Raw genomic sequence first — 115,343 nt, forward strand, 5'->3', positions numbered from 1 at the left:
AGTGTCTGCGAGAAAAATGGTTTAAGCGTTGACCGGCAAAACAAAAATCCGTCTCGCTTGTCTCGATTGCCGGGCGCTATTCGTGACGGTCACAAGCAATATTTGGTGGATACCAACATCGGCAAACGTAGCTGGGCGGAGTGGCGGGAATGGATTGAAGCGGTAAATGATGATTTGCCCGATCCGGAAAGCCTTGCCGATACATGGGACAACTTGCCGCCATTATCGGCGCCATTGATTGACGGCATTTTACGGCAAGGACACAAAATGCTATTGGCGGGCGCGTCTAAGGCGGGCAAGTCGTTTGCATTAATTCAATTATGTATCGCCATTGCCGAAGGGAAGCAGTGGTTAGGTTTTGATTGCGCGCAAGGACGCGTGTTATACGTCAATTTGGAACTGGACAGGGCAAGTTGCCTACATCGTTTCAAAGAAGTATACGCGGCTACAGAAACAGTGCCAAAATCAATAAAATCTATTGATATTTGGAACTTAAGGGGAAAATCAGTGCCGATGGATAAGCTTGCGCCTAAACTCATCAGAAGGGCGCAAAAAAAGAATTATATCGCGGTTGTTATTGACCCGATATATAAAGTTATCACCGGCGATGAAAACTCCGCCGATCAGATGGCGCATTTTTGTAATCAATTCGATAAGGTATGCACGGAGCTTGATTGCGCCGTCATTTATTGCCATCACCATTCCAAAGGTACGCAAGCCGGCAAGCGGTCAATGGACAGAGCAAGCGGCAGCGGCGTATTTGCCCGCGATCCTGACGCGCTGATTGACATGACGGAACTGGACACGGAAAACATCGACACCGGAGGACGAACGGCGTGGCGGATTGAAGGAACGTTGCGTGAGTTTGCCCCCTTTGAACCGATTAACATCTGGTTTGATTATCCGCGACACTATCCAGACACGGAAAATGTTTTGTCTGACAGTCGAGTGTTAGGCGCATTCCTTAACGCTGAACAGTTGAGCAAAAAAGGCAACGCGGCAAAGCAGGAAAAGAAACAAAGACGCATGGACAGCTTATTGACGGCCTTTGAGATACACCAAGACAAAAATACGCAGCGCGCCAATGTTAAAGACGTTGCTGAATATTTGCAGGTATCGGAGCGAACCGTCCGAAACTATCTCAAAGAATATTCTGAAACCGGAGGAACGTTACAGATCGAAAACGGAGAAATGTATGATGCCGAAGAATGTAAACAAAAGCAGTGAAAATGCGTTAACAATTTGGAAGAAAAACCCGCATATATATAGGGAGTTACTTTCCGTAACTGACAGGGGAAAGAGGTGGGCGGGAAAACACTCCGGGGGTCGCAAGGCTCCCCCGGAAGTGTCGTTCCCTTGCTCCCTCCCCTTTCCCGTCTGATTTTTTCCGAAAAATCAAAAACAAAATGTTTAGATGGATAAAGAGAATAAAAACATAGTGGAGGTATTGAAGATGGCAAGAGAAGTAGGAAAAGCATTGAGCGAAGAGCAATTAGCACAACTACAAGGGTTATTAAAAGACTTTGATATACGCCAGATTTGTGAAATTCTTTTCGGTTTGGATCAAGGTATTGATGTGTCGATTTACGCTAATACTAAGTATGACGCTGAGCAAATGCGTGAAATGCGATTTGGGCTTGAGCAGGGACTTGATGTGTCCGTTTATACTGATCCGCGATTTAATCATAAGCAAATGCGCTTGATTAAGAACTGCCTTGAAGAGGGACGCGATGCATCTATTTTAGCCAATCCGCAATTTAATCAGAGGCAAACAGAAGTGGTTTCTGCTGGCCTTATGCGGGGTGTTGATGTGACGATCTATGCTGATCCCAGATTTGATTGTTTCCAAATGGAGGAAATTTGTATCGGCCTTTCAAAAGGTCTTGATATATCATTTTTTGCCGATCTAGTTTTTAGTTATGGACAAATGGGCGAGATCCGGCGCGGCCTTGAAAACGGTGTTGATGTGTCCATTTATGCAAATCCGAAATATAACGAATATCAAATGCGCGAAATTCGCATGGGTCTTGAAAAAAAGCTAAACGTTTCGTCTTATGCATCTTCCAATATGATATCTATTGAAATGAAAAAAATGCGTGAAGCTATGGAACGTGCGGCAACAAATGACTAACGGAAAGCAAAAAGGAAAGCGCGGCGAATTGGAATTTGCAAGGCTTTGCCGCGCCAACGGCTGGGATGTTCGCCGGACTGCGCAATACTGCGGCAATACCGGAGAGGCGGCTGACGTGGTCGGCCTTCCGGGCGTGCATGTGGAGGTTAAGCGGGTAGAGCGGCTAAATATTGAGGACGCGATGGCGCAAGCTCGGCGAGATTCTCAAAAGAGCGGCCGCGTGCCGATTGTGGCGCACAGAAAAAACAACTGCGAATGGTTAATTACGATGACGGCGGAAGATTGGTTTGAAATGTTTAGAGAATGGAGAGGCGGTCAAGATGACTAAAAATAAGGGCAAAACATTAGCGGGTGAAATACAATATATTGCCGATTTTTATGTGGATATGCACGAAAATAAAGCGGCTTACGGCTATGGTAACCGTGATATTGAAAAAGATTTCGCAGAGGATATTATGCGCGCGGTCAATCGGTGGCTGACGGAAAAATACGGCAATCCTAAACATGTTCTGAATAAGCTAGTTGAAATTTTGATTGATAAAGACGTGGTTACGCTTTTTATGGAAACGCGGCGGCTGGAAAAGCAGTTAGGGGGTGTTCAAAAAGGCAAAGATTACGAAAAAGCAGATTGAGCAGTTGCGAGATCTATTAGAAATATTTGATTTTTATCAAATTGCGCAAATATGCAAGGGACTTCAGCGCGGGGTTGATGTATCAGTTTATGCCGACCCAAAATACAATGATAGGCAAATGTACGAACTTTGTGCTGGATTGATCAACGGTATAGATGTATCTCTCTATGCGAATGAAAAAATTGACGATGATGAAATGCGCATTATTCGCCTTCGTCTGGAAGATCATAAACTTAGGTATTGAAGCAAGGAGGAAAAATGAATAACGACATCATTAATCATCCGGCGCACTACACGGACGGGAAATTTGAAACGATTGACGCTATCGAATCGTGGCGGCTTGGGTATCATCTGGGCAACGCGGTCAAGTATATTTCTCGTGCCGGCAAAAAGTCTAAAGATACCGAACTAGAGGACTTACGAAAAGCCCGTTGGTACATTAAGCGATATCTCGATTATCACCGAGAGAAAGTGGAAAGCATCGTTGCGATAGATTACGCAGCGGATAAGGGGCTTGATCAGGATCTTTCCGGGGCGATTCTTTGCTTGTCCGTGTCGGCGATACTGTCGGACGAGCCGCAAGATTTATCCGTGCGTCAGGCATTGGCCGCGCTGGAACGCGCGATCGGTGTCAGAGAGGCCCGGGCGAATGATTAAATGTAACCGTCAAGCGCGGGCGGAGCTTGAGGGGCTGCGCGAAATGAACGCGCGGATCGACGCGCTGATCATGGACAGAGAGAAACTGGCCGCCCGCGCGACGAGCCTTGCGCGCCCTCTTTCCGAGCCCGTCTCGGGCACCCGTCAATCGGACATCGCCAACGCGGCCGCTAAATTGGTCGATATGGGAAGAGAGATTGACCGGACTATTGATGAATACTATGAACGAAAGGATCAGATTTTAGAGAAAATAAACGCGCTTTCTGATGCCCGTTATAGACTTCTTTTAAGCTGGTACTACGTACAAACGGAGCGGCTGACCTTGGAAGAGGTCGCCGATAAGATGGGCTATCATCATCAATCTCTGCGTCGGTTGCACGTTTTAGCGCTGGACGCATACCAGAAAAAGCACTTTTCATAAAACCTGCTACAAAATGCTACATTAGAACGTGTTATTATGATAGTGTGAGAAATTTGAGAACAGGTTTCCTCCTTAAGAGCCGCCCGGTTGGACGGCTTTTTTGTTGCAAAGGTCAAGATTATGAATCATGAACACTATCCGGATCCGACGGCGGATAAAGCTTGCGCAAATGTGGATCGGGAAAAAAGAGAGATCGCCCGGCTGATTAGAGTAGTAAAAGAGATTTGCGCGTTAGCCGGATATGAAATCATCGGAGACGTAAATATAAGAAAGAGGCAGCGCCAATAGGGGCGCTTTTTTAATGCAGAAAGGAGTTGCCCGTGGCGAAACTGACAAGAAAACAAGAACTGTTTGCAACCGAATACGTACGCCTTAAGGGCAACGGCACACAGGCGGCTATTGCGGCCGGATACAGCGAAAAAACGGCGCGTTCAATAGCTGTTGAAAACTTGGCAAAACCAAACATAAAAAAACGTATCGCGGAGCTGATAAAAGAGGCCGACGCGGAGAAAATCGCCGACGCAAAAGAGGTACTGCAACTGCTGACGGAAATAGTCCGCGGAGAGATGAGCGAGGAAGTCGTCGCGATAAATCCGCAGGGCGAAGAGAGCCGGACGAACAGAAAGCCGACGATAAAAGACAGAAGCAAAGCGCTTGAAATTCTTTCCCGGTGTCTTGGAATGACCTTGCCGGAGACACAGGTAAACGTTACTCCGGTCATCATCACCGGAGAGGATAAGCTCGATGAATGAACGGCGCGTTTATCTTCCGGACGTTGTCGGCAAAGGTTACGGGGCTTTTTGGAAATGGCGCGGACGCTATCGTGTAGTAAAGGGAAGCCGCGCGAGCAAAAAGTCGAAAACAACGGCGCTTTGGTACATCTATAATCTCATGAAATATCCGGCGGCGAATTTGGTCGTTGTCCGGAAAGTCTTTAGAACGCTTCAAAATTCGTGTTTTTCCGACTTATGCTGGGCGATTGACAGGCTGGGTGTTGGCGCGTATTGGAAAGCGACGAAAAGCCCGCTTGAGATCGTCTATATGCCGACCGGGCAAAAAATATTGTTTGTGGGTCTCGATGATCCGTTAAAAATAACGTCGTTATCCGTTCCGCGCGGCGTGCTTTGTTGGGCGTGGATCGAGGAAGCCTACGAGGTGACATCAGAAGAGGCTTTCAACCGACTTGATGAATCCATTCGCGGGCAGTTGCCGAAAGGCTTATTTACACAGTTGACGCTAACCTTTAACCCGTGGAGCAGTCGGCATTGGCTGAAAAAACGCTTTTTCGACGAGGAGAGCCCTCAGGTGTTAGCGCTTACAACGGATTACCGATGTAATGAATTTTTGAGCCCGTCGGACTTGGCACTATTCGAGGAAATGAAAAAGAATAAAAAGCGCTACCGGGTGGCGGGGCTCGGCGATTGGGGCATTGTCGAGGGCTTAATTTATGATAACTGGACTGAAAAGGCCTTTGATATTGACGCACTGAGAAAGCAAGAGGGCATAAACGCGGCGTTCGGGCTTGACTTCGGTTTCACGACTGACCCGGCGGCGCTATGGTGCGGGCTTGTGGATAAGGGAAAACGCCTGATATACGTGTTTGATGAACTTTACGAAAAAGGCCTGACTAATCAGGAGCTGTACAAGGCGATAGAGGCACGCGGTTATGCGAAAGAACAGATCACGGCGGACAGCGCAGAGCCTAAATCCATCGAGGAGCTGCGCCGGGCGGGATTGACGCGAGTGCGAAAGAGCCGCAAAGGCCCCGACAGTATCCGGCACGGCATTCAACAGATACAGAACTTTCAAATTATCGTTCACCCGCGCTGTGTAAACACCTTACGCGAGCTGTCGTTGTACGCGTGGGCAAAAGATAAATTCGATGAATACACGGGCAAGCCGGAAGATGATAATAACCACTTAATGGACGCTATGCGGTACGCGCTGGCGGGCACGCTCGGTAAAGAGTTAGTCGGCTTTGGAGGTTAAATTGAGCATTTTAGAAACGCTACGGAACTTCGGGCGCGGTCAGTCGCTCGTCAAGGAGGAGAAAACGGTGCTTTTCAACGACGCAATGACCGAGGTTGAGTTTTTAGAGAAAGAGATAAAGGCCTTTTTAACGTCGGGCAAACGGCGCCAGATGATCGAGGGGGCGGCCTACTATAACGGTGTTCACGACGTCGCGGAAAAAGTCCGTACGGCGATCGGCGAAAACGGGCAGCCGGAGGCGATTCACAATTTACCGAATAACCGGGTGACGTATAACACGTACGCGAACCTTGTCGATCAAAAGGCTAACTACCTTTTAGCGAACCCGATCGAGCCGCAGACGGACGAAGAGGACTTCAAAGAAAAGGTCGCGGCGATCCTTGATACGGCGTTCGATAAGCGTATACGGGCGATCGGTGTCGACGCGCTGAATTGCGGTATCGGTTATTTGCTCGTTTATGTAGCCGACGGCGAATTGAAATATAAGAGGCTTAAACCTTACGAGGTATTGCCCTTCTGGAAAGACGAGGAACACGAGGAGCTGGACGCGTTTATACGGATCTACGGGGTTGAGGAATACAAAGGCCGCGAAAAAAAGACCGTTCAACATGTGGAATATTACACGCTTGACGGCGTTAAATATTTTATCTATACGGACGCGGGCAAACTTGAGCCGGACATCAACCGTGAAGATGAAACCTACTTGACGTACAAGAGCGCGGACGGCGTGAAAGGCTTTAACTGGGCGCGGTTACCTTTGATAGCGTTCAAGTACAACGCTAACGAGCAGCCACTGTTAGCGCGCGTGAAATCTCTGCAGGACGCGTTAAACGACATGGTGAGCGGCGTGTTGGATAGAATCCAGGAAGACAGCCGCAACACGATTTTAGTCGTTAAAAACTACGAAGGCACAAAGGCGGACGAGTTCCGGCATAACCTTTCGCAGTACGGCGTGGTATTTGTCCGGACGGAAGACGGCGCAGAGGGCGGCGTTGATACACTCCAGATTGAAGTCAATCCGGGCAATTATGAAATCGTTATCAAGCTACTTAAAAAAGCGATTATCGAATGCGGGCGCGGGTATGACGCAAAGGACGATAGGCTCGGTGGGAACGCTAATCAACTGAACATTAAAAGCATGTACAGCGATATTGATTTAGACGCCGACAGCATGCAGCTTGAGTTTTCGGTCGCCCTGGATCGGCTTTTATACTTCGTCGGACTGGTCGCTGACGGTTTCCGCGTAATCAAGCATAAGCCGGTACTCTGGAAATTCAACCGCGACATCATCATCAACGAGGCGGACACGATCGCCAACGCCCGCGACAGCGTGGGTATTCTGTCCATGCGTACGATCGTCGCTAATCACCCGTGGACGGCAGACGCGAACGACGAGCTGCGGCAGATCGAAAAGGAAAGAAGCGAGACGATACCCGCCCTTGAAGACTATGCGAAACCGACGGAAACGGGCGAAAATACAGAGGAATAGCTAAATGGCTTATAACTATTGGGAAGAACGTTTCAAGCGGTTAAAAACGGCAGAAATGCGAAAGGCTGAACGGGCTAACGCGGATCTTGCCCGGGTATATCGTGAAACGCTCCGCCAACTTCGGGCAGAGGTCGAGCAGTGGTACGACCGGTTTGCAAAAGAAAATAAAATAAGCCTTGCGGAGGCGCGGCGGATCCTTGATAATCGAGAGCTGAAAGAATTCAAAATGACGCTGGCGGACTTCATCAAGGAGGCAAAGCGGCTTGACCTTGATCCGGCGCATATCCGAATGTTAGAAAACGCATCTATGCGCGTACGTTTGACGCGGTCACAAGAGATATACTTAAAAACGGCGCAATACGTCGAAAAGCTGGCGAAAACGCAAGGCTGGCAACTTAACGGACTAATGCGCGAAGTTTACACCGATAGCGCGTATAAAACGGCGTACGAAACGCAGAAAGTAACGGGCTTTGAAAACTTCCGGGCAGTTCGTGAGCGGCAGATTGAAGAGGCGATCTCGAAACCGTGGGCGCCCGATGGCGCGGACTTTTCATCGCGCATCTGGAAAAACAAAACACAACTAATCAATTCACTACAAACGGATATCACGCAGTCGTTGATGACCGGAACGAGCACGGCGCAACTATCGGAAAAGATCGCGGCGCGGTTTAATACTTCGTATAATCAAGCTTACCGACTTGTCGAGACGGAAACGGCCTACATACAAGAGCGGGCAATGCTCGATACTTACGACGAGCTCGGACTGGAGCAATACCAGATCTGCGCTGTTTTGGACAGTAAAACAAGCGAAATATGCCAAGATCTCGACGGTAAGGTGTTTGACAGGAAAGACGCAAAACCGGGAATAACAATGCCGCCCTTTCATTGTCATTGCAGGTCAACGACCGTGCCGTACATTGAGGGCTTACTCGATGACGGCGGCAGAGTGGCGCGAGATCCTGAAACGGGCAAAACGGTCGAGATACCGGACATGACTTATAAGGAGTGGTATAATAAATACGTAAAGAATACCAATACCGGTGCGTTGATCGGGTTAAAAACCAGTAACGGGATTACTATTGCTAAGTTGTCTAAGCACCAGCAGGAAAGGGCAGATATCCGCAATCTTGATTTAGATGGTATTAGAGATGCATTGATAAATCCACTGCATGTTGGAGATGTCGTAGTAAAAGACAACGGAAACTCGCAGAGATTTATCGGTGAAGCTACAACTGTGAATATAAATCCTGACACAGGGGTTATTATTACATCGTGGCCGACAGGTAAATCTCGTCTAAAAAAATATAAGAAAGGGAAATAAATGATTCTACAGTGTGAGTTTACTGAAAAAGAAAAAATATTCTTAAAAAGAATGAATTTCAGTTTTTCTGATGAAATGGAAGATGAGAAAGCCGCAGATTTAGTGGATGCTATTGCCGATAATATACAGGGGCTAAACGAAGATAACAGAAACATTGCCGAGGATATTATCACCAAGATTACTACTCATCCGGATTGGTAGAAAATAGAAAATAACACTGGAAAAAAGCAAGATAGCGCCAGCGGATATTGTTTATCTCTGATGTATTAAAAGCCGTCAAAGCGAAACGCTGAGGCGGTTTTTTGTTGCGCGAAAGGAGACACCATGCAAAGAATCGCAAAAACGGTACCCGTCGAGCGCGGGAAACTATACGCAACGGGCGGCGGTGAGCGTTACCTGCTGGCTGACTGTCGGGCGGAGATTGAATTGTGTGAAGAATTAATCGACGTGCCGATGCTGGGCAGAGGTCGGGCGGTAAAACGTCTACCGTTTACCGTGTTGATCACGTTTGACCATGACGCGAAGAAAGAGCCGGACTGGCCGCGTATTGAGGCGATCGGGTTACAGGGAGAGATCCTGCGCCGTGACGGCTGCTATTTATCGCTTGACTTGCCCCGGTGCGAATTGTTGAGCGATATTGACCTATCCGCGGGGAGTGAATGCAAGTTCGCCGTGCCGTGTACGCCTGAATTATTGAGGCTGATCCGGCAAGCGTAAGGAACGACAGATAAACGAAAAAACCGTTTATCTTAATTACATCAATCAAGACGCTAAACGCGTCTTTTTTGTTTGCCTTTTTGGCATTGTAGGCGATAAAGAACAAGACCGGAAACGGCGGGAGTGGCCGCCGAATAACAAGCGAAACGGGAGGAGTTAATCATGACCAAGGAAGAATTGAAAGCGCTCGGCTTGAGTGATGAACAAGCCGACAAGATCGTTGAGGATTACGGCAAAAACTTTGTCGCAAAGTCGCAATTCAACGCGAAAAACGACGAGTTGAAAGCATTGAAAGCAGAACGGCAGACGGCACAGGCTGAATTGGATAAATTAAAAGCCGATAACGCCAACAATGCGGATCTTGTTAAGCAATTAGACGAGTTGAAAGCGGCGCAAGCGAAACGCGAGGAAGAGTACGCGGCGCAGGTGGAACAGATGAAACTTGACGCGGCGGTGGATCGTTCGCTGGTTGCGGCAAAAGTGAAAAACGCAAAAGCGGTAAGAGCCCTTTTAGATATGGGCGCGGTAAAACTTGACGGCGAAACGATTAGCGGACTAGATGAGCAGATCAAAGCGCTTAAAACTTCTGACGGCTATTTGTTTGAGCAGGACGCGCAGATCTCGGGCGTTATCCCGGGTAGGGGCGCAGATCCCGCACCGAAAAACAGTATCGAACAACTTATTGATGGCGCAATCGCCAACATTTGAAAGGGGTAAAACAGAATGAAACCTAACACACTTGAATTTGTTTCGATTTTCCAACAAAAATTGGATCAAAAAATGATGCAGGACGCGACGAGCGGCTGGATGGAAGCAAACGCAACGCAGGTTAAATATACCGGCGGCGACACGGTAAAAATGCCGACAATCGAGCTCGACGGCTTGGCGGACTATGACCGAGTAGGCGGTTACACGGCGGGCAGCGTTAGCCTGAAATTTGAAGATTATAAATTGACGCAGGATCGCGGGCGCGCGTTTCAACTCGATATTCGAGACGTCGACGAAACCGGATTTATCGCAAGCGCGGCTAATGTTGTCGCTACTTTCCAGAAAGAGCACGTCGTGCCGGAAGTCGACGCTTACCGCTATTCCAAAATTGCCGCCTTAGCAAAAGCGGCAGGAAACGAAACGTCAGCATTCACTCCGACGGTGGAGAACGTTCTCGAACAGCTCGACAAAGACATCGCGGCCGTTCAAGACGTGGTCGGCGATAGCTTGCAATTCGTAATTGCTATGCCGATGTCGACGCGCGCGATTTTGAGCAAGGCTAGCGGCGTACAGCATATGCTCGATGTCGGCGACTTCAAAGCGGGCGAGTTCAACAACCGCGTGAAACTTTATAACGGTATCCCGATTATCACCGTTCCGTCGGCGCGCATGCAGACGGCGTACAAATTCAATGACGGCGTGACCAGCGGCCAAGAAAAAGGCGGCTTTGAAAAAGATAGCACGGCGAAAGCGATTAACTGGATCGTAATGTTGCAATCCGCGCCTATCGCAGTATCCAAAACGGATACGCTGCGCATTTTCGATCCGATGACGAACCAGCAGGCGACAGCATGGCGCATTGATTATCGTAAGTTCCATGACGTATGGGTACCGAAACATCGCCTTGCGGGCGTTTGGGTAAACACCGGAGCATAAGGGTTTAGAGGGGGTGGAGTTGAACATGTATAAGTTACAGAATTTGAATGTGATTAAAGTTGTAGACACGAAAAGCGCGCGCGATTATTTGCTGGCGCGGGGTTATGTTGAAATTGCCGCCCCCGCACCTAAACCGGCAGCGCGCAAAAGGCTGAAAAATGACCTTTTTAGAGGCGTTGGGGCTCGTCGTTAAGGAAATGACCGGCAAAGACATTCCGGAGAGCGATTTTAACTTGATCCGGCTTTTGGCCGATGACGCAAAAACGCATTTGATGAGCGCGACGAACCGGTCAAGCGTTCCGGTCGGGTTACAGTACGTATGGGTCAATCAGACGGCGGGGCGCTACATCAACATGAAATTATCGGCGAAAGCGTGGAACGCACAGGATTTACGCGTTCCGAAAACGGTCAAAGAGGGCGACACGACGGTCGACTTTGGCGACGGTGCTGCGGACGCAAAAGCGCGCGTCGGCGCAATGCTCGATTATTTGCTGAAAGACAGGGACATAGCATGTTACCGGCGACTGAAATGGTAAGGGCGGCGATTGAAAGCCTATACGACGGCGTAGCCACTGTAAAATTGCTTGAAACGGCGAAAATTGACGCAAAAACGGGGCGACCGACAACAACGGAAAGGGTTATAGCCCCGTTCCCGTGTCGCTTGTCTTACGGGCAATTACCGACGACGGACAGGGCGACGGGGGTGGCGGAAATGGCGCAGACGGTAAAATTGTTTTGCGCGCCGGAGCTTGCAATCCCCGCCGGCTCGGATATCGAGGTTAAACACCGTGGACGCGTGCTGACGTTTCGCGCGTCGGGCGTTCCGGCCGTTTACGACAGTCATCAGGAAATCCCGCTTGAACACAAGGAGCGGCATTATGGCTGACGTTAAGCTGAACATTGACCAATGGAAAAAGTTTGCGGAGGCAGTCGCGAAGTCAACCGATCAAAAACGGATTGACGAGGCTAAATCAAATGCGTTGCGGCAAATGGCGGCGGCGTATTTGCGGGCAGCGATCAAAAAAACACCAAAAGGACTAGGCGGCACGGTCAAAATCGGCGGTGAAAAGAAACGACTAAAAAAAGTCGATAAGGACAAGACGTGGAAAGCCGGCGAAGTTGACGAGCGTTACGTTTCGATTGGCGAAGGCGAGAAAGAACGGGTAATACACGTTAATTCGGAGCACATGCAGCGGTCATGGGACGCGGGCAAGATTGAAAAAACATCTCGCGCGCACCGGATCGCGATCACCAACTCCGCGTCGTATGCTTCTTTCGTTAACGACGGGCACCGACAAACGCCCGGGCGGTTTATCCCGATTATCGGCAAAAAGCTTGTGAATAATTTCGTTGAAGGCAAACACATCACCGAAATTGCGCAAGCCTACACCGAAAGCAAGGCGGGCGGAATTATCCGGCGGCAAACGTCGGAATTATTGAAAGGGTTGAAAAATGGCGGGAAATAGAGATTTAATCGACGGAGTATCGGCGGCACTGTATAACGCCTTCGGCGTTCCTGTGTATACCGATTTTCAACGGCAAAACGCTATTTTCCCGTGCTTTTTCATCGAAAGGATCACGCACGGCGAAGAGCAGGAGCTCGACCGTCGCTATTGGCGGACAAACCATTTCGACATTCACTATTTCGCGACGCGCGACGGGGTGGATATCGACACGTTAGAGCTGACCGACATAGCGGATACGATGACGCTCGTGCTGGAGTATATCGACGTAGGCGGCGCATTAGTACGTGGCGAACGTATGGAATGGAGAGAAACTGACGGGGTGCTGCACTTTTACATTTCGTACGATTTTCACATCATGCGGCCGCGGGAAAAGGTCGAGAATATGCAAACGTTAGACGCGAAAGGGCGGGTGAACGATGGCAACAAAGAAAACTAAAGCCGCGGAGCAGTTTCTCGGCGCGGACATTCTAAGGGCGGCGCGGTGGTGGGAGTTCCGCGACCTTTTGACTATGGTATTGGAAGAGTACGAATTTTACACGGCAGACGAGGTAGAGCGAAAGCTGAAAGAACTGCTTAACGCGTCTGTCCGGAAAGATATTAATAAGGGGGTCGATTAAATGGCACTTGGCGGCGGTAAGTGGATTTTCCAAAACAAAAAAATGCCGGGCACTTACATCAATTTTGTAAGTAAGGATCGGGCAATGACCGACATCGCCGATCGCGGCTTTGCGGCGTTGGCGCTTGAGCTGGATTGGGGTAAAGTCGGTGAAATTTTTCGAGTAGACGCGGAAGATTTTCAAAAGCGCTCGCTCGAGATTTTCGGTTACGACTTCGGCGCGCCGGAAATGAAAGGTTTGCGCGAACTGTTTAGAAACCTTAAAACGGGCTACTTCTACCGTCTTAACGGCGGCGGGGTGGCGGCTAAAAACAGTTTAGCGACGGCGAAATACGCGGGCACGCGCGGCAACGATTTAGTGATCGCGGTACAAAACGATCCGGATCACTCGGGCAACTTTATCGTTAAAACACTGATCAAGTCGGGCGGCGGCTTGCGGGCTGTTGACGAACAAACGAACATTGCCGGATTCAAAGATTTGAAAGAAAACGCCTATGTTACATTCGCGAAAACAGGCACGTTATCGGTAACGGCTGGCGAGGCATTGGCGGGCGGCACAGCCGGTGAGGCGGTAACGGTAGCCGATTATCAGAAATTCGTAGGCTTAATCGAACCGTACTACTTCAACATCTTAGCCTATCCGGGCGCTGATGAAGCGGTTAAAACGTTACTCGTAAACTTTACGAAACGTTGCCGCGAAGAGACGGGCGCGAAGTTCCAGCTCGTCGTTCATGGACTGGAGCGCGCCAACTATGAGGGCGTTATTTCGGTTAAAAACGACGTAAAAGACGAAGGCGCGGAAAAAGGTTCGCTCGTTTACTGGCTCGCCGGTAAAGAGGCATCGTGCCCGATTAACGCGTCCTGCACTAATGCATTGTATGACGGCGAATATACGGTTGATACGGCGCTTAAACAGTTTGAGCTCGAAAAGGCGATCACCGATGGCATGCTTACTTTCCATAACGTGACGGATAGCGTGAGCGGTAATGTTGTCGGCGATGTTCGGGTATTGTCCGACATCAATACATTTACCGAATTTACGAAGGATAAAAACCGTGATTTCGCGCTTAATCAGACTGTTCGCGTACTGGATAACGCGGCGCTTGATATTGCGCGCCTTTTCAATCGTTTGTATTTGGGCAAGGTGCAAAATGACGAATCCGGCCGCATTTCTTTGTGGAAAGACGGCGTCGCACTTTTTGAAGAGTACCAGCGCGTAAGAGCGATCCAGAATTTCCGCGAACAGGACTTGCCGATCCCTACTCAGGGCGAGGAAAAAACGGCCGTTTTGTGGACGTTTGAGATCCAGCCGACGGCATGCATGGAAAAACTGTATTGTACGGTAGTCGTGGCATAAAGGGGTGATTTAGAACATGGATAATCTTCAAACAATGCTTGCAAAAGACACGTTATCGGCGAAGATGGCGCGCGCTTTTATCACGACTAGAGAGGGCGAACGCTACTTGCTTTTTCAGGCGAAAACGTTAGAGGCGACGCTCGAAAAGGAAAAAGAAGAGGTCGCAATTCTCGGCCGCATGCAGAAGGGTCATAAGTCCGTAAGCATGAAAGGGTCGGGCACTATGACCATTTATAAAAATACGGCGCTTTTCGATGATATGATGTTGCGGCTCGTCAATGAGGGTATCGACACTTACTTTGATTTACAAGTGGAAAACGAAGATCCGACGAGCGACGCGGGCGGCCGTGTTGTTATTCTTACCGGCTGCAACATCGACAAGACGACGGTAGCAAGCTATGACGCTGACGGAAAACTGCTTGAAGATGAGATCGGTTTCACTTTTGAAGGGGTCAAGATCCCTAAAAACTTCCGCATGCTCGACGGCATGCAAGCGTAAGGGGGTAGAGTATGGCAGACGAAAAAGCGCGCAGCTTAAAGGCGTTTATGCGCGAGGAGTTGCTTCAACGTGAGCCGGTGAAATACGTCGCCTCTAAACGAATGAAAGACGACGACGGAAAGCCGATTGAGTGGGAGTTGCGGGTGCTTACGAATGATGAAGTTGAGGAGATCGTCGACCGGAATACTAAACGCGTTCCGGTGAAAGGTACACGCGAATTTAAGAAAGAGACCGACACAGAGGCGGTATTTCTTGATGTAGCCGTGGCCGCGGTGACGTATCCGAACCTAAACGACGGCGAACTGCAGGAGTTTTACGGCGCGGCGGGCGCGGAACATCTTTTGAAAAAGTTGCTTACACCGGGCGAATTGACCGATTTACTCTTGGCGGCGCAACAGGCTTGCGGCTACGACATCGGCATGGGCGATAAGGTCAAGACGGTAAAAAACTACTAACGCAGGGAGACGCGGAAACGTGCGTTGCGTATTTCGCCTTTATCAAATGCGGACTATTGCCGCACGAAGTAATGGAATTGCCCGACTGGGAACGGGCGGCAGTAGTCGCGTTTGTTGATGAATACGCACGCGCGAAAAAGAAAGAGGCGGAAAAGCTAAAAAAGGGGTGAATTATGGCTGGCATTAATACGTATATAAAATTGCGCGACGGCATGAGCGCCCCGCTTCTTAAAATTGCCAACGCTACGGAAAAGGCTTCCGATAAGCTGAATAAATTCACCGGCTCGACCCGGGCGGCGGGTACGGCGGCGCAGCAGTCGGTAGGTAAATTCAATATGCTTGGATCCGTATTTGCGGGCAGTTTCCTTGCGGCTGGAGCAATCGCCGGAGCGCGGGCGCTCGGTTCGGCAATAGCGTCGGTGGGCACATCGGCGGAAGAGTTCGCGGGCATTCAAGCGCGGCTCGGGCTGGTGGCTAATTCGCAGAAAGAGGTAGCCGGACTGAATCAGGCTATTTTCGAGAGTGCGCAACGAGCGCGCGGCAGTTATTTTGATATGGCAAACGCGGTTTCAAAACTGGCGATTAACGCTCGTGACGCGTTCCCCGATCCGGCGGAAGTAGTCGGATTTACGGAAGGCATTCAAAAGCTTTTCGCAGTTGGCGGCGCAAGTGTCGCGGAACAAAAAAGCGCGATGCTTCAATTAACGCAAGCGCTCGGCAGTGGACGGCTGCAAGGCGACGAGTTCCGGTCAATTTCCGAAAACGCGCCTATGTTGTTAAACATGATCTCGAAAGAGCTCGGCGTGACGCGCGGCGAAGTAAAAGCATTAGCGGCGGAAGGTAAAATCACATCGGCGGTCATTAAAGACTCCATACTTAAGCATATGGGAGATATTGATGACGCGTTCGCGAAAGTTCCGAAGCGCTGGGGTGACCACTTCAAAAAGATTGGTAATATGGCGGTCGTATCGTTCGCTCCTGTGTTCGGCGCAATAACACGATTAGCCAACAGTAAAAGCGTTCAAACCATCGTTGATAACGTATCGACGGCGGTGCAGAGGCTCGCGCCTGTATTCTTGGGGGCAGTTACGGCGGCGACGTGGTTTATTGACCGAACGGCTGACGGCTTAAACACGATTAACACGGCCTTTGACGAGCATAGCGTGTTAGTGAAAGGCGCGCTAACGGCGGTAAGTATGGCGCTCGGACATGCGGCCGGCATGATGTTAGTTACAGCCGGCAGAGCGGCTATTGCGGCGTCGGCGTTGGCGTTGCATGCGGTTCATACGTGGGCAGCAACAGCCGCGACCATTGCGCAAGCGTACGCGCAGGGCGGCTTGAACGCGGCGATGTACGCGTGTCCGGTGACGTGGCTAGTCGGCGCGGTGGTCGGCTTGGTGGCGGTATTCTATGGCGCGATTGCGGCGGTGAATCACTTCGCCGGGACGAGCGTCTCGGCTACCGGATTGATTTTCGGCGCGTTTAGCTGGTTGTTTGCCGGAATTTACAATATGCTCGCGCTAGTTTGGAATCGGTTTATTGATTTTGCTAATTTTCTTGGCGTTGCGTTTGTTGATCCGGGCTCGGCAATTTATAACCTTTTTGTGGCAATTTGGAACGGCGTTGTTGAACACGTTGCCGGGGCGATTAATGCGATTGTCGGCATGGTAAACAGCCATTTGGGCACAAACTTTGGCACGGTTGGCGTTCCTACCATTGCCGCAAAAGACGTAACCGGCGCATTTAGTTTTGAGCGGGCAAGCTATATGAACATGACAGACGCGGCCCGCGCCGGTTACGCAACCGGTAAACGCTTTGAGGACTTTCTCGGCAGCATTGGTAGCCCTAACGGCGCATTCGGAAAGCCGCTGACAGACGGCGCAAGCGACGTTGAAAACGCTATCGCCGATAATACGGCGGAAGGCGCGAAACAAGGCAAACGCGCAGCTGACGCACTCGATAGCACCGTAAGCGATTTGAAATATTTACGCGACGCAGCGGAGCGCGAAGCGATCAACCGTTACGTGAATGCGACTGTTAAAGTCGACGCGGGCGGTTTGCACGTCACGAGCGGCAGCGAACGCAACTTTGACGGCATGATGAGGGCGTTCTGTGAAAATATCGCGGAGGCGTTGGAAACGGGAACGGAGGGGGTTCTGCAATGAGTTACTATTTCTATTTAGGCGAAACTCTGCTTCCCGTTGCCCCGACGGCGATTGATACGACGATTAACGGCAAAAATACGACTATCAATCTGATTGATGAAGGCGAAGCGACGATCATCAAAGCGCCCGGACTTACCGATATATCGTTCAAATTCATGCTGCCAAACCGTGAATATCCGTTCGCTAATTACGACACTTCACTTCGGCGCGGCTTGATTGATTATGCGGTGGGTGAAGTGGCGAAACGTTTCGGCGCCGGGCGGTTGTTTGGAAATTCGTTCTCATACAAGCCCGCGGCGACGTTTTTAGACGCGATCAAGGACGCGAAAGAGAACGTCAATCCGATGCGATTTATTGTTACTCGCATGAATTTTGACGGCGCGATGTTATGGAACACAAACATGTTGACGACGATCGAGGATTACACGATTTCGGAAAACGCCAACAATGCGACGGATATTGAGGTAGCAATTAAACTGCGTGAGTACGTTCCTTTTGGTACTCAAGAGGTCGAAGTCGTAAAGGATAAAGACGGCAAGGAGACGCTAAAGGTAAAAGAGCGGCGCTATACTCCTGATGAAAAGTATCCGGCAGCGGTAAAGATAACAAATCAATTATCGGTGCTGGAAACGGTGAAAGGGGTCGGGAACGGCACGCTCGACTGGAGAGCGGCGGCGAAGCGGAGCGGGCTTGAGAATCCGCTCGCTAAAAACTTGAGGGGTAAGGTGGTTAAACTTGGATAGCTTCAAGATTATTATTCACAATAAAGAGGCTGACAAGTACTTTGCCCCCGCCGTGCTTGACGGAGCGGAGTTGTCGCTCGAGTTAACCGGAGCGCCCGGGAAACTTGTTTTTTCGGCGCATAAAGACGAAATATTGGACTTCAAAGAAGGCGACACGGTGCAGCTGGTAGTAGACGGCGCACCGTGTTTTTTTGGATACGTATTCAAAAAGCGGCGCGACCGTGAACAGCATATCGAGGTCACGGCGTACGATCAACTGCGCTATTTGAAAAACAAAGACAGTATCACGTATAAAGGCAAAAAGGCAAGCGAATTGATCACGATGCTTGCGGAGGACTTTCAACTGAAAGTCGGCGACATATCCGATACGGGTTTTGTAATTGATAAACGCACAGAGGATAACGTGACGCTTGCCGATATGATCCAAACGGCGCTAGACATAACGATGATGCACACTAAAAAGCTATTCGTACTTTTCGACGACTTCGGAAAGCTGACACTTAAAGAGCCGACGGCGCTATGGGTGCCGATCCTGATCAACAACAGAACGGCGCAGAATTTCGCCTATGAGAGCGGCATTGATAATGACACGTATAACTTGGTTAAGCTGGTCACGGAGGACAAGGAAAGCGGAGAGCACAAAGCATTTTACGCGCCGATGACGCCTGACGAGTTCGCAAAATCAGACGCAAAAAAGCAATGGGGCGTACTGCAGATGTACGAAAAGCTGGATCGAAACGCGCAGAGTCCGCAGGAATTAGCAAAGCAACTACTCGCACAACATAACGTCGTCCGGCGGAAATTATCCATCGACGGCGCGGCGGGTGATATCCGCGTTCGTGCCGGATCTCTGATTGCAGTATCACTTGAATTGGGTGACGTGGAGATTGCACAAAAAATGCTGGTTACGAAAGTTACGCACAGCTTTTATCATCGCGACCATCAAATGAATTTAACGTTGAGAGGGGGCGTGATTAATGCTGAATGAATCCCCCGCTAACCTTATCCGGGCAATGGTCGCGCAGACAACGGCGGCGGGCAAGCCGTCGGATCTTGTTTTTGGCGTGGTTACGTCTGACGATCCGCTCGAGATAAAGATTGACGATAAACGAACGTTAGACGCTGATTTTATTATGCTTTCCGATATGGTGCGCGATTATGAGGTGGATATTTCCGTTTCCCACATGACGGAAACGAAAGGCGGCGGCAGCGGTGACGCGTCATATGAAAGCCACGCGCACGCTTACCGAGGCAGAAAGAAAATCACCGTACATAATAAGCTGAAAAACGGCGAAAAGGTCATCATGCTACGGCAAGCCGGCGGACAGTTATTTTATGTACTTTGCCGCGTGGCGGAGCATGCGGAACTGACGGGAGAGTGGTCATAATGGGGCTTTTGCCCGATGAATTTAACAATATATCAGTCGCGCGCGGCATTGACGCAACGCCCCCTCATGCGACGTATCGCATGCAGATCGAGGCGGAACGGGTCGACGGCGCATTGACTGACGATGTCGAGGCGGTAAAGCAGGCCGTTTACAAGATACTGAACACGGAACGGTACAAGCATATTATTTATTCGCCCGATTACGGTCACGAGTTAACGGGCTTATTCGGCTTACCTTTACCTTACGTATTGCCGGAAATTCCCCGACGCATTCGGGAGGCGTTAATGGTCGATGACCGGATCACCGATGTTGACCGATTCGACCTTAAACACGATAAGTCCGGAAACGTCACGGCGAAATTCGTCGTGCATACGATTTACGGCGCTTTTGACGCAGACAAGGAGGTGATCGTCGGTGTATGAAAAACAAACGGCGGAAACCGTAAGAAAACGCATGTTAGACGCGGTTAAAGCCGGCATTGATAAACGGGAAGGCAGTATTATTTTTGACGCAACGGCGCCCGTTTCAATTGAAGTTGAGCTATTGTATGCGGCGCTTGATTATTACTTAAAAAACACGTTCGCGGATACCGCCGACCGTGAATTTCTGATTGAACGCGCAAAGGAGCGCGGCGTTATCCCTCATAAAGCGACAAAAGCCGTCGTTAAAGGGCGATACGAGCCGATCACGGCGCGCGTAGCGGTGGGTGCTCGTTTTTCGTGCGAAGATTTGAATTACAAAGTTATTGAAGTCAAAAAAGACGGTTACATGCTTCTTGAATGCGAAACGGCGGGGCGCGACGGCAACCGGCAAGACGGGCGATTGATCCCGATTGACTTCAACATGGGTTTACGGGTCGCGGAAATAACGGAGGTAACCGTGCCCGCGGTGAACGATGAGGACACGGAGGTTTTCCGTGAGCGTTTTCTCGCGTCGTTCGATTTGCAGTCGTACGGCGGCAACATTTCCGACTACAAAGAAAAGGTCGGCGCGATTTCGGGTGTCGGCGGCGTTAAAGTTTATCCCGTATGGAACGGTGGCGGCACGGTTAAAGTCGTTTTCTGTACAAGCGAACAAAAAACACCGACGGCGGAATTTGTCGCGCAGGTTCAAGAGGCGGTCGATCCCGAACCGTACCGGCAAAAAGGCGTTGGCATTGCGCCTGTCGGGCATTACGTAACGGTAACCGGAACGACGGATAAAGCGATCAACGTCAATCTTAAAATATCCCCGCGTGACGGGGTGACGCTGGAGGACTTAAAGCCCGCCGTCGAGCAAGCGATTCGCGACTATTTGGCGGTGTTAAATCGTGGCTGGAAAACGACGCAAACGGTAACGACCAAACGCTTTGAAAATACGGGTTTAGTCGCTCGTATTGCGCATATTGAAAGCGCGATTTTAGACGTGGCGGGCGTTCTTGATGTCGAGGGAACGACGCTAAACGGGTCAACGCGTAACCTTGAACTGGGAACAGACGAACTCGCCGTTTTGGGGGCGGTAAATTATGGCTGATACACTTCGTAAGTCGCTTGATTTACGGGCGGCTTGTATTCGTCGATACTTCCCCGACGTACTGGCTAATGCGGCGGAGTTTATCGCGTACGCTGACGTAGTCGAGCCGGAGCTGGACATCGTTATTCAAAATTTAGTTGATAACGCGCTAAATACGTTCGTTTTGGACATCGACGAACGCGGGGCGCGGCGGTGGGAGGAAATGCTGAAATTGACGCCCGCCGTCGGCGCAACACTCGACGAGCGTCGGCAACAGATTTTAGCGAAGATCAACGCGCAGTTACCGTATACGATCCGGAACTTTCAAAAAATGCTAAACGCCACATTCGGCGAGGGCGTGGTAACAGTAAGCGTTGACCATGATAAATATGCAGAGTGGCTGAGTATCGCGCCGGGCGAAAATATCGATCAGGACTTTTTAACGACTTATGCGCGGCAGGTTACGCCCGCTAACTTAACGCTTAACTTACGTACTGACCACGCGGTCACGGCGTCAATCCGACACGGCGGGGCGGCTATTACGTACGAATATATCACGATAGGGGGCTAAATATGGCTACTTGGAGTAAAACACGCGTCACCGATGACGGCTTAAAGATGAACGCGGAGGCGGTGGCGGCTAATAAAAGCATTGATATTTACGCGGCAAAAGGCGGCACGGGCGATAATTTAACGTTAGATACAATGCCCGTAACATTCGATATTGCGGGCGTAAAACAGAAAGAAAAGGCGGTTATCGTTACTCTGCAGATCGATAATAAAGGCGCACAGAGTGAACAGACGTTCAATCGGATTGCCCTTTTTGCTCGACTTGACGCGGGCGCAGAGGTTAAAACACCGTACGCGGTGGTTGAAAGCGACACACCGGAAAGCATTCCGGCGCAATCGTCGCAGTATAAGGTCTTACGCGTTGACGTGATCCTTGCTTATACGGGCGCGGAAAATGTAACCGTCACGCCAACGATCCAACTCGGCATTACGGAGGCACAGGCGCGCGTCATCGTAACGTCATCAATCGGCGATCATGACGGCGATCCAGCGGCGCACCAAGTAATGGCGCACAACGTAAGCGATACAACGGCACCGAAAGGCAACAACGGCACGATCCGTGGACTTTTAGACGGCTTGGCGAACCGAATTAAGGCGATCACGGGCCGGGCGCGTTGGTTCGATGACCCGGATATCACGCTAACGACAACAAAAAAACGGCTCGACGCGCTGGATAACCGTGTCGGCACGCTCGACTTTATCCCGAATAGCCGAATTGGAACGACCCAAAACAAGATCGCGACGCTTGGATTTAACGGCCGCTTTGATAAAGAGCGGTTACCGACTGGGATTGTTTATGACAGCGATTTTAGCGCGTCGACAGGGTCTGACGGCTATGTTGAACTCCCTAACGGGATAATTATACAGTGGGGGCGCATTTCGCTTTATTCGGCGAAAGTATCACAAACGCGAACGGGGTATTTTGAGCGCTCGTTTCCATCAAGCTGTTATAACGTAACAGTAACTCCGTATAGCCCGGACTCGATTTACAAAAACAAAGACGACTGGACTTTACACGTTACCAGCGTCTCGCGCAGCAGCGTTACTGTCGTTGTCGCTTCGGCAACAACAGACGAGTTTGTCGACACTAGCAGCGCGTACTGCTACTACATGGCTATCGGTCGCTAGAAAGGGGTCATTATGGGCGATATCTTAAACGAAAAGCTGACTATTGATGTTGACCTTACTCGCCCGCTAGTTATGGGTCTTGGCGAGCGCGGCGCGAAAGGTGAACGGGGGCCGCAAGGACCAGCAGGACCACAAGGACCGGCAGGACCAGCAGGACCAGCAGGGCCACAAGGACCGACGGGAAAAACACCGGAGTTTTATTTAGAAAAAAGCGGCGATTTATACGTTGATGAATATTGAGGAGGCGTAAAAAATGGCTAGAAAACATTTAGGCAACATCAAAGGACCGAAAGGCGATAAAGGCGATCAAGGCCCGCAGGGGTTGCAGGGTATTCAAGGCATACCGGGTCCGAAAGGTGAAACCGGACCGAAAGGCGACAGAGGCCCACAAGGTGATCAAGGCCCGCAAGGGTTACAAGGTCCGCAAGGTGAGCGCGGCTTACAGGGGCCGGCGGGCAAAGACGGTCAACAGGGCATTCAAGGCGTTAAAGGTGATCCGGGTAAGCCGTTCCGCTTTTCAAAAGTATATTCAAGCGTTAGCGAAATGAACGCAGCGTTTACGAGTGACGGCTTAGAAGAGGGCGCGGTCGTTTTAATTTCAACAAAAAACGTCGATGATCCGGATAACTCGAAAATGTACGCAAAAAGTAAAACGGCGTATACATTTTTAACCGACTTGAGCGGCGCAAAAGGTATTCAAGGGCCGCAAGGCGAGCAGGGCAAACAAGGTGTACAAGGTCCGGCGGGAAACGATGGCGCGCAAGGTCCGGCAGGTGAGCGTGGTCCGCAAGGTCCGGCAGGTCCGAAAGGCCCGCAAGGCCCGAAAGGCGATAAAGGCGACGCTCCGCAAGTGACGTTTACTTTGGATAGCGACGGCAACCTTTATTATGAAGTCGTTTAGGAGGAGATTTAATGCGTATACTTTTAGGTCGAGTAAAGGGAGATAAAGGCGAACGGGGGGCGCAAGGACCGAAAGGCCCGCAGGGTGAACGTGGTCCGCAAGGCCCGCCGGGCGAACCGGGGCAAACGGACATCTACACGAGGGCAGAAAGCGATGAACGGTATCAGTTAAAAGGTGAAAGCGTTGACTTCAACGAATTAGCGAGACGTATACCGTCTTGGCAATGGAAAGTGACGCTTCCAAAGTCTGATCACCAAACCGTCACGGCAACGGTCGGAGATAAGACATACACGAGCGACTTTTACGCGCCGCAAGGTAGTCAAATTACATTTAGTGTTACGCCTGACACGGGTTATATTGCTGGGAAGGTTTCGCCAACAAGCGTAACGCTTACTGGTGATTTTGCAACGGTAACCGTCACGGCGGCAACGGAAAGCCGCGGCGTTAAGGCTGGAAGCCGCACAATTACAAGACCGACAGGCACAGTCTCTGTGAAAATTCCGCCGAGTGTATGCACGGTTAAAATGACGGCCGATTATGTGAAAAAATTCGTACGTGTAGAGCCGCAAGGCACATTAAGGTTTTTCTTAGCAGACGCCGTAGGGAGCAATTGGGGGCCGGCTCTTGCTTATGACGCGCCAGTGGCACCATCGACTCCGCCGCCAGCGCCAAAGCTTCCTAGCGCCACATTGTTTTATGACATTTTTGGCACTTACCTTATTTCTGGAAGTATCGTTATAGAGTGGTCAGAGGATATCAACAAACATTCTATTAATTATGATTTGACTAAATGATTTCTTTAGCGCCTTTTGATGGTGCTTTTTTGTTGGAGCAAATTATGTTGAAAGAAATAAACGAAATTATTCATGGCGTATCTGATGCGATGACGAAACTCGCCGATGCTTGGTGGGTGAAGTCGGCTTTTTCCGCTATTGGTAGCGGCGCTATTTGGCTAATCCATCTTAAACACGTTCAAGTACTGGGCGTGTTTATTTTATTAGTGTTAATTGACCTCACCACTAAATGGAGCGCGATCACTTATCAAATGCTGCTTGAAAAGGGGGCAAAGCCGGAAAACATATCCGGCTTTGATAAGTGGTTAGCGATTCCGATGGCGTTCGCTGAGGGTCGTGTAGCGTCACGCTTTTGTCGTAAAGGCTTTACCTATAAGGTCATAACTTACACGATAGCCACGGCGGCTGGGTACTGCTGGGATTTTATGACCGGGGCAGGGTTCGCCGTTAATTTGGTCTGGATGTACCTTGGCGCGTCAGAGTTTTTATCCATTTTGGAAAATATGCGCGACGGCGGTAACGTTGCTATGGGACGCTTTTTGGAACTTGTGAAAGACAAAGTCGAGAAAAAGGTTAAATTATGATCATTGAAAAAATACTTGACCTAAACGCCTTTGATCCGTACATTATGCGCGGGCGCGGCTACGTAGATAAAATTACGCTCCATTGGACGGGCGGAACGCATTACGATGTAGACCACTCCGCCTATCATGTTGTGATTGATGGGTCGGGGCAAATTTACATTACTTGTAATTTCGATGAAAGGGCGGCGCATACGTGGCGGCGCAACACCGGAAATTTGGGTATTGCAATAGCTTGTTGTTACGGGCTGGGCGACGTATGGGCGGACGGTACGGTGACGAATTGGGGCGACTATCCGCCGACGGACAAACAAGTAGAGGCAATGGCGCGTGTAGTCGCGTATTTAGCCGTCGGCTTAGGCGTTCAAACGGCGGACATTCGCGACCACCATTATTGGGCAGAGATTGACGGCTATGGAAGTGAACGCGTCGACATGATGTCGCTACCACAAGAAGCAGGAAAAAGCGGCAGAGACATTATTGTTGGAAAAGCAGTTTGGTATACGCAACAATGGGGCGTAAAACTTAATTAGGGGTATACATTTATACTCAAAAACAAAAATAACGCCGATTTGGGCGGTTTTTTGTTGATTTGGTTATAAATGCTACGGTTGCGGCGTTTGTAGCGCCTTGTTTGTCTATATATTGTATGAGTAACTTCATTACATATTGCATAAAGGGGTGAGGGCGATTGCTAAAGCGAAGATTGTTGCTATTTTTCTTGTCGTTATTGTGGGCGGCGCTTGTATTTGGTGGCTTTTCGGCGAAGGCGGCGCAGGTAACATTAACGGAGACGGAGTGGCAGATACTAACGCACGAATTGAACGCGCTAGAAACGAGAACGGCCGAGCGGCAGAATTTAATCAACGAATTGAGGAAAACGTCGGGCGGATTGAGCGTCACCAACAACGAATTGAAAGCGGAGTTGGATCGGTTGAAGATATTGCAAACCGAGCAGAAAAAGTCCTTAACGCAGACCGAGCAAGCATTGGAAAAGTCCGAGCAGTCATTGATAAGGTGGAAAAAAAGCGAGCTAAAAAAGCGGATGAGCCTTGAGCGGAAAAAAAGAGCGTGGCAAATTATAGCGGTGGCCGCGATTATTGCGGCGGCGGCAAAGTAAAAGGAGCAGGCATTTTGCCCGCTCCGCTTTTTTATTTTTCCGGTTCTTTTCCGAAGTGGCGCACCATGGCGTCTCTAGTGATTAGCCAGATACGGCTTGATTTTCTGATTTCGCCTTTCATAAATCTGTCCGGCGTTTGAAAGATCAGCTGCCGAATTTGCCCCGGCGCTAATTTCCAGCGATCCTCCGCCTCTTTAGCGGTTAAAACTTCATCAATTAACATTGCCTGCTCCTTTAGATTTCATAACGAACATCATAGAGATGAAACACGACTCTGTTTTCGCGTTCGCCGGTAAAGTAATCCATGTCATCGGTATGTACGCCGGTCGTTCTAGCGAATAAATCAAGCGTTTCATCATCGACTGGAATCGTATCAAAGTCGCCGTCGCCTAGTTTATGGCTGGGCGGCATCATTTCGGCGGTCATTTTAACCCACGTAATACGGTCGGCTACATCTTTAACATCTTCACTAACGCGGTCTTTTAAGATTTCAGGAATATAAACGGCGGTAATATTTTCCGGCTTTACTTCATCGGCGATAAATTCCGTGTACTTACCGATGTTACCGTCGATTTCCGACATCTGATTTTCTTTCGCGTCGTCGATTTCAACTTCAACTAACGCGATACCGTATTGAGTAAAAGTGTTTTTCTTGCCGGTCGGGCGGTGCAGATAAACGACTTCGGTCGAGTTGTTGCCGCGCAGACCTTCTTCCCAGTTATCGTTGCCGGTTTTCGAGATCGGCAGGATCCCTTCCGTTAAAATTGCTTTCAAATCTTCAACGCCTACGTTTTTGAAAAGTTTCATTTTTCATTCCTCCTAAATTTTTAACCTTAGCGGGTCTCTCTCCCCGCTTTCTGGCTAAAGTATAACGCAGTCGTTATGACTTGTCAAGCGAAAAAGCAAAGAAAATAAAAGATTTTTCAAAAAACTTTTTAACGCAGTCGTTAAAACTTGCAAAGCCTATCGTTGTCGGGTTGATTTGAAATAATTTTCCCCCATTGTTCCCCCACGGAAAAGAGTAACAAGCAACAAACGCCTATTTACGGGCGTTCTTTTGTCTGTGTTTTATATATTTAATTTATCAGAGTAACGGATCAAAGCTGAGCGCTATTGACGGCATAGCCGGTCAGTACGAGCAATATCATGCAATGATATAAAAGCAGTAACAAATTTTTATTCTTTTAATCTAGGTGCGATGATGAGGAGGACTTTCGCGATGAAGAAGAACAACGATTACTATATCGGTTTGGACATGGGGACCAATTCCGTCGGTTGGGCAGTTACCGACACCAAGGGGCGTTTGCAGCGGTTCAATAAAAAAGACATGTGGGGATCACGCCTTTTTGACGAAGCAAAAACAGCTGCTGAGCGGCGTACCTTCAGAACGTCGCGGCGTCGGTATGATCGCGTGCGACAACGCATTGAATTTCTGCAGGATATTTTCGCGCCGATCATCGCTCAAAAGGATTTTAAATTCTTTTTGCGTCTGAACGAAAGTAAATTTTATCCCGAAGACAAAAAGACGGATGGCCGCTTCGCTCTTTTTAATGACGCGGATTTTACCGACGTGGATTACTTCAAACTGTATCCCACAATTTACCATTTGCGCGCGGCGTTGCTTAAACCGAATCATATTACCGATCCGCGGTTGTTGTACTTAGCTATTCATCATATTATTAAAAATCGCGGACATTTCCTGTTCGCCGGCACGGATATGGAAAGTATTCGCAGTTTCCAAATGGTCTATACGCAACTTTCCGAACATTTGAAACGTATCAATCCGGATTTTGAATTGCCGGTGGATGCGCAAGATCAATTTGCCGCGATCTTACTGAATGAAAAATTGAGCAATCGGGACAAGAAAAAACAACTGAAAGAACTTTGCCCGCGCGAAGACAAACGCTTGGAATACGCCTTTAAAGCGATTATCGGTGATAAAGCCAACTTGAAAGATATATTTGGCGTGGAAGAATATGATGAAGGCACGAAAAAGGAAGTCAACTTTGAAAAAGCGGACTACGACGCGGATAAAGACGAGATTGAGAGCGTAATCAAAGAAAATATCCATGTGCTTAACGCATTTAAAGCGGTCTATGACTGGACTGTTTTGACGAAAATTTTAGGCGACTATGCGTATATTTCGGATTCACAGGTCGCGCTTTATGACGCACATGCAAAAGATTTACGCATTCTGAAAAGCCTCATTAAGAAATATGCCCATTCGCAGTATGCGGACGCTTTCCGCCATGAAAGCGTCAAAGGCAACTACGCGAACTATGTCGGCAGCACCAATTATGACAATAAACAACCGGTTATTGATAATACAGATAATATGTCGGTAACACAAAAAGGCATAAATAAATATTTTGTAAATATTCTTTCGAGCATTACTCCGGACGAAAGCGATAGAGAGAGTTATCAATATATCGCCGATCGCTTGTGTAAAGACGAAGCGCTACCCAAGTTGCGTACAAAAGCTAACAGCGTGGTGCCACATCAAATCCATAAAATCGAATTGGAAAAAATCCTCGCCAACGCCGCGAAGAATTTTCCGTTCTTGCAGGAGAAAGATGACAGCGGTTATACCGCAGCGCAAAAAATCGTCAAGATTATGACGTTTCGAATTCCGTACTATGTCGGACCGCTTAATACGTATCATCATGTCGATCAGGGCGGCTACGCCTGGATGGTGCGTAAAGCGGAGGGGAAAATTACGCCTTGGAATTTTGACGAAAAAGTAGACAAGGAAGCTTCGGCGGAAAAATTTATCCGCAACATGACCAATAAATGCACCTACTTGATTGGCAAGGACGTCATTCCCAAACAATCACTTCTGTACAGCAGGTACAAAGTCCTTAACGAATTAAATAACTTAAAAGTCAACGGCGAACCGATTTCGGTCGCTCTGAAACAGAAAATTTACGAAGAGCTGTTCAAGAAACAAGTCAATGTCACATTCAAACAACTCAAAAATTTTCTCAAAGCGCAAGGGGAAGATGCCGACGAAATCCTTTTAAGCGGTGTCGATGAAGCCGCGCATAAATTTACCAATAACCTCGAGACGTACCATAAATTCCAAGCGATATTTGGTGATACAATCGAATTTGAGCCGCAACGCTCCATGGTCGAAGATATTATTCGCTGGAAATGCCTGATGGGCGATGATATTGCCATGTGGAAACATAAGATCGCAAAAGAATATGGGAATCAGCTCAGCGAAGAGCAATTGAAGCAAATCACGCGACTTAACTTCACCGGTTGGTCCCGTTTGTCGCAAGAGTTTCTTACCGATGTGCCGGGCGTTGATATCGAATCCGGCGAGGTATACTCGGGGATTATGGACGCTTTGTGGAAAACGAATGAAAACATTATGCAGCTATTGAGTTCCCGTTTTACGTTTGCGGAAAAAGTAAAAAAACAAAACCAGGGTACCGGGCAGATCACAAAAATCACGTATGATGAAGTAATGAAAGATACTTACCTGTCGCCGGCGGTAAAACGCTCCGTTTGGCAGGCGATTACCCTGGTCGAAGAGATCCGCAAAATTCGTAAAGCGGATCCGAAACGTATTTTTGTCGAAATGACGCGCCAACCGGACGCGATAAAGGAACGCAAACTGTCTCGCCGTACGCAACTCTTAAATACATATAAAGCGATCGGAAACGACATTGCGGAATGTGAAAAAAAACATGTATCCACGCTCATAGAGCAACTGGAAAGCAGAAAAGATGAAGATTTGCGCCGGAAAAAATTGTATCTTTACTTCACACAGATGGGGCGTTGCATGTATACGGGAGAGCCTATCAATCTTTCTTCCTTATTGCATGATACCAACAGTAACATCTATGATATCGATCATATCTACCCGCGTTCTCTTACGAAAGACGACAGTCTTGACAATACAGTCTTGTGTAAAAAAGAGATTAACCTAAGGAAAGGTAATAAGAATCTGCATCGTGTTTTCACGGAAAAAGAACTCAAAAAGCAATACGGATACTGGAAGGCGCTCAAAGATAAAAAGCTGATTAGTGAAAGGAAATTTTCACGGCTCATGCGCACTACCGATCTCACCGCCGCCGAATTGGCCGGATTTATCAGTCGACAATTGGTGGAAACCAGCCAAATGGTCAAAGCCACGGCGGATATTTTGGAGAAAATCTATCCGAATGTCACGATCGTTTATGTGAAAGCACGGACTGTAAGTGACTTCCGGCATGACTATGATTTGCCGAAAGTGCGCGTCTTGAATGATTGTCACCATGCTCATGACGCGTATTTGAATATTGTCGTGGGGAATGTCTACTACGAAAAATTCACTAAAAGCCCGTTTAATTTTATTCAAAACCAAAAGGGAAAAGGGGACATCAAATACAATCTTTATCGCCTGTTTGACAAAGACGTTAAAGTCGGCGATCGTATTATTTGGAATACCAAAGAAGATTTAGCGCGTGTCAAAGCAAGCCTCGAACGGGATACGGTAAACGTAGTGCGCATGCCGGTGGAACAACGTGGCCAATTTTTTAAGGCAACCATTAAAAAAAAGAGCACTACAAAAGAAACAATGGTTCTGCCATTGAAAGGTTTTGATGAACGCTTACAAGATATTTCCAAATACGGATATTATGACAGTCCATCCGGCATGTCATTTATGGTGGTCCAGCACGAGGTTAAAGGTAAGAGAAGAGTCACCATCGAACAGACCTTGCTGGTTTACAAAAATACATTAAAAAGAGAAAAAGATTACATAAAATATTGCAAAGATTTTTTGAAGTTACAAAAACCGAAAGTATTATTTAAAAACATAAAATTCGGCAGTAAGATTTTATTCGATGGATACCCTCTCCTTTTGAAATCGCGGTCGAAGAATAGCATCATATTGGTAGACTCGCAATCCCTATTTCTTGCTAACCGGGAGCTAAACATACTAAAAAGAGTTACCAAAATTTCCGATGATATTGCTCAAAAGGTGCAGAGCCGAGTAAAAATCACCGATGAAGAGTGGGCTACATTATGGAAGTCCGTGGTGGAGCAAAACGTTAAGGGTAAGTTCCGTAATCGCGGAGGAGTTTTAAATGACATACTACAAGGCAGAAAGATTAAACTGTCTAAAGATGAGGAGGCGAGATTAAACGAACTGGATGCGAAGGATCAGGAAGAATTTTTGAGCCAAATTTTATTAGAACGGTTTTTGCGATTCAACACAAAAGAAAAGACCGACCTCTTACTTCAAGTGATTTCGTTTAGCGGCAACACAAGGGGAGTGAACCTTCGTTTGATTGGGGGGGCAAACAGGGCAGGAGTTATTACGAAGAGTAAAGATATTACGGATCATTCCGTCATTTTGATTAATGAATCGCCCACCGGTCTTTTTACGAATCGCACAATTTTGAATCAGCCATGAGCTGGCGCACAGTTGTCATCACGAAACCTGCCAAACTCGAATTACGTTTGAACTACTTGGTTGTTCGCAGCATCGACCATGTGGAAAAAATAAGCCTGACGGAATTGGGAGCACTGGTGATCGAAACGCTGCAGGTGTCGATTACCGGCTCTCTCATCAGCGCGCTTTTAGCGCAAGAAATCAGGATTATCATTTGCGATGAACACCATGATCCGCAGGGGGAAATCCTACCTTATTACGGATGCCATGACTGCTCCCGCAAAATACAGATGCAAATGGGTTGGCAGGAGACGACAAAGAAACTTTTATGGCAACAGATTATCCGGCAAAAGATTATGAATCAACGGAAAACATTGGCATATTTTTGTTCGGATGCGACCGATGCAGTGGCGAGGCTGGCGCAGTATGAGACGCAAGTCGAAATCGGCGACGCCACTCATCGGGAAAGTCTCGCCGCCAAAGAATATTTCCCCGCACTTTTGGGCAAAGGATTTACGCGCGCGGCCGAGACGGCGCAAAATGCCGCATTGAACTACGGCTACCAAATTATTATTTCCATTTTTTCCCGTGAAATCAAAATTGCCGGTTACCTTACCGAATTGGGGATCTTTCACGACAGTCAGCATAATCATTTTAATTTGTCATCCGATCTTATGGAGCCGTGGCGACCGGTTGTAGACGCATTTGTCAGAGAAAAAGAATGGGAACAATTTGCCGTGGAGGAAAAACATATGATGCAACGTCTCGTGACGCAGGAAGTAACCTTTCGTGGGCAAAAGCAAAGCGTGCCTAACGCCATTCGCATGTATGTGAATTCGGTGTTTCAGGCGCTGAATCATGATGATATTTCGCAAGTGCATTTTTTCAACCATGAGTTATAGATTTATGCGTATTTTAGTGCTCTTTGACCTGCCGACGGAAACGTCATTGGATTTACGGGAATACAGACGGTTTCGCAAAATATTGCTGGAGATGGGATTTATTATGTTGCAGGAGTCGGTCTATACGAAAATTGCGCTAACGACAACCATTTCCGAGCAAATTACCAATCGTCTGCGGCATGAAAAGCCGGCGAACGGATTGGTACAAATATTACGCGTGACGGAAAAACAATTTGAAAACATGGAAACGTTGGTAGGGGAATATAGCAATAATGTGATTGACACTGATGAAAAGGTGGTCATCCTATGATCTTAAGCCACCCCGTTTTCGATTCGTCGATCGACCTTGCCCATAATAATCTCGTCGTCTTGGAACATCCGCTTTTGTATCGCACATTGGTAGCGGAATTAATTGCGCAAAACGAAGGTGAAATGGGACGATTTCTTTTAACAGAAAATTATGAAGAAAAGTCTATCGGGAAATACCTTTCAATCATTCATAATCCGTTTCAGCTGTGCGAAAATGATCATAAAATGCGCATCGCCTTGTACAAATTTCTTGAGAAAGAAGTACAGACGCTCGACTTTGAATATTACAAAGAAGTGGAAGCAAAGATATTTCAATTTTTGCAGCATGTGAATATGCAATCCGCATATCCGCTCACGATGGCGGATTCTATCAGCATGACAGATATCTTCAAACTGGGTCAATTGCAACTGGAATTAACCAAAGACTCCGTGCCGGAGCGTCTTTATGAATACATCCGCGCATTGCACCGGTTGGCAGGCGCGCAATGCGTGGTTATGTATAATGTAAGAAACATATTTACCAATACGGAAGCGGAGGTGTTTTTAAAAGAAATTAGCGAACAGGAAATATCTGTTTTATTTTTAGAAAGGAGTGTGCCGCCTATCGTCACAAAATACGAGAAACTATATATAGTGGATCAGGATTTGTGTGAAATCAGCTAATGGTATAAATTAAACACAACATTAGTTTGAGAGTAGTGTCATATCCAATCCATCTCAAACTTGGGCGCATTCCTTAACGCCGAACAGTTAGTTTGAGAGTAGTGTCATATCCAATCCATCTCAAACTCGATTGCGCGCAGGGCCGCGTGTTGTACGTTTGAGAGTAGTGTCGTATCCGATCCATTTCAAGCGCTGGTAAATTCGGACAAAATGATAACCTATGAAGAATACAGAGCAATAGTTGTAGAGCAGTTTAGATATTATTGGAAAGATTTAAGTGACGAAGAGGTAGAAGCCTACTTTGAGCGAGAAGGAAATGAAGTCACGAGAGCACGCTATGAAGATGACGTTGAAAGCCTGAAAGAGGGAGAAATCACCGAACGCATACTGGAAGAATATTGCCCTGCGTCGGTGGCGTATTGTTTATCCCTGATGTATTAAAAGCCGCTAAAGCGAAATGCTGAGGCGGTTTTTTGTTCAAATATTTATTTGTCAATTAAGACGCCTGTGGCGTCTTTTTTATTTGCTTTCAACACGACGGTCTAAAGAAGCATGCCCGGAGAGTGGCGAGATGGTTTGCGCGCAGCGTCATGTTTGCGTTGTGCCGCAAGGCGAAAGAGGTGGCGCTATTTTTTACATACGCGGTCCACGTTTGAGGTGATTACAACATATGGTTTAGTCGATTAGAGATCATTTTTTACTCTCTGTTAATATTTCATTTCGCATCTCTTTTACGGCGACATGCTATACTTATACTAATCGGAAAAGCAGTTTATAAAGGAGAAACATGAAGTATAAACCGAAAGTTTGTCTTCTTTCCGCGTCGATCGGGCAAGGACACGTGCAGGCGGCGCGCGCGGTGGCGGAAGCGTTGAAACGGCATCCTACGGGATATCGCGTGCAATCGTTGGATTTTTTGTCGCGTGATATGATATCGCTTGATTATTGGATGCGCGAGACATACATCAAGATGATCGATTTATTTCCGCTGATTTATGATCTTTTATACCATCAATCGCAACGTCGGCACGGCGGTAAGCAGGTTCGTAGCCTGCTGGCGCGCACGTTCCGCAGTCGCATGCGGCATTTACTGGAAGTGCTATCACCGGATGCATTGGTGTTGACGCATCCGTTTCCCGCGGCAGCGGCCGCTAAGCTGGTGGAAAAAGGCGAGCTCCATATCCCGATTGTGACGGTGATTACGGACTTTGATTTACACCAATTATGGGTGTATAAAAACATCACGGCGTATTGTGTACCGTCGGCACAGGTGCGTGACGAACTGATCGCGGCGGGCATTGAAAAAGAACGCGTGTTTGTAACAGGCATCCCGATTATGCAGCGGTTTTATGAGATGAGAAAAGCCTCTTTGCGCGAACCGGGGACCGTTTTGATCATGGGGGGCGGCACCGGTCTGGGCGCGGTGAAGGATATTTTATGGCGCCTGACGCAAGTGGAAGCGGTGCAGCGCGTTATCGTTGTGACAGGACAAAATTTTACGCTGTTTGATGAAATTCAGGAAATGCGAGAAGAGTTGCGCGTGCCGCTGGAGTTGTACGGATACACGAATGAAATCCCGCGACTGATGGCTCGCGCGTCATTATTGGTGACGAAGCCGGGGGCGTTGACCACGACGGAAGCGATGACAATGCATTTGCCGATGTTATTGGTGGATGCCATTCCGGGGCAAGAGGAAGCGAACGCGGCGCACTTGGAAAAGATCGGCTGCGCGAAATGGATTTTACGGGAGCAGCTGGTGCCGGTCACACGCGAATTTTTCGCCGGGGAAGCGACTTGGTATACAGGCGATCAACAAAAAACGCAACACAGCGCTCAACTTGTCGCCGACATTATTGATTCGCTGGTGACTTTTGAAAATTGAGCCACAAAAAAAGAGCCCTGAGGCTCTTTTTTATTTTGCGGGTGCCGGCGCGGCGGGCAATAATGTGGTGCCGCTGATTTGACGATACGCATCATAGACTTCGGCTGCATTTTGCAAACGTTTAATGCGCCAAAACCCGGTGGAATCTTTCACCAGCGACAAATGCAACGGGATGTACCGGTCACGATTAATTTCACGGAGACGGACAAGGACTTCCGCGTCCGTGTCTTCCGATGTCAGTGTTTGGATGTCAGTGACTTCGTAATTGGACGGCGGGGCGTCCTTTTCATTGGTAAGCAGCGGAATGGAAATGATCGGCGCGGAGTTTTTCTGTTCGACTTGCGAGCGCAAGGCGTGGCTCAGGGCCTGAATAAAAATGGGCCGCATGGCGTACATAATAGCTGCCGGCATGCTTGTACCGGCGTTGGCGCTGTCGCGAAAGACGTCATCGAAACCGTCTTGCACCAACGTATCAATATCGACGCGCCGTTCAAAGCGCGTAAGATTGTGCTCGCGCGCCGCATCGGCCGCGTCCATGACCGCATATTTAGGAGTGCGAATATAGTAGCCGTAATAAAATAAAAGGACACCGGCCACCAGAATAAGGGCGGCGAGAAGTACATACCACCAACGATTTTTTTGTCCAGTTGAAGTGTTCACGGAGACCTCCTTACCAGTTGATAAATCTATTTTGACAGGCAACGAAATGATTGTCAAACAAGCTGATTTTACAAAATACATAAAAAATATTGACGAGCGCGGGCAAAGTATGGTAGTATTGTCACATTGAAAGACGTGCCGGAGTGGCGGAATGGCAGACGCACCTGACTCAAAATCAGGCGGGTAAAACCGTGGGGGTTCAAGTCCCTTCTCCGGCACCATAATTTTCACATATTGACACGAAAAGCTGAGTGACGAAGTCATTTGGCTTTTTATTTGCGCATTTTCAAAGCATTTCAAAGGCTTCTAATTATCCGTTGGAAGTCTTTCATTTGGGCATTTTACGGTTTTACAGGATTTCAGACAGTTACACAGCCGTGCCCCTTTTTATAAAAAACTGGGCACAAAACTTCATAACGGATGGATAATAAAAGAAGCCGGTTACATGCCGACTCTTATTTTTCGATCGCGCTGATCACGACTTCTTTTTGCGTTTTGGTGACGTGGGTGTAGATTTCCATGGTAGTTCTCATGGAGAAGTATTTGACGAAAGACAGAACGCTGATATTCTTTAAATAGAAGTATTTGAGGTGGAAAAATTCGTAGCATCCACGCGCCGCTGGCTTGACAGAGGAGACTCGAGAGATGTAGGAGAAGACTACGTCTACCAAATACTTCTGCCAATGTAATTAGCCGCCTAGGCGTTATGCCGGGCGGTTTTTGGTTGGGAAAATTTATTTACAAAGGCCTCAGTTGATTTTTTATAAAAACGCATAAGAAAAGAACCCTTAGCCCCCCCGCCAGATAAAGGGCAAGGGCTCTAAGGGTTCTTTCTTATGTTTATTGTAAAGGGATAAGATTCAAATGTCAAACCAGTCGCGGAAGTGGATAAGAAACGGGTATCCGGTAGCAAAAAATAAGAATCATCCGACAACCTGGATATTTTGTAATATCGTTAAAAGGGCTACCGAATGAATTCTCATGCTTATTATGAATGCGGATGTGGCAAATGTCAAATTATAACAATCCCCAGAAACAGCAGCTGCTGGGCGTGTACAAGGCGTGCTTCGGAGTGACGGATATACAACAAAGAAGAAGCTTTAGCCCCCCCACCAGTACGGGCGAGGGTTCTAAAACTTCTTCTTTGAATTTATTATAAAGAGAGAAGACTCAAGTGTCAAACCAGTCGAGGAAGTGGATAAGAAACTAGTATTCAATAGGAAGGAAAAGATGGTGTCGTTGAATCGTTTACCGCCGACGGATGAGCATATCGAAAAACTTGTAAGTGGTGCTGGCTTGAAATATACTAAGGGCAAGACAGGTAAGAAGCGATTCTATGATGCTTCCGGTAGTGTTGTTGTCTATCCATCGAATAATAGTGCTATAGGGCAAAAAGGCATATTAAACTGATCCGTAAATGATGTTATCCTTAGGCCGCTACAAGGTGGCGAAATCGGACGTTATGTAAGTCCTAAAGGAACGAAATTAGCGGCGCGCGCAATGCCCGATAGTGGTTGGGAAAGAAGAATATATCTACCGTGCTAGAAAAGATATTAGGGTGTGTTGACTTCACGAGTTGTACCGTGGTTCGGTCAACGCGGACTTGGCGTTCAATATAAGTTACCGACACGGTTAAAGAGTTGTTGTGGTCCGACAAAGTGAAAGAGGTGTTGAAAGATGAAATTTCATGAGTTGGAGAAAATACTGGTAGATGCGAATGTATGGCCGTATAATTATGCGATAGGAAATCTACACAAGCCGTTAGCAGAAGTAGCGTATTGCCTTATAAAGGATGGGCAACGTTATCGATTTTTTATTACAGAAAGAGATGAACTGGTAGAAGAAAAATTTTTTAATAGTGAAAATAACGCATGTAGGTATTTTTTAAGAGAATTTGTTAAAGATGATCAGAATTTGCAGCAATACCTTGATGCGAAACGATTAACGGCTGCGCCATGAGGTTTTCGCTGATGACATTTGCCGACGTAAAAAGAATAATGAAAAAGCATGATATTTGGGATGAGAACTATTCTATTGAAGAAGATAAGCCACTGGCAGAGGTAGCGTTGTGTTTGGATAGGATTAAGGATAAATACCGATTTTACATTGTTGAGCGAGATGTTATTTATAAGCAATACTTGTTCGATACGGAAGATGCTGCATGTAAAATGTTCCTAACGGAAATGGCGCTTGATAGTCCCGAATTGGAAAAGTATTTGAGACCGGAAAAGAAAAGGAGGGGGGACTAATGCAATCGAAAGAATTAGATTGTGTATTATTGCGAAACGGAAAAGAAGTTGTTATTATTGACGATTCGCTCGAAGGCTACTATTTAGTAGAAGACGGGGACGTTGAAGAAACCGGAGCTCCTCCGTTCACCATAAAAGAGGATGAGATTGTGGAAATAACATATGTTGCAAAGCCTTCTTGAGATTTAAATTAATTGACGGAAAAACAGCATCCATTGTTACGGCGTGGATTAAAGATAAAAAGGCCGGGGAGGTAAGATTGACATCATGCTATGTGACGAAAAAGAAAGAATAGATTTATATGATTACATAGAGCTAGCGGATGGAAGAAAAGGCTATGTAGTTGAAAGTTGGGATGCGGGCAAAGCGTTTGATATAGAATTAGATGAGCAATACGGCGACAAAGATGATAACCGAATTGTTGTGGTAGGAATTGAAGCAGTAAAAAGAGTGTTGTGCAAGGTCTCGCAAAAGACCACATATGGATGAGATTGGAAAAATAATCAGCCACAATCGAGGAAAGATTATCACTTCGCATAGCCACCCGAACAGTAACCCACCTGCGGGCAGTGATTTGTTCTCGGTATTAGTGCACAGGCATTATAAAAGGTATGTGGTTACCATAGAAGGAGGTGTGTATGAATATAAAATTACTGGAGATCGAGCAAACGAATACTGTTTCTTTGATACAAAAGTTGCCGGATTTAATAATGAATAGATATAATACAAGTACTAAGGATGCCATTATTGAAATACTTGATCAATATGAAGAGTCAAGGTTAGTTAGCTGGAAGGAGGTAAAGTGATGGCTGAGTTTAGAGAGTTATCATGGAATCCTTTTGAAGGACTACCGCTCGTTTTTTTGGATAAACTGATCGAATATGGAGAGGAAAAAGGGGATCCTGAATGTTGTGCGTTTGTTGACGAAGTTTATGAAAAACTTGATTGGCGCAAATGCAAGATTCCCGATGTGTTGAAACCGTATCTCAAGGAAGAATACAAAGAGAGCGAATAAAGACCGCCGAGGCGTTATGCCGGGCGGTTTTTTGTTGGGCCGGAGGCAGTAAAAATGGATAATTTCCGTGTGATTTATCGAATATTGCGGTATATCGAGCGGAGTATGGATCGCAAAGTCCGCAGGAGAATAAAAAGATGCCCGCCTATTGATAGGCGGGTTATTCTTTGGCCGAAAAGGATCGTGGTAAACGGGCATGAAACGTGATGCAGGCGGAAAACAGTGCGTGTCGGTAAGTAACCCTAACGTTGAGCGGGTAAGGCGTTGGGAGAAAATGATGCACCATAATGCGTCTTTTAGCGAAGATGAACACCCACGCGACAAAAAGGGGCGATTCGCCGAAAGAGGGCTTGCCTTTGCTGATAACGCGAGTAGAATGAAATCAAGAGGACGTAAAGAGGTACGGCTGCCGCCGAAAGAGTATGCAAAAGTAATGCATGAACTCCATACAAATTTAACAAAAGAAGAACGAAACGAAAAGTATCTGGTGAAGCATATTGGTGATTATGCTTACGACATTGAAAATCATGGATTTAACGACTATCTTATTGTGAGGAAAAAGAGAATTTAGGTGCAGATATGGATAAAACGTTGCGACTAGTGCACTCAAAAATCAAAAGCTATGTAACGTTACGGCTGGTTCACCGATTGCAAGAAATTTGGGATAACCCTGAATTTTTGTTAATCGCCGTTGTACATTTGCAGACTGATGAACAGCGACAGAAATTATTAGACATTATCGAGAAAGAAAACTTGACGGATACCGATGAAATTACCAAAATAGCTTGGGATATTGAAGACGGTTACATATGATGATAAAACGTAACGATCCGACGCATTGGACTGATGAAGAGGTAACGAGACTTGTTAACTCAAAAATTCAGAGTTATACCACACTAGAGCTGGTTAATAAACTGAGAGAGATTTGGGATAATCCTCATTTCCCATTGCTTGCAGTTGTTACGCTAAAAACCGATGAGAAGCGCCAATGAGAAGCGCCAAAAGTTGTTGGACATCATCAAGAAAGAAAACTTGACGGATGTCGGTGAAATTATATACCTTGCATTAGATATCAGAGATGAGTTGATATAGAGTAATGTAAAGACTCGGAGAGGATATTATGGACAGAGTGGCACTGCTTGTTCGTTCAAAAGTCAAAAGCCATACCGCGGTGAAGCTGTTCAATAAGTTAAGCGACATTTGGGACGATTCGGAGTTTCTATTAGGAGCGTTAGTCATATTGAAAACCGATGCGGAACGACAAATGCTGCTTGACATCATTGAAAAAGAGAATATTACAGATCCCAGTGAGATTGTCGAATTAGAATTAGATATTGCAGATGGCGTGATATGATGATAAAAGGTAAAGATCCGATACGTTGGACTGATGAAGAGGTAACGAGACTTGTTAATTCAAAAATTCAGAGCCATACCACGCTAGAGCTGGTTAATAAACTGAGGGGGATTTGGGATAATCCGCACTTTGTGTTGAACGCAGTTGTCCTTTTGGGGACAGATGAAGAACGGCAAAAGCTGTTGGATATCATTAAGAGGGAAAAACTGACAGATCCGGATGACATTATATATGCCGTTTTAGATATTGAAGAAGGGTATATTTAAAGATGATGGCTCTAACAACTATGAATTTATCCGGGAGTGAAAAACAGGCAATGGGGGATTGCTATGGGCAATGAGGTGTATCATTGGCGAACAAAACAAGTGATCAGTTTGCACAACTTGAGCAAGACAGAACGAAAATTGGTGGATGTGCTGAGCTCGATATGGGATGATCCTTGCTTTTTAATGCTAGCGACACAATGCTTGGAAACTGATGAACAGCGGCAGAAGTTATTAGGCATTATTGAGAAAGAAAACTTAACGGATACCGATAAAATTACTGAATTAGCCTGGGATATTGAAGACGGTTACATATAATCAAAGTTATTACCGAAAGCACTCGCTTGAGTGCTTTTTTATTTGCGCAAACGACGGGCCAAGCTATAATGAAAGCAAGAGCATAAAGGGGGAATGTACATGTTTAGCGGCGAACTGAGTTTATTGCGGAAGTATCAGGATCATCTACATGAACGCGTTTATAAATATTTAGAGATGCTTCGCAATGCGAATTGGGATGAAATGACAGATGGACGGATGGAGCTGTATGACGGCGATTACATGAATATTGAAACGGGCAAGACGAAGGCTGTGGAAGAATGTCGCTGGGAAGCGCATCGCCGCCATCTTGATATCCAGTATGTAGTTAGCGGCGCGGAAAATGTGGAGTGGGCGCCGCTGCTTTTGGGAAAGGTAGAGGAAGACCGTCCGGATGATGATGTGTACTTCTATGCGGCGGAGTCGCTTGCCGCGGGCGCGATGATTCATCATCAAGCGGGACGTTTCAGTATTTTCACGCCGGAGGATTTGCATCGACCTTTGCTGGCGCCGCAAGACCCCGCCTCAATTCGTAAAGCGGTAGTTAAAGTAAGCTTGAAAAATTTACATAAATGAATGAAAAATTCGCAAATAGGCGGCTAATCATTAGCCGCTTATTTGATTGACATTGACTCATAAAGCTTGTTACAATAAACTGGTACTGAAAAAATAATTTAGTTTTCAAACAGAGGCAGCAATGAAAGACAAAATTTTAAAAACGGCAGAAAAAGTCATTACCCGACGCGGCACCAAGTTTACGATGGATGAGCTCGCCGCGGCGCTCAACATGAGCAAGCGCACATTGTATGAACAATTCGCTTCAAAGGAAGAGTTAATTGAGACGATTTTTTTGGTGCGCATGGATCGTTGGGAAGAATACCACCACAAATTAATGGAGGATGCGGAGATCCCGGTGGAACGGTTTTTGCATGATTATTTTATTCCGTCGTCCAAAGATTATACGATTGTAACCAGTGAACTGCTGGGCTTACTGTTACGCCATTATCCGAATGTCAAAGAAAAACTGCTTGCGCGTTCGGAAAATGAATGGGAGCGTTTGGAAGCCTATCTCACGCGACAAAAAGAAGCAGGGAATATTGAGACACCGGATATTCAGGTGTTGATTTTTATCTTACAATCGCTCATGGTGTTCGCGACGAGCAAGTATGTAGAAAATAATGATGCGAAACAATATATGAAATCTCTGGAAGACAGTATCGCAGTCGTACTTACCGGCATTTTGCCGAAGAAATGAGGAACATGATGAAACGTAAGCATATTTGGATGGCGCTCGGCGCGGTAGTGATCCTGGCGTTACTTTTTTGGGGTTATGGCGCATACCAGAAAAAAGCCGCCGGCGCGGCAGCGCGACAACAGCCGCCGGCGCTTGTGAATGCGTTCACCGCATTTCAGTCGGATACGCCGCTTTTGCAGCAATACAGCGGCCATGTGGAAGCCCAGCAAAAGGTGCCGGTACAGGCGCGCGTGACGGGCTATATTGTCGAAAAATATGTGCAGGGCGGTCAGAAGGTGACGGCAGGGCAGGCGCTCTACCGCATTGACGCGCGTCAATACCAATCATCACTGGCGGCGGCGCAGGCCAATACGGCGCAAGCTCGCGCGAACTATGAAAGCGCCGTGCAGGATCTGGAGCGGTACCGCACGTTGATTGCACAAGGCGCGATCTCCGATCAGCAATTTACGCGTCAACAGGCGCTGGTAGAACAATATCTCGCTGTGGTGGAAGCCAACGAAGCGCAGGCCTCTATTGCCGGTGATAACGTCGCCGATACGGTGGTACGCGCGCCGTTTAGCGGCACGCTCGGTGTCGATGATTTACCGGTGGGAAATTTTGTTGCGGCGGGGCAAACGCCGTTGGTGACGATTTCATCCACCGACCCGATTTTCGTTACCTTTGATCTGACGGAAGCGGAATATTTGAAAATGACGCAGCGGCAAAATTCGTCCGGCGCGTGGGGACAGGAGTTGAAATTGCAGCTCGCTGACGGTTCGCAGTACGGTGAGACCGGTCAGGTGGTTGTAATTGATCAAGACATGTCGGGCGGCGGCGGTCAATTCACCGTCAAAGCAAGCTTTACGAATCCGCAACAAATACTGCGTCAGGGTATGTTTGTACAGGTTATTTCCGACACGGAAATCGCGCGCAACAGTATTTTAATTCCGGCGCAAGCGGTACAACCTTTATTGGATAAGAAAATCGTGACCGTAGTGGACGCGGAACACAAAGTGTCGCAACGCCCGGTGGAAGTGGGCGCGACGTACGGTCCGTATGTCGTCATTACCTCCGGTATTGTCGCCGGTGACACGGTAGTGGTCGAAGGACAAGTGAAAGTACGCAACGGCCAGACGGTCCAAGTGAAAATGCTCTCGCGCGATGAAGTAGAACATCCGCAGACGAAACAGGCAGCTCCTGCTGCCGGCAAGCAGTAAGGAGGAAATTGTGGCAAGATTCTTTATTGATCGACCGATTTTTGCCATCGTTATCGCTTTGGTCATCTCGATCGTCGGCGGTCTGGCGATGTTCGGTCTGCCGGTGGATCGGTATCCGGTCATTGCGCCGCCGAAAGTACAGGTCAGCGCGATGTATCCCGGCGCGAGCTCCGAGGTGTTGAGCGAGTCGGTAGCGGAAGCGATTGAAAAGCAAATTATCGGCGTAGATAATTTTGACAGCATGGTGTCGTCAAGTTCGTCCATCGGTCTGTATTCGCTATCCGTTCAATTTGAAACGGGTACGGACGCTGACCTTGCTTCCGTTCAGGTGCAAAACCGAGTGGCGCAGGCGGAAGCCATGTTGCCGGATATCGTGCGGCAATTAGGCTTAAACATCAGAAAATCGACGAGCGATATGGCTTTGGTCATCAACTTGACCAGTCCGAACGGCACCTATGATCCGACGTTTCTAAAGAACTATTTCAGCTTGAACTACATGGATACGTTGAAATCGATCCCGGGGGTCGGCAATGTTCAGGAGTTCGGCTCCGATTATGCGATGCGCGTATGGCTAAATCCGGCGCGCATGGCGCAATATAAAATTAACGCGAGCGATATCGCCGCGGCCGTGCGAATGCAAAATCAGGAAGCGTCGGCCGGTTCTATCGGTTTAAATCCTTCGCCCGAAACCCAGCAGTTTCAATACCAGATTACGGTGGACGGGCGGTTGACGAATCCGCAGCAATTTGAAGAAATTGTACTCCGGTCGAACCCGGACGGCAGCGTGGTGCATTTGAAAGATGTGGCACGCGTCGAACTCGATGCCGCGGACTATAACTTTATCGCCCGCGCGGACGGGAAACCTACGGCCGGCATCGCCTTTTCGCTGACGAGTGACGCGAACGCGCTGGAAACGATTAATGCGATTAAGGCGGAACTGGCTAAAGCGCAGGAAACGTTCCCCGATGACATGACCTATAATATCGTCATCGACAATACCGATTTCGTTTCGGCCTCTTTGGAAGCCGTATTGCATACCTTCGTGGAGGCGTTGATTTTAGTATTGATCATCGTCTACTTGTTCTTGCAGAACTGGCATTCGACATTGATTCCGATGATCGCCGTGCCGGTATCGTTGTTGGGCACATTTGCCGCTTTTACCGTGTTAGGTTTTACGATCAATACGTTGACGCTTTTTGCGATGGTGCTTGCGATCGGTCTCGTTGTCGACGACGCGATCGTCGTCGTGGAAGCGGTCGAGTATGAAATGCGCTACAATCATAAATCGCCGCGGGAAGCAACGATTCTTGCGATGGAAAAAGTTCAGGGGCCGGTTATCGGCGTCGCGGTTGTTCTGATCGCGGTATTCGTACCGGTTGCTTTTATGGGCGGCATTATGGGCGTACTGTACAAGCAGTTCGCGTTGACGATTGCTGTTTCCGTAGGGATTTCCGCCTTTGTCGCGCTGACCTTGACGCCGGCGCTGTGCGCGATGTTGCTGACGGAAAATGACAATTTGAATAAAGAAACTTTCCATGATCGTTTTTTCCATGCGTTTAACGAGAAATTTGATCGACTCGTCGAATCGTACGGAAACGCGTTGGATAGTTTCGTACATAAACTCGGCGTGGCAATTTTAAGTCTGGCGGCAGTGACGATCGTTGGTCTGTTCTTCTTCATGCAAATGCCGCGCGCATTCGTGCCGAATGAAGATAACGGCTATTTCATTACTTCGATATCACTTCCCGAGGGGGCTACCTCGCAACGTGCCGACGCTGTCGTCCAAAAGTATATGAACTATATGATGCAACAGCCGGGCGTGGAACACGTTATGGGCGTTACCGGGTTTGATATATTGTCCGGTGGTTTGAAGCAAAACAGCGGTATAGCATTTGTCAAATTGAGACATTGGGATGAACGTACTACTCGTGAGCAGAGCGTTCAGGCGCTCGTCGGTAAAGCGTTCGGATTCGGCTTTCAAACGCCGGAAGCGAATGTGATCGCCATGAATCCGCCACCGGTTCCGGGCTTGGGGGCGACCGGCGGTTTTACGATGTACTTGCAAAATCGCAGCGGCGACAGTACGGAGAAAATGTTTGAAGTCGCGCAGCAATTTTTGGCCAAAGTCAATCAGCGACCCGAAATCGCTTCGGCATATACGACGTTCCGCATGGACACGCCGGCGTACCACTTTAATGTAGATCGCGATAAAGCGGCGCGCTCCGGCGTTAACGTTGCTGATATCAATACGGCGCTTTCCATGTTCTACGGCGGCACGCAGATTAACGATTTTTCCGCGTTTGGTAAGAGTTACAAAGTCATCGCTCAGGCGGATCAGGAATTCCGAATGTCGCCGAATGCCAATCGTGAATTGACGGTACGTAATCAGCAAGGCGAGATGCTGCCGTTGAGTTCGTTTATTACGCCGGAACAACGCGGGTCGGTCGCTATTTTGACTCGCTTTAACAATTTCCCGGCGATCAAAGTGGGCGGTAATGCGGCGAACGGCTACAGTTCCGGTCAAGCGCTCCAAGCGTTGCAGGAAGTAGCGACGGAAGTCTTGCCCTCCGGCTATGGGTTTGAATTTGCGGACCAGTCGGCACAGGAAATCAAAGCGGGCAACCAAATGCTGTACGTTATGTCGTTGGCACTGCTGTTCGTATTCCTTTCGCTGGCCGCTTTGTACGAAAGCTGGAAAATTCCGTTTTCCGTGCTTCTTTCGGTACCGGCCGGATTCTTGGGCGTGGCTTTCTTCGGCTGGCTCTTTAACATCAACAATGACATTTACTTCCAAATCGGTCTGCTGACGATTATCGGATTAGCCGCGAAAAACGCGATTTTGATCGTGGAATACGCCAAAATCCGTGTGGATCACGGTATGGATCACGTTAAAGCAGCCATCGAGGCTTCCAAAATTCGTTTGCGTCCGATCTTGATGACTTCATTGGCATTTATTTTGGGGTGCTTACCGTTGGCGCTTTCCACCGGCGCGGGCAGCGTTTCGCGCAGTGAAATGGGCACGACAGTCGTCTTCGGCATGTTGACGGCGACGGCGCTGGGAATCTTCATGATTCCGATGCTCTTCGTCGCGATTGAAAGCATCGGTAACGACAGCAAAAAAAGCAAGGAATAAGAAAAAGAGCCGGTCATTTGACGGGCTCTTTTTCTGAATGCCAACGTGCTTCATGGTATAATAAATAGCAGAATATTTTAATTCAAATGATGAGGTGACAAAATGGCAGAAATGATTTTAGTGTCGGGCCACAAGAGTCCGGATACGGATACGATCTGTTCCGCATTGGTTTGCGCTCACTGGTTACGGGCGCAGGGGAAAGAAGCCAAAGCGATTCGCGCCGGCGAAATCAATAAAGAAACGGCATTTGCATTGAACTACTTCGGCAGCGAAGCGCCGGAGCTGGTGACGCGGGTAGAAGCCGGTCAGTCGATGTATTTAGTCGATCACAATGAAAGCAAGCAAGCCGTAGACGGGATGCCTGACGCAGATGTGCAGGGATTGATTGACCACCATCGCCTCGGCGATTTCACGACGGATCAGCCGATTTTGATACGCATTGAACCGGTCGGCTGCACGGGGACGATTTTATATTCGCTCTATCAGCAGTGCGACATTGAAATTCCGCGACAAATGGCGGGCCTGATGCTGTCGGCGATTATTTCCGATACCCTGTTGTTCCGCTCGCCGACGTGCACGGAACGGGACCGCAAAGCCGTGCAAGAGCTGGCGCAAATCGCCGACGTCGATTATGAAAAATACGGCATGGACATGCTCAAAGCCGGTGCCGATCTTTCCGACAAAACGGCAGCGGAATTGGTCCTGACCGATAAAAAAGAATTTGACGGCAAAAAAGGAACATTCAGTATTGCTCAGCTTTCCGTCATGGATACGCAACCGATTTTGGCGCAACGCGACGAGCTTTTACGCTTGCTGGAAGAAGATCGCGCCGCCCATAATTATGAGGCATCCTTTTTGATGGTCACGGATATTTTAGAGGAATCGACGGATCTGCTGTACACCAGTCAGGTGGAAACCGCGATCGAAGCGGCGTTTCAGGTCAAAGGCAACGCGCAAACATTGCATTTGCCGGGCGTGATGTCGCGTAAAAAACAGGTCGCTCCGCCACTGCTGGGGGCATTATAAAAAGGTTGCTCCGGCAACCTTTTTTTCTTGGGAGAACGGATGACAGATTACTTTACTTCATTGAACGACAAGCAGCGCGAAGGCGTGCAAACGATTCAAGGCCCGGTTTTGATTTTGGCGGGCGCCGGTTCGGGCAAAACCAAAGCCTTAACCAGTCGCATTGCGTACATGCTGGAGCAGGGGATTTCGCCGCAGGAAATTTTGGCGATTACCTTTACCAATAAAGCGGCGAAGGAAATGAAAGAGCGCGTAAAAAAATTAGTGGGAGCGTCAGCGGATCATATGTGGATCAGCACTTTCCACTCGTTTGGCGCGCGTTTTTTACGGCGCGAAATCGATGTCATACCGCCGTATACGCGCCAATTCACGATCTATGATGCGCAAGACAGCCAACAGGTCGTCAAAGGCATTTTAAAAGAGATGAACCTCGACGATAAGCAGTTTGCGCCGAATGCGTTACAGGCGCGCATTTCCAATGCGAAAAATAATTTGCAAAACGCGCGGGCGGCGCAAGAAGCGGCGGACGATTTCTTTGCGGAAAAAGCCGCTGAAGTTTACGCTCGCTATGAAGCGATATTGCAAGCCAACAATGCGTTGGATTTCGATGATCTATTGCTACTGCCGGCGGTTATTTTGCAACGTCATGCGGATGTGCGTAAGGCGTATCAGAACCGCTTTCGTTATATTTTGATCGATGAGTATCAGGATACCAACCACGCACAATACGTTCTGACCCAAATGCTGGTCGGCCCCGAGCAAAATCTTTGCGTGGTCGGCGATGTGGACCAGAGTATTTACTCATGGCGCGGCGCCGATGTGCAGAATATTATTGATTTTCAACGGGATTATCCGCGGGCGAAAGTATTGAAACTCGAGCAGAATTATCGCTCGACGCAGACAATTTTGAATGCGGCTAATCATGTCATTGAAAATAATGAGCACCGCCCCAGCAAAAATCTTTGGACGGATCAGGCGGATGGCGAGCCGATTTACTACTACGAAGCGGTTTCCGAAACGGACGAAGCGCAGTTTTGCGCCGGTGAAATGCAGCGTCTGGTGAGTGAAACTCCCGCGAAATACGGCGATATGGCGGTGTTGTACCGCACCAATGCGCAGTCGCGCGCGATGGAAGAAGCGTTGGTACGACGCGGTATCGCCTATACCATTGTCGGGGGGACGCGCTTTTACGATCGCCAGGAAATCAAAGATGTGTTGGCGTATTTAAAAGTGTTGCAAAATCCGCGCGACGATGTCAGCGTGGAGCGCATTATCAATGTTCCAAAACGCGGTATCGGCACCACTACGGTAAGCCGCGTTAAGGACGCCGCGCGGCTACAGGGCGTGTCGCTGTTTGAAATGATTATGGCCGCGGACGGAATTGAGTCGTTAAATGCCGGTACGCGCAAAAAGCTGAGTGCTTTCAGTGTTTTGATGTTGGATTTGATGAATACGGCGACGACCGAAAGCGTCACTGATCTCTTGGAAGCAGTGCTGGCGCATACCGAATTGATTACCAGCCTCTTAAATGATACGGATCCGCGCGCGCAAAGCCGCGTCGAGAACATCGGCGAATTGGTGTCCGTTGCCAAAACTTACGAAGATGAAACGGAAGAGCCCACGTTACAAGGCTTTTTGGAACAGGTCGCGCTGGTAAATGACGTCGATACATTTGAAGAAAGTAGCGAAAAGGTTACCTTGATGACGTTGCACAGCGCCAAAGGTTTGGAATTTCCCATCGTCTTTTTGATCGGTATGGATGAAGGACTTTTCCCGCATGCGCGGACGCTTTTCGCGCCGGATGAACTGGAAGAAGAGCGGCGTTTATGCTACGTCGGGATCACGCGTGCGGAAAAAATTTTATATTTGACGCACGCCAGTTCCCGCACCGTGTTCGGCAGCACCAATCCGTACTTGGTGAGTCGTTTTGTCGGTGAAATCCCTGAAGATCTGATTGAAAAGAAAGAAAATAAAAACCGTATCCGTTGGGGACAGGCCGATCGGGCGAAACGAACCGGCCAACGTGTAGTCAGCAACGCTTCTGTCGGTGTCACCGCGCCGAAAGGCAAGGTTAACGCCCGCTATGACTGGCGGGTCGGCGATCGGGCGCGCCATACGAAGTGGGGGCTCGGTACGGTGGTGGAAGTGCGCGGTGAAGGCGAACGCATGCAATTAAAATTAGAATTTCCGGGCAGGCAGGTGCGCCTGGTAATGGTAAAATTCGCACCTTTAACAAAGGAGTAAGCCATGGTTGAGAAAACTGCCGCTGAACGCGCACGGGAATTGCGCGAAACGTTACAACACCACAGCTATTTATACTATGTGCTTGATCAGCCGGAAATCAGCGATTTTGAATTTGACAAATTGTATCGGGAATTGGTCGAATTGGAAACGGCGCATCCGGAATTGATTACGCCGGACTCACCGACACAACGCGTCGGGGCAGCACCGTCGGGGGCGTTTAGTAAAGTAACGCATCAGTTTCCCTTATACAGTTTGGCGAACGCATTCAACATTGGTGAGGTCGATGCGTTCGCTAAACGCATTCAGGAGCGTTTAGGCAGCGCCTCGCAAGTAGAATACGTCACCGAACTTAAAATTGACGGGCTGGCGATTAATCTGATTTATGAAAACGGCCATTTGACGCAGTGCGTGACGCGCGGTGACGGTGAAGTCGGTGAAGATGTTACCGCCAATGTAAAGACGATTCGCTCGTTACCGTTGTTTATAAAAAATGCGCCGGCGCGATTGGACATTCGCGGGGAAGTATATATGCCGCGCCAGGCGTTTGTCGAGCTCAATGAAGCTCGCGATGAAAATGGGGAAGCGCCGTTTGCCAACTGTCGCAACGCGGCCGCGGGTTCGCTGCGTCAGCTGGATCCGCGCGTGACCGCGGCGCGCAAACTGGATTTCTTTGCGTACGCCATCGGCAATGCGGAAGAAACCGGCATTACGTCACAACGTGAGTTATTGGAAACACTGCAGGAGTATCGTTTTTCCGTCAATCCGAACTATCATCTCTGGCATTCTGTGGAAGAGATCGGCGCGGAAATCGAGCGTTGGGAGACGGCGCGGCGAGATTTGGCGTACGATACCGACGGCTTGGTTATTAAGGTAAATGATTTCGCGCAGCAACTTGCTCTCGGGTACACGGCCAAAGCGCCGCGGTGGGCGATCGCGTACAAGTATCCGCCGGAAGAAGCGAAAACCAAAGTGACGGATATCATCGTGACGCTCGGACGCACCGGCGTGCTGACACCGTCGGCGGATTTGGAACCGGTGTCGCTCGCGGGTACGGTGGTACGCCGTGCGACTTTGCACAACGCGGACTACATTGCGGAAAAGGATATTCGCGTCGGGGACACGGTTTTGATTCACAAAGCGGGAGAAATCATTCCCGAGGTTATTCGCGTCATTACCGAGGACCGTGACGGCAGTGAATCGGCGTTTGTAATGCCGCACCAGTGTCCGGTATGCGGCAGTGAAGTGACACGTATTCCCGGAGAGGTGGCGTACCGCTGCCAAAATCCGAGCTGTCCGGGGATTCTGCGGGAAAAATTAATTCATTTTGCGTCTCGCCAGGCAATGAATATGGACGGAGTCGGCCCCAAAGTGATTGACTTGTTGTTGGAGCACGGCTTACTGCATGACGCGGCGGATTTATATACGTTGCGCGTGGAAGATCTCGTAGAGCTGCCCCGGTTCGGAAAAAAGCGCGCGGAAAACCTGGTGAACGCGATTGCCGAAACCAAGGAACGCGGACTGGCACGCTTACTGTTTGCACTCGGTATTCGCTATGTCGGCACGAAAGCGGCCCGTCTGCTGGCGGCCGCATATCCGACGTATGAAAAATTGCAAACGGCGACACCGCAGGAATTGGCGACGGTGGACGGCATCGGGGAAACGATTGCCGAGAGTTTATATACGTATTTACAAATGCCGCAATCCATTGCGTTTATTCATAAATTACAAGATCTCGGCGTAGTTACCGATGAAGAAGTAAGTGAACCGGCAGCGGACGGCATTTTTAGCGGTGAAAAAGTAGTTTTAACAGGAAAGCTGCCCCGCTTTAATCGCACGCAAGCAGCGGATCTGATTGTTGCGCAGGGCGGCGAGGTAGCAAGCTCCGTCAGCAGTAAAACAACCCTGGTTGTGGCGGGGGAAGATGCCGGCAGTAAACTGGCAAAAGCGGAGAAACTCGGCATTACCATTTGGACGGAAGACGATTTTGAAAATGCCGTGGCGAAAATCGAACCGTGATTTTACCCGCGATACCAATACCAGCTATGCTATAATAAAGCCATTATGAGGAGGGAATGCCATGGAATTAACAGCGGCAGAAATGGTTAAGGTGGCGCACCTTGCGCGTTTGGAATGGGATCCGAAACGGGCGGCGACACTGGGTCAGTCGTTGAATACGATTTTAACCTATATGGAAGAACTCAATGAATTGGACACATCAAATGTTCCGCCGACTGTACATGCGGTGGAATTAACCAATGTGTGGCGGGAAGATGTTCCGCAACCGTCTCTGGATCATGAAAAGGCTTTGCAGAACGCTCCGGAACGTGACGGACGTTATTTCAAAGTACCGAAACTTATGTAGGGATGGAGGATTATTGTGAACGCGTGGACCATACATGAAAGTCATCGCCGTCTGCTTGCCAAAGAGATCTCGGCGGTGGAATTAACAAAACAGATTATTCAGCATAAAGAAAAGGTGGAGCCGGAAATTCACGCTTATCTGCACGATACGCATGAGCGTGCGCTGGCGGCCGCCCAAAAAGTCGATGATAAAATTGCCGCCGGCGAAACGATTGCTCCTCTCGCGGGCGTTCCGGGCGCACTCAAAGACAATCTTTGCAGTGACGGTGAACCGGTCGGCGCAGCGTCAAAAATTTTGGAACATTTTATCGCGCCGTACAATGCGACGGTCGTTGAAAAATTACAGGCGCAAGATTATGTATCCCTCGGCAAATTGAACATGGACGAATTCGCGATGGGCAGTTCGACGGAAAACTCGGCCTACGGCCCTTCCAAAAATCCGTGGAATACGGAATGCGTGCCCGGCGGCTCCAGCGGCGGCAGCGCGGCGGCGGTAGCGGCACGTTCGGCATTGTGGGCATTGGGCTCGGACACCGGCGGATCGATTCGTCAGCCGGCTTCCTATTGCGGTTTGGTCGGGTTGAAACCGACATACGGATTGGTTTCCCGTTACGGTCTGCTGGCATTTGCCTCTTCCCTCGATCAAATCGGACCGTTGACGCAGGATGTTACCGACTGCGCCATCGTATTGAATGCGATCGCCGGTCACGATCCGAAGGATTCGACCAGTATCGCAGGGGAACGCCCCGACTATACGAACGCGCTGCAAAGCGATGTCAAAGGTTTGCGCATCGGCGTACCGGCGGAATATTTTACGGACGGTATTAAGCCGGAAGTGAAAAAAGCGGTCGAAGATGCGTTGAAGACGTATGAAGAATTGGGTGCGGAAATCGTTCCGGTTTCATTGCCGCGCGCTAAATATGCTATTTCCGCTTACTATATCGTGGCACCGGCGGAAGCCAGCTCCAACCTCGCCCGTTATGACGGCGTCGGTTTTGGGTTGCGCGTACCGGGCGAAAATTTGATTGAAATGTACAAAAAAACCCGTTCCGAAGGTTTCGGGGCGGAAGTGCAGCGCCGTATTATGCTCGGCACGTATGTATTGAGCGCCGGCTATTATGATGCCTACTATATGAAGGCGTTGAAAGTACGCACACTGATTAAAGAAGACTTTGCCAACGCGTTTTCCAAAGCGGATATTTTAGTTACGCCGACGGTGCCGGATACGGCATTCCGCTTCGGTGATAAAATCAATGATCCGCTGGCCATGTATATGGAAGACGTCTGCACGGTACCGGTCAATCTGGCGGGCATTCCGGCGCTCAGCATGAATTGCGGATTTGCCGACGGCATGCCGATCGGGATGCAGTTGATCGGCCCCAACTTGAGTGAAGAACGGCTCTTGCAAGCGGCCTATACATTTGAGCAGGCGCGGCCGGATACGCAAAAAGTAGCGGCTCTGGGAGAGGTGAAGTAATGAAGTACGAAAGTGTTATCGGCTTAGAAGTCCATACCGAATTAAAAACGGCAACAAAAATTTTCTGCGGCTGCAAAACCACATTCGGCGCGGAACCGAACTCGAATGTGTGCCCCGTTTGCTTGGGCCTGCCGGGAGTGCTGCCGGTTCTCAACAAAAAAGTCGTCGACTTTGCTATTCGTGCCGGCCTGGCATTGAACTGCAAAATCGCCAACTTTACGAAATTTGACCGTAAAAATTATTACTATCCCGATTTGCCGAAAAACTTCCAAACTTCGCAATACGATTTGCCGATTTGCGAACACGGCTATTTGGATATCGAAGTAGACGGTGAGACACGTCGCATCGGCATTACCCGTATCCATATGGAAGAAGACGCTGGCAAACTGGTGCACAGCGGCACGACCATTACGGATTCTGATTCATCCAATGTCGACTATAACCGTACCGGCGTACCGTTGTTGGAAATCGTTTCGGAACCGGATCTGCGCAGCGGTGCCGAAGCAGCCGCGTATATGGAAAAACTCCGCTCGATTTTGGAATATATCGCGGTTTCCGACGTCAAGATGGAAGAGGGCAGCCTGCGTTGCGATGCTAACGTTTCCGTGCGCCCGGTAGGCGAAACCAAACTCGGCACTAAAGTGGAAATGAAAAACATCAACTCGATTCGCGGCGTAGCACGCAGCATCGAGTATGAAGCCCAACGCCAGGCGGAAGCCCTGGAAGACGGCGAAAAAATTGTACAGGAAACGCGTACCTGGGACGAAAGCAAAGGTACGACAGCAACGATGCGTGTCAAAGAAGAAGCGGACGATTATCGCTACTTCCCGGAACCGGACCTGGTGCCGTTCACGATTTCCGATGAATACATCGAAAGCGTTCGGCAGGCATTGCCGGAACTTCCGGATGCACGCAAAGCCCGTTTAATGCAGGAACACGGACTTTCCGATTATGACGCGGGCATCATTACCCTTTCGCGCTCGATGGCGGAATATTTTGACGAACTCGTAGCCGCCGGTGCGGATGCGAAAGAAGGCGCGAACTGGCTGATGGGCGATTTTTCGATGCTGCTGAACGAAGCCGGTAAAACCCCGGCTATGGCGCCGGTTCGTCCGCAGGGACTCGCGGGAATGCTGGCCAAGATCGCTGACGGAACCATTTCCGGTAAAATCGCTAAAACTGTTTTCCGCGATATGTGGGAACAGGGTAAATCGGCGGATGAGATCATTGAAGCGAAAGGTTTGAAACAGATCTCCGATACCGGTGAATTAACGCAGTTGATTCATGACGTGGTCGCCGCTAACCCGCAATCGGTAGAAGATTATCGTGCGGGCAAGAAAAAAGCAATCGGCTTTTTAGTCGGCCAGATCATGAAAAAAACGAAAGGCCGCGCTAATCCGCAGGTAGTGAACCAGCTCTTGGTCAAAGAATTGCAGGAGTAAACTATGTGGCAGGAACAACATACAGAAAAAACAACCCGTGCGGATGAACCGCGCGTGATTAGCAAAAAAGAACGCGATGCATTTCACGGCACGACCTTCGATGCCGAAGGAACCGCCGAAGATACGAAAAGCACACGCGTGATTGTACGACGTTGGGAAGATTTGCCGCTGCCTGTGAAACTGGCGGTGGCGGGAGCCGGTTTGTTATTTGGTATGGTGTTTTTGGGGTTTAGCGGTATTTTTATTGTGATCGCACTTGTGGCAGCTGCTCTTTCATGGGTAGGCAGCTTTTTGCAGTAATAAAAAACGGGCTTTGGCCCGTTTTTTATTGCCGCCATGTTTTCACGATATCTCACAGCAGTTGGCGTCTCGACAATGGATCAGATATAATAAAGATTATGAGATAAGGGTGTGACCTATGGCAGTTAGTACGGTGCAATTTAATTTACCGGTGTTTAACGGACCGCTGGATTTATTATTGCACTTAATCCGCAAACAAAAAATTGATATTTACGATATTCCGATCCAAACGGTGACGGTGCAATATATGGATTATTTAGCGCGCGCGGAAGCATTTAATTTGCAGTTGGGAACGGAATTTTTCCAAATGGCCGCAACGCTCTTAGCGATCAAGGCGCGCAGTCTGCTGCCCAAAGCACCCGCGGAAGAAGAGGAAGAAGATCCGCGGCAAGAACTTGCCGAGAGATTGATCGCATGGGAGCATATTCAAACGGTAAAAAGTGAAATTGAAACACGCTTGGCGGAGAATGCGTTTTTTCTGGAAAAAGAACCTACGCCTTTACAAGCTTCGGAGTATACGCTGCGCGTCAGTATGGAACGATTAGCCGGTGTTTGGCAGCGGTTGACTCAAAAAGAAGAGCCGGCAGAGGCGGATTGGCAACCGATCCCGGAGTTGGATCCCAAACCGTTGCGAGAAGCATTTTTAAAAGCGATGCAACATGGCTCGGTGGATCTTATTCCATACTTTGAAAAACTGGCCAATCGTTGGGAACAACTGACGCTGTTTTTAGAAGTTTTAGAAATGATTTGGCAGGGAACGATTATGGTGCGGGAAATCGGTACAGGCATTTATGTGGAGAGATTAGGTTATGGCAACGGAACAACTCGCAGCACTTGAAGCGCTGCTCTTTATTGCCGGTGAACCGGTGTCGACGACGCAAGCAGCAGAAGTACTCAACGTCGGTACGAGTGAAGCGACGCAACTTTGTCAGGAGCTTGCCGACCGATACGCCGCCCGATCGCAGTCAGGTCTGCTGGTACAGGAGACTGCGGGAGGTTGGCGCTTATGTACGCGACCGGAGTACGGTAAGCTGTTGGCCGAACGTTACGCGCCGCCGCTCCATTTGAGTAAAGCGGCGTTGGAAGTGCTGGCCATTGTGGCGTTGCAAGCACCCGTGACGCGGCAGCAAATTGACGGTTTACGTGGGGTTTCAAGCGAACGGACGCTGGCGAATTTGCTGGAAAAGAATTTAATTATGGAGATCGGCCGCGCCGAATTGCCGGGACGACCGATTTTATATGATGTCACGCCGTATTTTAAGCGCAAAACAAATTGGCGGGACTATTATCAGAAGCAGGGAGTAAACGAAAACGATGAGAGAACGTCTTCAGAAATTGATTAGCCAAGCGGGGTTGGCATCCCGTCGGGCGGCTGAAACGATGATTATCGAAGGGCGAGTTAAAGTAAACGGTAAAGTAGTGAGCGAACTGGGTCAAAAAGCGGATCTTACACGCGACACGATTATTGTCGACGGCAAAAAAATTGAACGGGAACCGCTGCAGTATTTCCTGTTTAATAAACCCAAAGGGGTCATCACTACTTTAAGCGATCCTGAGGGCCGGACGACGGTATTGGAATATTTCAAAAAAGAAAAAGTTCGCCTGTATCCGGTCGGTCGATTGGATCTGAACACGGAGGGCTTACTGCTTTTGACCAATGACGGTGACCTGACCAACCGGTTAGAACACCCGTCGTCAGAAGTGGAAAAAGAATACGAAATTAAAATTAAAGGCCGAGTACCGGATAAAATGCTTACGGCATTTCGCGAAGGCGTGCCGTTGGAAGACGGCATAACCGCTCCCGCAAAAGTAAGCGAGGCTGTTTTTGATGTCAAGACAGGACTTTCGACCATTGTTCTCACTATTCATGAAGGTCGCAATCGTCAAGTGCGCCGTATGTGTGAGCACTTCGGTTTTCGCGTGCATAACTTGAAACGCACACGGTATGCGACCCTGACTTTGCAAGGCGTCAAGCGCGGCAGCTATCGAGCGTTGACAGCCAATGAAATAAGCGATCTTAAAGCGCAGGTTACGCATGCGTAATGTTGTTGTGATCGGTGGCGGCTGCGCCGGGCAAATGGCGGCGTATGCAGCTCAAACGGCGGGCGCACGAGTGATTTTACTGGAAAAAATGCCGCAACTCGGTCTTAAAATGGGGATCACCGGCAAAGGACGCTGCAATCTGACGAATGCCGCGTCTATGGAGGAACTTATTCGCCAGACGCCGGGCAACGGTAAATTTTTGTACAGCGCCTACCATACTTTTACGAATACGGATTTGCTTTCGTTACTTGCGTCATGGGGCGTAAAAACAAAGGTGGAACGGGGCGGCCGTGTATTTCCCGAATCCGACTCCGCACAGGAGGTCCGTCGTGCGTTTCGTACGGCGCTCACCAAAGCGGGGGTGGAGATTCATACGGAAGCATCTGTGCGCGAAATTCACCGAGAGGGTACTGCGTTTGAAGTGACAACCGCGGAACGTACTTGGCCGGCGGCGGCTGTGATTATGACAACCGGGGGTGCTTCATATCCGCAAACCGGCTCCGACGGTAGCGGACATGAATTGGCGAAAGGATTGGGGCACACTTTAATACCGCTACGTCCTTCCCTGATTCCGCTTGTCTGTGAAGAAGCATGGTGCAAAGCATTGCAGGGACTTTCGTTGCGTAACGTCGAACTCACATTGCACATTGACGGTAAAGCGAAACAGACTTTGCGCGGCGAAATGCTTTTTACGCATTTTGGCGTATCGGGACCGATTGTCTTGCGTTTAAGTGATGCGGCTTCGCGGGCGTTGCAAAAAAACAAGAAAGTAACGCTTTCTTTGAATGTAAAGCCGGCTCTTGCGCCCGAGGTATTGGATGCCCGACTCCAGCGAGACTTGGAAAAAAATCATTTACAGCAAATGAGTAATGCCTTGCGCGATTTATTGCCGCAGCGTTTGATTGTACCGATGTTGCAGGCGGCCGGGATTGGAAGTGACGTTAAGGCGGCGGATCTTTCCCGCTCGGAACGGTTACGCTTAGGTCAAGCGTTGCAAAACCTATCGTTGACGGTGACGGGCACACGACCGTTGCGCGAAGCGATTGTTACAGCGGGAGGCATCAGCACCAAAGAAGTAAATCCCAAAACAATGGAGTCGAAAATTGTGCCAGGCATTTATTTTGCCGGCGAGATCTTGGATGTCCATGCGTTTACGGGAGGATATAATTTACAGGCAGCGTTTTCTACCGGCTACCTTGCGGGCGTTAGCGCGGCAGGAAAGGAGTCGGAGCAATGAAAAAAATTGCGGTTGCGATTGATGGCCCCGCGGGGGCCGGTAAAAGTACAGTCGCTAAAGCGCTGGCGAAACGACTGGGATATGTATACCTGGACACCGGGTCAATGTACCGGGCACTGACTTGCGAATTACTGCATCGAGGCGTTCCGGTGGACCGGGAAGAAAAAGTCTGCTCCGTCGTCCAAAATTTAACGGTAGAAGTAAAAAATGATCAGGAAGAACTGATAGTGATGGTGGATGATCGTGATGTTTCCGCTCATATCCGTCGTCCGGAGGTATCGGCCTGTGTCTCACAGGTCGCCGCATATGCCTGCGTGCGCCAACACTTAGTCAAAGAGCAGCAGCGCCTTGCCGAAAACGGCGGTATCGTCATGGACGGGCGGGATATCGGCACAGTGGTGTTACCGCATGCCGAGCTGAAGGTGTTTTTAACGGCTTCCGTGGAAGAACGAGCTCGCCGGCGCTTGGTACAATGGAATGAAAACCACCCCGATGAGCCGCAGACAATGGCGCAAATCGTGCAAAATATTCAAGAACGCGATCGCAAGGATACGGAACGAGCTATTTCTCCCCTCAGACAAGCGGAAGATGCTATTTTGTTGGATACCACTTCGTTAACTCGGGAAGAAACAATTGACACGCTTACGGCTATGGTAAAGAAGGTGACGGCATGATCAAAAAATTTCTCCACCTGCTTGCAAAATTTTTATTTATTTTTTTGGGCGGTGCGAAAATAATCGGACAGGAGAATGTTCCGAAAGAAGGTGGGGTTATTATCGCGTCTAACCACAAAAGTAACTGGGATCCGCCGATCGTTTTTGCGGCCATGCCGAGGCAAGTGTATTTTTTGGCAAAAGAAGAATTATTTCGTAATTTTTTCCTGCGTCAATTTTTAAATGTTTTGGAAATGGTTCCTTTGCATCGCGGCAAAGTGGATCGCGCGGCGATGCGACAATCATTTGCGATTATTCGGCGCGGTGAGTTGCTGGGGATTTTTCCCGAAGGAACGAGAATTCGGCATGAAGGTTTGGGTCCTTTCCACACCGGCATGGCTTCACTGGCGTTACGTCTTGGTGTGCCGATCGTTCCCGTAGCGGCAATTCACACCGTGCGGCCGTGGAGCAAATCGGTACCGGTGGTGGCCATTGGCGAACCGGTCATGGTGGAAAAAGATAAACCGACTCCCGAAAAAATTACAGAAGTTAATAATTTGATTAGAGAAAGAATAGAAAAACTTTATGAAATGTATAAAGGCTAAGATATGAAGATTATTGTAGCGAAAAAATTGGGCTTTTGCTATGGCGTAAAACGCGCCATGCAAATCGCGGAAGACTTAAGTAAAACAGGGACTGACGCGGTCACGCTGGGGCCGATCATTCATAACAATCAGGTGGTAGCAGGACTACGTTCCAAGGGGATCGACTATGTCGAATCACTCGATGACGTCCCAGGAGAAACGGTAATTATTCGTTCTCACGGAGTAGGCCCGGCGTGTTATAATAGAGCTAATGAAAAAAATTTAAAGATTATCGATGCGACCTGTCCGTACGTTGTACGGGCACAAAAAGAAGCCAATCGCTTAGTGAATGAAGGTAAGACGGTAATTATTTTCGGGGAAAAAAATCATCCGGAAGTCAAAAGCATTGCCGAATGGGCAATGGATCGCGCTATCGTTGCGGAAACGCCCGCCGATTTAGCCAACTTGCCGCACCTCTCTGAAGCAAGCGTTGTATCGCAAACTACGTTTTCGCAGGCTCTATTCCAAGAGATGCTTGCTCTTGTCAAAGACAAAGTGGATCATGTTGATGTCCATCGCACGATTTGCAATGTCACGGCGGAGCGGCAGAATGCGGTAGCGGAGTTGGCAAAGATAGCGGACGTAATCGTAGTCATTGGTGGCCGACACAGCGGCAATACACGCCGTCTGTATGAACTTGCCAAAGCAAATGGCACCCCGGCATACCATATTGAAACGGCTGCAGAATTACGCTCGTCATGGTTTCAAAGTGATTGGACGGTTGGCATCACAGCCGGTGCATCCACACCGGACTGGATAATCGAGGAGGTATTGTTGGCAATGGATGATATGAAAACAACTTTTGAAGAGATGGACATGAATTATGATTTTCACAAAGGAAGCATCGTAGAAGGCACGGTCGTTGACCTGACCGATGAAGAAGCGTACGTTTCGTTTGGTTACAAAACGGAAGCGGTGCTCCAAGCGCGTGAATATTCATTTCCGGCTCCGGAATCCATGAAGGATGTACTGGCGGTCGGCGATACAGTCAAAGCGCAAATCACCAATGCGGTGAAAGAAGATGGTACGATCTACATCTCCAAAATCAAATTGGATCGGTTGGCAGACTGGGATATCGTCGAACAGGCATTGGCTAACGATGAACCTGTAGAAGTCGAAGGTATTGAAGCGATTAAAGCAGGCCTTCTCGTCCAGATTAAATCGTTGCGCGGTTTTATTCCGCTTTCCCAGGGCGATCTGCGTTTCGTACGCTCGCTCTCGTTCCTCGTGGGCACAACATTCCAGGCGAAAGTACTGGAAGTGGACCGTTTGAAAAACCGTTTGGTTTTGAGCCGTAAAGCGATGCTCGAAATTCATCGCGAAACGGAAATGGAAAACATGAAGGAAGCGTACGAACAGGGCACGCAACTTACCGGTATCGTGAAGAAAATCATGCCGTACGGCGCGTTTATTGACGTTAACGGTATTGAAGGTTTGTTGCACATTTCCGATGTAGCCTGGAACAAAATCGACAAAGTCGAAGACGTTTTGGAACCGAACCAGGAAGTAAACGTTATTATCAAATCGTTCGATCCGGAAAAACAGCGTATTTCTTTCAGCCGCAAGGATACTTTGCCGGATCCGTGGATGGATGACATTCAAAATTATGCAGTCGGTGATACCGTTGTCGGAAAAGTCGTAAAATTAATTGATTTCGGCGCGATTGTGGAATTGACTGACGGCTTGACCGGTTTGCTGCACATCAGCGAAATTACCAAAGATCGCAGCAAAAAAGTGGGCGATGTATTGGCAGACGGCGACATGGTCGAAGTGCAGATCATCGGCATTAATAAATCCCGCAAACGCATCAGCTTCAGCCTGATCCAGGTACAGGAGCATGCGGAAGGCGCGACGGAAGAAATGCCGGCGGATGAAGCTCCGGTGCAAGATGTTGCTGAAGCCGAAGAGGTTACGGCGGAAGCAACGTCTGACGAAGAATAAAACCGTCAGCCGAGGTAAAGAAAAAAGCAAAAATGCGGGGGACGGTTCGCTGTTTCCCGTGTTTTTTATTGAAGGAGTAAGCTATGGATAAACCGTTAGTGGCGGTGGTCGGACGGCCAAATGTCGGCAAGTCGACATTATTCAACGCGATCATTAACAAACGTATTTCCATCGTGGAAGATGTTCCCGGTGTCACTCGCGATCGCATTTATTTTGATGCAGAGTGGCTCGGCACAAAGTTTACTTTGATTGATACGGGCGGTATTGAGTTTTTGGTGCCGAAAGAAGACCATATCAGCGTTGGCACCAAAGCGCAGGCCCAACTTGCGATTTTGGAGGCCGACGTGATCGTACTCGTCTGTGACGGGCGCGTCGGTGTCACGGCGGATGATGAACAGGTCGCCCATCTACTACGAGATGCCGGTAAACCGATCGTGCTTGCGGTCAATAAAATTGACAGTCCCGCGCAGGAAATGAATGTCTATGAATTTTATTCTTTGGGACTGGGGGATCCGCATGCGATTTCCGCTTCCAATCTGCTGGGATTGGGAGATTTGTTGGATGATGTGGTGAAGCATTTTCCGCAGCGCGAAATCGATCCGCATGAAGATGAACTTGTGCATGTGGCGCTGGTCGGTCGTCCGAATGTCGGCAAATCTTCTCTTACCAATGCGCTTCTCGGCGAAGAACGTGTGCTGGTGAGTGATGTACCCGGCACGACACGAGATTCGATTGATACGCATTGGAAATACCATGGCGAGGAATTTGTGCTTATTGATACCGCGGGAATGCGTCGTAAGGCAAAAATTGATTTGCCGGTGGAGCATTACAGCGTCATTCGTTCGCTGCGTTCGATCGATCGTGCCGACGTGGTCGTACTGGTTTTGGATGCGACCCAAGGGGTCACTGAGCAAGACACCAAAATTGCGGGCTACGCGCATGAAGCCGGCAAAGGCATGATCATTCTTGTTAATAAATGGGACTTGATCGAAAAAGACAGCAAGTCTACCGAAACATATGCGGAAGATATTCGGCGTGAATTGGCCTTTTTACAATATGCACCGATTGTGTATGTTTCGGCTCTTACCAAACAACGAATTCATCGTCTGGGAGAGCTGATTCAATTCGTTTCGGAACAGCAAACGCGCCGCGTTTCGACCGGGGTTCTGAATGAAGTTTTAACGGACGCAAAATTGATGAATCCGCCGCCGATGAAGTATGGTAAGGAAATCAAGCTGTACTATATGACACAGGTGGGAGTTAAACCGCCGACCTTTGTGCTTTTCTGTAACTACGCGCAATACGTCCATTTTTCGTACGTGCGATTTTTGGAAAATCGTTTGCGTGAATCGTTCGGGTTTGAAGGTACGCCGATTCGATTGGTTTTACGCGGTAAACGCGATGGTGATGATGAGTGATTAATTATTTGCTTTGCGTTATGGGAGCATATTTGCTGGGGTCGATTCCCAGCGGTTTGTGGCTCGGCAAGCTGCTTTGCGGTACCGACTTACGTCGGCACGGCAGTCGTAATATCGGCGCAACCAACGCTTATCGCACGTTGGGAGCGCGTATGGGGATTGCCGTTTTTGTCGCGGATTTTCTGAAGGGCGTAGCGGCGACATCGTTAGGCGGAAACGATCCGATACTGCTTGCGCTTTGTGCGGCAGCAGCGATTGTCGGCCATTGCTTTTCCGTGTTTTTGGGATTTCGCGGCGGCCGCGGTGTGGCGACCGGCTTTGGGGTCATGTGCTGTCTGTCGTTGCCGGTAGCAGTTGCGGCGGCTGTCGTTTGGGCGGTTTTGGTCTTTGCGACACGGTTAGTATCCTTGGCGTCCATTGTCGCAGCGTTGACCGTACCGATCCTTTTATGGTGGTGGCAGGCTCCGTCGGCATTTTTGATTTTTGCGACTTTGGGTGTCATTGCTATCATTTTTCAACATCGTGCCAATATCGGGCGATTACTGCGTGGCGAAGAGAAACAAATTGAACGCGCAAAATTAAAACGCCGGCGTAAAACAAAATAAGATAATACGAGGTGATATTGTGCAGATAGCCATGATAGGTGCAGGTGCATGGGGCATTGCGATGGCCAGATCGCTTGCCGAAGCGCATCCGAACGTATGCTTATATGCACGAAACGCTGAAACGGTCGCGGAAATGACGGAAACTCGTCAACACGCGGCATATTTACCGGGCGTGTTGCTTCCAAATCAAGTGAAAATTACTGCGGATTTGGAAGAGGCAGTGACAAATGCGGATGTAGTCGTGCTGGCGACCCCGTCGAAAGCGATAGGGACAATGGCGGAGGCAATTCGTCCATGGCTCACTGAAAACGCATTGGTCATTTCAGCAGCGAAAGGTTTGTCACCGAGCGGGGGGCGTTTATCGGAAGATATAACCGCCGCATTGGCTGGGGTGACGAACGAAATCGCCGTGATTTCGGGACCGAATCACGCGGAAGAAGTCGGGCGTTTATTGCCGGCGGCCACCGTGGTCGCTGCTGCCCGCAAAGAAACCGCTATGCGAGCACAGGATGTCTACATGTTGCCGCATTTGCGAGCATATTACAGCACGGATATTATCGGGGTGGAGTACGGCGGTGCGCTGAAAAATATTATTGCACTTGCTGCCGGAGCGGTCGATGGCGTCGGTTACGGGGACAATACACGTGCGACTTTGATTACTCGCGGCTTAGCGGAAATCGTGCGCTATGCAGTGCATTTCGGAGCACGCAATGAAACCTTGTTTGGACTTTCCGGCATGGGCGATCTGATCGTAACCTGTACGAGTAAACACAGCCGCAATCATGAAGCAGGCAGAGCATTGGCGCAAGGCTTGACGGAAACGCAGATCACACAGGGAACAAAAAAAGTGGTGGAAGGCATCCGAAGCACTCATATCGTATATCCTGTGGCGCAGCGGGAAGGTATTGAAATGCCAATTACCGAGCAGGTATATCGAGTGCTTTCCGGTGAAAGTTCATTGCAAAACGCATTGCAAAACCTGATGACACGGGCAAAAAAAGAAGAGCATCAGGAGCCTGTTATTTTGTAATTTGAAAATACCAATGTTATAATACAATGTAACTATCGAGGGTATATGAGAATCATTGGTGGCACTAGACGCGGACATAAATTGGCGGCGCCAAAGGGGATGGCGACGCGCCCGACACAGGATCGGGTGCGCGAAGCGATCTTCAATACGCTGGTCAACATAGGTTTACTGGAAACACGCGTGCTTGATTTGTATGCGGGCACCGGCGCCATGGCGCTGGAAGCGTTAAGTCGCGGAGCGGAATTTGCTTGCGCCGTAGATGAGAAAACTGCTGCGGTGATTCGTCAAAACGCGGAGGTTTGCGACTTTTCTTCACAGATCGAAGTACGTGAACAACGCGTCGAATCTGCATTGGCGAACTTGCCGCAGAATCAACCGTTTGACTATGTTTTTCTCGATCCGCCGTACCAACGCGGTTTGGTGGAACCTGTACTGCGGGAATTGCTCCGTGCGCGCCTCGTGCAGCCTACCAGCGTAGTTGTTGTTGAACAGGCACGGGAAGAAAGCTTGGAGATACCTAAAGGTTATCGGCTCTGGCGGCAGAAACATTACGGCGGTACTATGGTGACCTATTTGGTGGTAGAAAGGGAAGAAGGATAATTGCATGCGAGTGGGAATCTGCCCGGGCAGTTTTGATCCGGTCACAAAAGGCCATGTGGACATTTTTGAACGCAGTGCACAATTGGTCGACAAACTGATTGTTGCGGTCTTTGTGAATCCCGGCAAGAAACCGATGTTTTCGATGGAAGAACGGGTAGCTTTGCTGAAAGAAGCAACGACTCATATTCCGAACGTAGAAGTGGATGCGTTCTCCGGCTTACTCAACGATTACGTGCGTCAACGTGACTCGCGCTTAATCATTCGCGGGTTGCGGGCATTCAGCGACTTTGAATATGAATTCCAACGGGCGTTATTATTGAAAGATCAGGATCCGGAAATTGAAACGGTTTTTATGATGACGCGCGGTGAATATTCGTTTATCAGCTCTTCGGGAATCAAAGAGTTGGCCATGTTTCGCGGTGACGTGGGGCGGTTGGTACCGCCATGTGTATTAACCGCACTGGAAGAAAAATTGGCGGTTGCCAAATAAAGGAGTGGTATTCATGGATACACGCAAATTGCTGGAAGAGCTTGATTATGTAGTAATGAATGGTAGGGAAGTTCCGTTAACAAACAAACGCCTTGTCGATCAGGACGAAGTGGCACGCATCATTGACGCGATCAACAGCTCGTTGCCTAATGAATTGGAGAACGCCAAGCGTATCGTTGCCGATAAAGAACGTGTGATGATGGATGCACAAAAACAGGCGGAAACGATTATTGCGCAAGCCAAAGATTATATCGCTAAAATCACGGAAGAAAGCGAACTTGTGAAAAATGCCCAAGAGCGCGCCAATGAAATTATCGCAAATGCGAACCAAACCGCGGACACTATGCAGCAAAACGCTCTTGAGTATGCGACCGATGTTTTGAAATACGTCGAAGAGAACATGGAAGGAACGCTTGATTCGTTGCGTAAAAATCGGGAAAGCCTTATGCAACAGCAACCGCAACAAGGGACAGAAGATACCTTACCGCGGGAATAACAGGGCGGAAAAAAAGAGCTTGCCGAAAGCTCTTTTTTTGTATATTTTTATTGGCGTAAACGTTCATTAAAATATATAATAAGTAATTAATAAACTGAGAAATGAACGGGAGGAAATTCCATGAACGATAAGTACAATCCTGCAGAGATTGAGAAAAAGTGGCAGGATAGATGGCATGCAATGGATGCCTTTCATACGCATGCCGATGCGGAAAAAGAAAAATATTATGTGCTCGAAATGTTTCCTTATCCGTCGGGGAATTTGCACATGGGACATGTACGCAACTACGCGATCGGTGATGTGATTGCTCGTTTCATGACGATGCGCGGTTACAATGTGCTTCATCCGATGGGCTGGGATGCATTTGGCATGCCGGCCGAAAATGCGGCGATCCAGCGCAACATTCATCCGGCAAAGTGGACATACAGCAACATTGAAAACATGAAAAAGCAGCAAAACAAATTAGGACTTTCCTATGACTGGGATCGGGAGGTCACGACTTGCAGCGAGGACTACTATCGGTTCACGCAGGAGCTGTTTTTACTCTTCATGAACCGCGGTCTTGCGTATAAAAAAGAAGCGAAAGTCAACTGGTGTGAACATTGCGGGACCGTACTGGCGAATGAACAGGTAGTGGACGGCTGCTGCTGGCGTTGTGATACGCCGGTAATAAAGAAAAATCTTTCGCAATGGTTCTTAAAAATTACTTCGTACGCGGATCGTCTGTTGAATGATCTGGAACTTCTTAATGGCTGGCCGGAACGCGTTAAAACGATGCAAAAAAATTGGATCGGGCGCAGCGAAGGTACCGAATTTAAATTCGGCGTGAAAGAGTTGCCGGAGGAAACCATCTCCGTATATACCACACGTGTCGATACCGTGTACGGTGTTTCCTACGTAGTGTTAGCACCGGAACATCCGTTAGTCGAGAAAATTATTGAAGGCAAAAAAGAAGCTGATGCGGTTCGCCAATTCGTCGAAGAAATGCGAAACGTCAACGAGCTCGACCGTACTTCGGAAGATGTCGAAAAAGTCGGCCTTTTTACCGGCGGTTATGCGATTCATCCATTAACTGGTGAAGAGGTGCCGATTTGGGTGGCCAATTATGTATTAGTGGACTACGGTACCGGTGCTGTGATGGGCGTACCGGGGCATGATGAACGCGACTTTCTCTTTGCCCGCAAATATAATTTGCCGGTACATGTTGTCATAAGCGAAGATACATCGGATAGAATAGCTGAAAAACTTGATGATGCTTATACGGAAGACGGTATTTTGATCAACAGCGGTGAATTTAACGGTTTAACCAGTGCAGAGGCTCGTCGCAAGATTACGGAAAAAATGCAGGAACAAGGGATCGGCGAAGCCCATGTCAACTACCGGTTGCGTGATTGGCTGATCTCCCGTCAACGGTATTGGGGCGTGCCTATTCCGGTCGTTTACTGCCCGCATTGCGGCATGGTGCCCGTACCCAAGGAAGATTTGCCGGTACGCTTGCCGACCGATGTGGATTTCAATAGTAAGGCGGCAGTATCTCCGCTGGAAACAAATGAAGAGTTCTTATTTACGGCGTGTCCGAAGTGTGGTGAAAAGGCTCGTCGCGAAACCGATACGATGGATACGTTCATCGACTCTTCGTGGTATTTCCTGCGCTATACGGATCCGCAAAACGATCAGGAACCGTTCAGTAAAGATAAGGCTAATTACTGGATGAACGTCGATCAATATATCGGCGGCATTGAACATGCAATTTTGCATCTTTTATACTCCCGCTTCTTTACGAAAGTATTGCATGATGCCGGTATGACGGAAGCGGTTGAACCGTTTGATAAATTACTGACGCAGGGCATGGTGTTGAAAGACGGCAGCAAGATGTCCAAGTCAAAAGGCAATGTGGTTTCGCCCGAAGAATTGGTCGCTCAGTACGGTGCCGATACGGCACGGCTCTTTACTCTTTTTGCCGCTCCGCCGGAACGTGACTTGGAATGGAGCGATCGCGGTGTAGAAGGAGCTTTCCGCTTTTTGAATCGTGTTTGGCGCATTGTGGGACGCTACTTGGAAATGCCGACACAGGAACGCAAATTGACCTCGGAAGATAAAGATTTGCGTCGTGAAACCCATCGGGTACTCCAAAAAGTGACAACCGATTTGGACGGTCGTTACAATTTCAATACTGCCATCAGCGCGATCATGGAACTGGTAAACGCCTTGCATGATTACGCCGAACGGGTCAATGATATGCCTGACGGTTTGCGCCGTGAAGTACTGCGAGATTTGGTGATTTTGTTGGCACCGTTCACACCGCATATCGCGGAAGAGCTCTGGCAGGCACTGGGCGAGCAGGAAAAGAGCGTACATGAGGCCTCGTGGCCGGAAGTGGACCCGACGGCACTGGTGGTGGATGAAGTCGAACTTGCCGTGCAAGTGAATGGCAAGGTTCGCGCCACCATTCAGGTGGGAGTGGCCGCTACGAAAGAAGAAATCGAAGCAAAAGCACTCGCTCATGAGAGGGTGCAAGAATTTATCGACGGCAAAGCGATTCGCAAAGTGATCGTTGTGCCGCAAAAAATTGTTAATATCGTGGTTTAAAAAAATAGCGGCAGGAACTATACCTGCCGCTATTTTTTGTATGCATGCTATAATAAATACGATATCTGGACATTCCTTATCGAAAACATCGATCCCATATGGGTAAAGGGGGAAGCCAAATGAAATGCCCATTTTGTAAATATGCTGATACAAAAGTAACCGACTCGCGTGTGACGGACGATGGAAATGCCATTCGTCGGCGACGGGAATGCTTGTCCTGTCATCGACGCTTTACCACGTATGAACTGGTCGAAGAAGCGCCGCTGATGGTGATTAAGCGTGACGGGCATCGAGAAATGTTTGACGGTGACAAACTGTTACGCGGATTGATGCGTGCTTGTGAAAAACGGGAAGTCAGTGTGGAGCAAATAAAAGAATTGGTGGCTTCTGTGGAGCGGGAACTGCGCAATCGCCTGGTGCAGGAAATTTCCTCGGAAGAACTGGGTGAAGTGGTTCTGGCGAAGTTGAGCGATCTGGATCCGGTAGCGTATATTCGTTTCGCATCCGTTTACCGTCGGTTCAGTGGTTTGAAGGATTTTATGGCGGAACTGGAAACGTTGATGGCCAAAGAGGAACAAAAGCAAAAAGGAGTTGAGTCGAAATGATCATCGATTTGCATTGTGATACATTGATGAAGCTGTTGGACGTACCTGCCGGCGGCGATTTGCATAAAAATGTTTGGAATATCGACTTGGAGAAGTTGCAAAAGTCAAATTATTTACTGCAGGACTTTGCGATTTTTGTAGATTTGGAAGAACATCCCGATGCGTATGTTCGTTATGGTGAAATGCGGGATACGTTTTTGGCGAACATCAAAAAATATGGTGATAAAGTACGCCAGGTTCGTACGCTTGCAGACCTGGAAGCCTGCCGTCGTGATCGCATCATCGGCGCATTGCTTTCCGTAGAGGAAGGCGGGGTTTTTGGCGGTGATTTGCAAAAACTGAAAAAGGCGTTTACTGAGGACGGCGTGCGACTGGTCACATTGACTTGGAACTATGAAAATGAATTGGCCTTTCCGAACGGGACAGAGGGCAAAGACAAAGGGCTTAAAGCCCGCGGCTGGGAATTTGTCGAGTGGATGCAGGCAAACGGCATGATCGTCGATACGAGCCATTTGAACGATCAAGGTACGAGAGAATTGTTGGAACGCGCCGAAAAACCTGTGATGGCGTCCCATTCTAATGCGCGTGCCGTTTTTTCACATCCGCGTAATTTGCCCGACGATTTATTACGTGCGTTCGGGGAAAAAGGCGGTGTGATCGGTTTAAACTTCTCGCGAAATTTCGTCGGTTCGAAACCGATTACAGATCCTTCCGAAGTGAATAATCCACGATTACTTTTGGCGCCGTTGACGACAGAAGAATATCATCAGGTGGCGATCGGCGAACGACCGGTTCCGGCACCGCAATTGGATTCGCCGTTATTGGTTTCCAAGGCGGCGGATATTGCTCGCCATGCTCGATATATCGCTGACATAGCAGGAATCGAAACGGTCGCGTTGGGAACGGATTTTGACGGTATCCAGCCTTACCTTGAAATTCATGATGCCTCCGAAATGGATAAACTGTTTACAGCATTAGAAAAGGAAGGTTTCTCCGCGGACGATATTGATCATATCAGTCATAAAAATGCCATACGCTTCTTTAACGACACACTGCCGGCAGGTAAATAATGGATATTGCCAATGCACTTCATGAACATATAGAAGTCGCCCAAGCTTATCAGGAGCATGCTAATGAAATAGCACAAAGCGGAGAAATCATTTGTCATGCTTTGCAGCGCGGGCGGAAAATTTTATTTTGCGGCAACGGCGGTTCGGCGGCGGATGCGCAACACTTGGCGGCTGAACTGATTGTGCGTTACCATGCGGAACGTCGTGCGCTGCCGGCGATCGCGTTGACCACGGATACGTCGGTTTTGACCGCCGCCGCGAACGACTACGGTTACGAGGAAGTATTTGCCCGCCAAGTAGCGGCACTCGGGCAAAAAGGAGATGTATTAGTGGCGATTTCCACGAGTGGCCACAGTCCCAATGTATTGAAAGCGATCGAGGCCGCACGAACCAACGGACTCAAAATTATCGGTTTGACGGGGGCCAAAGGTAACGAGATGGATACCTGCTGTGACTTGGTGCTGCATGTGCCGAGTGATGTGACAGCCCGCGTGCAGGAGATGCATATTTTAACGGGACATATTTGGTGTGAAATGGTGGATGAATATGCGCACGAATGTTGAGCGTTTCTTCCACTCATTACATACTTTGCGCATTGTCGTAGTCGGTGATGTCATGTTGGACCGCTACCTGTTCGGTCAGGTAGCACGCATTTCGCCCGAGGCGCCGGTACCGGTACATCGCATTGAAAAAACGGAACGACGTTTGGGCGGTGCCGCCAACGTCGCTGCCAACTTGCGCGGATTGGGTTGTCCTGTACGCTTGATCAGTGCTGTCGGTGATGATAGCGCGGCCGATGAATTTCGCGAAGTTTTGCGTGCGGGCGATATGGATGACAGCGGCATATTGACGGATCCGGAGTTGCAGACAACGACAAAAACCCGCGTGATCGGTGTACAACAACAAATGCTGCGGATCGATCAGGAACGGATTCAAGATATTTCGGAACATACCGTTTCCCGCATTTGTGAGCAAGTGACAAAGGAAGTAGAAAAAGGTTGCTCGGTCTTGGTGATTTCCGACTACGGCAAAGGAATTTGCACGGAATCACTTTGTCAAAAAGTAATTCAAATCGGATGCGATGCGCAAGTACCCGTTCTGGTAGATCCGAAACAGGCGGATTGGTCTCGTTACCGCAATGCTACTCTTGTAACGCCGAACCTGAAAGAATTAAGCGAAGCTTGCGGAACAACGCTTGCGAATCACGACCGCGAAGTAAAAGCAGCGGCGCTTGCTCTGATGAAAAAGTCGGGTGTGCAGCAAGTGGCCGTCACGCGTTCTGCGAAAGGCATTCTTTGGGTGGATAATGAATCGCACAGTTTTCAGCATCCGGCCTTGGCGCGGGAAGTATACGACGTTTCCGGGGCGGGTGATACGGTAGTAGCCGTACTTGCTGCGGCGATAGGAGCCCAGTTGCCGCGGCGTTTTGCGCTGCATTTGGCGAACTGTGCCGCCGGCGTAGTAGTCGGCAAAGTGGGTACATATGCGATTTCACAATCGGAACTGGCCGTCTCGTTAAGTGATAATATCCATCGGGATGCCGCCGTATTGAAACTTTCCGAGCTTGTACAAGTGGTTAACGCATGGCGTGAGGCGGGGGATACCATCGTCTTTACCAACGGTTGCTTTGATTTGATTCACCGCGGACATTTGACGTATTTGGAAGCGGCGGCGGAACTGGGAGACCATTTGATCATCGGCGTCAATTCCGATGCTTCGATACGACGTTTAAAAGGAAGTTTGCGTCCGATTGTTTCTGAAGCGGATAGGGCGTACCACTTAGCGGCATTGCGTGCGGTGGACGCCGTAGTTGTTTTTGACGAGGATACCCCCTATGAGCTGATTCGGGAGATTCGTCCGGACGTATTGGTCAAAGGCGGAGACTACTCGCCGGATGACGTCGTCGGCAAAGAGTTTGCCGGACGCGTACAAATAATTCCTTTTGTAGACGGATACTCCACAACAAAACTTATTACTACTATTACCAGTCGAAATAAAGGAGTTCATTAAATTGTCACAACGAGCGATATTTTTGGACCGTGACGGAGTAATTAATGTTGATCACGGCTATGTGAGTCGGCCGGACGAAGTGGAATTTATTCCCGGAGCGCGGGAAATGATTGCCGAACTGAGCCGACAGGGCTGGCTGATTTTCGTTGTGACCAATCAAAGCGGTGTGGCGCGCGGCATGTACACGGAAGAGGACGTGCAGGCATTACACCGCTGGCTGAACGAAGAGTTTGCCAAAGCGGGCGGAAAAGTGACGGAGTTTTTCTATTGTCCGCATCTTTTACATGCCAAAGTAAAAAAATATGATGTGGATTGCGTTTGCCGTAAACCGCGGCCGGGCATGATTATTCAAGCGCTCAGTAAGCACCGTATCGCACGGGAAGACGCGTTTTTGATCGGTGACGGCGAACGGGATGTGGCGGCCGCCGAGCGTGCCGGCATTCGCGGATTTTTATTTACCGGCGGTAATGTGCAGGAATTTATGCATGAATGTGTACGGGATCTCCAATGGAATTAAATTTGCCGCAGGCACGTATCTTAATTATTAAAATGAGCTCGCTCGGCGATATTATTTGTGCATTGCCGGCGCTGTTTGCGTTACGTAAGAAGTATCCGCACGCGCATATTACTTGGGCGGTTCATCACGCATTTAAAGATATTTTGCCGGGCACTCCTTATTTGGACGATAAAGTTGTAATTGACCGGAATCGTCTTCGCCAGCCTTCCTATTGGCGTGAATTACATAGGGAATTACGCGAACGCTCGTTTGACCTGGTATTGGATTTGCAGATGCTTGCTAAGAGTGCTTTGGTGGCGCGGTTAAGCTGCGCTAAAGCGCGTTACGGATATTGGGAAGCGCGCGAAGGAAGCGGACTGGTAAGTCAGCCGATTGTCGGCGCTCATCAATATGGTCATATCACGGAACGCTTATTGGACGTGGTAGAGTATTTCGGCGCGGATATCGACCGGATTGCGTATCCTTTGTGTGACATCAGTGATGCCGAAGTCACATTACGTCAAAAATTACAAGCTTTGGGCGTGACCGGCGAGTATATTGTGATTGCTCCGAGCAGCCGCGGTGCGGGGAAGGATTGGCCGGAAATGTCCTGGCGGGAACTGATCGGTCAGATGACCGCTGACGGGCGGCATGTAGTTATTGCCGGCAGCGCCGCTGACACCCCGCTGGCGCAACGTTTGCTGGCGGGTGACCGAACGAAAAGAACGGCAGATCTGACAGGCAAAACAAGTTTACGTGAATTGCTGGCGCTGGAGAAACATGCGCGCATGCATATTTCCGGTGATACGGGTCCGCTTCATATTGCCAATGCGTACGGTACGTCCATCATTGGTTTGTACGGTCCGACGCGTCCGGAACGCAGCGGTCCGTTTCACAATCCCCAAGGCGATTATGTGATGGCACAGCAAGCGCAGAATGCCGATTTAAAAATCAAGAAAAACCGCAATATTACGATGAGCACTATTCCGGTAGAAGATGTGATTACATTGTATCGCAAGAAAATAAACGCGGAACAAAAAAAGAGACCGTAACGGTCTCTTTTTTAATGCGTGGTTTGGATTTTATGTCGATTGCGATTGAGATAGATGAGACGTGAGTTGTAGGCGATGGAGACAGCAAGTAAACCGCAAATAATACCGACCCAATAACCGTAAGGACCTAAATTGGTATAATGCGACAGAAAAATGCCTAAGGTCAAACCGATACACCAATAGCATAATAATGAAACGATAAATACGAAGCGCACGTCTTTATAACCGCGCAGCGCTCCTTGGATCGGTACGCCGGTAGCATCGGCAAAGGTAAACATCAGCGCATACACCATAAAACTGGCAGTGAGCGTGATCATTTGCGGATCATTGGTATAAAGACCGGCAATCGAATTGAAGTTAAAGAAGGCGAGGATAAATAGAACGGTTGCCACGCTAATCGTAAAAACTTGCGCCATGCGGGCATAGCGTAAGGCAGCAGCAAAGCGCTTGGCACCAAGTTCAAACCCGCATAAAATCGTCGCGGCAATACCGGCAGAAAGAGGGAGCGAGTACAATACGTTGGAAAAATTATTCGCAGCATTATGAGCGGCAATAACCTGTGTACCATAGCTCGTGATTAAGAGGCCGACGATAGAAAACAAGGATATTTCCAAAAAGTTGGCACCGCCGATCGGTAAGCCGATTTTCAGCTGCTCCCGCCATCTTGCGAAATGAAGACCTTCCCATTCCTTGAAAATGCGATAATGGGAAAAAGGGGGCAAAAAAAGCATAACCAAGAAAAAGAGCAAGCAGTTCACACTGTTGGAAATGGTAATCGCCAGTCCCGCTCCGGCACCGCCCAACGAGGGAATACTGCCATAGCCGTCAATAAACACATAGTTCAAAATAATATTCAGGAAAAATCCTGTAGTCATAATCGAAAGGGAAATACGAGTATAACCGTGAGCATCCACCACATTGCGTAACGTAACAGAAATAAAACAGGGAATAATTCCGTAGGCAATAAATGTCAGAAACCCCTGTGTGACCTTGCGCACAGCAGGCTCCAGACCTAAGTTATCAAGCATCCAGGGGAGGAGAAAACTTCCCATGCAAATGGTTACCAGGCCGACAGTCAGAGAAAGGTAGATTCCTTGCCGCACAATGGAAGGAATATTTGTCGGTTGATTGGCGCCTAAAAGTTGGGAAATAATCGGCGTAAGTCCCATGAAAAGGCCAATCGAAGTCATTAACACCGGCACCCATAAATTTACGCCGACCGCCGCTCCGGCAAGATCAACGGTGCTATGCCTCCCGGCTACCGTGGCGGCAAAAAAGCCGCCGGCTACAAGGGATAATTGAGTCAGGAAAAGCGGTATCCAAATAGAAAAAAATTGCCGCCACATTTGGCGGGGATAGTCGAAATGTTGCATGATGCCTCCTTTGAGTAGAAATATTATATCATAAACCGGACGGAATTTTGCTGTATGAGAATCCGATTATACGGATCGGTATCGCTAAAACAAAACTTGTACTATGTTATAATAAAAAGAACAAAGGGAACATTCAGATAACTTAGATAAAGCGGGTGAAATGATGGCTCGAAACGAATTTTGGCAAACTCATAAACGTAAAATTGTTTGGGGAGTGCTTTTTTTATTGCTTATATTAGCCGGGGTTTGGTGGTGGACGCATCGGACTACAGAAAGTAAAGAGTCTTATGTGTTGGGGCAGGTCACCACAGGTTCAATTGCCAGCTCGATTGATGCGACAGGCGCGATCGAACCGGTTAATGAAGTAAAGCTGAGCGCCAACATTTCGGGTACGTTAACTCAGGTGTTTGTGAAAGAAAATCAGCAAGTTCATGAAGGCGACGTCTTGGCGGTGATTTCTGCGAAATCGGCGGAAAGTCAGTTGAGTCAGGCGGAAAGTATTTTAGCCAATAAACGAAGCCTTTACGACCGATATCATCAATTATATGCCGAGGGAGCGATTTCCTATCAGCAATTGGCGGATGCGCAAATGAACTATGAAACAGCGCAAGCTACCTACAATAAAGCGCAAGCGGACATGTCCGACACGACGATTGTCGCGCCGATGGACGGCGTCGTGATCGGTGAACCGATGAAAGTGGGCGAGACGGTAGCGCAAGGCTTGTCGAGTCAGATGATCATTGCGAAAATTGCCGATCTTTCTTCCATGCGGATCCGTCTTTTAGTGGATGAGACAGACATCGGTCAGATCAAGACCGGACAAAATGTAACGTTTACTGTTGACGCGTATCCGAACCGAAAGTTCCACGGGCATGTGACGGACATTTCCCGCACGCCGGCTTCGAGCGGGAATTCTTCGAGTACAGCGGTTATTTACTATACGGTATATGTGGCGATTAACAGCGATGAAATCAGTTCTTTGTATCCGTCCATGACAGCGCGTGCGATCATTGACGCGCAAACGAAAGATCATGTCGTATTGGTGCCGATCACGGCGCTGCGCAGCGATGTGAACGGTCAATACGTGTATAAAAAAGCGGGCGACAAGCTGGAAAAAACACCGGTAGTAATCGGTATTATTACGGATACTCAGGCGGAAGTTATTTCCGGCCTCAGCGCCGAAGATACGATTGTGACCAGCGGCAGTGTCAAAGAAGATAAAGCGGGCAATTCTGTAGCGCGTCATCCGCGAATTTAGGTGAAATGATGAGTGTGCCTGTAATAGCGTTGAAAGATATCGTTAAAAATTATCGCTTAGGAAAAGAGGAAGTACCTGTACTGAAAGGGATATCTCTTTCCGTAGAGCGCGGTGAATTTTTGTCGATCATGGGACCTTCAGGTTCGGGCAAGTCAACCTTGATGAATATTCTGGGATGCTTGGATCGTCCGACTTCCGGCTCGTATGAATTGGACGGCGAAGAGGTCGCACAATTATCGGATGATCGATTGGCGCAAACGCGTAATCAAAAAATCGGGTTTGTATTTCAAAGTTTTAACCTGCTTGCCAAGTTATCCACTTTGGAAAACGTAAAATTGCCGATGATTTATGCGGGGACGCCGGAACCGGAGCGAACCGAGTATGCACGCAAATTATTAACGCAACTGGGTCTGGGCGAGCGTCTGCATCATCTGCCGACGGAACTTTCCGGAGGTCAACGACAGCGCGTCGCCATTGCGCGAGCCTTGGTCAATCATCCTGCGATTATTATGGCCGATGAGCCGACGGGCAACTTGGACAGTAAATCCGGTGCGGAAGTTATGGAAATTTTTACGGAGCTTCATCGTCAAGGTCGGACGATTCTGCTGGTTACCCATGAGGCGGATATTGCCGCTTATGCGCAATCCCATATCGTGTTGCGCGACGGGGTCGTGACGCAGGAATGGATGGTAGCCGACGATGCGTAGTATGTTTTGGGAAAATTTACAAATCGCATGGCAGGCTTTAATCAGTAATAAAATGCGCTCCCTTTTGACGATGCTGGGGATTATCATCGGGGTGGCTTCCGTGATTGCGCTGGTCTCGATCGGCCAAGGCGTCCAAAAAGATACGGAAGATCGGTTTTCGCAACTCGGCTCCAATCTCCTGATTGTTATACCGGGAGCACCGCGAACACCGGGCTTGCGACCGGTGGCAGGAAGTTTGGAAACGTTGCACTATAATGATTACGTGTCGATTACGTCGCTGCCTAATGTCAAAGACGCCTCGCCAATGGTGCAGGGGTCGTATGTAGTAGTGGCCGGCAATAAAAACTGGACCACAAAGGTTATCGGTGTCACCGCATCCTACCGTAATGTCAGGGACGCGGAAATTGAGGAAGGCCGCTACTGGACGGAAAAAGAATATAAATCGCGGGCGCGCGTAGTGCTACTCGGCAAGACGGTCGCCGAGAATTTATTTGGCGATGCCAATCCGATCGGCAGTAAAATTCGTGTAAAAAATGACCCGTATGTGGTAATCGGAACTCTTGCGGAGAAAGGTGCATCGGGCGGAAATGATGCGGATAACTGCATTTTGGCGCCGTTCAGCACCGTACAGGAACGGTTGCTCGGCATCACCTATGTGCAAACGATCAGCGTCGCCTCCGCATCCGCCGATGCGATGTCGCAAGTGGAAGCGGATATTACCAACCTTTTGCGGATTCGACATAAGATTTTGCCTAATCGCGAAGATGATTTTACGGTAGAAAATATGGCAGACGTTTTAGAAACCGTACAGCAAACCATGCAAACGCTTACACTCTTCTTGGGTGCGATTGCGGCGATTTCGCTGTTAGTCGGCGGTATTGGAATCATGAATATTATGCTGGTATCAGTAACGGAACGTACTCGTGAAATCGGAATACGTAAAGCTCTCGGTGCGACGTATCGGATGATTATTACGCAGTTTTTGATTGAGTCGATTACGATCAGTCTGGTAGGCGGCACGATCGGTGTCATCGTCGGCATCTTAGGGGCGCACGCGATGGCCTCCTTAGTCAACGTTTCCGCGGCCATTTCTCCTTGGCCGATTTTAGGATCATTTGCGTTTTCGGTAGCCATCGGATTGCTGTTCGGTTTGTATCCGGCCCGTAAAGCGGCACGCTTGAACCCGATCGATGCGTTGCATTATGAATAGGTGGAGTCGATAGTGATAACGGAGCAGGAACAACAAAAAATTATGAAAATGGTGTTACTGAATCCTTTTGATCGCCTGATGAATTATGAAGTGGTGACGATGGAACCGGGGCACTTGGTAATGAAAACAATAGCGCAGCGCGAAATTGTGGAAAACTCCTATCAGTCGACACATGGCGGTTTTCTTTTCGGCTTGGCTGATACCTATATGGGAGCAGCCTGTTTTGCACACGGCAAATCAGTCACGACCATGGGGCTTCGTATTTCGTATATTCGTCCTGTTGTTTTGGATTCGACGGTGACGGGAACGGCAGAGGTTATTCATAACGGACGCAACACGATGCGGACGGTTTGCGATTTTCGCGATGAAAGAGGTCGGCTCTTAGCTCATTGCGAAGGAACCTTTTATGTGCTGGGGAAGGCCTTATGGATGATGGAGGAGACAAATGATTGATCCCTCATTGGAAAATTTTTATCAACGCGCCAAAAGTGAAGATCCTTATTTTCAGTTTATGAAAATTGAAGTAGTGGATCTCTTTCCGGGAAAAACTCATTTTAAACTGTTTATCGAACCGGATTTCCACACTAATCGCCGCGGAATTGCACATGGAGCGCCGCTGGCTACGATGAGCGACGCCTGCATGGGGTGGGCATCTCGAGCGCTCGGCTACCATGTCGTCACGATTGATTTGGATATTTCGTATATTCGTCCCGTTCCGGAAAATACCTGGGTGCACGGCTACGGTGAAATCATCCACCACGGTAAAAAGACATTGGTCGGGGAAGTTAAATTTTACGATGACAACAAGAGATTAATGCTTTCGGGGAAAGGCACGTATTGGATCGTGCACCCGATTGATATCGCGCACGATATTTAAGGAGGGAACAATGGACTTTACAATCACTGCCGAACAGCAGGAATTATTGGATCTGGTGCAGGAAATTGTAACGAAAGAAATCGCACCGCGTGCGTTGGAAATGGATAAAGACGGTGTGGTGCCGGATGAACTCTGGAAAATTTTGAAGCAGACCGGACTGACCTCACTCGGCGTACCGAAAGAATACGGCGGCCTCGGTTTGGATGCCATGACGTTGGCGCTTATTTTTGAAAAAATCGCGCAGGGCTGTGCGGGTATTGCGACGGCGTGCGCGGCGAATATGCTGGCCATGTTGCCGGTAGCCTTCGGTGGCACACCCGAGCAGATGCAAGCTTTTTGTGACGTGATTTTAGGCGGAGGGATGACCGCGTTTGCCTTGACGGAACCGAATGCCGGTTCGGATGCGTCGGCGATTGCAACACGCGCGAAAAAAACGGAAGGCGGCTACATTTTAAACGGTACGAAGCATTTTATTACCAACGGCCCGATTGCCGATGTGGTAGTGGTCTTTGCCAATGCCAATCCGGCTCGCGGCGTCCGCGGGCTGACGGCATTCATTGTGCCGACAGATACGGACGGTTTCAGTGTGGGTAAAGTGGAAGATAAAATGGGCATTCGTGCTTCCGCTACTTCGGAATTGGTACTGACGGATTGCTTTGTACCCGAGTCGGCGCGGCTGGGGCGTGAGGGCAGCGGTTTCAAATGGGCGATGCGGACGTTGGATGCATCGCGTCCCTTTGTCGGTGCGATCTCCGTCGGCATTGCAGAGGCGGCATTGCAAGCCGCAGGGAAATATGCGCACACGCGTGTGCAGTTCGGCAATAAATTGATTGCGCTGCAGATGGTACAGCAGATGTTGGCCGATATGGCAATGGCAACGGAAGCATCCCGCTTGTTGGTGTGGAAAGCGGCTGCCAGTCAAATGGATGGTGCGAGAAACGCCGGTGTTATCGCGTCCATGGCGAAGTGTTTCGCATCCGATACGGCGATGAAAGTGAGCACAGATGCCGTTCAAATTATGGGCGGTGCCGGTTACTCCAAAGAAGCACCGTTAGAAAAATATATGCGTGATGCCAAAGTCATGCAAATTTTTGAAGGCAGCAATCAGGTACAGCGAGGTATTATTGCCGGCGGTCTCAAATTCACATAAGTGACTTGCGGAATCAAAGTTAACTTGTTATACTATCTTTAATTTCACATTGGATGCTAGGAACGAAAGGTGTATGGAGGATTCGCACTTCAGGGAGCCGATTTCATGACTGGAAAAGTCGGCGTGTGAAACCATACAGTTCATTCGGGAGCAGTTTGCTGATAACGTAGGCAAAACGTATTTCTGCGATAAAGATTTCGAGTACTTATTTGGGTGGTACCGCGGAAGAGACTTTCGCCCCAGGCGAGGGTCTTTTTGTGTTTTTAGGAGGGGTGTTATGAAAGAGGAAATGCAGGAACTGCAACAGCGTGCGTTGGAACAAATCGCAGCTGCTGCGAACGAATCGGAGTTACAAAAAATCCGAGTAGCGTTCTTAGGTAAAAAAGGGGAACTGACTGCGATATTGCGCGGCATGAAGGATCTGACCGCTGAAGAGCGGCCGGTCGTGGGGGCGCTCGCTAACGAAGTGCGCGGCCTTTTGGAAAAAAACCTGAGCGAGAAGCAGGATGAACTGGCGCAAAAAGCATTGAGCGAACGGTTGGCGGCGGAAAAAATTGATATTACGTTACCGGGACGTCGACCGCTGCAAGGTCATTTGCATCCATTGACGCAGATCAATCGTCGCATTCAGGATATTTTTATGAAGATGGGGTATACGATTGCGCAAGGTCCGGAAATCGAAGATGATTTTTATAACTTCCAAAGCCTGAATTTTCCCAAAGACCATCCGGCGCGTGATATGCAAGACTCGTTTTATATCAATGAATCGATTCTTTTGCGTACGCATACGTCGCCGGTTCAGGCGCGCACGATGCAGTCACAGGAACCGAATACGCCGATTCGTATTATTGCCCCCGGCAAAGTATATCGTTCCGACTATGATGCGACGCATTCACCGGTGTTCCATCAGGTCGAAGGACTCTTGCTGGATCAGGGAATCACCTTTTCCGACTTGAAGGGAACGATTGAACATTTTTGCCGGGAAGTTTTCGGTACAGATACCAAGGTACGCTTTCGTGCCAGCTATTTCCCGTTTACGGAACCGAGCGCGGAAGTCGATATTTCTTTCCGTAAACGGCACAGTAAAGGCGGTACGGTGGATACGTCCGAAGAATGGCTGGAAATTCTCGGTTGCGGTATGGTGCACCCGAATGTATTGCGTTTAAACGGTTACGATCCGGAAAAAATCAGCGGTTTTGCGTTCGGTATGGGTGTGGAACGAATCGCCATGCTGGTGTACGGAATTGACGATTTACGTTTATTTTATGATAATGATGTGCGCTTCTTGGCGCAGTTTTAGGAGGGAAATATATGCTGGCATCGTTAACCTGGCTGCGCCATTATGTCACGATTGAGGGAGATCCGGAAGAGCTCGCCGAAACACTGACTATGGCCGGCATTCCGGTGGAAAAAGTACATGTTCCCGGCAAAGATATTAAAAATGTCGTTACGGGTAAAATTCTTTCGGTCGATCCGCATCCCAATGCAGACAAACTCGTTGTCTGCCAAGTGGATGTAGGAACGGAAACATTACAGATTTGCACCGGGGCAAAGAACGTGCGTCCGGGTCAAATTGTACCGGTAGCGCAACCGAACTCATATTTACCGGGCGGTATTCACATTAAAACATCGAAATTGCGCGGTGTACCTTCGTTCGGCATGATGTGTTCGGCAAATGAATTGGGCTTCGATTTGAGCCTGTTATCCGGCGCACGCGCTGACGGTATCTTTATTTTGCCGAATGATGTTCCGGTGGGTCATGATATCCATGAGTTTTTAGGTCTCGATGATGTGATTTTCGAGTTTGAACTTACACCGAATCGAGCGGACTGTTTCAGCATGGTGCGACTGGCTCGTGAATTTGCGGCGTTGTTCAACAGTCAATTGAGCCTGCCGACCATTCAAGTGAACGAGTCCGGTACGGCGATTACGGAAGACGCAAAAGTGACGCTTGCCGCCACCGATCTTTGCGAACGCTTTTCGACGCGACTTTTGCGCAATGTGAAAATTGCGCCTTCGCCGGAATGGCTGCAGGATGCGCTGCGCAGTGCGAATATTCGCAGCATCAATAATGTTGTCGATGTGACGAATTTTGTCATGTTGGAGCAGGGGCAGCCGTTGCATGCGTACGACTATGATACGCTTGCGGGACACGAATTAATTTGCCGCCGTGCATTGCAAGGCGAATCGTTAGTGACCTTGGACGATAAAGAACGAACCTTAGCAGAGGATCAGCTGGTCATTGCCGACCGAGACGGTGCAGTCGGACTTGCGGGCATTATGGGCGGACAGCGCACGGAAGTGACCGACCAAACGACGACCGTATTGTTGGAGGCCGCCACATTCAATGGCGCGACCATTCGTCGTACCGCGCGTAAACACGGCCTGCGTTCGGAAGCGTCGGGACGTTTTGAACGCGGTATTGATCCCGACATTACGACACTTGCTTTAGATCGAGCCGCGCAGCTGCTGCAGGAAATGAGCGCCTGCGAAGTGGCTCCGGGGTATCTTGATGTGTATCCCGAACCGCAACCGACGCGTACACTCACCGTTACGGTAGAGGAAATTAACCGGGCGATCGGGATTACGTTGGAGCGTGCTGAAATTATCGATATCTTGAAACGCCTTTATTTTGACATCACCGAACAGGGCGAAGCACTGCTTTTAACCGTTCCGAGCTGGCGCGGTGACGTAGCGGAACTGGCTGATATTGTCGAAGAAGTGGCGCGCCTTTACGGCTATGATAAAATTCCGAACACATTACCGCTCGGGCGCCAAACCAGTGGCCGTCAAAGCGATGAGCACGCAGCGATCGAAACGATTCGTGATATCCTGGTACAAGCCGGTCTTTCTGAGACGGTTACCTTCAGTTTCATGGCACCGCAAGATTTGAAAGCATTGGGGTTGGCAGAATCAGACAGCCGCTATCAGGCGGTTTCCGTATTAAATCCGATTACCGATGATTTCCCGCAAATGCGGACTACACTTGTACCGAGTCTGTTGCAGGCGGTCAAGCGCAATCTTGCCGTGAAAAATGAAAACTTGGCGCTGTTTGAAGCGGCATCCGTGTATTTGCCGAAAGAATTACCGCTTGCCGAATTACCGCAAGAAAAACCGTTTGTCACAGGTGTTCTTTGCGGCAGCACGGGGGCTGCACGTTGGCCGCAGGCACAGCATGCCTACGATTTTTATGATGTCAAAGGTTTGATGGAAACGGTTCTTTCCCGACTGGGCGTCACCGATTACCGTTGGGATGTAGCGGAAGACGCCATTTACCATCCGGGTAAGGCGGCCGCCGCGCTGCATGACGGTAAAGTTTTGCTGTCTTGCGGTGAATTGCATCCCGTTGCCCAAAAAGGGTACGGTTTGAACCCGACAATGTATATATTCACAGTGGATATCGAAGCATTGTTGCCGTATATTGCGACAATACCGGAATACCAAAGCTTGCCGAAGTATCCGACGCTGGATCGGGATCTGGCCATTTTAGTTCCGGAAGGTGTCACGCACTCGACATTGGTTGATGTCATGCAAAGACAGGGCGGCGCGATTCTGGAATCGGTCGAACTGTTTGATCGTTACAGCGGTGATCAGGTGCCGAGCGGATTCGTCAGTATGGCCTATGCGTTGCATTTCCGCGCGCCGGATCGCACCTTGCAGGATCATGAGGTGGATGAACGAATTCAACGGATTGTCCAACGGTTAAAAGCATTTAATTGTAGCTTACGTTAATAAAAAAGCCTGCCGAATTCGGCAGGCTTTTTTATTGTCGGCACAGTTTCCAACAGGTACTTAATCCATATCGGCCATACATAAAGAGTTAAATGGGTATATGGTATAATAAAATATCAATCCAAAAAGGAATGGTGCGAGATGAAAGTAATCGCATTTGTGGGTCCGAGCGGCACAGGGAAAAGCTATCGGGCATCAGTGGTCGCACATGAAAGCGGTATTGAATGCATCATTGATGACGGTATTTTAATTTATCAAAATCGATTGGCTGCCGGATTTTCCGCTAAAAAAGAAGAGAGTCGTTTGAAGGCGGTTCGTCGGGCTATTTTTCAAGATCCCGTGCAGGTCGCTTCGGTGCAAAAAGCGTTGGCAAAGATCAATCCGAAGAAGCTTCTGATTTTAGGAACGTCGGAACGCATGGTGGATAAAATAACACTGGCGCTTGGTCTGCCCAAGCCGAGCCGTTACATTCATATTGAACAGGTGGCGACCCGTGAGGAAATTGCGCGCGCCAACGAATCCCGTTTAAAAGAGGGAAAACATATTATTCCCTTGCCCACAATGGAATTGCGCCCTCATTTTCGCGGGTACTTAATCGATCCGTTGAAGTCTTTTTTTCGGCGTGATAAAAACAAAAAAGCCCAGGGTCCGGATGAAAAATCGGTGGTTCGACCGATTTTCAGTTATTACGGCAAACTCGTATTCAGTGACGCGGTAATCATCGCTTTGTTGAACCGGGCGGTAGAAGTGACGCGCGGTGCCATTTCGGCGCATGATGTTAAAATTACGAAAATGAAGGAAAATACAAACGGTCTAGGATTGGAGTTTTCGCTGGTCATGGCCTTTAATCATGATCCGAAACGATTGATTCAGCGTTTGCAGAAGGCCATTCGTCATGAAATTGAGTATACGACGGGAATGTCAGTGCAGATGTTGAAAATATCGATTCGCGATATGGTTAATGTGCAGCGCCGGTAAACATCCCATGTTTTGAGAAGGAGAACACATTGAAAGGAACGTACCATATTATTACTTACGGTTGTCAAATGAACGAAAGTGATTCAGAACGCTTGTCGGGACAACTGGAAGAATTGCAATACCAACCTACAGACAACATGCAGGAGGCAGACGTCATCGTCATCAACACCTGCTGCGTGCGAGAAAGCGCAGAAAATAAGGTTTACGGGAAAATTGGCGAACTGAAACATCTTAAAGCCAAGAATCCGAATCTTGTCATCGGCATTACCGGCTGTATGGCGCAGAAAAATAAGGAAGCGTTATTTGAGCGTGCTCCGCATATTGATTTTGTTTTCGGTCCGTACAATATTCATCATTTAAAAGAGTTACTGCAAAGCGGTAAAGCGGTCGCCTCGCACACGCTCAAAACGCAAATGCGCGGTGCCGATATTACAGACTTTACGGATCTGCATGCCGTTCGTAAAAGCAATGTTTTTGCCTGGGTGCCGATCATGCAGGGGTGCAACAAGTTTTGCACTTATTGCATCGTGCCGTATGTACGCGGTCGCGAATGGAGTCGTCCGATCGAGTCCGTTGTCAAAGAAGTACGGGAACTTGCCGCTGCAGGCTATAAAGAAATCACGCTCTTGGGACAAAATGTGAATGCCTATGGTCTTGATTTTAAAGACGGTACGGATTTTGCGGATTTGCTTCGCGAAGTGGATAAAATCGATGGCATTGAACGCGTCCGGTATATGACATCGCATCCTCGTGACATGACGCGGGAGATGATCGATACGATTGCGCAGAGTCGGCACGTGGTCACCCAAATGCATTTACCCGTACAATCCGGTTCGGATGCTGTATTGAAAGGGATGAACCGCGGTTATACGGTAGAGCATTATTGTAAATTGGTGGATTATATCCGCAAAGTGATGCCCGATGTGGTACTGACGACCGATCTGATCGTAGGTTTTCCCGGCGAGACGGAAGAAATGCATCGGGAAACGCTGGAGCTGCTGAAAAAGATTCGTTATGACTTGGCGTACACCTTTCTATACTCGCCGCGTTCGGGAACACCCGCCGCCAAAATGGCGGGACAGGTTTCCAAAGATGTCATGAAACGGCGCTTACAGGAACTCATGAGTATCCAAAACGAAATCAGCTTAGAGCGCAACGAAACGATGGTCGGTAAAACATATGAAGTAATCGTGGAAGGGCCGACTAAAAATAATCCGAAGATGTGGTTCGGTCGTACGAGCGGTAACAAAATGATTATTTTTGCACCGCGCGCAACGACTATGATCGGTGAGACAACACAAGTGAAAGTAGACCACGCGCAGACATGGCTTTTGCGTGGCGAATTGGCAGAAAGGAACTGACATGGCGGCCAAACTGACGCCGATGATGGCGCAGTATCAAGCAATCAAAAAAGAGCATCCGGATGAAATTCTGTTTTTCCGCTTGGGCGATTTTTATGAAATGTTCTTTGATGATGCCTTGCTGGCTTCCCGTGAGCTGGAATTAACCTTAACGGGACGGGCGGCAGGGAATAAAGAACGCGCACCGATGTGCGGTGTACCGTTTCATTCGGCGGAGAGCTATATTTATCGTCTGGTGCAGAAAGGTTATCGCGTAGCCATCTGTGATCAGCTGCAGGATCCGAGTGAAACCAAAGGCCTGGTCGAACGCGGCGTCACTAAAGTTATCACGCCGGGGACAGTTCTTTTAGACAGTTCATTGGCGAACGGTACCCGCAATTATTTGGCGTACTTGTATCAAAAAGAAGCGCAAATCGTGTTGGTGCTTGCTGAAGTTTCGACCGGAGAATGTCGTTGGGGATTATTTACGGATAAAGAAAAGCATGAACTGTTCGACGCATTGAGTATTTATGCGCCGGCGGAACTGATTATCGAAGCATCGGACGAATGTAAATTAAGTATCGAAAATTATGCCAAGTCGCGTCTTGGGACGATGCTGATTTTGAGCGCTGAAGAACTGGAAATGCCGCTACCGAAACTGACCGGGGCAACTGATTTCGGCGGTTTGGCGTCTGCGGAATTACCGACGGAGTCAGCGGTTCGCGAAGCATTGGCGCAGTTGTTTTATTATTTGGCAAAAACGTTGCAGCAATCGGCGAAACAGGTTACATTGCTATTGCCGTTGCGTGAAGAAGCGCAAATGACGCTTGATCATCGGACGTTACGTCATTTAGAAATCTTACAGAATATGCAGGACGGAAGTATCCGCGGTACTCTCTATGCGCTTTTAAAGCAGACGCAAACGGCCATGGGGGCGCGCCTTTTACAGCGTTGGTTGGAAGCACCGCTACTCTCGGATAGGGAAATTTTGGCGCGGCAGGAAGCGGTGGCGGATTTTCTTAAAAATGCGCGCCAAGCGGATGCATTAGGAAATGTCTTGGAACGTATTTATGATTTTGAGCGGATCGTCACTAAAGTGGAGATTGGAACGGCGACGCCGAAAGATCTTTTGGCGGTACGGGATTCGTTAGCGGAACTGGTGCCGTTAAAGGAACTTTTGCAAGAATTCAATGCACCTATGCTGCAAACGTTGAACCGCGATGTGGCGACGCACACGGATGTGTATACATTGCTGACGGAGGCTATCGCGCCTGACGCGGGTTTGCAACGTAACGGTGATTATATTAAAGACGGTTTTTCGCCGCGGCTGGACGAATTACGTTCGCTGGTCCATGACAGTCGCAGTTGGATCGCCAATTTGGAAGCGGCGGAAAAAGCTAAATCGGAACTTAAGTTAAAAATCGGTTTCAACAATGTGTTCGGTTACTATTTTGAAGTGCCTCGTTCCCAAGCGGAACGGGTACCGGAGTATTTTGTACGTAAGCAGACGCTGGCGAACGCCGAACGCTATATCACACCGGAACTGAAGGAGTTTGAAGTCAAAGTACTGTCGGCACAAGCGGAAATGGACAAGCTGGAAGCACAGCTATTTTCGCAGGTGCTCGCGGATCTGCGACCGGCGCTTGCGGATCTGCAGAAAACGGCGCGTACTCTTGCCGTCATTGATACGCTGCTGGCACTTGCCGTGGCCGCGCATAAATATCGTTGGGTACAGCCGGCATTAAATCGTCAGAATCGAATTGAAATCCGCGACGGCATGCATCCGATGTTGGCCGCCGCACAAAAGGATACATTCGTTCCGAATGACACCGTTTTACGTCATGAGGACTGTGAAACCATGCTGATTACCGGGCCTAATATGGCCGGTAAATCGACGTATATGCGACAAGTCGCATTGCTGTTGTTGATGGCGCAGATTGGTTCGTTTATCCCGGCGCGCACTGCCGATATTTGTCCGGTCAGCCGCATTTTTACGCGCATCGGCGCGACGGATGATATTGCCAGCGGTCAAAGTACATTTATGGTGGAGATGAATGAAGTCGCCGATATTTTACAGGCGGCGGACGCCAACTCCCTCATTTTGCTCGATGAAGTCGGTCGCGGCACGAGCACCTATGACGGCTTAAGCATCGCGCGCGCGACCGTTGAATTTATTGCGGAGAAAATCGGTGCGTTTACGTTATTCGCAACGCACTATCATGAGTTAACGGAAGTTGCGGATGTTTATCCGCACATTCAAAACTTTACGGTTTCCGTCAAGGAGCGTCGCGGCGACGTGCAGTTTCTACGACGCATTATCCCCGGGAAAGCCGATAAAAGTTACGGTATTCATGTCGCCAAACTGGCGGGCTTACCGACGAGTGTGTTGCAAAGGGCACAGACGCTGCTGGCGGAACTCGAAACCACAACTCCCGCTGCACCTGCAGAAGCGGAGCGTGTTCCGGCGATGGACATTTTTGCCGACGGCATTTGGGATGAATTGGCCGGTTTAGATGTTTTCAGCATGACACCGATGGAAGCAATGGAAACGTTATTCAGATTAAATAAGGAAGCCAAAGCGAGAAAGGGATTGTAATATGGCGCAAATACATATTCTCGATGCCGTTACCGTTAATCAAATTGCCGCCGGGGAAGTCGTTGAGCGACCGGCTTCGGTAGCCAAAGAATTGATTGAAAACGCCTTGGATGCGAATGCTACACATATTGAAATCGAAATTGCGGAGGGCGGAGCGCGCTACCTGCGTGTGACGGATGACGGCAACGGTATGACGGCGGAAGATGCAGCCCTTGCATTTGTACGTCACGCGACGAGTAAAATTCAAAAAGCGGCCGATATCTTCGCGATCAGTTCGATGGGATTTCGCGGTGAAGCCTTGGCAAGCATTGCGTCTGTTGCCAAGGTGACGTTGGTCACGCGTACGCAAGAAGCAGAAACTGGACAGGAAATTCGCATCGAAGGCGGCGAATTAATTTCTTCGCAGACAATCGGAGCGCCGGTAGGCACGACACTTGAAGTGCGAGATTTATTTTACAATACGCCCGCGCGGCAAAAGTTTTTGAAAACGGAACGTACGGAAAGCAGCCGAATTAATACATTGGTCGGTAAATTGGCATTAGCGCATCCGCAAATCGCGCTTCGTTTAATCAATAACGGTCGTACCGTAATTGATACGCCCGGCAACGGAGATATGCTGGATACATTTGCATCTTTATTCGGAACGGATCTTGCGAATGCCATGTTGCCGGTGGAGTATCAAACCGAGACCGACAGCGTGACCGGTTATATCGCTAAACCGGCTGTACTGAAGAGCAGTCGCCAATGGCAAACGTGGATTGTCAATGGTCGGATCGTGGAAAGCCCCGCTTTGAGTCGGGCACTCGACAATGCGTACCATTCATTGTTGCCGAAACGCGGCTACCCGCCGGCCGTGATTCGCGTAATGATTTCTCCCGCGGATGTCGACGTAAATATTCATCCGCAAAAGCGGGAAGTTAAATTCAGCGATGAGCAGGCGGTATTTCGTGCGGTATATCATGCGGTTTTAAATGCGTTGACGAGTGTTGATGATGCGGCCACCGTGGCGACGGAAGTGACACAGGCACCGCTTGGTATGCAACGCCATACCGCTGCATTGCAAGGCGAATCCGCGCAGAAACAAAATGAATTTACGCTAGCGGATAAGAAAACGGATTTTGAGCTCCAGCAAGGGGTGTTGGAGTCGACGGTACGTCCGCCGAATGCCATTACGAAACCGAGCTCATCAAGCGCGCCAGCCGCTTCAACACAGACGGCAACGTCTTACGCACCGCCGCGTTGGAGCGTCGCGGAAGAAAATACGTTCAGCGAATACATGGCGAAGGTACAGCAAGAGGATACTTCCGACGAAGAAGAACGCATTTTATTTACACCGCAGGAAGATGCAGAGGCTACACTTGTCCCATTGGGTCAGATCGCGAACTGTTTTATCGTTTGTCAAAAAGGCGAAGAGCTCTACATCATTGACCAGCATGCGGCGCATGAAAGAGTACGCTACGATCGTTTGGCACAGGCGACCGAAGGGATTCCGGCGCAAACCTTACTGGTGCCGCAACTTTTGCAACTCGATGCCGAAGATGTTCAAGCATTGCTCACCCATGAGGAGCAGTTGCACGCACTGGGATTTCAATTTGAGCAGGCCGGACCGCAATTGCTGCGTTTAGTAGCGGCGCCTGCCGATGCCGTCGGCACCGAACAGGAACGCATGCTGAGCGAAATCAGTTTGGCGCTGCAGGCGGATACGCCGCCGACCGCCGAACAGTTACGCCATCGCGTATTGGCATATGCTTCCTGCCGCGGAGCGATCAAAGCGGGGCATGCATTGAATATTCGTCAGATGCGGGAATTAATTCGCGATTTGCTCGCGACAAAACGTCCGTTTGTTTGCCCGCATGGCCGACCGGTTATGGTTCGATTTACCGCCGCCGATTTGGCAAAACTGTTTCGGCGCTCCTGATGATGATATGGGGGATTACGACCGGATATAAGCCGACTAACGAGCAACGCCTGCAGGCACAGGAGTTGGCGTCCGAGTGGCAACTTCCTTACGTGGAGCGCGGCCATGCATCATTGCGTCGCTTGGCGGAGCGGACACGGATTTCCCATTGGCTCGTGCAATTGCAGCGGGGATTAGTCGCAACGGATGGAAAGACACGGCTGGAGTTTCATTTGCAAATGGCAAAGTTACGTGCGCTGAATTGGGAACGTAAGCGCCAAGATCATTTTGCCGATCTTTTGCATGAAGTTTCTCCGGAACATTTTTTAGACGCCACATTCGGTCGAGGCAGCGACGCGATTATGGCCGCTTATACCGTGCCTGAGAACGTGGAAATCATTGCGCTTGAAAAGTCATTTCCGGTGTATGCAGTGGGCAGAGACGGTTTGCGCTCTATGAAAGTTCCCGAAGCACCGGCATTGACGGCAGCGTTGCGGCGGATTCATTTACTCCATGTTGACGTGAACGACTATCTCAAGAAACAACCGGATAACCACTTTGATGTCATTTATTTTGACTTCATGTTTCATCATACGGTAAGCCAAACCAATAACTTGTCTGATTTGCGCATATTTGCCGCGCAAGCAGGGCTGGATGAAAAGCTCTGGGAAGATGCAAAGCGAGTTGCTAAAAAGCGTATTATTGTTAAAAACAGACCATTCGCGAGCTGGTTTAAGACGCATCCGCCGACGTTTTTACGCGGCGGTACGTATAGTCGAGTGGTTTATGGAGTATGGAACTTATGAAACAACGCCTGGTAGTTATTATGGGGCCGACGGGGGCGGGTAAAACAGAAGTGTCATTGCATCTTGCCGAAATGTTCAATGGGGAAATTATTTCGGCGGATGCGTTTCAAGTGTACCGCGGCCTGGACATCGGTACAGCGAAAGCAAAACCCGCTGAACAGAAACGGGTTGTACATCATCTGCTGGACATTAAAGAGGTCACTGATAACTATACGGTGGCCGAATTTTGTGAGCGTGCCAGGATACTGATTACCGATATTGCCGCGCGGGGGAAAACCCCCTTTTTGGTCGGCGGTACCGGTCTTTATGTACAAGCATTGCTTGAAGGTTATACATTCCCTGACATCGGACCGGTTCGGGAATGGACGCAGCGCTACAATGAAATGTATCGCACGCAGGGGGTGGAACGATTACGCGAGGAAATGCGGCAACGTTCTCCGGAATATTTTGCGACACGGACGGTAGGCGATCCGCAACGATTGATTCGCGCCCTTTCCGTACTTGCGGCGGGAGGCAGTTACGAAGCGACGAAGAAAAGCGATGAGCCATTGTATACCGGACCGGTATTCGCACTGGCGCCGCCGCGGGAAACATTGTATGAGCGTATTAATGCCCGTGTTGAAAAAATGTTTGCCGAAGGTTTGGAAAACGAGGCGCGTTGGCTTTGGCAAAAGCATGAAGGCAGTATAAGCCAAGCGGGGAAAGGGATAGGGTACCGTGAATGGCCGGCATACTTTGCGGGGGCGCAGACACGTGAAGAAACGCTTGCTTTGATACAGCTTCATACGCGCCGTTTTGCCAAACGCCAAATGACATGGTTGCGCCGAATGCCATACATAACGTACATAGATCCGTGCGCATACCCGAACGCGCAAGCGCTCGCTGATGCCATGCAACAAATCATTAAAAACAACTGGGAGACGTGAAATGACAAATAAAATAAATTTACAGGATGCTTTTCTTGAGGCCTTAAAAAAGGCGAAGGCCGCAGTCAATATTTATCTTTTGAATGGGGTTAAACTGCAGGGAATTGTCAAGGATTATGATAATTTCACAGTATTACTTAAAAGTCAGGAAAAAGAGCAGCTGATTTACAAGCATGCCATTTCTACGATTCAAGAAGGGGAAAAAGAGTGAACGATTCACAATCATCTGCCATTACGCTTAAGGAAATCGAAACACAGGCTTTACTCACATGTCGGGAAGCGTTTGCGCGCTATGATGAAGTCGCGGTAAAAAATACCGAGAAAATCTTAACAGCATTTCGTGAATGCCAATTATCCGCATTCCATTTTCAAGGAACGACAGGTTATGGTTATGACGATGTCGGCAGGGAAACCTTGGAAAAGGTATTTGCGCATGTTTTTCGTGCGGAAAAAGCGCTGGTCCGTCCGCACTTTGTTTCAGGAACGCATGCCTTAGCGACAGTCTTGTTGGCATTGCTTAACCATGGCGATGAAATGGTCTGTGCGATGGGAACCCCTTATGACACAATGCAAACGGTTATCGGGCTTACCGGTAATGCGCCGGGGAATCTGCGGGAGCGTGGCGTCGCATATCATGAAGTAGCTACGAAAGGCGGTCGGTGCGATCTTACTGCGTTGGCGAATGCAGTGGGACCCAAAACACGTCTGGTATTGATCCAACGTTCGCGCGGTTATGCGGAACGAAAAGCGCTGACAATTACCGAAATAGCCGAAATCATTCGTGTCATCAAAACGAAAAATCCGCAGACGATTTGTTTCGTCGACAATTGCTACGGAGAGTTTACCGCCACGCAAGAACCGATCGAAGTCGGTGCTGATATCGCAGCCGGTTCGCTGATCAAAAATGCCGGTGGCGGGATCGCTCCGACAGGGAGTTATGTCGTCGGGCGCGCGGATCTGGTCGAAGCAACGGCGCATCAATTGACGGCACCGGGTCTGGGGGATGAGATGGGTTCGTATACACCGGGGTATCGACTCTTTTTTGAAGGCCTTTTTATGGCACCGCATGTAGTCGGACAAGCGTTACGCGCCGCCGAATTTGCTGCCGCCGTGTTTCATCGTTTGGGCTTCAAAAGCGAACCGCAATTAGGCACGGAGCGCAGTGATCTGATTCAAACGATCGAATTGGGCACGGAAAAAGCGTTATGCGGATTTTGCGAAGGATTGCAGGCATGGTCACCTGTCGACGGCTATGTGCGTCCGGTTCCGGGGGAGTTACCGGGGTATGCCGATCCGATTATCATGGCTTGCGGCGCATTCACGCAAGGGTCATCCATTGAACTTTCCGCCGACGGTCCGTTGCGTGCGCCGTATACGGTATATTTGCAAGGCGGTTTGGTATTTGAACACTCACGCTTGGCTATTATGGGTGCAGCCGCTAAAGTGCTTGAGCAATAGAAATCAAAAATCCCATCGTACGATGGGATTTTGCTTTTGCTTGACAATGATATCTTCTCTCGGGTAAAATGAATAAAGTTACGCGGGGCTATAGCTCAGTTGGTTAGAGTGCTACGTTGACATCGTAGAGGTCACTGGTTCGAATCCAGTTAGCCCCACCATTTTAACACCGTCAGGGTGCTTTTTTTTTGCCGTTAAAATTTTTACAATGCGAAGTAGCGCGGAAAGGATCAATATGGCGAAGTGGGCAGTCGCAGTCGCTGCGCTTTTTTGGGCAATCAGCGGCGTAGTGGCGCAACAATTGTTTGCCTCCACGACGATTCAGGCACCGGCCTTAACAACGATTCGAATGGCATTTAGCGGGATTTTATTTTTGCTGATTTTTTTTGTAACGCGCTCCAAGCACGGAAAACTCGCTTCACGCACTCGTAAATTTTATCTGCTGAAAATGCCGTTGTTCGGAGTGCTGGGTATTTTCGGTATGCAGTATACGTACTTTCAAGCGATTCAGCACGGCAGCGCGGTAGTGGCAACCGTATTGCAAAATTCTGCACCGGTGTTGCTGCTTTTCTGGGCGATTTGGCGCACTAAGTCTTGGCCGAATTTAACCGATGTGTTGGCGACCACAGGAGCAGTAATCGGTGTTGTACTGCTGGTGACGGGCGGGGACGTGACCAAACTTCTCGTTTCTCCGATAGCCATTTTCTGGGGGATTTTATCCGCCTTTGCCGCCGCATTTTACATCCTTTTTCCGCTTTCGTTATTGCGGCGTTTTCCCGCGCCATATTTATTGGGGTTGGGAATGTTGTACGGAAGCATATTCAGTTATTGGATTACGCCGGTGACCGATTGGTCTATGTTCTTTCGCCCGCAAGTTTTACCCATGTTTTTATACATCGTGGTGGGCGGAACACTGATTCCGTTTTTTCTGTTTCTCTATGCGTTACGTACATTACCGCCGACTACAGTCAGTGTGCTTACCTGTCTGGAGCCCTTTGGCGCAGTCGTTTTTTCGGTACTCTTTTTGGGCATGTCATTCGGTTGGGGAGAAATCATCGGCATTATTTGCGTCATGAGTGCGGTGCTTTTACTTACTTTCAGTAAAGAGCCGCGAGAACCTACGCAAAGTCAGGACTGAAATTGCCGTCATGAAAGATTTCTACTTCACGACCGTCTTTGGTGCGTCCGACAATGGTAAGGTCAGAACTTCCGATCATAAAATCCACATGAATCATCGAGCGGTTTAAGCCGGCGGCGGTCAATTCGTCGTCGGTTTTTGTTTTGCCGTCGGTGATGCAAGTAGGATACGCGGCGCCGAGCGCCAAATGGCAGGAGGCGTTTTCGTCAATTAACGTTTCATAGAACGAATAGGGAATTTGCGCAATGGGTGAATCTTTTGGTACGAGTGCGACCTCGCCTAAAAAGCGTGCTCCTTCATCCGATGCAAGCAATTGTTCGATGGCCTCCTTACCTTTCGAAGCTTCTACTTGCACTACTTTACCGTCGACGAAATCAAGCTCCAATCCTTCGACCGTTTGGTTGTAAACGACTAACGGGCGAGTGCTGGTGACGTGACCTGTCATGCGCCGAAAATCAGGGGCAGTAAAAATTTCTTCCGTGGGAATGTTAGCAGCGAACGGGACCGCGCGGCCGCTTTTTTCATTACCGCCTTGCCATATGTGCGTGTCCGGCAGGCCGATCACGAAATCCGTGCCGTTTTTGCTCATGTAGTGCAATGTGTCCAGTCGTAACGCATCTAATAATCGACGACGTCTGTGCAATGTATCCAAATGATTTTGCCACGCTGCCAACGCATCTTCGTTTTGAATACGGGAAACATAAAAAATGGAGTCCCATAACTTTTCTAAAGCCGTTACCGGCGTTTCGTCCGGAAATAAAAGGGCTGCCCAGGTGGGGGTTGCAACGGCCGCTACTAGCCACTGCACTTGCGAGTTCATAATGGCTTGTGAGTAAAACTGAAATACTTTGTTTTTGGCCTGCTGAAACGCGTTAATTCGCGTCGTGGGTACCTCTTTGAAAAGTGGCGAATCACAACTTACCAAAGAGATGATAGCTCGATTTTCCGCCAAATATTCTTGTGCTTTGGTGATCTGCGAAGGACGGGTATACAGCAGCGAATCTTCCTGCGCGTATTGCAAACGCTGGGCGAAAACGGTACCGGATTGCCAATCAACCTGCACATCGCCGGCGCCATGGGCGTAAGCGGCATTCACCAAAACGGTGACAAATTCATGTGCTTCCACCGGTGCGTTAATAAGTAACAGTTGCTCGGGTTGCAAGTTCACGCCGTATTGTAAAAGAACATCCGCATACGATTTCGCAAGTTTTTGATCCATAATTCATTGCTCCTTTGTGTCACTGGGTATAAAATATATTCAGAACGTATAAAACAAGAGAAAGAAGGATTATCGGTGCATTTTTCTCGGTCCGTCATTCACGCATTGTTGGCGAGTGCCTTAGCGCTTTCATTTTTAGGAATATTATACTATTTCTTAGCAGACAATTCCCAATCGGAGCCTATGCCGATGGCGGCCGCTTCAGTGGCGGCGCCCATCGAAGAAAATATGTTGGTTTACGTAGCAGGGGCAGTCGAACAGCCGGGCGTGTACCAATTGCCGATCGGAAGTCGAGTCAAAGATGCGGTGCAGGCGGCAGGAAATCTGCTACCGTACGCCGATGCGGAAGCAGTCAATTTGGCGGCGAAATTACGTGACGGTGAGCAAATCAGCGTGCCGTTTAATTTTAATCCTCCGGAAGGGCAACTCGGCATCACGTATGTGAATATTAACACGGCGAATTTGGCAGAGTTGACTGCACTTCCGGGAGTGGGTGAGGCCACGGCGCAAAAAATTTTAGACTATCGTCGGGAGCATGGTCTGTTTCGTCAATTGACGGACTTGGAAGAAGTCAAAGGAATCGGTGAAGGAAAATTCAAAGAGCTGCGTCGTCATATCACCATTTGATCTGGCATTATGGAGCGTTGTTGTTTGCGTCGGCAGTCGCGCTGGGGATCGTTTTAAATACCACGTATCCGTTACTTGTCTACGGGATTTTACTGATTGCAGTCGGTGCTCTTACCGGATTTTTCTTTTTGACGCCGGAAAAAATGGGGCGCAAGTGGCTGCTCTTAATTTTATTCAGCGGTTTGCTTGCAGGCGGAGCGGGTATTTATTGGCAAGAAAAGCAATCAGCGGATCTTGCTTTTTTTGTGTATAACGAAACCGGCACATACCATGTCACTGTGGAAAGGGAAGCACAGGTTTTCACCGACGGAGATAAAGTGACATATCGGTATCCGGTGGCGCTAAGAACATTTTCCTATCTGGACGGTGTGACAAGGAATACTAAAGGGAAAGCATATCTTTATTTAGATGGTACGCAGTATGCGCCGTATCCTGTTGGCACGGTGCTGCAAGTTAAGGCCGAATTAAAACCGTTTCACTATTATCAAAACCCCGGACAAAAAACACTTTATTATCGTCACCGCACAGAACAAATGCTGGGCAATTTATACGTTCCGCTCAAATCGCAAGCGAATGCTGTCGGTATGGCTAAAGGTTATTACTTTTTGTCTATGGCCCAACACCTGCGCGAGACAACGCGGACCTTTTTTGCGCAGGCCTTGCCGAAGTCGGAGGCGGCGTTGGCGTTTGCTTTGCTGTGGGGCGGTTATGACGGCCTTTCTTCCAACCTGATTAATGCGTTTGCCAATTCCGGTATTATTCATATTTTATCTGTTTCCGGTTCTCATATTGCGCTTTTATTCGGCCTCCTTTGGTGGCTCGGCAGGTGTCTTCGCATACCCGACCCACTCACATATGGTGCCGCTTTTTTATTGGTTTTTACCTATGCATTTATTACCGGCTGGCAACCTCCCGTGGTGCGTTCGTTTTGGATGGGCGCGGCGGCGTTTGGGGGAATACTGCTGCGGCGGGACGTGGATGCTAGCCATTGGCTTGGTTTGGTTAGCGCACTGATGCTGCTGTATCAGCCGTTTCTTTTATATGATGTCAGTTTTCAACTGTCATTTGGTGCCACGCTGGGGTTGGTAACCTGCTATGTTCCTTGCTCGCGACTGTGTTGCACGTATTTGCACATGCCGCTGCGCTTGGCGCAAGGGATCGCAGTTACCGTTGCCGCAAATATTTTTTTGTTGCCGTTGTTGTTATATTATTTTCAAGCCCTGCCGCTTTATGCAGTACTGACAAATATCATCGTCGCACCGTTGTTGGAAATCATTATTGCGGCGGAGTTGGCGGCGGTCATCTTGCATTTTGTTTGGACGCTACCGGCGGTGGGAATCTTGCAACTCGTTCACTATGGTCTGGTCATCTCGGTTGCACTGATTCAAATCGTGGCGGATTTACCGCTGGCGCAATTACGATTTCGCGCGTTAAGTATCGGGGAAACGGTTCTCTATTTCGTCGGCTTGGCGGCGATCGTTATGTATTTTAAATCCAAACGCACCTGGGGGAAATATCCTTTATTGGCATTCTTCGTTATTTGTCTCGGGATGGGAATCTATCGGATCACGCAAAGCGGCCAAACGCGCATTTTCGTGCCGGACGTCGGGCAAATGGGAGCCATTTGTATGGAAACCGGGGGACGACGGATTTTATATATCAAGGAAAGTCGTTATGCGCGGCGAGATTATCCCCGGGCGCTGACTCGTGCTTTAAATTTTTACGGTATTTTTACTGTGGATGATTGTATTTATGTGACACCGCGTGAAAATACGGCAGAACCGTTTCCGGCGCATCGTTATCTGCGGGCACAGGAAATTTCCGACGGTAAAAATCAGTACGTCGTGTCAACGGCGGATACTTTTATTCAATATCCCGGCGTGCTTGCCAATCAAAATGGAGTGGGACTGGCTACATCGGATGGCTCGGCGTTAGTACAATTACAAACTGAAAAATCCTTGGTGCTGCCGAGCACGACGAATTTACTTGTGATAGCGAATGCGAAAAGTGCGAGGACGGTACTGGCACAACGGCATCCGCAACTGTCTATTACAGTGCCTGATGGAAACTTTAGAGGTAGTGAAGGCACGGCGGATGGTAGCGAGGAGTTTCACGCGAAAGGTATACCTGTGTATAATAATAAAGAGACAGGAATGATAGTCGCATCATTACATGGTCATACATGGCACGTCGAAACGGAGATAAAAACGCATGCAGAAGGACCAAATTTACCTTTTTCACGGTACTGATATACCGGCTGTTTATGCTCGTAAGCAGCAAGCCGGAAACAGTGCTGCAGAAACCGTGGAACAGGGTAAAGAACACAGTACGACGGCGGAAATCGTGCAGCAAATCAATCAACCGTCGCTCTTTACCGAAGTGCGTCGGTTTGAATTTATTAATCCTTTGTTTTTGACACAAAAGGATGAATCTATTCCGGCGAAGGAATTTCTGCAGGCATTGGAAAATGTACCGGTGGAAACGCGTGTTTTTTTTATTTTGGAAGGTAAACCGGACCGTCGATTAAGTTTGGTAAAAAAATTTTTGCCGCTGGCGCAAGTATCGGTGTCGGAATTTATTCCCGGCTGGAAAGTCGGCGCCGCTTTTAACAGTGTCTTGCGTGTTCAAGGCCGGACGTTAAGTCGTGCTGCGCAACAGTACTTGCAAGCGGTGGCAGAAAGCTGGGATAACACATCGTCCGTTTTTATTACTACAGAAGCACAAAAGTGGCAACTGATGACGGATCAAAAAGAGATTCCGCTCGAAGTGGTGCAGGAGTCGCTACCGTCGTACCTGCAACGGCAAGTGTTTCGATTTTGGGATGATTTGGTGGATCAACGCAAGCGAGCTGTTCTGGAAGCCGTTCCGCATTTATTCAATGATATGGCAGAGACCTTGAAAAATACCGGCTTTCTGGCTTCGCAATTGCGTCTTTGCTTGGGGATTTATGAATTGGAACATGCCGGTGTTGCGACGAGAGATATGGCACGAAAATTGCAAGTTAAAAATCAATGGCGCTGGAAAAACATTTACGCCGCAGCGCAGAAGCTGAACTATGCGCAGTGCGCTGGGTTGTTGCTGACACTGTATCGCGCGCAATGGCGGCAACGTAACGGTTATGAAGTTTCGTGGAGCGAACTGTTCGGTGAATATTTGCGAGGAACTTTATGAAGAAGAATACCATGATTGTCGCCGGTGTCGTGGCAGGAATTATGCTTGTCTTGATATTTTTTCCTTTGTTTGTTAACGGGACAAGCGGTGTCGTCCGCGGAGTCAAGCTGCAGGATCGGGATGTGTCAGGTTGGCAAGCGGAAGGACTGCAACGCTATTTGGCAGAGCAAAACAACAAATATGAAAATGCGGCGCTGAATTTGACCTATCAAACCTACACTTGGTCGATTCCGATGCGCGACCTGAAACTTGCCATAAATGCAGAGAAAACAGCGGCTGCTGTCAGCAGCTACGGTCGTACCGGTTCGTGGTTTCGGCAATGGTGGGAGCAGTGGCAAAGCTACCTGAACCCGGTTCAAATGAATTGCACGGTCGCTTATGATGTGGCACATTTAAATGAAATTCTGCGGGCTAAAGTGGACGAACTGGCAGCGCCGCCACGCAACGCCTCGGTATCTTTTAATGAAGCTGGCGACGTTGTAATTGAAACGGAAAAACCGTGCCTGATATTGGATTATGTGCAAGTCGCCAAAGTGGCTGAGAAAAAAATAAATGCGCAGGATTTTTCTCCTTTAATATTGCAACCGAGCCAAGTGGATTTGCCGACGCTGCGCAAGGAGCAGTTGGCGTCGATCAACGCGATTTTAGGCGAATACACCACTTATTACGGCGGTGATGAAAACCGCAGCGCCAACATTTATAAAGGAAGCGCTGCTGTTTCCGGTGCTTTGTTGGCGCCGGGCGAAACCTTCTCGTTCAATGATACGACCGGCTTACGCACATATGAGGCCGGTTATTTATCGGCGCCTGTTTTTATTAATGGCGAATTGGTTCCCGATGCCGGCGGCGGCATTTGCCAAGTCAGCACGACCATGTTTAATGCGGTTCTTTTGGCGGGGCTTGACGTGGTGCAGCGCACGCCACATTTTGCACCGGTCGGTTACACAGAAATCGGGCGGGACGCGACCGTAGCGGATAATTCTATTGATTTTATATGGGTCAACTCAGCGAAGTCACCGGTGTATGTTATGGCGACGGCCGGCGGCGGTGCGATTAATGTAAAAATTTTGGGAAATAGTGATGATCGTCCTTCGGGAGTCGCGATCACAACCGAACCGGCAAAAGTTTTACCGCATGAGAAAAAAGAAATTGTGGTAAATGATCAGAAAGAGGATGTTATAGAAGAGGAAGGTCATGACGGCTACTCTGTTGTAGTGCATCGTCGTGTCAGCTGGAGTGACGGACGGGCACTTACGGATACATTTTATTCCGTATATGATCCGGTTACGACGATCACAAAGTTGTCGCCGCAGGAGGCGCAAAAACGCGTGGCGTCACTGGCGAAAGCTACGATGGAACATAAACCGGGAAAAGGTCGTGAAGCATCCGAAGCGAAAAATAGAATTCAGACGTAAGGGGGTACCGATAAGCGTTGCGTAAGTATAAATTTGTTCCTCGAAAACCGGTGAAATTTAAAGAGTTAATTGTCGACATTAAAGGGAAAACTTGGGAAATCACCAAAACAGCGGATTTTACGCCGCAAAAAATAAATGAATTTGTACCGCCGGCTGTGACGCTAAAAGTAGACGGTGAAACGGTTACTCGTACAGTGCTTCCCGACCCAACTGATGAAAATAGCGCGGCTCCGTCGGACAAAGGGAAGCAAGCTTCATTTGGGCAGGGGAATGGGGTATCACAAGAAGGGATGACTTCAGAACCGGCCTCGATAGAAGCGGCGACTCCCGAACCGGAAACCAAGGGCACGGATGCGGCACCGTCCGTAAGTACGACGGATGTGTCAAGCAGTTGGCAAAATTTGCTGTATGATGATCGATTTTTGCAGGCGCGTGCTCAAGCGAAAACAGGCGGCGATCCGGAGCTTTTGATCGGCAAACGCAAAATTAAAGCGACACCGCTTGCGATGCGGGAAATTCACGAAGAAATGGCAGCCGTCATCGTTGAAGGGGATGTTGTATCGGCTGAAGTTCGCGAATTGCGGACAGGTCGTAAATTGCTCAAATTAAAAATGGCCGATGACACGAACGGTCTGGCGGCGCAGTATTTCTTTGAAAAAGGAGAGGATACTTCCTGTTTGGAAAAAAATCTTTGTCGTGGCAAACGTGTACGGGCACGCGGCGAAGTGCGCCAGGATAAATATTCGGGCGGTTTGGTTATGCAGCTTTCCAATTTAATGTTGGTGCCGACCGGGACGTACAGTCATGAGGATAATCATCCGACGCCGCGCGTCGAATTGCACCTCCATACCAAAATGAGTACGGACGCGCTGATTGATGTGGACCGTTTGTTGACCACGGTAAAAGAATGGAATCATCCCGCGGTCGCCATTACCGATCATGGTGTTGTCCAATCATTCCCTATAGTGCAGGCATTGGCGGCGGAAAAAGGTGTCAAAGTCATTTACGGGATGGAAGGCTACCTGATTGAAGATATCCCGGCGGATATTACGCGCGATCAGCAAAAATATACTCATATTATTTTATTGGCGAAAAATCGCGTCGGTCTGCAAAACTTGTACCGACTGGTTTCGCTTTCGCATTTGCGGTATTTCAAAAAACGGCCGCTCATTCCGCGGGCAATCTTAGACGAGAATCGCGAAGGATTAATCGTCGGTTCGGCCTGCGTTGCGGGAGAATTGTTCCGCGCCGTTTTGGACGATTTGCCGCGCTCGGAGCAACTGCGAATTGCCAGTTACTACGATTATTTGGAAATTCAGCCGATTGGGGACAATCGCTTTCTCTTACAGGATGATCGCTATCCCAACATAAAAACGGATCGCGATTTGCAGAAGCTGAATGAAGTTATTGTCAGTCTGGGGGAAGAACTGAATTTACCGGTCTGTGCAACTTGCGATTCGCATTATCTGTTTGATGAAGATAAAATCTATCGCGAAATTTTACTCAGCAAATGGGGTAAATCCGGTGAGCCCGAACAATTGCCGGACCTTTATTTGCGTACGACGGAAGAAATGCTGGAAGAATTTTCTTACCTCGGCGAGACCAAGGCATTTGAAGTCGTTGTCAGCAATACCCGTGGAGTAAGCGAACTGGTGGAAGACTTTGCGCCGCTTCCTGCTGACGGAAAATTATATTCACCTCAGATCAGCGGCTCGGACACCGAGCTTGAACGCATGTGCTATGCAAAAGCTAAGCGCCTTTACGGTGACCCTTTGCCGGCGATCGTAGAAGAGCGATTGAAAAGTGAACTCGAAGCGATCATAGGCAACGGTTTCGGTGTGTTGTATTACATCGCGCATAAGTTGGTGGCCCACTCTTTAGGAGATGGTTATCTCGTCGGTTCACGCGGTTCGGTCGGCTCCTCCTTTGTGGCAACCATGGCGGATATTACGGAAGTAAATCCGTTGCCGCCGCATTATTTGTGTCCGCAATGTCAATACAACGAATTCATCACGGACGGTTCCGTCGGCGGCGGGTTCGATCTTGCGGATAAAGCATGTCCAAAATGTGGCGCTGCATTGCACAAAGACGGTCACAACATTCCGTTTGCCGTATTCTTGGGATTCGAAGGGGATAAGGTACCGGATATTGATTTGAACTTTTCCGGTGATTATCAGCCGCAAGCGCACAAATATACGGAAGAATTATTCGGGCGCGACAATGTGTTTCGCGCCGGGACAATCAGCGGTATTCAAGATCGCACCGCCTTTGGCTATGTAAAAAAGTACGCGGAGCAAAGGCAATTGGTGACGAATGATATCTATGCGGAGAGTCTGTTGACTGGCATCACCAAGGTCAAAAATACCACCGGCCAGCATCCGGGAGGCATTATGGTTTGTCCCCGCGATATGGATATTTTGGCATTTACGCCGATTCAACATCCGGCCAATAAAAAAGAGTCGGGCATCATCACGACTCATTTTGACTACCATTCCATCGAAGGCCGTATGGTTAAGCTCGATATTCTGGGGCATGATGATCCGACCGTCATTCGTATTTTAGAAGATTTGACGGGCATCAAACCGTCAGAAATTCCGTTTGATGATCCCGCCACCATCAGTCTCTTTTCTTCGACGGAAGCGCTGGGGCTGACACCGGAGCAATTAAATGGAGATACCGTCGGGACGTTGGGGATTCCGGAATACGGTACGCAATTCGTACGCCAGATGCTGGAAGACACACACCCGCAAAATTTTAGTGAATTGGTACGTATCAGCGGATTTTCTCATGGCACGGATGTGTGGCTTAATAATGCCAAGGATTTGATTACGGCCGGCGAAGTCAAGCTGGAAGACGCGATTTCAACCCGTGATGACGTGATGAACTATTTAATTCAGCACGGTGTGGCACCCAAAATTGCGTTCAACGTCATGGAAAATGTTCGGAAAGGACGCGGTCTCGAAAAGAAAAATAAACAGGGGCAACCTGTCAGCAAAAATGAAGAAGCTCTGCGCAAAGAAAAAATTCCGGAATGGTTCATCAATTCCTGCAAAAAAATCTCGTACCTCTTTCCACGGGCGCATGCGGTGGCATATGTCATGATGGCCTTCCGTATTGCCTGGTTTAAAATCTACCATCCGCTGGCATTCTATGCAGCATACTTTACCGTACGTGCGCGCGGTTCTTTTGACGGCAAGGCGATCTTACCGGGGTTGGCGAGCCAAGAAAAAATGTGGAAATACATTCAGGCCAAAGGCCGCGACGCCAGTGCGGTAGAAAAGGATTCCGCCACGAATATTGAAGTGGCGATGGAAATGGCCCAACGCGGTTTCCGGTTTAAACCCATCGATCTTGCCCGTTCCCACGTGCGCGATTTTGTGGTGGAAGATGGGATGTTGTTACCGCCGCTTTCCTGCGTACCGGGACTTGGCGAAACCGTAGCGGAAGAAATTGTGGCGGCGCGTGAAAACGGACCGTTTACATCAAAAGAAGACCTGCGTAAACGCGGTAAGGTCAGCCATACGATTGTGGAAACACTAACGGAAATGGGCGCCTTGGAGGGAATGCCTGATGAAGAACAATTAAATTTATTTGGTTAATCCTACACTTGCGGGCTTACCGTAAGCTGTGATATACTTGTACAGGTCAAAATACGCACGCCGATGGATTCAGACAGCTGTGTCCGGATGACCCGGGCCCTGTCGGAGAGGAAGCGGCGGAGGTAAAAAACAGGAGGTAGTAAAATGTCAGTAGTATCTATGAAACAATTGTTGGAAGCCGGTGTTCACTTTGGACACCAAACTCGTCGTTGGAACCCGAAAATGGCACGTTTCATTTTCACGGAACGCAACGGTATTTACATTATCGATCTGCAGCAGACCGTTAAAAAAGTAGACGAAGCGTATGATTTCCTTCGTGACTTGGCGGCATCGGGCAAGTCGGTATTGTTCGTCGGGACGAAAAAACAGGCCCAGAACACTATTCAGGAAGAAGCGGAACGTTGCAACCAGTTCTACGTAAAAGAACGTTGGCTGGGCGGCATGTTGACCAACTTCAAAACGATCCAATTGCGTATCAAACGTTTACAGGAACTGAAGGCAATGGAAGAAGACGGCCGTTTCGATCTCTTACCGAAAAAAGAAGTCATCGGTTTGCGCCGTGAAATGAGCAAACTGGAAAAATATCTCAACGGTATTAAAGATATGAAAGGTTTACCGGGGGCTCTCGTGATCATTGATCCGAAGAAAGAGCAGATCGCGGTAGCGGAAGCACGGAAACTCAATATTCCGATTATTGCTACGGTTGATACCAACTGTGACCCGGATGAAATCGATTTTCCGATTCCGGCGAACGATGATGCGATCCGTGCCGTAAAATTGTTGGTCGGTAAAATGGCGGACGCTGTTTTGGAAGGCCGCCAGGGCGAGCAGGACGAAGTAGCGGAAGCGGAGCCGAAAGCGGAAGACAGCGCGGAAGAAGCTACCGAAGAAACCACAGAAGAAACAGCGGAATAAAGTACAACAAATATATAAGGAGGGACTGCCTGAATGATTACAGCAAGCTTGGTGAAAGAATTACGCGAGAAAACAGGCGCGGGCATGATGGATTGCAAACGTGCTTTGGTGGAAACGGACGGCGATCTCGAAAAAGCGGTAGACTATCTTCGTGAGAAAGGCCTTTCCAAAGCCGCAAAAAAAGCGGACCGCGTAACGGCGGAAGGTTTGGTCGCATCTTACATTCACGGAAACGGCCGTATCGGCGTTTTGGTAGAAGTCAACTGCGAAACAGATTTCGTAGCCCGTTCGGAAGATTTCCAGCAACTCGTTAAAGATGTCGCGATGCAAATTGCGGCGACGAATCCGCGTTATCTCACACGGGAAGATGTTCCCCAGGAAGCGATCGATCATGAACGCGAAGTACTTCGTCAGCAAGCTCTGAACGAAGGTAAACCGGAAGCGATCGTCGATAAAATGACCGAAGGTCGACTGGAAAAGTTCTATCGCGAAAACGTTTTATTGGAACAGGAATTCGTTAAAGATACGGACAAATCGGTACAGCAAATGATCACCGAAATGATCGCGAAGATCGGTGAAAATATCAGTGTTCGTCGATTCACACGTTATCAACTCGGCGAAGGAATTGAAAAACGGCAAGACGACTTCGCATCCGAAGTAATGGCCACGATGAATCAATAAGAGAACACACATGTGTTCTCTTATTTTCTAGGTGCAGATGCGGAGGTTTATTATGGAAGCAAGGAAGTATCGTCGAATTGTATTAAAGGTCAGCGGAGAAGCTCTCGCCGGCGAAGCGGGGCATGGTATTGATCCGATTGTCACCGAATCGATTTCTAAAGAAATTGCGGCGGTAGCGGACAACGGGGTAGAGGTTGCAGTGGTCTGCGGCGGCGGTAACATTTGGCGAGGTATTTCCGGCAGCGCCCAGGGTATGGATCGCGCATCAGCAGACTATATGGGGATGCTTGCGACCGTGATCAACGGCCTGGCATTGCAGGAAGCGTTGGAACAAATCGGTGCATCCACCCGTGTGCAGACAGCGATAGAAATGCGTCAGGTAGCGGAGCCGTACATTCGTCGACGGGCGATTCGCCACTTGGAAAAAGGCAGAATTGTCATTTTTGCCGGCGGCACGGGCAATCCCTTTTTCTCTACCGATACAACCGCCGCTTTACGTGCGGCGGAAATTGAAGCGGACGCTATTATGATGGCAAAACGTGGTACGGATGGCGTATATGATGCGGATCCGCAAACCAACCCCGACGCAAAAATGTTTGACTCGCTGACATATTTTGAAGTCATGCGTCGACAATTGGGTGTGATGGACAACACGGCGATTACTCTGTGCATGAATAATCATATTCCGATTATTGTATTTAATATTGACACCCCGGGCAACATTTTAAAAGCAAGCATGGGGGAACGGATTGGTACGTATATTGGAGGCGACGAAAATGTTTGATGAAATCATGCTGGACTTGGAAACGCGTATGGATAAAGCGATTGAAAACTTGCAGTTTGAATTTGGCACCATTCGTACCGGTCGCGCCAACACAAGTCTTTTGGAAAACATCATGGTGGACTACTATGGTGTTCCGACTCCGGTTACTCAAGTTTCGTCAGTTTCCATTCCGGAACCGCGCATGCTGTTGATTCAGCCGTGGGATAAAAGCATGCTCGGAGCTATTGAAAAAGCGATCCAAATGTCAGACTTGGGCTTGGTGCCGAATAATGACGGCTCGCAAATTCGCCTGAACATTCCGCAATTGACCGAAGAACGTCGTAAAGAGTTAGTTAAATTGGTGCATAAGCGCACGGAAGAAGCACGGGTTGCAGTTCGCAACGTGCGTCGTGACGGTAACGAGCAATTGAAACGCGAAGAAAAGAAAGACGGCGTATCGGAAGACCAGGTAAAAGTGGCCACTGACGATGTGCAGAAATTGACCGATAAAAAGATGAAAGAAATCGATCGACTGGTAGAAGCGAAGGAAAAGGAAGTGCTCGAAGTTTGAGTACTGCTATTTCTACGCAGTGGCTGGGCAGACCTCTTGGTGAAGTGGCAGATGCGCTGCACGAAAGAGGTCTGCTTTATTCATTTTCAGAAACGGAAAAAGACAGCCGCCATTATATCGTTGCTCCGCAACATCAATACGTCGTACGAGTATGCATAGATAATCAGTCGATCGTCACTTGTGCCAAACAAGTTTATAGTGATGAGGTAAATGCATACATTAGCAAGCAATATGGGGAACAATATGTCGTCAAAGCCTAATTCATTGCCGGCTCACGTAGCCATTATTTTGGATGGCAACGGACGCTGGGCGAAAATGCGTGGACAACTTCGGCGAATGGGGCACAAAGCAGGCGCTCAAAATGTTAAAACGATTGTCCGTGCAGCTTCGGATCAGGGTATAAAAACACTTACTTTATATGCTTTTTCTACGGAGAATTGGCGGCGTTCTACTACGGAAGTCGCTTTGCTGATGCGCCTGTTCAGCTGGTATTTAGAACATTATATTGATGAGTTAAACGAGCACAATGTACAAGCGCATGTCATCGGCGACAGAGAACGATTAAGCGCCGACTTAATTGCGAAAATAGAACGTTTTGAAACGGCAACGGAAAAAAATACCGGCTTAGTTTTAAATATTGCACTCAATTACGGGGGCCGTGAAGAAATTTTGCAGGCGGCACGCCGATATGCGGATGACTTTGCGCAAAAGAAAACATCGACATTGACGGAGGAACAATTTCAGCGCTACTTGTATCCGTCTGCCGTGACGGATGTGGATTTATTAATTCGCACCGGCGGCGATCAGCGCATCAGTAATTTTCTTTTATGGCAGATTTCGTATGCGGAACTTTATTTTACCGATACTCTATGGCCGGATTTTTCGCCGCAGGATTTAGCGCTGGCGATCGCCTCCTTTGCAGGTCGTGAACGACGGTTTGGAGGCTTGCAGGGAGAGGAGTAAATATGTTACGAACACGCGTTATTACAGCACTTATCGGTGTCGCCGCTTTTCTCCTGCTTATCTATTTGGGCGGGATTTGGTTGGCTCTGCCGGTATGGGGCTTAGCTTTTTTAGCATTATTGGAATATAAACATATTTTGCAACAGCGGCAAATTTATGCATCGGCTATCGTGATGACTATTGTCATGACGTTGATGGTTATCGGTGCGGAGACTGTCGGCGGTATCTTTTTATTGATTCTTTTGCCGGCGATTTTGCCATGTCTGTTCCTCGTAGCATTTTGTTTACGACGTGCGCCGGACTTTTTATCACTGTTTTTCACTATCGGCGGCGTGTTGTACATCGGTGTCGGTTTTAGCACCTTGCTTTTGTTGCGTAGCGCGTCGTTTTTGCATGGAGCGGCATTCGGCTCCGGCACTTTTTGGGTCTGGTTTGCGCTTTTGGGAACGTGGATGAGCGACACGGGTGCTTATTTTGCCGGCAAACGATTTGGAACCAAAGCGGTGGTTCCGAAAATCAGCCCGCATAAAACGCTTGAAGGTTTTATCGGCGGTGCCCTTTTTACAATAGTGGGATTGCTCATATATGCGTACGCCGGTCAAGTACCGCTTTCTCTTGCACTCGGTTTAGCTATGGCGGTAGCGATGGTCGCGCCGGCAGGAGATCTTTTTGAATCACTTTTGAAGCGCTACGTAAATGTTAAGGATTCGGGACATATATTGCCGGGGCACGGCGGTATTTTGGACCGTTTTGACAGCCTTTTATTCGTTACACCGGTGTTGTACTCGCTGCTTTTATTTTTGATAGGTGACTTATGAAAAAAATTGCGGTATTGGGAAGTACCGGATCGATAGGTACGCAAGCTTTAGAAGTTATTCGTGAGCATTCGGATAAATTACAGGCCACCGTATTGGTGGCTCATCGTAACACTGATTTATTGCGGCAGCAGATCGAGGAGTTTCATCCTGAACTGGTTGCGGTAACGGATAGGGAAGCCGGGAAGCAGCTGCGAGCTACTTATACCGGACCGACAAAAATTATCATCGGACCGGAAACGTTAACTGAAGCGGCTGCGGCAGCTAATGCCGAAATCGTTTTGGTAGCTATTTCGGGCGCTATCGGAATCGCGCCTACGTTAGCTGCGATTGAGGCACACAAAGTTATTGCTCTTGCGAATAAGGAAACGATGGTAGCGGCCGGTGATCTGGTTAACCGCAAAGCAGTGGAGGCAGATGTTACCATTTATCCTGTGGACAGTGAACATAGTGCCATTTTCCAATGTTTGCAGGCAGTTCCCAAAGACGCGTTGGCAAATGTAATATTGACGGCTTCGGGAGGACCTTTTCGTGGCTACAGTGCGGCGCAACTTGCCAATGTAACCGTTGCTGATTGTTTAAAGCATCCGACATGGCAGATGGGACAAAAAATAACGATTGATTCAGCGTCCTTATTTAATAAAGGGTTGGAAGTCATCGAAGCCCATCATTTATTTGCCGTCGACTATGATAAAATAGAAGTTGTTGTACATCCGCAGAGTATTGTTCACTCGATGATTCGTTTGCGGGATGGTGGGGTGCTTGCTCAGCTGGGTGTTCCGGATATGAAATTACCGATTCAGCTGGCATTTTCGTATCCCGAGCGATGGACGATTAATAATGCTCCGCTGCATTGGGATACGCAACGCACACTGGAATTTGAGCCGCCGGTCACAGACGTTTTTCGTTCCTTGCCGCTGGCGTATCAGGCAGGGCGCATGGGACAATCGGCGACATTAGTTTATAACGCGGCCAATGAAGAAGCGGTAAAGGCGTTTATTGCAGATAAAATTTCCTTTACGGATCTTTTTACCGTGACGGAAGAAATGGTCGTAACTCATACGCCGACACCATTGCGTGATTGGCAAGACATTGTGATGGCTGATCGGGCCATTCGCAATCGAGCGACGGAATTTATTGCGACATTATCGAAATAACGGAGGAATACTTTGCTGACTATTATCGCGACCATCTTTGTATTTGGCGTGATTGTTCTTGTGCATGAGTGGGGACACTTTATTACAGCTAAATTGACCGGTATGCGAGTGGATGAGTTTGCGGTCGGTTTCGGCAGTAAGTTGTGGTCAAAGCGCGTGGGAGAAACAACATACTCTTTGCGATCCGTTCCTCTCGGGGGATTTAATCGCATTGCAGGCATGACGGAAGAGCAGGTTGAGGAGGATCAGGTCGATCCGCGTCGCGCCTTTGTGTATAAACCGGCTTGGAAACGTTTCATCGTGATCGTGGCCGGTGCGGCTATGAATTTTATTCTGGCCATTATTTTGATCAGCGGTCTGTTTAGCGCATACGGTGTTTCTACACCGAGTGATGAACCGATCGTCGGTGAAGTTCTTACACAGGCGCCTGCATCAAGTCATCAATTGGTGCCCGGCGATCGCATTGTAGCGATTCAGGGGGAGCCAATCCGGCAATGGAATGAAATTTCTCCCCATATGCAAAAATGGGGTGGGCAAGTGGTTACGTTACGAGTTGAACGTAACCACGAACCGCTGACGTTACAAGTGATTCCCGGAAGCGATAACGGACGTGTAGTACTTGGTATCCTTCCGGTCATTGAAACTCGGCCGGTCGGCTTACTCGAATCCGTTCAGTACGGTGCAGAACGTTCATGGAACTTAACCGCGCAGATGTGGAAAGGCATCGGTCAGCTGATTACCGGGAAAGTTTCCGGCAGCGAATTGGCAGGACCTGTCGGTATAGCGCAAATGGCAGGCAACATTGCGCGTACCGGTTTTGCCAATTTATTGATGTTTACCGCCGTCTTGAGTCTTAACTTGGGACTACTTAATTTATTGCCCGTACCCCTGTTGGACGGAGGTCATTTATTGCTGATTGTGGTAGAGGGAATTATCGGTAAAAAATTACCTCCTAAATACCTGTACTATATTCAGATGACGGGAATGCTTCTTCTAGGTGCACTTTTTATTTATGCGACGAGTAACGATATCTTACGATTTTTGAAATGACATGAAGTGATAGAATGACACGAAGAAAAACAAGACAAATTCATATAGGACAAGTAGCGATCGGTGGGGATGCACCGGTATCTATTCAATCGATGTCGACATTCACCCCGACGGACATCACAGCGGCGGTAAAGCAAATCAATGAACTTGCGGATGCCGGTTGTGACATTGTGCGTTTGGCGGTGCCGAATCGGGCGAGCGCGCTCGCGTTGAAGCAGGTTAAAGCGCAAACCGACGTACCTTTGGTAGCCGATATTCACTTTGATTACCGCTTGGCTCTGGATGCCATTGACAGCGGTGTTGACGGTTTGCGGATCAACCCCGGCAATATCGGCAGCATGGAAAATGTGCTGAAAGTGGTCGAGAAAGCCAAACCGAAACGGATTCCCATTCGTATCGGTATTAACGCGGGATCATTACCGGAGCATATTCTGGAATCCTACGGCGGCCATCCGACCGCACAGGGAATGGTAGCTTCTGCATTGGAACATATTCGGATATTGGAGCAGGCGGATTATCATGAAATGAAAATTTCGCTGAAATCCACGGATGTTCCCATGATGGTGGAAGCGTATCGAACGCTTGCTGATCAGTGCGATTATCCGCTCCATTTGGGCGTGACGGAAGCGGGGACGGTGATGCGAGGCAGTATTAAGTCGGCGATGGGGATCGGTGCTCTTTTACTTGACGGTATCGGCGACACGATTCGTGTGTCATTGACAGCCAATCCCGTAGAAGAAGTAAAGGTTGCGAAAATGATTTTACAGGCAGCCGGTTATTCTACGTATGGGGCGGTCATGATTTCATGCCCGACCTGCGGGCGTTGTCAAGTCGACTTAATTCCGATGGCAGCGGAAGTCGAAAAACGCCTGGAAGGTATTAAAACGCCGTTGCGTGTAGCCGTCATGGGGTGCGTCGTCAACGGTCCTGGGGAGGCTCGCGAAGCGGACTTCGGAATTGCCGGTGGCAACGGTCAAGGCGTTTTGTTCCGCAAAGGCAAAGTGTTGCGTACTGTTTCTGAGGATGATTTAGTCGACGAACTGATGAAAGAAATTAATCAATATCTAGCGGAGGAGAAAAAGGTATGAGAGCATCTCAATTATATAGTCCCACGTTACGTGAAATGCCGGCAGATGCGGAGGTAATGAGTCACAAACTGATGTTGCGTGCGGGGTTTATCCGTAAACTCAGCGCAGGTTTATATACATTTTTGCCGCTGGCTTGGCGCACGTTGCGTAAAATTGAAACGATCGTGCGAGAGGAAATGGACGCTATCGATTCGCAGGAAATTATGATGCCGATTATTCAGCCGGCAGAAATTTGGCAGCAATCGGGACGCTGGGGGGCCTACGGTGAAGAGATGTTCCGTCTCCAAGATCGGCATCAGCGGGAATTTTGCCTTGGACCGACGCATGAAGAGATGATAACCACGCTGGTCAAAATGGATGTTTCTTCGTACAAACAATTACCGCTTACTTTGTATCAAATTCAAAATAAATATCGCGATGAAGTTCGGCCTCGTTTCGGATTAATGCGAAGCCGCGAATTTATTATGAAAGACGGCTATTCGTTTGATGCTGACCCGGCAAGCATGAAAGTCAGCTATCAAAAGATGTATGATGCGTATAGTCGCATTTTTACGCGTTGCGGATTGGATTTCCGACCGGTAGAGGCGGACTCAGGGGCCATCGGCGGCAGCGGCTCACATGAATTTATGGCTTTTGCCAAGTCCGGCGAAGCGGCTATTGTACGTTGTCATGATTGTGATTATGCGGCAAATATCGAAGTCGCATGTCCGCAAACACCGGATATTGAAAGCGAAGCAGCCGGCGTAGAGCTCGAAAAAGTGGCGACACCCAATCAGAAAACAATCGAGGCATTGTGTCAATTTTTACAAATTGATGCTGCACAAACGATTAAAGTCGTTATGTACCAGGCAGAAAAGAAATTGGTCATGGCCGTTGTTCCGGGCACGGCAGAAGTCAATGATGTGCGCGTGGCGGGATTAGTCGGTGCTGTGGAATTGCCACTTGCTGGTGATGAAGAACTACAGGCCCATGGCCTTATCCCGGGGTACCTGAGCCCGATCGGCTTGACGCCGTCGGATGGTTTGGAAATTATTGTAGATCCGAAAGTTATGCAAATGACGGATGCTGTCAGCGGCGCCAACGAAGCGGACACGCATTTCCGACATGTCATTCCGCAAAGGGATTTCCCCGATGTGCGCGTGGAAACGATTCGTCTGATTACAGATGAAGATGTGTGCCCGAA

123 protein-coding genes and 2 tRNA genes (1 of these 125 running past the window's edge) are annotated in these 115,343 nt (G+C 48.8%); 120 read left to right on the forward strand and 5 right to left on the reverse strand.

The features are described 5' to 3' along the window. The 38 genes from HNR45_RS00005 to HNR45_RS00190 all read left to right on the forward strand — a co-directional run. Positions 1-1,227 (forward strand): AAA family ATPase (locus HNR45_RS00005; protein WP_184327461.1); only part of this gene is annotated, 1,227 nt, incomplete at its 5' end. Between the two features lie 226 nt (positions 1,228-1,453). Then, positions 1,454-2,131, forward strand: a complete 678-nt coding sequence (locus HNR45_RS00010; RefSeq protein ID WP_200841483.1) for a hypothetical protein — start codon at positions 1,454-1,456, stop codon at positions 2,129-2,131. Beyond that, positions 2,124-2,459: a putative PDDEXK endonuclease gene (locus HNR45_RS00015; protein WP_159822202.1), complete on the forward strand. Its 336-nt coding sequence runs from the start codon at positions 2,124-2,126 to the stop codon at positions 2,457-2,459. The genes HNR45_RS00010 and HNR45_RS00015 overlap by 8 nt, the downstream gene beginning before the upstream one ends. Further along, the gene (locus tag HNR45_RS00020; RefSeq protein WP_159822200.1) at positions 2,452-2,763 is read left to right on the forward strand and encodes a hypothetical protein; all 312 of its coding nucleotides are present in this window, start codon (positions 2,452-2,454) and stop codon (positions 2,761-2,763) included. The genes HNR45_RS00015 and HNR45_RS00020 overlap by 8 nt, the downstream gene beginning before the upstream one ends. Positions 2,764-2,767: 4 nt before the next feature. Next, the gene (locus HNR45_RS00025; RefSeq protein ID WP_184327465.1) at positions 2,768-3,007 is read left to right on the forward strand and encodes a hypothetical protein; all 240 of its coding nucleotides are present in this window, start codon (positions 2,768-2,770) and stop codon (positions 3,005-3,007) included. 14 nt (positions 3,008-3,021) lie between these two features. Next, positions 3,022-3,420 carry a DUF3310 domain-containing protein gene (locus HNR45_RS00030; protein WP_159822196.1) on the forward strand — a complete coding sequence of 133 codons (399 nt, stop codon included), beginning with the start codon at positions 3,022-3,024 and terminating at the stop codon, positions 3,418-3,420. After that, on the forward strand, positions 3,413-3,841 hold the full coding sequence (locus HNR45_RS00035; RefSeq protein WP_159822194.1) for a DUF1492 domain-containing protein: 429 nt from the start codon (positions 3,413-3,415) through the stop codon (positions 3,839-3,841). Before HNR45_RS00030 ends, HNR45_RS00035 begins: the two co-directional genes overlap by 8 nt. A 320-nt stretch (positions 3,842-4,161) precedes the next feature. Beyond that, positions 4,162-4,593, forward strand: coding sequence for a terminase small subunit (locus tag HNR45_RS00040; protein WP_159822192.1), 432 nt, complete (start codon positions 4,162-4,164; stop codon positions 4,591-4,593). Then, positions 4,586-5,830 carry a PBSX family phage terminase large subunit gene (locus HNR45_RS00045; protein WP_159822190.1) on the forward strand — a complete coding sequence of 415 codons (1,245 nt, stop codon included), beginning with the start codon at positions 4,586-4,588 and terminating at the stop codon, positions 5,828-5,830. The genes HNR45_RS00040 and HNR45_RS00045 overlap by 8 nt, the downstream gene beginning before the upstream one ends. A gap of 1 nt (position 5,831) precedes the next feature. Next, positions 5,832-7,319, forward strand: a complete 1,488-nt coding sequence (locus tag HNR45_RS00050) for a phage portal protein (protein WP_159822188.1) — start codon at positions 5,832-5,834, stop codon at positions 7,317-7,319. 4 nt (positions 7,320-7,323) lie between these two features. Further along, entirely contained in the window at positions 7,324-8,640 is a 1,317-nt protein-coding gene (locus HNR45_RS00055) for a minor capsid protein (RefSeq protein ID WP_235020577.1), read from the forward strand. After that, a complete protein-coding gene (locus HNR45_RS00060) occupies positions 8,641-8,841 on the forward strand; it encodes a hypothetical protein (RefSeq protein ID WP_159822186.1) in 201 nt (66 codons plus the stop codon). Positions 8,842-8,964: 123 nt separating this feature from the next. Beyond that, a complete protein-coding gene (locus HNR45_RS00065) occupies positions 8,965-9,357 on the forward strand; it encodes a hypothetical protein (protein WP_159822184.1) in 393 nt (130 codons plus the stop codon). A gap of 162 nt (positions 9,358-9,519) precedes the next feature. Further along, on the forward strand, positions 9,520-10,065 hold the full coding sequence (locus tag HNR45_RS00070) for a phage scaffolding protein (protein WP_159822182.1): 546 nt from the start codon (positions 9,520-9,522) through the stop codon (positions 10,063-10,065). A gap of 15 nt (positions 10,066-10,080) precedes the next feature. Beyond that, the gene (locus tag HNR45_RS00075; protein WP_159822180.1) at positions 10,081-11,001 is read left to right on the forward strand and encodes a hypothetical protein; all 921 of its coding nucleotides are present in this window, start codon (positions 10,081-10,083) and stop codon (positions 10,999-11,001) included. A gap of 19 nt (positions 11,002-11,020) precedes the next feature. Continuing rightward, positions 11,021-11,194 (forward strand): hypothetical protein, encoded by a 174-nt coding sequence (locus tag HNR45_RS00080; RefSeq protein ID WP_159822178.1) that lies wholly within the window; start codon positions 11,021-11,023, stop codon positions 11,192-11,194. Beyond that, the gene (locus tag HNR45_RS00085) at positions 11,160-11,537 is read left to right on the forward strand and encodes a hypothetical protein (RefSeq protein ID WP_159822176.1); all 378 of its coding nucleotides are present in this window, start codon (positions 11,160-11,162) and stop codon (positions 11,535-11,537) included. Before HNR45_RS00080 ends, HNR45_RS00085 begins: the two co-directional genes overlap by 35 nt. After that, positions 11,513-11,887: a hypothetical protein gene (locus HNR45_RS00090; RefSeq protein WP_159822174.1), complete on the forward strand. Its 375-nt coding sequence runs from the start codon at positions 11,513-11,515 to the stop codon at positions 11,885-11,887. Before HNR45_RS00085 ends, HNR45_RS00090 begins: the two co-directional genes overlap by 25 nt. Next, on the forward strand, positions 11,880-12,467 hold the full coding sequence (locus HNR45_RS00095; protein ID WP_159822172.1) for an HK97 gp10 family phage protein: 588 nt from the start codon (positions 11,880-11,882) through the stop codon (positions 12,465-12,467). Before HNR45_RS00090 ends, HNR45_RS00095 begins: the two co-directional genes overlap by 8 nt. Beyond that, positions 12,454-12,903 (forward strand): phage tail terminator family protein, encoded by a 450-nt coding sequence (locus HNR45_RS00100; RefSeq protein WP_159822170.1) that lies wholly within the window; start codon positions 12,454-12,456, stop codon positions 12,901-12,903. The genes HNR45_RS00095 and HNR45_RS00100 overlap by 14 nt, the downstream gene beginning before the upstream one ends. After that, positions 12,884-13,084 (forward strand): hypothetical protein, encoded by a 201-nt coding sequence (locus HNR45_RS00105; protein WP_159822168.1) that lies wholly within the window; start codon positions 12,884-12,886, stop codon positions 13,082-13,084. Before HNR45_RS00100 ends, HNR45_RS00105 begins: the two co-directional genes overlap by 20 nt. Further along, entirely contained in the window at positions 13,085-14,440 is a 1,356-nt protein-coding gene (locus tag HNR45_RS00110) for a phage tail sheath subtilisin-like domain-containing protein (RefSeq protein WP_159822166.1), read from the forward strand. Positions 14,441-14,456: 16 nt separating this feature from the next. Beyond that, entirely contained in the window at positions 14,457-14,939 is a 483-nt protein-coding gene (locus tag HNR45_RS00115; protein WP_159822164.1) for a phage tail tube protein, read from the forward strand. Positions 14,940-14,950: 11 nt separating this feature from the next. Further along, a complete protein-coding gene (locus tag HNR45_RS00120; protein WP_159822162.1) occupies positions 14,951-15,394 on the forward strand; it encodes a phage tail assembly chaperone in 444 nt (147 codons plus the stop codon). 173 nt (positions 15,395-15,567) lie between these two features. After that, positions 15,568-17,559 carry a tape measure protein gene (locus tag HNR45_RS00125; protein WP_159822160.1) on the forward strand — a complete coding sequence of 664 codons (1,992 nt, stop codon included), beginning with the start codon at positions 15,568-15,570 and terminating at the stop codon, positions 17,557-17,559. After that, positions 17,556-18,302 (forward strand): hypothetical protein, encoded by a 747-nt coding sequence (locus tag HNR45_RS00130; protein WP_159822158.1) that lies wholly within the window; start codon positions 17,556-17,558, stop codon positions 18,300-18,302. Before HNR45_RS00125 ends, HNR45_RS00130 begins: the two co-directional genes overlap by 4 nt. Continuing rightward, positions 18,295-19,290 carry an XkdQ/YqbQ family protein gene (locus tag HNR45_RS00135; RefSeq protein ID WP_159822156.1) on the forward strand — a complete coding sequence of 332 codons (996 nt, stop codon included), beginning with the start codon at positions 18,295-18,297 and terminating at the stop codon, positions 19,288-19,290. Before HNR45_RS00130 ends, HNR45_RS00135 begins: the two co-directional genes overlap by 8 nt. Beyond that, positions 19,280-19,690 carry a DUF2577 domain-containing protein gene (locus tag HNR45_RS00140; protein WP_200841482.1) on the forward strand — a complete coding sequence of 137 codons (411 nt, stop codon included), beginning with the start codon at positions 19,280-19,282 and terminating at the stop codon, positions 19,688-19,690. The genes HNR45_RS00135 and HNR45_RS00140 overlap by 11 nt, the downstream gene beginning before the upstream one ends. Further along, positions 19,690-20,112 (forward strand): DUF2634 domain-containing protein, encoded by a 423-nt coding sequence (locus HNR45_RS00145; protein ID WP_159822154.1) that lies wholly within the window; start codon positions 19,690-19,692, stop codon positions 20,110-20,112. Before HNR45_RS00140 ends, HNR45_RS00145 begins: the two co-directional genes overlap by 1 nt. Further along, positions 20,105-21,202: a baseplate J/gp47 family protein gene (locus tag HNR45_RS00150; protein ID WP_159822152.1), complete on the forward strand. Its 1,098-nt coding sequence runs from the start codon at positions 20,105-20,107 to the stop codon at positions 21,200-21,202. Before HNR45_RS00145 ends, HNR45_RS00150 begins: the two co-directional genes overlap by 8 nt. After that, on the forward strand, positions 21,195-21,752 hold the full coding sequence (locus tag HNR45_RS00155; protein WP_159822150.1) for a putative phage tail protein: 558 nt from the start codon (positions 21,195-21,197) through the stop codon (positions 21,750-21,752). Before HNR45_RS00150 ends, HNR45_RS00155 begins: the two co-directional genes overlap by 8 nt. Positions 21,753-21,754: 2 nt before the next feature. Next, entirely contained in the window at positions 21,755-22,879 is a 1,125-nt protein-coding gene (locus HNR45_RS00160) for a gp53-like domain-containing protein (RefSeq protein ID WP_159822148.1), read from the forward strand. A gap of 12 nt (positions 22,880-22,891) precedes the next feature. Beyond that, on the forward strand, positions 22,892-23,119 hold the full coding sequence (locus tag HNR45_RS07205; RefSeq protein WP_221417758.1) for a hypothetical protein: 228 nt from the start codon (positions 22,892-22,894) through the stop codon (positions 23,117-23,119). A 13-nt stretch (positions 23,120-23,132) separates the two neighbouring features. Continuing rightward, complete coding sequence (locus HNR45_RS07210; RefSeq protein ID WP_221417760.1) at positions 23,133-23,780, forward strand: collagen-like protein; 648 nt, start codon at positions 23,133-23,135, stop codon at positions 23,778-23,780. Between the two features lie 11 nt (positions 23,781-23,791). Beyond that, on the forward strand, positions 23,792-24,574 hold the full coding sequence (locus HNR45_RS00175) for a hypothetical protein (protein WP_159822146.1): 783 nt from the start codon (positions 23,792-23,794) through the stop codon (positions 24,572-24,574). Then, the gene (locus tag HNR45_RS00180; RefSeq protein ID WP_235020576.1) at positions 24,571-25,158 is read left to right on the forward strand and encodes a phage holin family protein; all 588 of its coding nucleotides are present in this window, start codon (positions 24,571-24,573) and stop codon (positions 25,156-25,158) included. Before HNR45_RS00175 ends, HNR45_RS00180 begins: the two co-directional genes overlap by 4 nt. Next, positions 25,155-25,688, forward strand: a complete 534-nt coding sequence (locus HNR45_RS00185) for a peptidoglycan recognition protein family protein (RefSeq protein ID WP_159822144.1) — start codon at positions 25,155-25,157, stop codon at positions 25,686-25,688. The genes HNR45_RS00180 and HNR45_RS00185 overlap by 4 nt, the downstream gene beginning before the upstream one ends. Positions 25,689-25,824: 136 nt before the next feature. Then, positions 25,825-26,211 carry a hypothetical protein gene (locus tag HNR45_RS00190; RefSeq protein ID WP_221417762.1) on the forward strand — a complete coding sequence of 129 codons (387 nt, stop codon included), beginning with the start codon at positions 25,825-25,827 and terminating at the stop codon, positions 26,209-26,211. Between the two features lie 95 nt (positions 26,212-26,306). Here HNR45_RS00190 and HNR45_RS00195 read toward each other — a convergent pair whose 3' ends face one another. Further along, positions 26,307-26,498, reverse strand: a complete 192-nt coding sequence (locus HNR45_RS00195; RefSeq protein ID WP_159822140.1) for a helix-turn-helix domain-containing protein — start codon at positions 26,496-26,498, stop codon at positions 26,307-26,309. Between the two features lie 11 nt (positions 26,499-26,509). Then, positions 26,510-27,082 carry a hypothetical protein gene (locus HNR45_RS00200; RefSeq protein ID WP_159822139.1) on the reverse strand — a complete coding sequence of 191 codons (573 nt, stop codon included), beginning with the start codon at positions 27,080-27,082 and terminating at the stop codon, positions 26,510-26,512. A gap of 412 nt (positions 27,083-27,494) precedes the next feature. On the opposite strand from HNR45_RS00200, the gene cas9 reads away from it, so the two are divergent. The 5 genes from cas9 (at position 27,495) to HNR45_RS00230 (ending at position 35,414) form a co-directional block, all read left to right on the forward strand. Then, entirely contained in the window at positions 27,495-31,679 is a 4,185-nt protein-coding gene (cas9, locus tag HNR45_RS00205) for a type II CRISPR RNA-guided endonuclease Cas9 (protein ID WP_159822137.1), read from the forward strand. Continuing rightward, entirely contained in the window at positions 31,676-32,560 is an 885-nt protein-coding gene (gene cas1 / locus HNR45_RS00210; protein WP_159822135.1) for a type II CRISPR-associated endonuclease Cas1, read from the forward strand. Before cas9 ends, cas1 begins: the two co-directional genes overlap by 4 nt. A 4-nt stretch (positions 32,561-32,564) precedes the next feature. Continuing rightward, positions 32,565-32,870 (forward strand): CRISPR-associated endonuclease Cas2, encoded by a 306-nt coding sequence (cas2, locus tag HNR45_RS00215; RefSeq protein WP_159822133.1) that lies wholly within the window; start codon positions 32,565-32,567, stop codon positions 32,868-32,870. Then, positions 32,867-33,532: a type II-A CRISPR-associated protein Csn2 gene (gene csn2, locus HNR45_RS00220; RefSeq protein WP_159822132.1), complete on the forward strand. Its 666-nt coding sequence runs from the start codon at positions 32,867-32,869 to the stop codon at positions 33,530-33,532. Before cas2 ends, csn2 begins: the two co-directional genes overlap by 4 nt. Before the next feature lie 787 nt (positions 33,533-34,319). Beyond that, positions 34,320-35,414, forward strand: a complete 1,095-nt coding sequence (locus tag HNR45_RS00230) for an MGDG synthase family glycosyltransferase (RefSeq protein ID WP_159822128.1) — start codon at positions 34,320-34,322, stop codon at positions 35,412-35,414. Between the two features lie 30 nt (positions 35,415-35,444). Here HNR45_RS00230 and HNR45_RS00235 read toward each other — a convergent pair whose 3' ends face one another. Then, positions 35,445-36,074, reverse strand: coding sequence for a hypothetical protein (locus HNR45_RS00235; protein ID WP_159822126.1), 630 nt, complete (start codon positions 36,072-36,074; stop codon positions 35,445-35,447). Positions 36,075-36,211: 137 nt separating this feature from the next. On the opposite strand from HNR45_RS00235, the gene HNR45_RS00240 reads away from it, so the two are divergent. The 43 genes from HNR45_RS00240 (at position 36,212) to HNR45_RS00455 (ending at position 74,680) form a co-directional block, all read left to right on the forward strand. After that, positions 36,212-36,295, forward strand: a tRNA-Leu gene (locus HNR45_RS00240). 1,456 nt (positions 36,296-37,751) lie between these two features. Further along, positions 37,752-38,033, forward strand: a complete 282-nt coding sequence (locus tag HNR45_RS00250; protein WP_159822124.1) for a hypothetical protein — start codon at positions 37,752-37,754, stop codon at positions 38,031-38,033. An 11-nt stretch (positions 38,034-38,044) separates the two neighbouring features. After that, complete coding sequence (locus tag HNR45_RS00255; protein WP_159822122.1) at positions 38,045-38,323, forward strand: hypothetical protein; 279 nt, start codon at positions 38,045-38,047, stop codon at positions 38,321-38,323. After that, entirely contained in the window at positions 38,323-38,505 is a 183-nt protein-coding gene (locus HNR45_RS00260; RefSeq protein ID WP_159822120.1) for a hypothetical protein, read from the forward strand. The genes HNR45_RS00255 and HNR45_RS00260 overlap by 1 nt, the downstream gene beginning before the upstream one ends. A gap of 85 nt (positions 38,506-38,590) precedes the next feature. Beyond that, positions 38,591-38,812, forward strand: a complete 222-nt coding sequence (locus HNR45_RS00265) for a hypothetical protein (RefSeq protein WP_159822118.1) — start codon at positions 38,591-38,593, stop codon at positions 38,810-38,812. A gap of 149 nt (positions 38,813-38,961) precedes the next feature. Then, complete coding sequence (locus HNR45_RS00270; protein WP_159822116.1) at positions 38,962-39,129, forward strand: hypothetical protein; 168 nt, start codon at positions 38,962-38,964, stop codon at positions 39,127-39,129. Continuing rightward, positions 39,129-39,338 (forward strand): hypothetical protein, encoded by a 210-nt coding sequence (locus HNR45_RS00275; protein WP_159822114.1) that lies wholly within the window; start codon positions 39,129-39,131, stop codon positions 39,336-39,338. The genes HNR45_RS00270 and HNR45_RS00275 overlap by 1 nt, the downstream gene beginning before the upstream one ends. Before the next feature lie 196 nt (positions 39,339-39,534). Further along, complete coding sequence (locus HNR45_RS00280) at positions 39,535-39,909, forward strand: hypothetical protein (RefSeq protein WP_159822112.1); 375 nt, start codon at positions 39,535-39,537, stop codon at positions 39,907-39,909. 8 nt (positions 39,910-39,917) lie between these two features. Further along, positions 39,918-40,151 (forward strand): hypothetical protein, encoded by a 234-nt coding sequence (locus HNR45_RS00285; protein ID WP_159822110.1) that lies wholly within the window; start codon positions 39,918-39,920, stop codon positions 40,149-40,151. A 307-nt stretch (positions 40,152-40,458) separates the two neighbouring features. Beyond that, positions 40,459-40,692, forward strand: a complete 234-nt coding sequence (locus HNR45_RS00290; RefSeq protein ID WP_159822108.1) for a hypothetical protein — start codon at positions 40,459-40,461, stop codon at positions 40,690-40,692. After that, the gene (locus HNR45_RS00295) at positions 40,689-40,958 is read left to right on the forward strand and encodes a hypothetical protein (protein ID WP_159822106.1); all 270 of its coding nucleotides are present in this window, start codon (positions 40,689-40,691) and stop codon (positions 40,956-40,958) included. The genes HNR45_RS00290 and HNR45_RS00295 overlap by 4 nt, the downstream gene beginning before the upstream one ends. A 63-nt stretch (positions 40,959-41,021) precedes the next feature. Next, on the forward strand, positions 41,022-41,273 hold the full coding sequence (locus tag HNR45_RS00300) for a hypothetical protein (RefSeq protein WP_159822104.1): 252 nt from the start codon (positions 41,022-41,024) through the stop codon (positions 41,271-41,273). 99 nt (positions 41,274-41,372) lie between these two features. Then, a complete protein-coding gene (locus HNR45_RS00305; RefSeq protein ID WP_159822102.1) occupies positions 41,373-41,846 on the forward strand; it encodes a NanQ anomerase/TabA/YiaL family protein in 474 nt (157 codons plus the stop codon). Between the two features lie 121 nt (positions 41,847-41,967). Then, complete coding sequence (locus tag HNR45_RS00310) at positions 41,968-42,525, forward strand: TetR/AcrR family transcriptional regulator (protein WP_159822100.1); 558 nt, start codon at positions 41,968-41,970, stop codon at positions 42,523-42,525. A 5-nt stretch (positions 42,526-42,530) separates the two neighbouring features. Continuing rightward, positions 42,531-43,721, forward strand: a complete 1,191-nt coding sequence (locus tag HNR45_RS00315; RefSeq protein WP_235020570.1) for an efflux RND transporter periplasmic adaptor subunit — start codon at positions 42,531-42,533, stop codon at positions 43,719-43,721. 10 nt (positions 43,722-43,731) lie between these two features. Continuing rightward, entirely contained in the window at positions 43,732-46,854 is a 3,123-nt protein-coding gene (locus HNR45_RS00320; RefSeq protein WP_159822098.1) for a multidrug efflux RND transporter permease subunit, read from the forward strand. A 102-nt stretch (positions 46,855-46,956) separates the two neighbouring features. Next, on the forward strand, positions 46,957-47,880 hold the full coding sequence (locus tag HNR45_RS00325) for a manganese-dependent inorganic pyrophosphatase (RefSeq protein WP_159822096.1): 924 nt from the start codon (positions 46,957-46,959) through the stop codon (positions 47,878-47,880). Between the two features lie 39 nt (positions 47,881-47,919). Next, a complete protein-coding gene (gene pcrA, locus HNR45_RS00330; protein ID WP_159822094.1) occupies positions 47,920-50,121 on the forward strand; it encodes a DNA helicase PcrA in 2,202 nt (733 codons plus the stop codon). 3 nt (positions 50,122-50,124) lie between these two features. Then, complete coding sequence (gene ligA / locus HNR45_RS00335) at positions 50,125-52,137, forward strand: NAD-dependent DNA ligase LigA (protein ID WP_159822092.1); 2,013 nt, start codon at positions 50,125-50,127, stop codon at positions 52,135-52,137. A 61-nt stretch (positions 52,138-52,198) separates the two neighbouring features. Beyond that, the gene (gene gatC, locus HNR45_RS00340; RefSeq protein WP_024049166.1) at positions 52,199-52,483 is read left to right on the forward strand and encodes an Asp-tRNA(Asn)/Glu-tRNA(Gln) amidotransferase subunit GatC; all 285 of its coding nucleotides are present in this window, start codon (positions 52,199-52,201) and stop codon (positions 52,481-52,483) included. A gap of 15 nt (positions 52,484-52,498) precedes the next feature. Beyond that, on the forward strand, positions 52,499-53,959 hold the full coding sequence (gatA, locus tag HNR45_RS00345) for an Asp-tRNA(Asn)/Glu-tRNA(Gln) amidotransferase subunit GatA (RefSeq protein ID WP_159822090.1): 1,461 nt from the start codon (positions 52,499-52,501) through the stop codon (positions 53,957-53,959). Next, positions 53,959-55,401 carry an Asp-tRNA(Asn)/Glu-tRNA(Gln) amidotransferase subunit GatB gene (gene gatB / locus HNR45_RS00350; RefSeq protein WP_159822088.1) on the forward strand — a complete coding sequence of 481 codons (1,443 nt, stop codon included), beginning with the start codon at positions 53,959-53,961 and terminating at the stop codon, positions 55,399-55,401. The genes gatA and gatB overlap by 1 nt, the downstream gene beginning before the upstream one ends. A gap of 3 nt (positions 55,402-55,404) precedes the next feature. Beyond that, positions 55,405-55,701, forward strand: a complete 297-nt coding sequence (locus HNR45_RS00355) for a hypothetical protein (RefSeq protein WP_034436530.1) — start codon at positions 55,405-55,407, stop codon at positions 55,699-55,701. A 118-nt stretch (positions 55,702-55,819) separates the two neighbouring features. After that, positions 55,820-56,539, forward strand: a complete 720-nt coding sequence (locus HNR45_RS00360; RefSeq protein ID WP_159822086.1) for a segregation and condensation protein A — start codon at positions 55,820-55,822, stop codon at positions 56,537-56,539. Further along, a complete protein-coding gene (gene scpB, locus HNR45_RS00365; protein ID WP_024049161.1) occupies positions 56,511-57,044 on the forward strand; it encodes an SMC-Scp complex subunit ScpB in 534 nt (177 codons plus the stop codon). The genes HNR45_RS00360 and scpB overlap by 29 nt, the downstream gene beginning before the upstream one ends. Continuing rightward, positions 57,016-57,744 carry a pseudouridine synthase gene (locus HNR45_RS00370; RefSeq protein WP_159822084.1) on the forward strand — a complete coding sequence of 243 codons (729 nt, stop codon included), beginning with the start codon at positions 57,016-57,018 and terminating at the stop codon, positions 57,742-57,744. The genes scpB and HNR45_RS00370 overlap by 29 nt, the downstream gene beginning before the upstream one ends. Further along, positions 57,737-58,981, forward strand: a complete 1,245-nt coding sequence (locus tag HNR45_RS00375) for a BaiN/RdsA family NAD(P)/FAD-dependent oxidoreductase (RefSeq protein ID WP_159822083.1) — start codon at positions 57,737-57,739, stop codon at positions 58,979-58,981. The genes HNR45_RS00370 and HNR45_RS00375 overlap by 8 nt, the downstream gene beginning before the upstream one ends. Then, the gene (cmk, locus tag HNR45_RS00380; RefSeq protein WP_024049158.1) at positions 58,978-59,655 is read left to right on the forward strand and encodes a (d)CMP kinase; all 678 of its coding nucleotides are present in this window, start codon (positions 58,978-58,980) and stop codon (positions 59,653-59,655) included. Before HNR45_RS00375 ends, cmk begins: the two co-directional genes overlap by 4 nt. Beyond that, positions 59,652-60,239, forward strand: a complete 588-nt coding sequence (locus HNR45_RS00385; RefSeq protein WP_159822081.1) for a lysophospholipid acyltransferase family protein — start codon at positions 59,652-59,654, stop codon at positions 60,237-60,239. The genes cmk and HNR45_RS00385 overlap by 4 nt, the downstream gene beginning before the upstream one ends. A 3-nt stretch (positions 60,240-60,242) precedes the next feature. Further along, positions 60,243-62,219: a bifunctional 4-hydroxy-3-methylbut-2-enyl diphosphate reductase/30S ribosomal protein S1 gene (locus HNR45_RS00390; protein ID WP_081944070.1), complete on the forward strand. Its 1,977-nt coding sequence runs from the start codon at positions 60,243-60,245 to the stop codon at positions 62,217-62,219. Between the two features lie 83 nt (positions 62,220-62,302). After that, on the forward strand, positions 62,303-63,637 hold the full coding sequence (gene der / locus HNR45_RS00395; protein ID WP_159822079.1) for a ribosome biogenesis GTPase Der: 1,335 nt from the start codon (positions 62,303-62,305) through the stop codon (positions 63,635-63,637). Continuing rightward, on the forward strand, positions 63,634-64,242 hold the full coding sequence (gene plsY, locus HNR45_RS00400; RefSeq protein WP_159822077.1) for a glycerol-3-phosphate 1-O-acyltransferase PlsY: 609 nt from the start codon (positions 63,634-63,636) through the stop codon (positions 64,240-64,242). Before der ends, plsY begins: the two co-directional genes overlap by 4 nt. Before the next feature lie 19 nt (positions 64,243-64,261). Continuing rightward, positions 64,262-65,272, forward strand: a complete 1,011-nt coding sequence (locus HNR45_RS00405; protein WP_024048782.1) for an NAD(P)H-dependent glycerol-3-phosphate dehydrogenase — start codon at positions 64,262-64,264, stop codon at positions 65,270-65,272. Between the two features lie 45 nt (positions 65,273-65,317). Beyond that, positions 65,318-65,872 carry a 16S rRNA (guanine(966)-N(2))-methyltransferase RsmD gene (rsmD, locus tag HNR45_RS00410; protein WP_159822075.1) on the forward strand — a complete coding sequence of 185 codons (555 nt, stop codon included), beginning with the start codon at positions 65,318-65,320 and terminating at the stop codon, positions 65,870-65,872. A gap of 4 nt (positions 65,873-65,876) precedes the next feature. Beyond that, positions 65,877-66,362, forward strand: a complete 486-nt coding sequence (coaD, locus tag HNR45_RS00415) for a pantetheine-phosphate adenylyltransferase (RefSeq protein ID WP_024048784.1) — start codon at positions 65,877-65,879, stop codon at positions 66,360-66,362. Between the two features lie 13 nt (positions 66,363-66,375). Next, complete coding sequence (locus tag HNR45_RS00420) at positions 66,376-66,858, forward strand: ATP synthase subunit B family protein (protein WP_024048785.1); 483 nt, start codon at positions 66,376-66,378, stop codon at positions 66,856-66,858. 120 nt (positions 66,859-66,978) lie between these two features. Further along, positions 66,979-69,447, forward strand: coding sequence for a leucine--tRNA ligase (gene leuS, locus HNR45_RS00425; RefSeq protein ID WP_159822073.1), 2,469 nt, complete (start codon positions 66,979-66,981; stop codon positions 69,445-69,447). A 119-nt stretch (positions 69,448-69,566) separates the two neighbouring features. Next, the gene (nrdR, locus tag HNR45_RS00430) at positions 69,567-70,052 is read left to right on the forward strand and encodes a transcriptional regulator NrdR (protein WP_159822071.1); all 486 of its coding nucleotides are present in this window, start codon (positions 69,567-69,569) and stop codon (positions 70,050-70,052) included. Next, positions 70,049-71,122 carry a dipeptidase gene (locus HNR45_RS00435; protein ID WP_159822069.1) on the forward strand — a complete coding sequence of 358 codons (1,074 nt, stop codon included), beginning with the start codon at positions 70,049-70,051 and terminating at the stop codon, positions 71,120-71,122. Before nrdR ends, HNR45_RS00435 begins: the two co-directional genes overlap by 4 nt. After that, positions 71,122-71,685 (forward strand): D-sedoheptulose 7-phosphate isomerase, encoded by a 564-nt coding sequence (gene gmhA, locus HNR45_RS00440; protein WP_159822067.1) that lies wholly within the window; start codon positions 71,122-71,124, stop codon positions 71,683-71,685. Before HNR45_RS00435 ends, gmhA begins: the two co-directional genes overlap by 1 nt. After that, positions 71,669-73,132: a D-glycero-beta-D-manno-heptose-7-phosphate kinase gene (gene rfaE1 / locus HNR45_RS00445; RefSeq protein ID WP_200841480.1), complete on the forward strand. Its 1,464-nt coding sequence runs from the start codon at positions 71,669-71,671 to the stop codon at positions 73,130-73,132. The genes gmhA and rfaE1 overlap by 17 nt, the downstream gene beginning before the upstream one ends. Position 73,133: 1 nt before the next feature. Further along, positions 73,134-73,649, forward strand: coding sequence for a D-glycero-alpha-D-manno-heptose-1,7-bisphosphate 7-phosphatase (locus tag HNR45_RS00450; RefSeq protein WP_052098513.1), 516 nt, complete (start codon positions 73,134-73,136; stop codon positions 73,647-73,649). Continuing rightward, a complete protein-coding gene (locus HNR45_RS00455; RefSeq protein WP_159822065.1) occupies positions 73,640-74,680 on the forward strand; it encodes a glycosyltransferase family 9 protein in 1,041 nt (346 codons plus the stop codon). Before HNR45_RS00450 ends, HNR45_RS00455 begins: the two co-directional genes overlap by 10 nt. 11 nt (positions 74,681-74,691) lie before the next feature. Here the strand turns inward: HNR45_RS00455 and HNR45_RS00460 are convergent, their stop codons facing one another. Continuing rightward, positions 74,692-76,053 (reverse strand): MATE family efflux transporter, encoded by a 1,362-nt coding sequence (locus tag HNR45_RS00460; protein WP_159822063.1) that lies wholly within the window; start codon positions 76,051-76,053, stop codon positions 74,692-74,694. Positions 76,054-76,213: 160 nt separating this feature from the next. On the opposite strand from HNR45_RS00460, the gene HNR45_RS00465 reads away from it, so the two are divergent. From HNR45_RS00465 to HNR45_RS00550, 18 genes are all read left to right on the forward strand, one after another. Beyond that, entirely contained in the window at positions 76,214-77,311 is a 1,098-nt protein-coding gene (locus tag HNR45_RS00465; RefSeq protein ID WP_235020566.1) for an efflux RND transporter periplasmic adaptor subunit, read from the forward strand. Between the two features lie 8 nt (positions 77,312-77,319). Then, the gene (locus tag HNR45_RS00470) at positions 77,320-78,018 is read left to right on the forward strand and encodes an ABC transporter ATP-binding protein (protein WP_024048795.1); all 699 of its coding nucleotides are present in this window, start codon (positions 77,320-77,322) and stop codon (positions 78,016-78,018) included. Position 78,019: 1 nt separating this feature from the next. Further along, positions 78,020-79,228 carry an ABC transporter permease gene (locus tag HNR45_RS00475; protein WP_159822061.1) on the forward strand — a complete coding sequence of 403 codons (1,209 nt, stop codon included), beginning with the start codon at positions 78,020-78,022 and terminating at the stop codon, positions 79,226-79,228. A gap of 12 nt (positions 79,229-79,240) precedes the next feature. Next, complete coding sequence (locus HNR45_RS00480; protein ID WP_159822059.1) at positions 79,241-79,681, forward strand: PaaI family thioesterase; 441 nt, start codon at positions 79,241-79,243, stop codon at positions 79,679-79,681. Next, positions 79,674-80,105 carry a PaaI family thioesterase gene (locus tag HNR45_RS00485; RefSeq protein ID WP_024048798.1) on the forward strand — a complete coding sequence of 144 codons (432 nt, stop codon included), beginning with the start codon at positions 79,674-79,676 and terminating at the stop codon, positions 80,103-80,105. The genes HNR45_RS00480 and HNR45_RS00485 overlap by 8 nt, the downstream gene beginning before the upstream one ends. Before the next feature lie 10 nt (positions 80,106-80,115). Beyond that, a complete protein-coding gene (locus tag HNR45_RS00490; protein ID WP_159822057.1) occupies positions 80,116-81,255 on the forward strand; it encodes an acyl-CoA dehydrogenase family protein in 1,140 nt (379 codons plus the stop codon). Positions 81,256-81,532: 277 nt separating this feature from the next. Beyond that, positions 81,533-82,555 (forward strand): phenylalanine--tRNA ligase subunit alpha, encoded by a 1,023-nt coding sequence (pheS, locus tag HNR45_RS00495; protein ID WP_159822055.1) that lies wholly within the window; start codon positions 81,533-81,535, stop codon positions 82,553-82,555. An 11-nt stretch (positions 82,556-82,566) separates the two neighbouring features. Beyond that, positions 82,567-84,987, forward strand: a complete 2,421-nt coding sequence (pheT, locus tag HNR45_RS00500; RefSeq protein WP_159822053.1) for a phenylalanine--tRNA ligase subunit beta — start codon at positions 82,567-82,569, stop codon at positions 84,985-84,987. 141 nt (positions 84,988-85,128) lie between these two features. After that, complete coding sequence (locus tag HNR45_RS00505; RefSeq protein ID WP_159822051.1) at positions 85,129-85,965, forward strand: hypothetical protein; 837 nt, start codon at positions 85,129-85,131, stop codon at positions 85,963-85,965. A gap of 29 nt (positions 85,966-85,994) precedes the next feature. Further along, on the forward strand, positions 85,995-87,326 hold the full coding sequence (miaB, locus tag HNR45_RS00510; RefSeq protein WP_260399098.1) for a tRNA (N6-isopentenyl adenosine(37)-C2)-methylthiotransferase MiaB: 1,332 nt from the start codon (positions 85,995-85,997) through the stop codon (positions 87,324-87,326). Between the two features lies 1 nt (position 87,327). Next, on the forward strand, positions 87,328-89,901 hold the full coding sequence (mutS, locus tag HNR45_RS00515; RefSeq protein ID WP_200841479.1) for a DNA mismatch repair protein MutS: 2,574 nt from the start codon (positions 87,328-87,330) through the stop codon (positions 89,899-89,901). A gap of 1 nt (position 89,902) precedes the next feature. Continuing rightward, entirely contained in the window at positions 89,903-91,819 is a 1,917-nt protein-coding gene (gene mutL / locus HNR45_RS00520; protein WP_159822049.1) for a DNA mismatch repair endonuclease MutL, read from the forward strand. Continuing rightward, a complete protein-coding gene (locus HNR45_RS00525; RefSeq protein WP_159822047.1) occupies positions 91,819-92,604 on the forward strand; it encodes a class I SAM-dependent methyltransferase in 786 nt (261 codons plus the stop codon). The genes mutL and HNR45_RS00525 overlap by 1 nt, the downstream gene beginning before the upstream one ends. After that, on the forward strand, positions 92,601-93,530 hold the full coding sequence (gene miaA, locus HNR45_RS00530; RefSeq protein WP_159822045.1) for a tRNA (adenosine(37)-N6)-dimethylallyltransferase MiaA: 930 nt from the start codon (positions 92,601-92,603) through the stop codon (positions 93,528-93,530). The genes HNR45_RS00525 and miaA overlap by 4 nt, the downstream gene beginning before the upstream one ends. Position 93,531: 1 nt before the next feature. Continuing rightward, entirely contained in the window at positions 93,532-93,741 is a 210-nt protein-coding gene (gene hfq, locus HNR45_RS00535; protein WP_024048808.1) for an RNA chaperone Hfq, read from the forward strand. A gap of 20 nt (positions 93,742-93,761) precedes the next feature. Further along, entirely contained in the window at positions 93,762-94,988 is a 1,227-nt protein-coding gene (locus HNR45_RS00540) for a methionine gamma-lyase family protein (protein ID WP_159822408.1), read from the forward strand. Between the two features lie 84 nt (positions 94,989-95,072). Continuing rightward, positions 95,073-95,149 (forward strand) — tRNA-Val (locus HNR45_RS00545). A 74-nt stretch (positions 95,150-95,223) separates the two neighbouring features. Further along, complete coding sequence (locus HNR45_RS00550; protein WP_159822043.1) at positions 95,224-96,126, forward strand: EamA family transporter; 903 nt, start codon at positions 95,224-95,226, stop codon at positions 96,124-96,126. Here the strand turns inward: HNR45_RS00550 and HNR45_RS00555 are convergent. Continuing rightward, on the reverse strand, positions 96,107-97,345 hold the full coding sequence (locus HNR45_RS00555) for an aminopeptidase (RefSeq protein ID WP_159822041.1): 1,239 nt from the start codon (positions 97,343-97,345) through the stop codon (positions 96,107-96,109). The two genes, HNR45_RS00550 and HNR45_RS00555, sit on opposite strands and share 20 nt — an antisense overlap. Positions 97,346-97,534: 189 nt before the next feature. Between HNR45_RS00555 and HNR45_RS00560 the strand changes: the two genes are divergently transcribed. The 16 genes from HNR45_RS00560 to HNR45_RS00635 all read left to right on the forward strand — a co-directional run. Next, positions 97,535-97,972: a ComEA family DNA-binding protein gene (locus HNR45_RS00560; protein ID WP_024048813.1), complete on the forward strand. Its 438-nt coding sequence runs from the start codon at positions 97,535-97,537 to the stop codon at positions 97,970-97,972. A gap of 20 nt (positions 97,973-97,992) precedes the next feature. Next, positions 97,993-100,221 carry a ComEC/Rec2 family competence protein gene (locus HNR45_RS00565; protein ID WP_159822039.1) on the forward strand — a complete coding sequence of 743 codons (2,229 nt, stop codon included), beginning with the start codon at positions 97,993-97,995 and terminating at the stop codon, positions 100,219-100,221. Then, the gene (gene holA / locus HNR45_RS00570) at positions 100,184-101,143 is read left to right on the forward strand and encodes a DNA polymerase III subunit delta (RefSeq protein WP_159822037.1); all 960 of its coding nucleotides are present in this window, start codon (positions 100,184-100,186) and stop codon (positions 101,141-101,143) included. The genes HNR45_RS00565 and holA overlap by 38 nt, the downstream gene beginning before the upstream one ends. Beyond that, positions 101,140-102,558 carry a VanW family protein gene (locus HNR45_RS00575; protein ID WP_159822035.1) on the forward strand — a complete coding sequence of 473 codons (1,419 nt, stop codon included), beginning with the start codon at positions 101,140-101,142 and terminating at the stop codon, positions 102,556-102,558. Before holA ends, HNR45_RS00575 begins: the two co-directional genes overlap by 4 nt. 17 nt (positions 102,559-102,575) lie before the next feature. Continuing rightward, on the forward strand, positions 102,576-106,157 hold the full coding sequence (locus tag HNR45_RS00580; protein WP_260399099.1) for a PolC-type DNA polymerase III: 3,582 nt from the start codon (positions 102,576-102,578) through the stop codon (positions 106,155-106,157). Between the two features lie 144 nt (positions 106,158-106,301). Next, the gene (gene rpsB, locus HNR45_RS00585; protein ID WP_159822033.1) at positions 106,302-107,072 is read left to right on the forward strand and encodes a 30S ribosomal protein S2; all 771 of its coding nucleotides are present in this window, start codon (positions 106,302-106,304) and stop codon (positions 107,070-107,072) included. A 33-nt stretch (positions 107,073-107,105) separates the two neighbouring features. Next, complete coding sequence (gene tsf / locus HNR45_RS00590; RefSeq protein ID WP_024048819.1) at positions 107,106-107,753, forward strand: translation elongation factor Ts; 648 nt, start codon at positions 107,106-107,108, stop codon at positions 107,751-107,753. 52 nt (positions 107,754-107,805) lie between these two features. Continuing rightward, the gene (gene pyrH / locus HNR45_RS00595; RefSeq protein ID WP_024048820.1) at positions 107,806-108,537 is read left to right on the forward strand and encodes a UMP kinase; all 732 of its coding nucleotides are present in this window, start codon (positions 107,806-107,808) and stop codon (positions 108,535-108,537) included. Continuing rightward, positions 108,530-109,087: a ribosome recycling factor gene (gene frr / locus HNR45_RS00600; RefSeq protein WP_024048821.1), complete on the forward strand. Its 558-nt coding sequence runs from the start codon at positions 108,530-108,532 to the stop codon at positions 109,085-109,087. Before pyrH ends, frr begins: the two co-directional genes overlap by 8 nt. Beyond that, positions 109,084-109,347 (forward strand): hypothetical protein, encoded by a 264-nt coding sequence (locus tag HNR45_RS00605; RefSeq protein ID WP_024048822.1) that lies wholly within the window; start codon positions 109,084-109,086, stop codon positions 109,345-109,347. Before frr ends, HNR45_RS00605 begins: the two co-directional genes overlap by 4 nt. Beyond that, positions 109,331-110,050 carry an isoprenyl transferase gene (locus HNR45_RS00610; RefSeq protein ID WP_024048823.1) on the forward strand — a complete coding sequence of 240 codons (720 nt, stop codon included), beginning with the start codon at positions 109,331-109,333 and terminating at the stop codon, positions 110,048-110,050. Before HNR45_RS00605 ends, HNR45_RS00610 begins: the two co-directional genes overlap by 17 nt. A 2-nt stretch (positions 110,051-110,052) precedes the next feature. Next, positions 110,053-110,868 (forward strand): phosphatidate cytidylyltransferase, encoded by an 816-nt coding sequence (locus HNR45_RS00615; RefSeq protein ID WP_159822031.1) that lies wholly within the window; start codon positions 110,053-110,055, stop codon positions 110,866-110,868. Then, complete coding sequence (dxr, locus tag HNR45_RS00620) at positions 110,865-112,022, forward strand: 1-deoxy-D-xylulose-5-phosphate reductoisomerase (protein WP_159822029.1); 1,158 nt, start codon at positions 110,865-110,867, stop codon at positions 112,020-112,022. Before HNR45_RS00615 ends, dxr begins: the two co-directional genes overlap by 4 nt. A gap of 12 nt (positions 112,023-112,034) precedes the next feature. Continuing rightward, on the forward strand, positions 112,035-113,072 hold the full coding sequence (rseP, locus tag HNR45_RS00625; RefSeq protein WP_034436453.1) for an RIP metalloprotease RseP: 1,038 nt from the start codon (positions 112,035-112,037) through the stop codon (positions 113,070-113,072). Between the two features lie 14 nt (positions 113,073-113,086). Then, positions 113,087-114,160 carry a flavodoxin-dependent (E)-4-hydroxy-3-methylbut-2-enyl-diphosphate synthase gene (ispG, locus tag HNR45_RS00630; RefSeq protein WP_159822027.1) on the forward strand — a complete coding sequence of 358 codons (1,074 nt, stop codon included), beginning with the start codon at positions 113,087-113,089 and terminating at the stop codon, positions 114,158-114,160. Then, on the forward strand, positions 114,157-115,343 hold the 5' portion of the coding sequence (locus tag HNR45_RS00635) for a proline--tRNA ligase (protein WP_159822025.1). The gene runs 529 nt beyond the window's last position; the window shows 1,187 of its 1,716 coding nt (coding positions 1-1,187); the start codon lies at positions 114,157-114,159; its stop codon lies beyond the right edge, outside the window. Before ispG ends, HNR45_RS00635 begins: the two co-directional genes overlap by 4 nt.

The organism is Negativicoccus succinicivorans (assembly GCF_014207605.1).
Lineage (GTDB): Bacteria > Bacillota > Negativicutes > Veillonellales > Negativicoccaceae > Negativicoccus > Negativicoccus succinicivorans.

Bases quoted from the DNA above. Each gene is read 5' to 3' on its own strand.
- HNR45_RS00095 (WP_159822172.1), top strand. From the start codon at position 11,880: ATGGCTGACGTTAAGCTGAACATTGACCAATGGAAAAAGTTTGCGGAG.
- HNR45_RS00055 (WP_235020577.1), top strand. From the start codon at position 7,324: ATGGCTTATAACTATTGGGAAGAACGTTTCAAGCGGTTAAAAACGGCA.
- HNR45_RS00390 (WP_081944070.1), top strand. From the start codon at position 60,243: ATGAAGATTATTGTAGCGAAAAAATTGGGCTTTTGCTATGGCGTAAAA.
- HNR45_RS00460 (WP_159822063.1), bottom strand. From the start codon at position 76,053: ATGCAACATTTCGACTATCCCCGCCAAATGTGGCGGCAATTTTTTTCT.
- HNR45_RS00130 (WP_159822158.1), top strand. From the start codon at position 17,556: ATGAGTTACTATTTCTATTTAGGCGAAACTCTGCTTCCCGTTGCCCCG.
- HNR45_RS00280 (WP_159822112.1), top strand. From the start codon at position 39,535: ATGAAACGTGATGCAGGCGGAAAACAGTGCGTGTCGGTAAGTAACCCT.
- cmk (WP_024049158.1), top strand. From the start codon at position 58,978: ATGAAAAAAATTGCGGTTGCGATTGATGGCCCCGCGGGGGCCGGTAAA.
- rsmD (WP_159822075.1), top strand. From the start codon at position 65,318: ATGAGAATCATTGGTGGCACTAGACGCGGACATAAATTGGCGGCGCCA.
- mutS (WP_200841479.1), top strand. From the start codon at position 87,328: ATGGCGGCCAAACTGACGCCGATGATGGCGCAGTATCAAGCAATCAAA.
- HNR45_RS00125 (WP_159822160.1), top strand. From the start codon at position 15,568: ATGGCTGGCATTAATACGTATATAAAATTGCGCGACGGCATGAGCGCC.
- HNR45_RS00255 (WP_159822122.1), top strand. From the start codon at position 38,045: ATGACATTTGCCGACGTAAAAAGAATAATGAAAAAGCATGATATTTGG.
- HNR45_RS00140 (WP_200841482.1), top strand. From the start codon at position 19,280: ATGCTGAATGAATCCCCCGCTAACCTTATCCGGGCAATGGTCGCGCAG.
- HNR45_RS00060 (WP_159822186.1), top strand. From the start codon at position 8,641: ATGATTCTACAGTGTGAGTTTACTGAAAAAGAAAAAATATTCTTAAAA.
- HNR45_RS00455 (WP_159822065.1), top strand. From the start codon at position 73,640: ATGGAATTAAATTTGCCGCAGGCACGTATCTTAATTATTAAAATGAGC.
- mutL (WP_159822049.1), top strand. From the start codon at position 89,903: ATGGCGCAAATACATATTCTCGATGCCGTTACCGTTAATCAAATTGCC.
- HNR45_RS00485 (WP_024048798.1), top strand. From the start codon at position 79,674: ATGATTGATCCCTCATTGGAAAATTTTTATCAACGCGCCAAAAGTGAA.
- HNR45_RS00560 (WP_024048813.1), top strand. From the start codon at position 97,535: ATGGCGGCCGCTTCAGTGGCGGCGCCCATCGAAGAAAATATGTTGGTT.
- HNR45_RS00070 (WP_159822182.1), top strand. From the start codon at position 9,520: ATGACCAAGGAAGAATTGAAAGCGCTCGGCTTGAGTGATGAACAAGCC.
- HNR45_RS00305 (WP_159822102.1), top strand. From the start codon at position 41,373: ATGTTTAGCGGCGAACTGAGTTTATTGCGGAAGTATCAGGATCATCTA.
- HNR45_RS00175 (WP_159822146.1), top strand. From the start codon at position 23,792: ATGCGTATACTTTTAGGTCGAGTAAAGGGAGATAAAGGCGAACGGGGG.
- tsf (WP_024048819.1), top strand. From the start codon at position 107,106: ATGATTACAGCAAGCTTGGTGAAAGAATTACGCGAGAAAACAGGCGCG.
- HNR45_RS00325 (WP_159822096.1), top strand. From the start codon at position 46,957: ATGGCAGAAATGATTTTAGTGTCGGGCCACAAGAGTCCGGATACGGAT.
- HNR45_RS00355 (WP_034436530.1), top strand. From the start codon at position 55,405: ATGTGGCAGGAACAACATACAGAAAAAACAACCCGTGCGGATGAACCG.
- gatC (WP_024049166.1), top strand. From the start codon at position 52,199: ATGGAATTAACAGCGGCAGAAATGGTTAAGGTGGCGCACCTTGCGCGT.
- cas9 (WP_159822137.1), top strand. From the start codon at position 27,495: ATGAAGAAGAACAACGATTACTATATCGGTTTGGACATGGGGACCAAT.
- HNR45_RS00290 (WP_159822108.1), top strand. From the start codon at position 40,459: ATGGACAGAGTGGCACTGCTTGTTCGTTCAAAAGTCAAAAGCCATACC.
- HNR45_RS00065 (WP_159822184.1), top strand. From the start codon at position 8,965: ATGCAAAGAATCGCAAAAACGGTACCCGTCGAGCGCGGGAAACTATAC.
- HNR45_RS00420 (WP_024048785.1), top strand. From the start codon at position 66,376: ATGGATACACGCAAATTGCTGGAAGAGCTTGATTATGTAGTAATGAAT.
- pcrA (WP_159822094.1), top strand. From the start codon at position 47,920: ATGACAGATTACTTTACTTCATTGAACGACAAGCAGCGCGAAGGCGTG.
- HNR45_RS00100 (WP_159822170.1), top strand. From the start codon at position 12,454: ATGGCGGGAAATAGAGATTTAATCGACGGAGTATCGGCGGCACTGTAT.
- HNR45_RS00555 (WP_159822041.1), bottom strand. From the start codon at position 97,345: ATGGATCAAAAACTTGCGAAATCGTATGCGGATGTTCTTTTACAATAC.
- miaA (WP_159822045.1), top strand. From the start codon at position 92,601: ATGAAACAACGCCTGGTAGTTATTATGGGGCCGACGGGGGCGGGTAAA.
- HNR45_RS00295 (WP_159822106.1), top strand. From the start codon at position 40,689: ATGATGATAAAAGGTAAAGATCCGATACGTTGGACTGATGAAGAGGTA.
- HNR45_RS00465 (WP_235020566.1), top strand. From the start codon at position 76,214: ATGATGGCTCGAAACGAATTTTGGCAAACTCATAAACGTAAAATTGTT.
- rpsB (WP_159822033.1), top strand. From the start codon at position 106,302: ATGTCAGTAGTATCTATGAAACAATTGTTGGAAGCCGGTGTTCACTTT.
- HNR45_RS07210 (WP_221417760.1), top strand. From the start codon at position 23,133: ATGGCTAGAAAACATTTAGGCAACATCAAAGGACCGAAAGGCGATAAA.
- hfq (WP_024048808.1), top strand. From the start codon at position 93,532: ATGACAAATAAAATAAATTTACAGGATGCTTTTCTTGAGGCCTTAAAA.
- dxr (WP_159822029.1), top strand. From the start codon at position 110,865: ATGAAAAAAATTGCGGTATTGGGAAGTACCGGATCGATAGGTACGCAA.
- HNR45_RS00155 (WP_159822150.1), top strand. From the start codon at position 21,195: ATGGCTGATACACTTCGTAAGTCGCTTGATTTACGGGCGGCTTGTATT.
- HNR45_RS00030 (WP_159822196.1), top strand. From the start codon at position 3,022: ATGAATAACGACATCATTAATCATCCGGCGCACTACACGGACGGGAAA.
- HNR45_RS00360 (WP_159822086.1), top strand. From the start codon at position 55,820: ATGGCAGTTAGTACGGTGCAATTTAATTTACCGGTGTTTAACGGACCG.
- cas2 (WP_159822133.1), top strand. From the start codon at position 32,565: ATGCGTATTTTAGTGCTCTTTGACCTGCCGACGGAAACGTCATTGGAT.
- HNR45_RS00020 (WP_159822200.1), top strand. From the start codon at position 2,452: ATGACTAAAAATAAGGGCAAAACATTAGCGGGTGAAATACAATATATT.
- HNR45_RS00115 (WP_159822164.1), top strand. From the start codon at position 14,457: ATGGATAATCTTCAAACAATGCTTGCAAAAGACACGTTATCGGCGAAG.
- HNR45_RS00035 (WP_159822194.1), top strand. From the start codon at position 3,413: ATGATTAAATGTAACCGTCAAGCGCGGGCGGAGCTTGAGGGGCTGCGC.
- HNR45_RS00490 (WP_159822057.1), top strand. From the start codon at position 80,116: ATGGACTTTACAATCACTGCCGAACAGCAGGAATTATTGGATCTGGTG.
- HNR45_RS00505 (WP_159822051.1), top strand. From the start codon at position 85,129: ATGAAAGTAATCGCATTTGTGGGTCCGAGCGGCACAGGGAAAAGCTAT.
- HNR45_RS00435 (WP_159822069.1), top strand. From the start codon at position 70,049: ATGATCATCGATTTGCATTGTGATACATTGATGAAGCTGTTGGACGTA.
- HNR45_RS00015 (WP_159822202.1), top strand. From the start codon at position 2,124: ATGACTAACGGAAAGCAAAAAGGAAAGCGCGGCGAATTGGAATTTGCA.
- HNR45_RS00010 (WP_200841483.1), top strand. From the start codon at position 1,454: ATGGCAAGAGAAGTAGGAAAAGCATTGAGCGAAGAGCAATTAGCACAA.
- gmhA (WP_159822067.1), top strand. From the start codon at position 71,122: ATGGATATTGCCAATGCACTTCATGAACATATAGAAGTCGCCCAAGCT.
- HNR45_RS00195 (WP_159822140.1), bottom strand. From the start codon at position 26,498: ATGTTAATTGATGAAGTTTTAACCGCTAAAGAGGCGGAGGATCGCTGG.
- pyrH (WP_024048820.1), top strand. From the start codon at position 107,806: ATGGAAGCAAGGAAGTATCGTCGAATTGTATTAAAGGTCAGCGGAGAA.
- HNR45_RS00575 (WP_159822035.1), top strand. From the start codon at position 101,140: ATGAAGAAGAATACCATGATTGTCGCCGGTGTCGTGGCAGGAATTATG.
- der (WP_159822079.1), top strand. From the start codon at position 62,303: ATGGATAAACCGTTAGTGGCGGTGGTCGGACGGCCAAATGTCGGCAAG.
- HNR45_RS00370 (WP_159822084.1), top strand. From the start codon at position 57,016: ATGAGAGAACGTCTTCAGAAATTGATTAGCCAAGCGGGGTTGGCATCC.
- cas1 (WP_159822135.1), top strand. From the start codon at position 31,676: ATGAGCTGGCGCACAGTTGTCATCACGAAACCTGCCAAACTCGAATTA.
- HNR45_RS00180 (WP_235020576.1), top strand. From the start codon at position 24,571: ATGATTTCTTTAGCGCCTTTTGATGGTGCTTTTTTGTTGGAGCAAATT.
- scpB (WP_024049161.1), top strand. From the start codon at position 56,511: ATGGCAACGGAACAACTCGCAGCACTTGAAGCGCTGCTCTTTATTGCC.
- ispG (WP_159822027.1), top strand. From the start codon at position 113,087: ATGACACGAAGAAAAACAAGACAAATTCATATAGGACAAGTAGCGATC.
- HNR45_RS00265 (WP_159822118.1), top strand. From the start codon at position 38,591: ATGCTATGTGACGAAAAAGAAAGAATAGATTTATATGATTACATAGAG.
- HNR45_RS07205 (WP_221417758.1), top strand. From the start codon at position 22,892: ATGGGCGATATCTTAAACGAAAAGCTGACTATTGATGTTGACCTTACT.
- HNR45_RS00550 (WP_159822043.1), top strand. From the start codon at position 95,224: ATGGCGAAGTGGGCAGTCGCAGTCGCTGCGCTTTTTTGGGCAATCAGC.
- HNR45_RS00610 (WP_024048823.1), top strand. From the start codon at position 109,331: ATGTCGTCAAAGCCTAATTCATTGCCGGCTCACGTAGCCATTATTTTG.
- HNR45_RS00230 (WP_159822128.1), top strand. From the start codon at position 34,320: ATGAAGTATAAACCGAAAGTTTGTCTTCTTTCCGCGTCGATCGGGCAA.
- gatB (WP_159822088.1), top strand. From the start codon at position 53,959: ATGAAGTACGAAAGTGTTATCGGCTTAGAAGTCCATACCGAATTAAAA.
- HNR45_RS00110 (WP_159822166.1), top strand. From the start codon at position 13,085: ATGGCACTTGGCGGCGGTAAGTGGATTTTCCAAAACAAAAAAATGCCG.
- HNR45_RS00375 (WP_159822083.1), top strand. From the start codon at position 57,737: ATGCGTAATGTTGTTGTGATCGGTGGCGGCTGCGCCGGGCAAATGGCG.
- HNR45_RS00270 (WP_159822116.1), top strand. From the start codon at position 38,962: ATGAATATAAAATTACTGGAGATCGAGCAAACGAATACTGTTTCTTTG.
- HNR45_RS00200 (WP_159822139.1), bottom strand. From the start codon at position 27,082: ATGAAACTTTTCAAAAACGTAGGCGTTGAAGATTTGAAAGCAATTTTA.
- HNR45_RS00145 (WP_159822154.1), top strand. From the start codon at position 19,690: ATGGGGCTTTTGCCCGATGAATTTAACAATATATCAGTCGCGCGCGGC.
- csn2 (WP_159822132.1), top strand. From the start codon at position 32,867: ATGATCTTAAGCCACCCCGTTTTCGATTCGTCGATCGACCTTGCCCAT.
- HNR45_RS00300 (WP_159822104.1), top strand. From the start codon at position 41,022: ATGGGCAATGAGGTGTATCATTGGCGAACAAAACAAGTGATCAGTTTG.
- HNR45_RS00120 (WP_159822162.1), top strand. From the start codon at position 14,951: ATGGCAGACGAAAAAGCGCGCAGCTTAAAGGCGTTTATGCGCGAGGAG.
- HNR45_RS00250 (WP_159822124.1), top strand. From the start codon at position 37,752: ATGAAATTTCATGAGTTGGAGAAAATACTGGTAGATGCGAATGTATGG.
- pheS (WP_159822055.1), top strand. From the start codon at position 81,533: ATGAAAGAGGAAATGCAGGAACTGCAACAGCGTGCGTTGGAACAAATC.
- HNR45_RS00615 (WP_159822031.1), top strand. From the start codon at position 110,053: ATGTTACGAACACGCGTTATTACAGCACTTATCGGTGTCGCCGCTTTT.
- HNR45_RS00160 (WP_159822148.1), top strand. From the start codon at position 21,755: ATGGCTACTTGGAGTAAAACACGCGTCACCGATGACGGCTTAAAGATG.
- nrdR (WP_159822071.1), top strand. From the start codon at position 69,567: ATGAAATGCCCATTTTGTAAATATGCTGATACAAAAGTAACCGACTCG.
- coaD (WP_024048784.1), top strand. From the start codon at position 65,877: ATGCGAGTGGGAATCTGCCCGGGCAGTTTTGATCCGGTCACAAAAGGC.
- HNR45_RS00090 (WP_159822174.1), top strand. From the start codon at position 11,513: ATGTTACCGGCGACTGAAATGGTAAGGGCGGCGATTGAAAGCCTATAC.
- HNR45_RS00105 (WP_159822168.1), top strand. From the start codon at position 12,884: ATGGCAACAAAGAAAACTAAAGCCGCGGAGCAGTTTCTCGGCGCGGAC.
- HNR45_RS00385 (WP_159822081.1), top strand. From the start codon at position 59,652: ATGATCAAAAAATTTCTCCACCTGCTTGCAAAATTTTTATTTATTTTT.
- leuS (WP_159822073.1), top strand. From the start codon at position 66,979: ATGAACGATAAGTACAATCCTGCAGAGATTGAGAAAAAGTGGCAGGAT.
- HNR45_RS00525 (WP_159822047.1), top strand. From the start codon at position 91,819: ATGATGATATGGGGGATTACGACCGGATATAAGCCGACTAACGAGCAA.
- HNR45_RS00285 (WP_159822110.1), top strand. From the start codon at position 39,918: ATGGATAAAACGTTGCGACTAGTGCACTCAAAAATCAAAAGCTATGTA.
- HNR45_RS00475 (WP_159822061.1), top strand. From the start codon at position 78,020: ATGTTTTGGGAAAATTTACAAATCGCATGGCAGGCTTTAATCAGTAAT.
- HNR45_RS00310 (WP_159822100.1), top strand. From the start codon at position 41,968: ATGAAAGACAAAATTTTAAAAACGGCAGAAAAAGTCATTACCCGACGC.
- HNR45_RS00260 (WP_159822120.1), top strand. From the start codon at position 38,323: ATGCAATCGAAAGAATTAGATTGTGTATTATTGCGAAACGGAAAAGAA.
- HNR45_RS00275 (WP_159822114.1), top strand. From the start codon at position 39,129: ATGGCTGAGTTTAGAGAGTTATCATGGAATCCTTTTGAAGGACTACCG.
- HNR45_RS00085 (WP_159822176.1), top strand. From the start codon at position 11,160: ATGACCTTTTTAGAGGCGTTGGGGCTCGTCGTTAAGGAAATGACCGGC.
- rfaE1 (WP_200841480.1), top strand. From the start codon at position 71,669: ATGCGCACGAATGTTGAGCGTTTCTTCCACTCATTACATACTTTGCGC.
- HNR45_RS00185 (WP_159822144.1), top strand. From the start codon at position 25,155: ATGATCATTGAAAAAATACTTGACCTAAACGCCTTTGATCCGTACATT.
- HNR45_RS00045 (WP_159822190.1), top strand. From the start codon at position 4,586: ATGAATGAACGGCGCGTTTATCTTCCGGACGTTGTCGGCAAAGGTTAC.
- holA (WP_159822037.1), top strand. From the start codon at position 100,184: ATGCAGAAGGACCAAATTTACCTTTTTCACGGTACTGATATACCGGCT.
- frr (WP_024048821.1), top strand. From the start codon at position 108,530: ATGTTTGATGAAATCATGCTGGACTTGGAAACGCGTATGGATAAAGCG.
- HNR45_RS00315 (WP_235020570.1), top strand. From the start codon at position 42,531: ATGATGAAACGTAAGCATATTTGGATGGCGCTCGGCGCGGTAGTGATC.
- pheT (WP_159822053.1), top strand. From the start codon at position 82,567: ATGCTGGCATCGTTAACCTGGCTGCGCCATTATGTCACGATTGAGGGA.
- HNR45_RS00075 (WP_159822180.1), top strand. From the start codon at position 10,081: ATGAAACCTAACACACTTGAATTTGTTTCGATTTTCCAACAAAAATTG.
- ligA (WP_159822092.1), top strand. From the start codon at position 50,125: ATGGTTGAGAAAACTGCCGCTGAACGCGCACGGGAATTGCGCGAAACG.
- HNR45_RS00470 (WP_024048795.1), top strand. From the start codon at position 77,320: ATGAGTGTGCCTGTAATAGCGTTGAAAGATATCGTTAAAAATTATCGC.